This is a genomic window from Mixta tenebrionis (assembly GCF_006517625.1).
In the GTDB taxonomy this organism is placed as follows: Bacteria; Pseudomonadota; Gammaproteobacteria; order Enterobacterales; family Enterobacteriaceae; genus Mixta; species Mixta tenebrionis.
Genome location: NZ_VHQI01000005.1, coordinates 230,687 through 343,390 on the forward strand (window position 1 = coordinate 230,687; position 112,704 = coordinate 343,390).

A 112,704-nucleotide genomic window follows, 5' to 3' on the forward strand; every position below is an offset into this window, starting at 1 on the left:
CTGTTAGTGGCGTGTCCGTCCGCAGCTGACCGGCGAATGTAAAGACTGGACTAAGCATGTAGTACCGAGGATGTAGGAATTTCGGACGCGGGTTCAACTCCCGCCAGCTCCACCACTTTAGATAGGACAGTGCAAGGACAGCGCCAGCAAAAACAGGAAGTTAGCAGCCCCGGAAGGACACCGACCAGACGGTAACGGGACGAAAAAGGATACGTAAAGGAGCCGCGGCTCCAAAACAAACAAGCCAGCCTCTCAGGGGCTGGCTTTTTTGTGTCATAAATCTGCAGCACGGTTCTCACCTGCTCGACACAGCCATTAACTTGACACTGTATGTATGACCAGCCAAACATAGCTGTATATCCAACCAGTAAAAGAGCTATCAAAATGCGTGTCGAAATCAGCATTGCCAAAGAAAAATATGGAAAGTTACCGAAAACCGCGCCTTCTGCACTTCAGGAAGAAATGACAAAGCGCCTGAGTAAACAATACCAGGACATTGAAGTTATCGTTAAGCCTGCTGGAAGCGATGGCCTATCAGTCTTCCGTGCAGCGGATAAAGATGAAGCCCGGAAGAACGTGGAAAAAATGCTTCAAGAAGTCTGGGAATCGGCAGATGACTGGTTCTTCTGATATAAAATAGCTGCTCCATAACTCCGATAACCCCAAAAAGATTGACACTTAATTCAATAAGGGTTACTATAACCCTATCAAAACGACGCAGAGAGCCGGAGGATGGATAGCAGGAATGCAATAGCAATGATAGAAGCCGATGGATGGTATCTGGTGAGAGTTAAAGGCAGTCATCACCAGTTCAAGCACCCAACGAAAAAAGGGCTGGTTACGGTAAAACATCCGCAAAAGGACATACCGCTACCAACACTGAAAAGTATCAAGAAACAGGCGGGGCTTTAAGCCCCACCTCTTGGAGGTTTACATGTTGTATCCAGTTGCTATTGATAAAGGCGATTCATCCTTCGGCGTTCGCGTACCTGATATTCCAGGTTGCTTCTCTGGCGGCGACAACTATCAGGATGCGATAGAGAGCGTGCGTGAGGCTATCGAGGCACATATCGAATTACTGGTGGAAGATGGCGAAGCGGTGCCGGAAGCCACCAGTGTTGAAAACTGGCTGGCCGATCCTGATTATGCAGGTGTGGTATGGGCGCTGGTTGATGTGGACGTTACCCGATTGATGGGGAAAGCGGAAAAAATCAACGTAACACTTCCTTCTTTGCTGATCCGCCGTATCGATCAGTTTGTCGCTGCACACCCTGAGTACGGTAGCCGTTCCGGCTTCCTGTCCCGCGTGGCGGCTGATAAAGTGATTGGAAGAGAAAAACGTTAAGCCTCGCAAGAGGCTTTTCCATAACTATATGGATGGTTGAAATAGACGATGATTAGATATTATTACTATTTACTAAAAAAAAGAGTAAGCCCCGCCAAGGCTCGTCTATTCTTTAATACATCAAATTTTTCTCGTAGAAAGAAAAATAAAATACTATCTAAAACTGGCATAACAACAAGCTCACACACAGCCATAGTCGCGCCGTTTTACTTTGAATTTGGAAACATACATTTCATCGGTGATGTACTTATCAATACGGGATGCAATTTTCTTGATAATGAGATAATAACAATAAGAACCGGAACCATGATTGGCCCAAACGTAACATTAACTACGGTCAGTCACCATACAGATCCGATTTTACGTCACGGAGCCAATATAATTGCCCCGATAGAAATAGGTGAAAACGTATGGATTGGCGCAGGTGCTGTAGTTTTACCCGGCATAACTATCGGGGATAACAGCGTGATTGCTGCAAATAGTGTGGTGACTGCCGACGTACCAGCAAATTGTTTATATGCCGGTACACCCGCAAAATTTAAAAAAGCGCTGTAATTATGCACTTCTATACCACCCCATCAGTTTAATAAATGAGTTAGTCACAGCAAATGCCGCTCCAGAACCAGTATTTACCGTTGTCCCTGAGACAGAATGAGCGTGAGCGCCAATACCAACAGTATGGTTATGTGCACCTATGCCGACATTATGTGCGTGAGCTCCTGCAGCTGTGGTTGTTTCTGTAACACTTCCCATGTTTGTATTGCCCGATGGCCAACCCCATCCAGCTTGCCAACGCAGGAAATTGTAATTATGAGTATGGTTGCCTTGTACATCTGTTTGCTTTGTGCCGTAGTCAAAAGTACTTGTTGTTTTAGTTCCATAATCAAAGCTGCTAGTGTTGGCCGAAAAAGTATGCGCGTGTGCTGGCAAATTAGCTGTTACGAGTGTTACCGAATCGGAGCCGCCCGTTGACATAACGTCACTGCCGTTGGCGCTGGCCAGACGAACTGTGCGATTTTCACCAATATATTTCCATGTAGTGCCGGGGAAAAGCGTATTCGGATTTTTATTTTGGGCAAACCAGGTAACAACACCAACCGGGTAGATAGAATCATAAATATATCCTATCTCTTTTAATGCCAACCCCCCCAATCCCAAATTCGCGCGCGCAACAACATTATCAACCAGATCCGACAAATTTTTATTACGGATAAGTGCATCAGGTATTTTTGACGTAACAGTCCTAACAATAGACTGATAAAGCTGATCATGCTGGTCTTTATTCAAACTAAGCCCAGACTTTTCAATAACATTACACAGCTCTTCCTGAACAGCATCCCACATATCGCTGTTCAGGTCTGTGGCACGGCGGCCAGTAGCCGGATCGCCATTAGTAAAACCGTTTTTTCCCTGCCCAAATTTGTCGATTTGAGCCGTGGATGTATCAATTCGATGCATCTTCTGTTCCTTCCGGATAAGCAAAAACTACGACGGTGTGAGAGGGGCAAAGCTTATCGATCACACACTCGGCTACGGTGTCGCCCCACGTTCTGATCGCTGAATCGCAGGTACTGGTACAGGTTTGCCAGGCGATATTGGCATCAGCCGGAATATTCACCCGCCAGTAATAGCGCCAGAACTCGCCCCATTCAGGGTCCGGTGAGCTGTCAAGGTTCTGGAATTGTTCAATCGTGGCCGTCGTATAGCCCAGCGCGTCGAGCTGCTCACGATAAAAACGCTCATTAATCCCACCAGCAACGTTAGCTTTAGCATCCAGACGCTGCTGGCGCTGGCGTAGCGTCTGCACACCATCGGGGGCGCAGGAGTCCGGCAAACCATACAGCGCTTCATACCGATCAATTAGTTCAGTGGTCTGCCCCGGGTCAATTTCCTTCATTAATACGCCGGCGCGCTGGTGTACGCGGGTTAGCGACGGAGCCAACCCCTCAATAAGCGGATTCTTTCCCTCCCAGGCGGGCCCGGGTGGCAGCAGATGGTAAAGCAGCTGCGTGTACTCGTCATTCAGCGCCATGGCTATTCAGTCGCCTCCGTGTAGGTTTGCCAGGTGATTTCTCCCAGTACTGGCAGTTCGATTTGCCCCAGCACGATATCAACCGCTGGAGAGCGGAGCTGATGTGCCACTTCGTCAGTGGCCAGACTGATTGCTTCGCTTATACGCGACAGATAGACCTTCCCGGACGGCTGACCATCACGGAGCATGAGCGAATTCAGTTCAGCGGTGACCGCCGTGCGGATTTCAGGCGTGTCTTTTGCCAGGGCGATTGTCATCGGGATAACATGCTCAGTTGCAGCAAAGACAAACAGGCCGCCGCCGGCAACTGGTGCAAGGGGCAGAATATGCGCACGCACTGCCTGTACAACATCATCTGCAGGTGCCGGGTTAGCGGGATCACTGGTGGCAACCATCACGCCAACGGTACCCGTCCCCTGATAATGACGGAACGTCCAGGCGCGGGTAATTCCGGCAATCTCTTTCGCCCAGATGATGTAATCCGGATCTGCGCCGCCCTGCGGGATCCAGTAATAGCGCTCCATCACGCGCGCACGCCACGTCTCCAGTTCCTCCACATCATCCCCACCGTTCAGCGTGTCGGCGTAACCGGTGGATGGAATACCGCTAATCGGCGTGCCCAGGCGCAACGCAATGCCGTCGTCAGTATTCCCGGCCACCCCTGCCACATCGGCAACCACCGGCACACGTAACAGGCCGCCGGAGGCTTTAACGGTTTGGGTGGTGGTAAAAGTAACCTGATCGTCACGCTGGATCTGCGTGCCAGCCGGCAGGGTTGGCGTACCGCCGAGCCCATCCCAGCGGATAAACCCCGAAGCAGCAACAGCATCTTTTCGCGGGCACCGCTTGATGCGCGCGTGGCGATAAAGCCAGTCTTCATCGCACAAATCAGGCAACATGTTGCGGGCCAGATAATCAAGGTAGCCATACAGCGTATGTACGGCGGCGGCCTGCACCCTTCCATAGACCTCTGCATCCATACGCCGCAATACCGCATCCTGCTGAAAGCGCGTCAGTAAGTCGCTGCGAATAGTGGCGATCAGCTGCGGGAGTTCAGGGCGTGCAAATTGACTGTCAGCCATTCAGTTCGCTCCAGATATCATCAAAGGTAATGTTGTGTATGGCCCCGTCCCGCTGATAAACCGTTACGCCAGCGGCCAGTGTGTCTATTCCGGTACGCTCAGAGGTCACATCAATGCGTGCCGCAACACCATCCTCAGTCATCCACGACAGCGCCTGCTGCATGTATTCGCGGGCGTCCTGTGGGGTTTTGTTGGTGAGTTTCCGGCGTTTCAGCAGATACAGTCGGGAGCCGATACGGTCATTCTGAACCGTGGGCCACGTATCGCCCCACCAGCCGTAAGGCTGCGGGGTTTTATCGTCCCGCTCAGCGCGGCGCCACGTGAAGAGAGAAATCACCACGGCGCGCGTCAAAAGGTCGAGCGGATCCGAGGCATCCTTTCGGATTCCATTAACATAGAGGATCATGGTGTCAGCTCATGGGTTGGTCTGGCTTGTTGGTCGTTCCACCACCGTCGCCATTTTCTTTATGGGTGTGACCGTTATACGTAACCCGCATCTCGGCCATGGTTTTACCGCTACCGTCGCAGTTATCTTTGATGTCGCCAGTGGATTCGAGCGGCATTTCAAAGCGGGCTTTCGGGGCATTTTTGAAAACGATGGGCTTCCCGCCACCATCAACAACGATCCCGCCACGGGTTAAGGTAACGGACTGGCCCTGATCGTCATAAATGGCAACTTCGCCGCGGGCAAGGCCTTTAAGCCGGTACCGCCTGTCAGCAACAATAACCGCCATACCGTGTGAGCGGTCACCGCCGGGAAACAGCACTACCGCCTCAGCGCCGTTCTGCGCGGCAGAGGTGAAACCATAAGGTTCAAGATGCTCAACCCCTTCCTTGGGGTCACCGGCAATCAGCTTCAGTCCTGCTGCCTGGCATTTTTTCGCGGTATCAAGTGCGGTAATAACAGCACGGGCCACGATATTTCGGAGGGAGTTATTCATCAGAACTCGATCCCCCCACTGGACTTTTTCTTCTTCGTCTTCGGCTTTGTCGGCTCAGGCAGATAAGCATCCGCTGGCCCGACCCTGATTTCAGTGATCGTGCCGTTATTGTCCTGGCTGTAAGTCACCTCGGCGATCACCAGCGTTTCATTATCAAAACCATTCAGCGGGTCATAAACCACCACGGACTGATTTGGCTTCCACAATTCCCCGTTCCCCTGGCGCCAGCCCTGCACGGTGTAGGTTGTCTCCTGCGTTTTAGCTGCACGCTGGCGCGCCTCGAATTCACAGCGGGATTTGCAGCTGTCGGTAGTGGCCGTGCCGGACTGCTGGAGAGTATGAGGCCGATAGCGGGTTACGTCAGAATCAGAGGTACTCTGGCGAATAGCGGCAATCGTGGCTTCGCCAAAATCATCGTCAGTGCCAGGACGTTGCCCGGTGACAAGATAGCTGGAGAAACGATCGCGCACGCTACGCTCAGTATCGCAGGACAGGATATTATCCCCCAGCACCAGCGCTGTGACGGCTTTGGCACTTCCGGGCGTACCCAGCACCAGCCGCCCCTGCTCATCGTCATACGCCAAAGCCTGAACCTGGCCCAGCAGGCGATTCAGACAATCCACTACCGTTTCACCATGCTCAGGCTGAGCATCAATCACAGCCGCTACCGGGGCACCAGCATCAACAACATCAATCCCGAATGGCTGGGCCAGCGTACTGGCAATACGAAACAAATTTTTCCCGCTCTGCTGAGCAGGTGCCGCACTGCAATCAATAAGATCGGCAGTTTTGCTTCTGCCAACGATACCGCGTGTAATACTGCTGGCGTCGTAACGCAGCGGCAGCGCTTCAACCCATCCGGTTATCACCAGATCTTCACCAATCAACACCTCTACCTTATCGCCATTTTTGATCTGCAGGGTGCCATCAGGGCTACCGGGCCACTGGCTGGTAATCGCAACGTTGAAATCCCGGGCAATACGATCGATGCCGGCACTGATACGAACCGATGTCCAGCCGCCCCATTCGCGCCCGTTGATGCGCAAAAAAACAGTATTGTTCATCGTACCGGCACCCTCAGCGGTTCAACCGGCACAAAGCCGGGATGGCGGACAGGATTACGGGTCAAAATGTCAGATTCGCGCCCAGCGTCGTCATACCAGCCAGCGGCCAGTACCAGAGCAGGCAGAACATCATCCGGCGTTCTCTGTGCGGTGCGCTCTACCTGCGCCAGCCGCGCCGAAATATCACGGTTCAGGCCTGTACGCATCGTGGATATCTGCTGGAACAGAGAATCGTCACTGATCCGCAACTGCTCCTGGTCTATTGCCGCATTGAGCGCCGCGCGGATATCGGTGAGGTCATCCCAGTTTGGCGGAGGAGTGGCACTGCTGACTATCTGCGCACCATCAAGCGCCGGGTGCGTGACAGTGATAATGTCCGAATCACTGGTCGTTGCGGTATTTTGGGCTGACGAAACACGTGGCTGCGCCAGCGTCGTCACCGCAGCAGTGGCCGTACTGATAGCCGTTGTCCTGATGGCCGCCGCGACCAGATTACTCTGCGTTTTTTGGGTGACTACAGATCCAGAGTCAGTGGACCAGGTGCCACGCGGCGAAAGACCAGGATCCTGCGTAATACCGGACAGGGTTTTTATCATCGTGACCAAATCTGAAGTATCGCCACTAAGACGATCTCCTGCCCGCCAGGCTTTTTGAAGCGCTCTGACAAAATCATTCGCGGCGCTGGGCGGCATCAGAATGACCGACAAATCCCCCTGCAGTAGCCGCATGGCCGCTGACACGCCCGAATCGACCATCTTGAATGCATCCGAAACTGTGTTGATCATCGCCGTGGCATCGGCAATCACGTCATTCTGGATAAAGTCCGGGATACCGGAGAGGCCAAACGCGGAGAACATACTGTCAATGGCATCGTCAAACAGCCCGCCTGACTCATCAAGGCGCTGCGCCGTCGCCATGCCAGCAACCGGAAAGGTTAACTCTCCGCTCTCCACAAACTCGAATGAAATGCGCGCCATGCGCCCTTCTGCACTGCTGTGCGACACCTTCACAGTGCCGTTTATGCTGCCCTGCATTTCACCATACTGAGGATGAACCAGCGTTCCGGGGCCGTTCGTCTCCACAGCGGCAATCAGGCGATCCCGCTGGTCAGCATAATCGCCCCCAATTACGTAGGCGTTGATGGTCAACCTGCGCGCTGCTCTGCCAAGATCCTCCGCCCAGGGCTTATCTCTGTTGGGGTACTCATGCAACTGTACCCGGCGCCCAAAGGATGCATCGTCATCCTCTACGGAGAAAGGCACCCCCCGAAATGACGCATCGCGCAGGCGATCGCGCCAGTCTGGCGTAGAAAAAAATGCCATGGTTTCACCTTTTGAAAGAACCGCCGGAGCGGATTAACGAGGGTTTTTAAAGGGCGAATAGCCTACATCGTGGGAAATCCCCATCAGAGGATTACCGGATGCCGGAATATCTGTCACGCGCATACCCTGGGGGGCATTTTCGAAGGTCACTTTCAGTTCACTTTTCTGTGCGCCGGTTGTCGCCGCACGATCAAGAACATTTGGGTTTCTGTTTAACGGTATGGAGGGACGATAACGCCCCTCCGGAATGGCGTTGTCAATGCCAAGGATCTCTTTCAGCCGGGGAATAAAGCCGTTGTAACCCCGTTCCCGCTCCTTCGCCTGCATCTTCTGCACCAGGAACGTGCCTTTATCCACGCCAGCATCTTTTGCATCCTTGTCCAGTTCATCCAGTTGCTTCAGCAGTGAAACCACGATCCCGATCGTCAGTGTCATGGCCCCCATTTTGCCGATTTTACCCAGCAAACCGGACAGCTGACCCGCCAGCAGCACCGACTGACGCAGGGAACCAATCGTATTAACCGCAAATGATCCCGCCATGACCAGGCCGACACCTTTGATCACCGTTTCCCAGCCTCCCATTGCCTGTGCGACTTTATCCACCTCCTGCCATACCTCCTTGATAACCGGACCAACCTCATCCCAGTTATCAATAATCAGCATGGCCCCCGCAGCCAGGGCTGCTATGGCTATTTTTGCCGGAGACAAATTGATAACGCTGTTAAGGATTTTAATCGCCCGGGACAAGGTGCCGATCGATACACCAACAGCCAGCAATGCGGCACCAAACTTAGCCACAGACTGCACCAGCTCCGGGTTAGCCCGTACAAATTCCCTGACATGCTCCAGATAAGGCATAACCGCTTTAGCGGCCTCGTTGATGGCTGGCAGGAAAGTATCGCCAAGCGTCACAGAAATCGCGTTGACGCTGTTTTTCAGCAGGGTCAGCTGGTTTTCCGTCGTGGCGGCGCGTGAGGCATATTCCTTCTGCATTGAGCCGCCATACTCCTGAGCGTCTCCGACACGTTTAAAGTTGGTGCGCAGCAGATCCAGGTTGGTCAGCAAGGGAGCTATCGCGCTGAGAGATTCCTTGCCGAACAGCGCGTTCATGACGGCGGCCTGTTTCGCTTTTGGCACCTTCGCCAACGAGTCCAGCACCTTCAGCATGGCGCCGCGGGAATCCTTCTGCATATCCTCAGCGAGTTTCTTCGGATTCAGCTTCAGGAAAGCCATCGCCTGCTTCTGTGCCTTCGTGGCAGAATTGCCGGCAGTCAGCGATAGCATAAAGTTTTTGATGCCGGTTGAGGCTATCTCTGACTCCACCCCCATCCCGGCGATGGTGGCCCCCATTGCTGCAATCTCCCCTGAGGCTACCCCGGCAACACTACCCAGGGGGCCGATCCGGGTCACAATGTCCGAGATTTTCTTCGCGTTCGCAGGGCCGGTATTCCCCAGATAGTTAATTTTATCGGCGAGGACAACGACATCATCCTGCGTCAGCTTAAATGCCGTGCGCCACTGCGCCATCATCTGGCCCGACTCTTCGGCGGTGGTATCAAATGCCACCCCCATCTTCACCGCATCACTGGCGAACTGCATCAGATCGTTTTGGGCGATACCGGCCTGACCACCAGCAGCGACAATTTCTGCAATCCCTTCCGCCGCCATCGGCAGCTGGGTGGAAAGCGTCAGAATGTCGTCGCTCATCTGCGCAAAGGCTTTTTTATCGTCCAGGCCGTCAACTACCTTACGGATGTCGGCCATTTTTGATTCAAAACCAATCGCGGAGTTTATTGGCATCGCCAGCGCACCGAGAATCGCGGTACCGGCCGCCGCAGCCCCCAGCGCCAGACCGGCCATTTCCTTCTGGAACCCCTTCAGCTCCCGCTGCATCCCTTTCAGCGGGCCGGATAGCTGATCAACGGCGGTGATGATGGCCTTTAACTGGAAACTGTCAGCCATGCTTTATTTCCTCATTAATGCGGACGGCCTCCGATTCCAGTTCCAGAAATTCAGATATGGCCGCCCGCCGGAGCTCAAGGGGGTTTAGTCGCCAGAAGTGAGCGGTGTTGTAGAGCCGGTTTCTGAGGTTGTCTCCCCCGCCGATTGAGTAAAAAAATTGAGGATCAGCATGCTGGCCTTGAAAATATCGAGTTTCGCCAGTTTCGCCGCGGACGAACGTGGGATACCCGCCAGCAGCGGGATATATTTCAGCGCAACGGAGCTGTCAATTTTAATCGCGCCTTCCGAGGAAACCGTAAACGGGAAACCGATCGCTTCGATTTCGTCATATGACGGTTCACGCAGTTCCAGCACATGCAGTTTTTCGTTATGAGCCATAATCGGCTCTTTAAGCTTCAACTCTTTTGTCATTGGTAAAATCCTTCTTCACCGTGGAACTCCAGATCCACCGTGCCCTCTTCGGGGTTATGGTTAGCTTCGCCGTGCAGCCAGGCATTGGAAAGCACGTACACCTGACCGTTAGCCAGCTCAGATGTGATGGTCATGACATCAGACGAGGTGATTTTGTCGACGGGAAAGTTTTTCGGAACTTTGGCAGTGACCTTCGTATACGCTGCGCGGCTCGTTTCTTTGTAATCAACAGATCCGTCCAGGCCGATCACGTCATCACGGACTTTGGTGTTCATGGGGACTTCAATGCCGCCGGTAACTGATAGCTGCTGGCCGTCGATTTTGAAATAGGTCGTTCCCGCAATCTTTGCCATTATGCGGCCTCCTCGTTGTACTGCAGGCGGAACTGATTAAGCACAGCAAACACGCGCAGCTGGTTGACATAATCTGGCGGGAACAGCACATCCAGACGGTTCGGATCGTTCGCGTTGCGCTCAACGATCAGGTATTTCTGGAACAGGTCAAAGTTCTCGACAATCCCCTCACGTTCAAGCTGACGGTAGGTTGAGCCCAGCTCACCGCGAATAACCGCAGGCGTGACAATCGCCTGGCCGGGGCCAAAACGCGTTCCATCATTGGCAAGTTTATGACGACCGTATTTGCTGGTGATCACCGATTTTAGTCGGCGCAGCACATAGGCGCTGGTATGCAATGTTTCGCTGTCGAGGTAACTGTTGTCTACCACGCCATACGCATTGGTCTTATAGGTGGTGATGTCACGCTGGATGCGCAGCACGCCGGATTCCGTATAAGCGGTCGCAATGCCATGTGTCAGCAGTGACTGCTGCTCAGTGATGGTAAAGCGTTTGCCGGTCGGCGCAGGCAGAGCACCAGTGAGCTCTCCAGTCTGTGTCGGACGGGCAGGGTCGATGCGCAGGAATACCGCTGCGCGCGCCAGGCGGTAACCCACCAGCTCATCCACAGACGTTTGCACCTCTGTTTCGTACCCGGCAATAGTGATGTGCTGATAATTGAACGTATCGCCATAGGCCACCAGGTCAGACAGTGAGCCCGTTTTAGCGGTATACACATGACCATACAGCTGGCGGATATAGCTCCAGCGCCCGGAGCTGTCGTTCATTTCAACAGCCATCATCTGAAGCGAACTGGGGTCATTGAACGGCAGCCCGATATAGTCGAACGGCTCATCGCCCATAGCAGCGATCGTCGCCGACAAATCCGCATCGCCTGCGCCGCCACTCATTTTGCCGATCTGGATGCTCAGACCGACAGGGATCTCTTCACCGCTGGCGGTACCGTAGTAATTCAGGGTTAATGGGATCGTGTTGCCCACCGCCCCGCTGTTCACAGCAGAGAGGATAACTGTGCCCTGAGATTCCCCGGCAGAAGTCGTCTGATATTCCGCGCTGACAGGCAAATCGGGGTTATTATTGATAATACTCAGCATGGCCTGTGAAACCTGATCGCCAGTGTCCCCCGTTGCCACTGTTACCTGTACCTTACGGGTGCCAACGTAGAGGTTCACGGTACCCGCATCGGTCGCTGTACCGGTGATGGTAATGGTGCCCGTAGCCGCTTCACCATTATCAGGAACGGCAATTACCCAGAGTTCACCAAACGGATCCACCTGGCGGTATGCCTCCACCATGCGAGCCAGCTGGCTGCCACGGCCCGCCATTTTTTTAGCTAAATCCTTCGATGGCATAATCACCAACTGATTCAGCGGCATATCCGATTCAGGTAGCGCCATCCCAATTAGCAGAGAAGGGGCACTGTCCTGTGCGGTGTTTGCAGCGCTGTTATCCATTTCAGCATAAAATAGCGGCACCCGGTTATCAGCCGGGATGGTGTTAAAGCTTACGGTCATTTTTATCCCCTTTACGCGAGATTTTCTCAATATCGCCAGCAGCTTCGCGGCGATACCAGTAGGCGTTTACTTCCACATTTCGCCCAGATTCAGGCAAAAGATCGCCGCGGGTCGGATCCGGAACGGATCGCCCCCTTTTGGGTTTCACAAACATTATTTTTTCCAGGTAGAGGGTTACGGGAAGGTGATTTCGGTGTGGTGCTCAATATTACCGTCTGGCCCGCCGCCGGGGTCGATATAGTCCACATCGATACTGAGTGTCTTCAGCTCTTCCAGCGCGTCGAGATCATCCTGCTGGCGGGAGTCAGCCTCGTCGATCTCATATTTCACCGTGAAGTCGAACTGGTAATAAAGTTCATAGCGGTTCAGCTCCAGCAACATACCACCAGCGTACTGAATTTCATGGGCGCCAGGATCCGGGCACCATCCCAGAAGCGCTTTCCAGATTTCATGACGCACATCATGCACCGCGTCATAGGATGCCCACTGGCCTTTTTCGTCACGCTCATTATTGAGAACGACGATCACAGAAAATCCCTCTGTCAAATCCTGCCAGTAGTCAGTCTGGGAGCGTTGTTCCCCGGTTACATCCTCCGCCGGTACCACATAAGCGGCGGGAAGCTTCAGTTTTCCGGCATCCGGGATCGCCTTAAACTGTGCGGCGCCACCCACGCGATTTTCAAAACGCAGGCATCGGGCCCGCAGTGCGGCCACAATCGGCGTCAGTTTCATTTCTTTTTCCTTCTCTGAGGACGCAGGGACTTGCGCAACTCACGCGACAGCACATATCGGGTCCAGCTGCGGCGACGCTCCAGCACCTCTGCCATATAGTTATTACGTGGAGCAATTTTCCACCCACTGCCACCAGACGCACCGCGATGATGGCCTTTTTTACGTTTAGCGCCGCGGCGCACACCGTAAAACAGAAACGCCGGATAAAAGGCCCCGGAAATATGGCGATTCCCCTCGCCGTTCTTCTGGTTGGGAGCAATCTTCACCATCAAACCCGGGCGTCGTTTGGATGCGCGAGGAACGTAATAACCTATTGAGCGGGCCAGTTTCCCTGTACGGTATGCCGGGTTTTCGCCTGGCGCAGAGCGTCCCCGACGCATGACCAGACGGCGGGCATCCCGCATATGCACCTGACCAATGGTGACAAACGCCCGGCGCATGCGGGCGCGATTGAAAACCAGCTCTTTCGGTTGTTCAAAATCAACGTGTAAAAATGCTTTGTTCTGCATAGCTGGCCCCTCGATCCGTACCAAGCTCCTCACATTCCAGCAGCAGATAGCGCCGTCTGCTGTTCAGATCGCGCACGCGGCGAATGCGATAAACTTGCCCTTCGCAGAACACCTCATGATCGGCGGTTATCTTCGCTCGCCAGCGGATCGTGAAATAATGCGTTACGGTATTTTCCGTCTGTACAGAGCCCTGATAAGCCGCTGCGCCGGGCTGGGCTAACTTCGCCCAGGTTCGGATCTCATCCGGGTACGTGGGAGATACGCCAAAATCATCATTCGGCTCATCCACCCGCAGGCGAATCGCTATCCGCTTATCCAGCTCGCCCGGGTCAGGCAAAAGGTAGGTGGCGCTGGTCTGCGCCTGTCGCAGTTTCATAGCGGGATATACCTGTAAGGCCCAACCAGCCAGTTAAAGCTCATCGGCAATTCAAGCTTTTCAACCTCAGTGACCGTTGAGCGGTTCTCGTAGAAGTGCGTGACCAGCAACAGTAGCGCCAGCTTGATTTCATCCGGCATCACCAGGCCATCGGGATCGTCTTCTGGCAAATCGGCTGCCGTTGCATAAAGCCTGCGGTTGAGGAAGTTCTCCGTCCGGCTCTGCACCGCCTGCCCCATCAGTTCCAGCAGACTGTCTTCATCGGTGAAATCTTCGTCCAGCCTGAGCTGGGCTTTGATTTCCTCCATTTTGAGCAGCATAAATCCTCCTGTGCCCGCCGGAAGCGGGCACAAAAAAACCGCGTTAAGCGGCATGCGATATTCCGTCAGGAGTTATCAGCTGCTGGTGCTGCCTTTGCCCACCAGCGCTTTAATGGCAGAAGTGTCTTCCAGAATGCAGTCGAAGCGATGGAACGCCAGGAAGCCGGTCTGGTCGAATTCAGCGTAACGCTCCACCAGGCGCTTCAGGATCATGTAGCGCACGCGACGGATAATGAAGCGGTCAAAGTCACCGCAGAACATGAACTTTTTACCCGCCCCGATATCATCAATCTCCTGATCGATAACATACGGCACATTCAGCACCGAGGCCGGAGCCACGCCAACGATATCCGGCAGCCACAGCGGGCGGCCCTGACCATCTTCCATTTCGCTGATAAGTTTCAGGGTGCTGTCATTGAAAGCAAGGCGGAACTTCGGCCCGCGGCGATAAGCCGGGTCGATACTGTGTTTGAGCGCCAGAATTTCCTGCCATTTCACCGCCGTTGCAGCGGCTGTCTGGGTGGTGCCGGTCACAGATACCGCCAGGCCTTTCGGCTGCTTTGGCGTACCAGCGCCAGTTCCCTGAATCAGATAGCGGGCTTCACCGCGCCCAATACGTTCCGCGATACGGCGGGCAAGATAGGCTTCCATGTCGATCGCGCTGTCCTGCAGCAGTTCGTTAGATACGCGAATGATTTTAGAGGTCATTTTCAGCGCACCCAGGCTGTCCATGCCAAATTCGGTATCTTCTTCACCGGCTTCTTCGTTCTCGCCCAGCAGCACACCCACCTCAGCAGTACCATCGGCGGTAGCCCACTCCATGGTGCGGCCATCAGAGGTTGTCAGGATCTGCGCCACGCTGGCGATACCACCGTAAGCCTTCATCTGCTCGACGACTTTCGCAAGGAAAGTGTCCGGCACGGTATAGCCGCCCTTTTCATCCGGTGCGACACCCTGGGCACGCAGTTCACGCAAGGCCTTACGCTCTTCAGCGGTCAGCTCACTGGCGCCGTGGCGCATCCATTTATCAAAAATCTGTCCGCGCTGCTCATCCGGCTTTTTACCGTTATCCTTATCCAGATTGTCGCGCTGTTCATCGCTTTTATCATCGATGTATTTCTGATCCATATCGCGCAACTCTTCTTCGCGGGCAATACGCTCATCCAGCCCTTCCAGCTCGGATTTAGCCTTATTCCACTCAGTGCGCTGCTCATCAGTCCAGGCGTTATCCCCGATCTTTTCGTTCAGCGCGCGCATTTCGGTCGCGATGGTGTTGCGCTTTTGTTTCATTTCATGAAGCTTCATGGATGTTTCCTTATGCATTAAGAAGTGTCAGGACGCGCTCGCGCGCCATTCGTTGGTTAATGGCAAGCTTCAGCGCGCCGCTGTCGCGTGCTTCCTGCCAGGCTTTCAGGGAGCGAACCCCGGAATCAGCTTCCTGGTACGCCGGATACGTTACGGGGCTGACATCAAAGAGACGCGAGAAGCGCGAAATTTCACGAATAACCACGCCCTCTTCATCCTCATACCAGCGCTCGCCGTCCCGGGCGACCCGGAAGGCGAAACTGGACTGGTTGATGTCGCCGCGAAGCATCGGTGCCAGCACCAGATCGCGGATGGTCTGGGTGTCAGGTGCTTCAATGTCATAACGTAAACCACGCTCATCGGTCGAAACCGTCAGCGTGCCGGACGCGCTGCGCCCCAGAATAAAGTTAGGATCATGGTTGAACAGGCCGCGCACATCGTCGCCCAGCACATCATCAAACGCGCCTGGCTTAATAATCTCGCGGAACCCCCATAGCGGTTCAGAGCGCGAATTGAACACCGAGCCATAACCGATAATGCGCGTCGGCTGCTGATCGTGCTGCTCGGCCCTGACCTCGCCGCTGTAGCAGCGTGTTTCCCGATCGTCACTCATCGGAATTGCCCTCCGTTTTATCGTCGTCTTTAAAATCTTTTGCCGGATCGGCAGCGTTGACGCTCACCAGCATCTCGTCGAGCCCCTCTTTGGGATTCATATCCTCAAAGGCACGGGCCTCATTGCGGCTCATCCAGCCATCTGTGATGGCAAAATGGTAGAACTGAGCACGCTCTTTCGGCGTACCGCGCAGCAGGCCCGTCAGGTTAAAGCGGACGTAATACCCGGCCTCCCGCTCGGCACGGGTGAACAGGCGACGGTTTATCTCCTGCTCCCAGTTCGTCACCCAGGGCATCATCGTGTAGCGCACAAACTGAATGGCCTGCTCGGAGATATTGGAGAATGTCGCTTTTTCCAGGTCGTTGATCATGTGTGCCGGTACGTTGAAAATTCCGGCAATCATTGAGCGGTTCAGCTTCATCATGTCGATGAGCTGTGCATCAACGGGGGAGACAGTCAGCGCTTTATAGTCAAGCTCTGCCGGCAGCAGCATGGTTCTGTTTTCCTGGCTTCGCAGCATGGCAGAAGCTTTCTGCCACATCTTTTTGAGACGATCCCAGGAGTTGTCGTTAAGTTCCCCTTTTACCGACACAATCCCCGCCGGACGGGCATTTCCGCTAAAAAAGCTCTCGGTATATTTCTGCCCGCTCATCCCCATACCGATCGTTTCAGCGTGCTGGAGAATCGGACTCAGCCCCATCTTCTGGTTATTCCCCAGCGCCCGGATGTGGATCATGTCGTCAGGGCTGATAGCAAAAGAGCCCTCTTCGTTGTACATGCCGTAGGTGTAGCGCCCGCCGGTATTCAGCAGCGTCGTTTCCCATGGCATGCAGGCTTCAAGCTGGATAACTTCCCCCCGGCGATTGCGCTTAACGTGGGTATAGCCATTCCCCCAGCCGAGAATGTGGCGCTGCTTCAGTTCGCGCCATTTGTAGCTGGTTTGCCAGTCGTTCGGCTCATCATGAACCAGATAAAAAACGGGGTGATCCCGTGCCGGCTCCACAAACTTCCCGGTTCGCCGCATAACGTGTAGCGGCATCTGGGCAACGTTGGAGGAAATGACGTAAATACAGGCATACACCGCCGCCAGCTTCATCGCCGTTTTGGGGTTAACGATCACGTCACCGTTAAAAATCCCGTCGTTTTCGGCCGCTTCAGCAGTCAATGGAACCGCAGGATTTTCAAGCGAGTTGCTTCTGAACATGGCATTAATCAGCATTTTGATCCCCTTGCCGCCAGCAGTGCCCATAACAGAAGCCCGGCACCACCAGCCATAAGCGCTGCCGCTGCGCCGTATTTGAGGTAAATACCGCCCACCAGCGCGCCAAAGCCAGACAGCCCGGCGACATCGATAATTAGTGATTTCACAGGAATAAAACGTCCTCGTCTGGATCGAGATTGGAGAGAAAATCTTTTGGCTCATTCAGCATTGCGCGGCCAACACCCATCATCATGCTCACCGCACCATCAATCTTGTTGCCGCCACCCTCTTTCACCGGACGAACGACATCATCGCTGCCCGGAAGATACTTCCCGACCACGTTAGAAACACACCAGTTCATCAGCGGATTACCGTCATGATGAAAACGGCCGGCAGCGATTGCCGCTTCGATTTCACGCATTGGATCGCTCATGTTGGTGTAGTTCTGGGTAATGGTTATGGGCTCCAGGCCTTCATCCAGCAGCATATGGGAAATGCTGGTCGCCCCGTAGGGGTCAATCGGGCATGTCGCTATCTTCACCGACTCGCGCAGTTGGAGGATGGACTCAAAAATAATTCGGTAATCCACCTCTGCGCCGTCGGTGGGCACCAGAACCCCTTGATTGACGAATGACTGATAACGCTCTGCCGTTGTTTTCAACGCCGGATCGGTGGAATACACCGTATCCTCTGGCACCCAGAACATCGGGCCAACACAGTAAAAATGGCTAAGTCCGTTGATTTCTCGCCTGAAGATCGGCGCAACGGCGTTGAGGTCCAGCTTCGACGCCAGGTCAATACCCAGGTAGCACTCCTCCCCGGCAAAATCTGACAGCTTCAGCGTTTTATCTGCTGCTGCCATCCACTTCTGCAGGTTGTAGAAGGCGGCTTTCGAACTCACCCACTTGTTAAAGTGTTTGGTGAGGATCTTGTTGGTCTGGCTGGGGGTGGACATGGCCAGCAGCTGTTTAGCCCTGAGAAAGCCTTCCTTTATCGACACACCGTAGTTTGGGTTTGCCTTTATCAGCGCTTCGGGCTTTGTCCAGTCGTCGTCATCATCAAGGGTATAGATGATGCCAAATATGGCCTCGTTTTCGCCTCCTTCCCTGATGCGCTCCAGTATTTCAACCACCTGAGCACGCTTTTCATAGCAGGGGGAAGAAATGTCATATCCTGCGGTGGTAATGATGAGCGTCACAGGCTGCTCACGCGCGCCCATACCCGTTGTCATAGTGGTATAGAGCGCATCGGTATCATGCTCGTGATACTCATCAATAATGGCGCAGGATGGTGAGTCACCGTCCCCCGGGTCACCGATGATTGGCGCAAAAACGGAACCATCCGGGCGGGTCATCCGTTTAGCCCAGGGCTTAATGCTGAATTTCTGACGCAAAGACGGCAGCTTTTTCACCATCGCCAGCGCCGGCGCAAACACCTTCCACGCCTGCTTTTCTGTCGTGGCGCCACAGTATACTTCCGCGGCATATTCACCATCGGCGCAGAACATATAATTGCCGATCGCCGCCGCTATCGCGGATTTACCGTTTTTACGCGGCACCTCGATATAGATCTCAGTAAAGCGGCGAAACCCGGTGTCTTTGCGTACCCAGCCAAAAGGAACACCAAGGGAGAATTTTTGCCAGGGCTCAAACTCTATCCTGAGCTTACGCCGCGCCCACTCCCCGGAAGTGTGGGGCATCTTCTGAGAAAATCTTAAAAAACGTTCAGCCTTATTCTTATCGAAACGATAGGGCCAGTTTGGATCCTTCGCGCGTTCGAGATCATCCAGGTGACGCTGACAGGAAAGAATGGTTAACCGACATGCCAGAATCTTCCCGTTCACGACGTCCCGCGCATACTGGTTCGCCGCATTGACGTTCGGATATGTAGCCATCAATCAAACTCATCGAATTCATTCCCTGCATCGTCCGGATCATTCTTACCGCTGGTCATACGTAGTCGACTCAGTGGGTCAAGTCCGAGAAGCGAACCCAGACGGGCAACCTGAGAAACAGAGTCATTTCTGACGTTGATAGCGGGGTGCTTCTTCTCCCCGCCCATCTCACTGGAGACGGTCAGCCCCTCTTTTGCAATAACTTTTTCGGCTTCAATCATCAGATGAAACGCATTGCAGTACGCGAGAAGGATCGGCGCATCCTCGACCTCGAACACACCCCGCTCAATTAAAATTTTGCTCTGGGTTTTCCATAGCCGGATCGCCACATCCCCCATCAACTCCGGAGGAGGTGCAATTCTGGTCAGTTTGCTGGTTTGCCCAGTGGGTAAATTTCTTTTTCGACCGCCGCCGGAAGATCGTACGGATACACCCATAAATACCTCCTGATCAATAGGCGTCGCCTTCCGGAAAAAAGTTTCTTATTTTGGGCGCGTAAAAATATGACGAGGCGGGCAGTCCGGGAAGGCAAAGGCGGTAGAGATTTTACCCCGCCCCCCTGCTGCGCCCTTCGCGGGCCGTCTTCGCCCGGTGACAGGCGGCGCACAGGCTCTGAAGGTTGCCATCGTCGTCCGTACCCCCCTGAGATTTAGGAATGATGTGGTCAACATGCTTTGCCACAACTGCCACCCCCTGCCTGCGGTGCTCGCAGCACAGCCCACCATCACGCGCAAGTATCCGCATACGACGACGATCCCAGACCGTGCCATAACCGCGCTGGTGGCGGGTCTGACCGGGCTTGTACTGCTGCCAGCCATCCCCTTTGTGCTCGTCACAGTAGCCGCTGCGATCCGTTGTGGTATTCCTGCATCCTCGTTTTCTGCAGGCTTTTGGCGTTCTCGGCGGCATGCTATTTCCTCCGGAAGGCGTAACTGCTGATGCCGTCGCGGCCCAGCGCGCTCTCAATAGTGTTGTGCTCAATGCACGCAAAGCCCTGAGCATCAAACCACTTCAGCAAACCGTTGTGCGTCCAGTACCAGATATGCTCATCTTTGCGGTAGTGGCGGGATTTCAATATATGCTCGGCGTCCCTGAATACAGGCAGTGACACGAACACCCACTGGCCTGCTTTCGCTACAGCCGCCTCTGGCTCATCGATATGCTCCAGTGAATCCCAGAATGTCAGCGCCGGAAAAGTAGTATCAGCAGCATATAAGTCAGCCCAGCGCATCCGGGCCTGCAGCCAGGCAACGCCTTCCGGGTTGACGTCATATCCCCACGTGTCCGGGCGACACTCGACGAACTTGCCGGAGCCAATCCCCACATCCAGTACTTTCCCCAGATAATGGCGACCAACCAGCAGCAGGCGCGCCGTAGTCAGCTGGAGGCCCATTGAGGTTTCAGCCATCTGGCGGTATCTGGCGAAATAGTTCGCATCATATGGCCGGGCAGCGGGAACGGGATAACGCCCCATACCCAGCTCGGGCAACCACACCAGGCCATTTTGCAGTTCATTTGAGAACGATGTCATGTAACCAGCCTTTGAATTTGTCGTTGAATCCGGAAATGTGCTTGCTGCAATCGTGATCCATGCTGGCGCACATGCAGTAATCATCAGGCTGAGCCCAACCTACACAGGAAAGGTCCATATCAGGATCGGTAACGATATGGGGAGCGTTATGGGCGCCGCAGCCTCCCTGCACGATAAACACTGGCGTTTGGTAGCAGATTGCAGCCGGTAACGCCCAGCCCACACCGGAAACCACCACCGCCGCATGCTCAACCAGTGCCAGCATTTCAGTTACTGACAGCTCGCCTTGATGCAGCTGCAAATCGGCTTCCGGTTGCTCGCCAACCAGCCATTCTTCGTCCTCTTCCAGATCCGCCAGGCTGACTACGTAGAAGTGCTTGCGGAGTTCTCGCGCGGCGGCGGCCAGATATTTCGGATCAGGATTGCGTGCCGGGTTCGCCCACTCTTTGCGGACGGTGGCAGGACGAATCACGGCGATCGGCTTATCCGCCGTCACAGGGGATTCACCATACGACGGCAAATCGAATACGCTGGCCGCCTTGCCAAACTGCCACGTCATGGCGTCGACAATGGAGCCTTTTTTCAGCTCTTCCGCACCATAAAAGATGGTCAGAACTTCCGAAGGCCTCGCCGGCTCCCGAACGTAAGTCACGCCCGTTCTCTCTTCGTTTTTACGCTGAGTGCGCAGGCTGGTATTGGAGCGAACAAACCGCACATCCAGATCGGAATAAAGCTCCGGCCATGGGGTTCGCAGGAAAGCCCCGGGATACTGGCGCACAAATGCGCGCTGATAAATGGAGTCTCCAAGCCCGTACATCCCGCGGATGCTGACTTTTCGTCTTAATGCCATAGATGTCCTACTGAGAAAGCGCAGCCTCTAAAGGCTGTCGGGGAAAACAGGTCAGCCGCGTATAGCGGGAGCAGTTGATAATCTCGACACCACCAGCAATGGCATTAAGGCGACTGAATTCGTCATGCCAACGCGCCACGCTGAATTTATCCGGGTTGGCCAGCTGCTGGTGGTTACCGTGCCAGTGGGTGCCGTGACGTATTGAACAGTCATAGCCCAGCAACAGGATCCTGCTGGCTCCAAAATGGATTGCGAGTTCTATAGCCCGCTGCCCGGAGTTATAGGAACCAGGCAACGTCGAAGGAAAGTAGTTAATGCCAAAGCGACGAGCGGTAAACTGATCACCGCACCACCGTGCAGCTGATGATCTGATAGTGCTGTAATGCTCTTCCCACCAGCAACAATCCGAAGCAAAAATCACCGCAGCATCGGGCAGCATCTGCCAGGAATTATTAACGACAATCGCCGGTAAGCCAGATGCGCTTACCTGGGCACAATCGCCCCGCGTCAGCGATGGCCCACTGGCGATACAGATGAAGGTTTTAGTCATGTTGGTTACTGAGGGGTGGCATTATCGCAGGCACTCAGTGAATGCCTGCTGTAATGCTTACTGCTCCAGCTGTAAAACTCCGTGTTCCAGCGAGTCTGAGTATGCGACCAGGCCCGTATACTCCGGAATAACCTTGCCATCATCAGCTTCAAACTCTGGGATCGTTGCGGTAGTGATGGTGTATTGTGGCTGACCATCTTCTTTCGAAAACGTAGCCAGTTCTTCAATCTGCTCGGCGGTCAGAACTACAGTCATCTTGTTTCCTCTCTTACTTGTTAAAAAGCCCCGCTATTTGCGAGGCTCCTGATTAATAGGGTTGTTGTTCGACTCTCTCACCGACTCGTAAATTCTTTCGCAAGTCATTCCGGCGCGGTAGCTTTCGTCAGATCGTCCAGCATAGTATTTAGCTTCGTCTGCAAGGCTTCCGAGCATGTCGGCGAGCATTGCGGCGTTGGCGCTGGCTGTTTTGCTTCCGACGGCAGCGGCAAGATTTGCGGTGTGCTTTGCGGCGTCCAGGTGGGTAGCGAGTTTTTTGGCTTGTTGCTGCAATTGGTTAACAGTGGCAGACAGACCAGCAGCAGTGGCAGCAGATTTGTTGGCCTGCGCTTGCGCATCTTTAACGGCTTCATCACGGGCAATGCCCCTCCCTTGTTCAATCATGCGGGCAGCGGTCTGCGCATTAGCAGCCTGTGAAGACTCTTGACTGTCGCGGTCAGCCCACCTTGTTTTCCAGTCGCGATTCGTCCACTCACTGCCAGCCCAAAAAGAGCCAGCCAGCAAGGCAACTGCAATGATGCAAATGCTACCCGGCTTCACTGATCAATCCCCCCAGCACGTCAGCGCGCTTTCCTGATCCCGACGCTCAACCTGACCATAGCAGCCGTTTTTCTGGCCTTTGGTCAGCCGGCAATCGCGACCACCGTCTTTAATCCACCAGCGGATAGCCTCACACGCCCCTTTCCGATCGCCAGCGTTGATGCGCTGATAGAACGTGGAGGGAAAGCACTTCCCCGGGCCGATGTTATACGGGCAGAATGAAGCAATGCCGACCTTTTGCGGTTCAGTCAACGGCACATGAACATTACGCTGCACCCAGGCCAGCGCTTTATCACGCTCAATGGCATTCACCTTGTCGCATTTTTCCTGAGTCAACTTCGTACCCTGAACCACTGGCTTACCGTCCACCAGCGTGGCACCGCGGCAAATTGTCCAGACACCGCCTGCATCACGATAAGCCGTCAGGCTGTTTCCCTCTTTTTCATTGAGGAACTGGTCCATCAGTACCGGCGCAGATGCGCCAGCAGCGATAAGCGCCAGCATTGCAGCGCTTAGTTTTGCTCTGGCTGAAGCCATATTAATTGTCCTGAGGAGGTGGCGTGACGTAACCGCGTGCCAGCGCCTGTTCGTAGGCTTTGGTCTGTCGCCGCTTGAAGTAGAAGTTAACGAAGAAAGTCAGCAGGCCAATCACAAAGCCGCCAACGACCGCAATAAGGTTCCAGTCAAGGTCATGCACCCATCTGGCGACACCGCCCCAGCAAATGAGGCCGCCTGATGCGCAATACCCCACAGCCGAAGCAATTTTGTCAGGCATAAGTCTGTGCATCTCTCTCACCTCCGAAAATCATCGGGGTGCTGTGTTGGGGGAAATTCAGGCTTCAGGGCCGTGGCGCTACATGGCTATATCGAGGATGAAACCCTGAACCTGAAAAGGGATGACCACCACAGCGTGACAGACGTGGTGAGCCGATTAATGAAGTTTTCGGCTCATGATGTGAGCCGTTTATTTTTCTGGTAACGCTCTGATTTCGTCAACGGTCTGGTTAAACCGCTCTGTTTCCAGCTCGACGCCAATGGCCTTACGGCCTAAATCGATCGCCGCTTTTAACGTGGAACCGGAGCCCATGAAGAAATCAGCTACCACATCCCCGGGTCTGCTGCTGGCGCTGATGATTTGCTTCAGCATGTCAGCAGGCTTTTCGCAGGGATGTTTGCCGGGATAAAACTGGACGGGTTTATGCGTCCATACGTCGGTATATGGCACGGCCACCGACACGGCAAAATACCGCCGAAGGGATTTGTACTCCTCCAGCAGTTCGGAATATTTACGGTTCAGTGACTGGTATGTTGCCACCAGCTGGTGATGAGGCTGCGCCAGTTCGGCACGCTGATGCTTCTCGATAGCGATCCGGGTGAAAAGCTTCTGCAATTTGAGGTAATCCGCTTCACCCGGCAGCTGCCACTGGCTTGAACCAAACCAGTGCGAAACCATGTTCTTCTTGCCGGTGGCCTCAGTGATTTGTTTCGAGGTAACGCCAAGCGCTTCCCGCGCATCCTGAAAATAGGCAATAAGCGGTGTCAGCACATGCTGTTTGAGTTCACCACATTTTGCCGCGTAGCCATCGTCTTTGGGCTTGCATGGCCCCTGATAGTGCTCAGCAAACAGAACACGCTCAGTGGCCGGGAAATACGCGCGCAGGCTTTCTTTATTACAGCCATTCCATCGACCGCTGGGTTTAGCCCAGATGATGTGGTTCAGGATGCTGAAACGGTCGCGCATTAAGATTTCAATATCTGCAGCCAGTCGATGGCCGCAAAACAGGTAAAGACTACCGGCAGGTTTCAACACTCGCCAGAATTCAGCCAGGCAGCGATCGAGCCAGCGAAGATAGTCTTCATCCCCTTTCCACTGGTTATCCCATCCGTTTGGCTTCACCTTGAAGTAAGGCGGATCGGTAACAATCAGGTCGATGGAGTTATCAGGAAGGGTGGCGATGTAATGCAGGCAGTCAGCGTTGATTAACTCAACACTGTTTATTTTCACAGTATTTTTCATAGATCAGTAAGCGGGACTCTGATAGGCTCACTGTGCTTTAGCGCTAAAGCGGTGGGCCTCGGTTCGCTTGTGACCTCAAACATGAGCGAATGGCTGGTGGCGTGCTCCAACACCCACCAGCCGCCCATTTTCACAGCCAATAGCCACCATTACTGGAGGCGCTTATAACATCCGAATTGATAAAACGAAAACCCCGCCATCACTAATTGCGTGAGTATAAATTCACAGCGTGCAAGGCTCAGGTGTGTATTCTCTGCAATTTCCCCAGCGGTCGCTGGCGTTGTACTTAGTTCATTAAGAATTGCTTTCGCTTCTTCTGTCATATCTTGCTGATTTGGCATGTCTTTTACCTTAAAAAATAGTGTGACATACAGATAACTCTGGTCGCCGACAGCAGCAAGAAGTCTTTGCAAAAGACATAAAAAAACCCCGCCGAAACGAGGTTAGATACAGTTTTGACAAAATATCAAATTAGCCTTAAATATGGCTCATTTTGTTGCATTTTGCAAGCACATTAGACGGAGTTAGTGAAATTTAGGTCACATTTCCAGCGTATTAGCCACTTCCAGCCCTTCGCGCCTGATGAGGATCGTTTGCAGCGCCTGAGTGTCAAGCTCGACGAATGCCGTTTTAAATCTCGCCCAGTGCGATGCATACACACGTAACCAGGTTGAACGATCCACAGACATCATTCGCGCCAGCGCCGCGCCGGCGTATTCTTTATATGTGTCATTGCTTCTGGCCGCGGCCACCTCCTGCGCTGCCAGCCAGACAAGACCGACCAGTTTTTTCACTACCCGTGATTGCAGCTTCTTCTCTACCCTGTAATTCTGAAACTCATTCCATACATGCTGGCACATCAGCGTCTGGTACCTGAAGTTCAGATCGAAACCGTAGCAGTAACGGATCCATGCCTGCTGGTAGTCATCCAGTGAATTGATTACCCGGCGCCACGGCGCGTAACTAAATTCCAGATCCTGCATTGGCGGGAACGGTCGCCGCCGGCTTCTCGTTTCCAGCACATAAACAGGCGTAGTTAATGCCTTCGCAATCGAGTGTCCACAGCCTTCCCCACCCTCCAGTTCGATAAGAGGCTGCCCGCAGCGGGGCGTTTTATTTTTGTCTGCCGGTGGATGTTCGCTAAACGCCTGCAGTTGCCCCTTTGTCCCTTCAGATAAATTCGCCAGGGCGCGCCTTACTTCTATACGGGTATATTCAATGGCCTGTAAGTTCATTCAGATTAGCGCTCCATACACTTACGCTTTAACAATTACGCCGATCGCCAGCGCCCGATCCAGAAAACGAAACAGCAGTTCCAGCTGTGTGCCATATTTCTGTTCGAACGCCGCTACATCGGCATGCAATTTGTCGTGGCACTCTCTGCACAGAGGGAACACGAACAGGTCGTGGGCTTTGGTAGCAGTGCCACCCATCCCATGACCGATAACATGATGCGGATCGTCTGCCGGACGGCGACAGCACTCGCAGGGCTGACTTTTAACCCAGCGCGTATACTTACCATTCTCCCAGCGGCGGCGCTTAGGCCGTAACATGAACGACCCCGGTGATTCAGGATCTGCGCTCAATGCAATAACCTTTGGCTCCTGCACTACCTGCTGATTTCCCTGTGGCCTGCACCTTTTTAACGATCCAGCCGTTTTTATCCTCCTCTGCAGGGCGACGGTTGGTCGGTTATCTGCGGCAATAATGTCGCTTTCTTTATATACAGATGGGAACGGTTCATAGGGCATCTGCATCACTCTGGCTGCCAGTTCTTCCGGAATGGCATCTGACACACCGACATAAATAGCCCACCAGCACAGCTCAGCGATCGACAATTCCCGCTCACGATTAAACCGAAGGCCGACCAGCACGGTATCAATGATCCAGTCAATAACGTTACGGCGCGCTATACCAGCCAGCAGATCGGTTGACTGCTCGCGAAGTTTATTATCGCAGTGCCAACAGAGCATCATCGCGCCCGGGGCGTGTCGCATGGTCACCAGCTCATGATGGTGATAATCCGAATGCGGGTACTGACATTCACCGATATTCCGCTCAAGCCAGTGATCCAGCCCGGAGAGACCACCCGCAGCACGGATCACCCTCTCATCAGTGAAAAATGGGATCAGCGCTTCATCCTCCGCCAACGGCTGCCGGGCATCAGGAACACGGCCGGTTGACAGCCTGGCCATGTTCTCTGGTTCAGACTCCACCAGCACGCGCCCCGCGGAGAAAAGGCGCATTAACTCTTTGCCCGGTTTGAGCAGTACCACGCCAAGGCGTGGCACAACTTCAGGGGTTAGCAGCGCTCTCATACAGAACCTACCATCGTTGCTATGACATCCGTTGCAGTACCACGAGTGGCGCCCTTACAGGATACAGAGCGACGGGACTTGATATGATGCAGCGTAAAACCATACTGGCTGTATAGTTCAGCTATACGCGGGGAACCGGAATTACTAATGACTACGCTGGCTCCACGCTGGTGAGCAGCGACACAGCATTCAACCAACGCTACCTGCTCGTCCCAATTGAACCCACCAGCAGCATAGGCCGTAAACCCATTGGTTCCAGGCAACGGCTCATACGGAGGATCGCAATAAACTACATCCCCGGAACCGGCCAAGGCCAGAGTGTGACGGAACCCGGCATGCATGAACACGCAGTTGTGAGCCATTTCAGCGAACGCTTTGATCTCGTTTTCCGGGAAGTACGGCGCTTTTGGCTTGCCCCAGCCAACATTAAATTGGTTCGACAGGTTATATCGCGTCAATCCGTTGAAACAGTGCCGGTTGAGATACAGGAATGCGGCAGCGCGCTCAACAGCGCTTAAAGTCTGTGCATTGAACTCACGCCTGATCGACTCGTAACCCTCCGGATTACATAATCTTTCAAACATTACGCGAGCGTGTTTCTCAACTTCATCAGGCACCACAGCCAGCATCTGATACAGGTTGATCAGATCGGTGTTAACGTCTGCCAGCAGAAAATCAGCGTGGTTGTAGCTGTTCAGGAATACTGCACCGCCCCCCACAAATGGTTCAATCAGCCGTTTACCCGCTGGGATCATGCGATCCAGTTCAGGCAGCAGGGAATATTTTCCACCAGCCCATTTAAGGAACGGGCGCTGCCAGCTGCGTGGAGTTGATTCGGTTTCAACTGGCGCACCATCATCTGTGCTGATATCGCATGCGAATGCTTCACAACTTTCAGTACAAGAGCCGGAATCATAGCCACCCTTGCTCCTTATCGTTGCTGCAATCTCATCGCGGGAGTGATCAGCAAATAAAGCGATCACACTTTCAAGAGAGTTGTTCCCGCGATACATGATTTTGTTTTCCTGTTGGCGGCGTTCAACTACCCTCACGGCTGGATCTGTTATCAGTTTCCAGAACTCGGCAGCCATAACCGGTTCATCGCGTGCCGCGAGGGCAATTTTATTGATTCCTTTTTTGATGCAAAAAACACAGTTTCCCAGATGCTCAGGAATACCCAGGTCAAATGGTTGATCCTTCCACCATGTGAGAACATCCTGTTTTTCAAATGGACTGATCTCGGCAAGATAGCTGACGCCATCCCTGCTTTTTAACCTTTTGGGTTCATCAGCCCTGATGCCTAACCATGTCTGATATTCACCAAACGTGTCCTTACAGTACCGTTCAAAAACTTCCATTTTCATGGTGCGGGTACAGAACGCGCCGTGGACGTATGGCGTTCCGTATTTCTCGCAAATATCGCGCATCGGCTGAAGGTCTGGGCCTATCTCACTCAATGGAACAATGCGATAGCTGTTTGCTTGCCCGAGCACTGGGTTAACCACCACGCGAAGGCAGACGAGAGGTATCCCCCAATGAGTCACGAGATCCCGGATAAACTGATAGGTCTCGGGATGCTCTGCTCCGGTATCCATAAAGGTAAAATGCACGTTCTCCCCGGCCTTGCGTTTCTGTTCCATCAAGTGAACGAGATAAGCCGACGTTCTGCCGCCAGAGAAACTCACGACCTGAGGGAGTTTGTTAGCGTTAACAGCTATTGCGATACGCTCACCGATCCAGCGCATAACCGGCACAGCCATAGAGTTGCCTATCGCTTTGTAGCGCGGGCCGTCCGGGCAGGCTGCCGCTTCTTTTCCACGCCAGGGGATCATCGTATGAAAATCAGGAAATCCCTGAAGGCGCTCGCATTCGATCGGTGTAAGACGGCGAACATGCAGATCAGGTGTCATTGCGGCGGCTGGTTGGCCTCCACCACTCAATGACGGAAGTTTCAGCGTGAATGCCAATTCTATGCTGGCTTTTGGTGTTACATCAGTTTGCAACGCTATTGCTGGGGCCAGATTAGAACCGCTATTGGCAGCCGTCAGCGTAGGGGCTTGCTCTTCAGCCCAGCCAATGCCACTGGCTTTACTGCCCTGACCGGGTTTAAATCCATAGCACACGGCATTTTCCTGACCATGATTACGTCCCAGCGTATGTGCCAGTTCCCGGTTAGTATCTGGATCCTGTGTGCCGTGCACGGCAAATGTCTCGACTTCAAAATCAATACGCTGGCCTTTAGCCGTCAGGCATGCTGCAACATCTATATTTCCGCTGGTATTACCGCCGCCAAAAGCAAGTACGTTCATGCCGCGATCAGCACAAGGCGATGAATCATGGCGAGCAGTTAACGTGCCAGCGATTTCGTCCCCGTATTGAGTTTGTGAACCAACGACGGCATAGGTTTCCAGATCCTCGGCGGTGCTGTCGTTTTCTTTCGCAAGAAGAGTACGTGAAACATCAGAGTAAGCATCCGACACAAGGCCAGAGCCACGCTGGCTAAAAATCTCCTGATTGCTGGCACCAATACCACCAATGTTGTTGGACTGGTTCAGGGTTGGGTGTGGGTTGGCCGGGTTATCCCAGTGACTACCGCTGTCAGCGCGTTTTCCAGCATAACTGGCAACTTCCGATTGCGTTTCTCGGCGCGGCGGAGTATCCCGGCGCACGCTGTCGAACTCAAAAAGTACCGCTGCGGGATCGAAGTTTTTTCGAGAACTTGCGACAACGAACACACGGCGGCGGCGTTGGGCCACTCCGAAAAATTGAGCGTCAAGGACGCGCCAGGCAACAACCCTTTGTGGTCCAGACACACAACCTGCGTGCGTCCATTTTCCCCCTGCTGGCTGCAGCTCACTGCTTTCCCCGGCAAGTCCTGCCAGAAAACAGCCAAACGCGTTGTCTTTGCTACTGAGAACGCCGGGGACGTTTTCCCAGACGATGATGGCTTCTTCTTCTCCGCGTTCGCGGCGTTTGTCGTCAATTTCATTCGCTAATTCCACGTAAGAAAGGGTTAACTGCCCGCGCTCGTCGCCCAGGCCATTGCGCAAACCGGCAATACTGAAAGCCTGGCAAGGCGTACCGCCCACCAGCACATCTGGCGCTGCAACGTCACCAGATCGCACCGCAGTAGCGATTTTTGTCATATCGCCAAGATTGGTTACATCAGGCCAGTGATGGGCAAGTACCGCAGACGGAAAGGCTTCGATTTCAGCAAACCACGCTGGCTGCCAGCCCAATGATTCCCAGGCAACACTTGCAGCTTCAATGCCACTACATACAGATCCGTATCTCATTTACCCGCCCCGCCCTGCTGCCTTGCTCTGATACGTGCCAGAAATGCATCACCAGCCTGTCGAAAAGCCGCTGAGCCTGTAGGATCAAGAAGGTCTGCCGCAGATGGTGGGCGGCGTTTATCCGCCAGTTGCATTACTGGTTTCGGGATCCCCCTTCCGGCTTCCAGCTCACGCTCCCACTTGCGCATATGGGATTTAATCGACCGTAACACCTCAGCTTCGGTGTAGTTGTGCTGGTGCATCAGGTGGCGAACATCCAGGACGACCCAATACATAACGTCATGGGCCCATGGAAAGTCTTCCGGGGTTGCGTATTGATGGCGCTCACGCGCATAACGCTGAAACTCATCCATAACGTCATCATCAGAAGGCAAACCAGCAGCGAGGCGGGCGCTCTCACGACACCACCCAATGAATTTGCCGCAGGACGGCCAAAAGTCATTACCCTGCTGGCGCGCCATGCGCATCCCGGCACGAAGCTGCTCAACGGTCGTAATGCCATTTTCGGCAAAAGCCAGAATCCACTGCCGCTTCATGGCGGCCACGTCCTCAGCCGTCCGCAATACCGTGTTCTGTGCCGCCGGGAAGATCCGCAGAAGATTTTCAAACAGCGCATCCACCAGCTTTTCGGCTTCGGCATTGACCACTCGCTGTTGCTGGTGGCCCATCATGTGCGCCAGCATGCCAGCGTCACGGTTATTGACTGCTGAAATCAGTTTGTTCATAGCGTGTTCTCCCAGGCTTCAGGGCTATTCCAGTGACCGCCGCTGACGGGGCCGGATTGCTGCGGCGCTGCTGACGCGCTGAGTTTTAACGAGAGTTCATCCCATTTTTCTCGCAGCTTTGACGGGCTGAGGATGTTCTTGCACCAGAACTTGTCCTGGTTAGCGCGTTTAAACAGCGAGCAGATTTGTTTATGCGTCCTGCCATCCTGCGCCACCATCAAACGCACTTCGTTCGCCCATGCGGTCCAGTTTGGCTCTCTGGGACGAACCACCTCACCGTCGGCTTCTGCCGCCCGCTCGTACATCACGATAATTTTTCCCCAGATAAACTCAGCGCAGGTCAGATCGTCCCTGCTGCCCCACTGACGTTTCTTCGCACTGAAGACAACCGCTTCGGGATGTCGGGAAGTGAAATTCTCCTCTGAAGAATCATCATCGGAATCTTCGTCCGGTGGCGTAGCACCCGGACAAGAAGATCCCTTATCTGACGGATCAGTAGTTACTGACGGATCGGGGTCAACCATTGACCCCTTAGCCGGGCTGGAATCATCGTCCGTTGATACACCAACGGTTGATGGGTCAATATTTGACGGGTCAACCGTTAACCCGTCATTTATTGAGGGGTCAATAATTGGGGGGATGGTGCGTGTACTGCGCTTTTTCGCCTTGTTTGCCGTTCTGGCTACAGAAGCGGCAGCTTCCAGTTTGTCGACGTTGATCTGGTAAACATTACTCAGGTTGCGACCGCCAGACTTACGCTCGGTCTTCGTCAGCCAGCCATCACGCTCCAGCTCATCAATTGCCGCCGAGACTGTGGTTTTACTTTTAGCACCGATCTGGCGCTGGATGGTTTCCACCGCCGGCCACGATAACCCTTCATCGTTGCTGTAATCAGCCAGACGCGCCATGACAGCCACGCGAGAAAGTATCAGGCCAGCATGCGCGCACCCTTCCCATACAAGGCCATGAAGTTTGCTGCTCACTTGTCCATCCTCTTGAATCTTGCGCGGAACACAATCAGCGGCGCTACGCACTCCCATTCGTAACCCGGGCGGCGGTAGATAACACGCTGTCCGGCTGCGTCATAACCCGTCACATTCACGACAATGCCGTGATGATCCCGGTAATATCGGTTCAGGGGTTGAATATGCTCTGTCACGTTAGCCCCCCATCAATTCGGAGGCGTAGCGCTCGGCGATCCACTGGACGCCACGAGGTGTTACGCGGGTTTGCGTATAGGCATGACCGAAATCAGACGTGCCGGTTTTGACAGTGAACAGGCCATCACGCTGCCGCAGGGCATGAGGTAGCAGATTGCCGGACTGGCGGAACAAAACCTTGTCACGCAGCAGCACGTCGATCATCGCTTTTTCCGGCATGTTAAGGATCTTCGCCGTCTCACGCAGGCTTTTGGCGCCACCAGCCTCGACATATTGTTCGACAAAAGCGACTTTTGGCGCGTCCAACTGGGCTTTACTTTCAAGGCGTGCGTTTTGCTCTGCCATATCTGCGGCCAGGCGTAGTGCTTCCGGTAGGGTCTGCGGCATTGGCGCACACTCCCCTTCCAGCTCACGCAGGCGACGGATTATTTTCATGCGTAGAATGGCGCTATAACCGGCAATCAGGCATTCAGTGTGCTCTCGGTCTAGGCGATATTCTCGGTAAGTCTGGTTGTTCTGGGGGTGTGTCCAGAAGTGGGCATACCCTTCTGGGCACTCTCCAAGCTGCTCCAGCATCGACTCAATGTCACGAACAACATGCTTATGCTGTTTCTGAGTGAGCATAGCTATCTCGCGGCTGCTCATTTTTATCTGGCTGGAAGTAAATACAGGCGAGAGAGCACCACCAGCGTTCTGATTCATTTGCTGTACCATTCTGCGACCCTCCTGTTGAATACACCTACAATTCCAGCTGCCCGCTTGTAGTTACATGGCACCCAGCGGCCTGATACCATGCGTTCATACCGAAACAAAGGAACGCCCGGAACAGAGTGCATCCTGAGTTGCGGCAAATGACAATTTGCGGTTAAATTGCTCATGCGGATTTCTCCATACACATAGATTTATCTGCCACGGCGCCCGGAGCTGCACACTCGCGGGCGTCACTTCTTTTTACGGCCAAACAGCGTGACAATGGCGCGAATCTCTTCTTCACGCGCGGCCAGGTGGCGGCGGTGATGCTCGTAAATCTCGTCTGCTTCATGTTTCTCGATCACTCCATCTTCCAGAGCCTGTTCAATGATCTGGTCAACCTGACCGCGCGCGGCGGCGGTACGCATTGCCCTGCTGAATAAGTCAACACGATCCAGGTCTTCCAGGTTAGGAACCTCCACCAGCAGCGCACCACGGCGGTGGGCGAAATAATCAGCCAGGGCAGATGTGCCGGAGATATCCTCCATTGCCTCCAGTTCGACCACTTCAAAGAAGCGGCAACCGTTCTTCTCATACAAATTGTTGTTGAACTGCGTCATAGTCATACCCAACGCGCCAGCCATCGCTTCACGCCCGCCAGGGACTACCTTGCACATCGCTTTTACTACTTCTTTAAGACTTTGCTCTACCATCACGTTTTCCTTTTGGTAGTTTAAAAACAACAATAAGTTGCTTATTCTGGTTCTGAGGTTGGTAACCCATCCTGAACATTTGGATAAATATCAGGCCGCAGCTGATGGGGAGTTACACTCCAGTTACCCCACTGACAAAGCTGAATCACACGTTCAGATGGAACACGATTTTTAGCAATCCAGTTAGCAACTGATTGAACTGACTGAAATTCAAAACGACGAGACACCTCTGAAATAGAACCAACTGAACGAACAGCTTTATCCGTAACGTTCTTGTGCTTGCTGGACATATCCACTCCTTATTGATTTGGTCAACCCCATACTACTTATAGTAGCAAATAATCGCAACTTAAAATAGAAATGACAACTATGGCTTGCGGGCTTAACCTTCTACTTATGGTGGAAGAAACTAAATACAAAGACTTTGCCGACAGGCTAAACAAGTCGCTCCAGAAGCATGCTCTGGGGGTAAAGGAATTATCAGAACTCAGTGGTGTCTCGTATGAGATGGCGCGGCGCTATACTCTGGGTACTGCAAAGCCTCGGGACGAGAAGATGATTAGGATTGCGGATCGACTATCAGTCTCCCCAGCTTATCTGGACTATGGCGTGCCACTTCACGGCGGGGATGAAGCACCATCCGGGACTGTTCGAATTCAACAGCTTGATGTTCATGCTTCGGCTGGATGCGGTTATATAAATCAACCGTTTCCAACAATTATCAGTTCTATTGAGATACCTGAAGAACGAATATTCGAGCTTTTTGGACGCAGGAGCTTAGATGGCATTGAATTGATAAACGTCGATGGTGACAGCATGATGCCAACTCTCTGCCCGAAAGATTTACTCTTCATTGATCGTAGAATTGATCACTTCAATGGTGACGGGGTTTACGTTTTTAACTTTGAAGATTCAACTTTTGTGAAACGCCTACAAAAAGTAAAGGGTCGAAGGCTTGCCGTTCTCTCTGACAATGACAAGTACCCCCCGTTCTTTATTGAAGAACATGAAATGAATGAACTTTACTTTTTCGGTAAGCTTATTAGATGCTTACCACTAAAGATGCTTGAGTTTGGCTAAATTTAAAAACACTTCCACAACCGGCTAACGCCGGTTTTTTTATGTCCTAAATTCAACCTCTTCCCGATAAAAAACTACTTCAACTAAAAATATACTACTTTTTGTTGTTGATTTTATCTACTTAAAGTAGCTATAGTTTATTCACCGACACAAACAGCTTACTTACTCAAGAGACAAGAGCATCACCGGGTGACGGGCTCATAACCCAATCCACCCGGGCGTTAAGGAAGTGGCCTTCCTACCCATGACCAGCGCGCAGGTGCTCTTCTCTGTTGTGTATGGAGAAACTTACGGCGGCGGCAGCCGCTTAACCGAGAGGAAATGCTATGAGCAATGATCGCATGACCGTAGTGCCCGATTTTCTGGGCGAGCTGGATGCTGGTGTGTTCATGAACAAAATCGCCGCCGCGCTTAATACCACCGCGCTGGGCGTTCTGAATAACGGCACTAAAGGCAAAGTGGTCCTCACCTTTGATTTTGAGCGTATGGGTAATTCCGTTGAAGAGAAGCGCGTCAAGATCAAGCACAAGCTGAACTACAGCACCCCGACGCCACGCGGTAAAGCCTCCGAAGAGGACACCACTGAAACGCCAATGTGGGTTAACAAAGGCGGCAAGCTCACCATCCTGCAGGAGGATCAAGGACAATTGTTCAGTATCAACGGTGCCACAGACGGAAAGCTTAAAGCGGCTCAGTGAACCGCTGACAACTAATTCACTGCCACCAATTCGATCATTTGTTAATAAGGAATTTTTATGTCTCAGGTAGACAGCGGTACTTTTAAGCAGGTTAAAGATCTGGTTCTTTCTGGTTATCACCTGAATGATATTAACGGCCTGGCTTGCCCAACAGCATTACTCCCGGAAGAAACTCGCGTTGAAAGCCTCGAGCGCTTTTCTCTTGAGCGCTTCCGTTTCCGTGGGGCCATGACCACAACCAGCATTGATGATTTTGCCCGTTATTCTAAAGGCTACGCCAGTACCGAGGAACCTGCTCGCTGCTTTATTGATGCGGACAATATGACTGCGCGATCCGTGTTCAATATCGGCACGCTGGATAATCCAGGCCATGCTGATAACGTTGCTGCAATCACCCTGAAGCAGACTGCGCCTTTCCGCGCGCTGCTGGCGATCAACGGCGACCGCCTGAAGCAAAAGCAAATCGCTGAATGGCTGGAAGACTGGAGTGATTACCTGCAGGCCTTTGATGCTGACGGAAATACCATGCAAATTTCACAGGCTGCTCAGGCTGTTCGACGCATCACTATCCAGCAGGCCACCCAGCAGGATCATGAAGACGGTGATTTCAGCGGGAAAAAATCGCTGATGCAGAGTGTTGAGGCCAGCAGCAAAGATGTTATGCCGGTAGCGTTTGAGTTCAAATGCGTGCCATACGAAGGGCTTGGTGAGCGTGCATTCAGCCTGCGCAATAGTCTGCTCACTGGTGACGAACCACGTTTTGTTCTGCGCATTGTTCAACTGGAAGCGCAGGAAGAAGCGATCGCCAACGAATTCCGCGACCTGCTGATCGGCAAATTCGACGGCGAGCCAGTAGAAACCTTTATCGGTAACTTTAAAGCGTAATTGCTCAGCCTTAATTGCCCTGCCCCGCGGGGCAATTAGTGAAGCGTAATTAATTTAAATATCGCCATCTGGCGGGGGATTCGTGCAACCAAAAATCAGCCGCAGGTGCAGCTGCGAATAAATGGAGAAATAAAACCGATGAGCTACATACAGACATTATCAGGAAAGAAATTCGACTATGTGAACGCCACTGTTGACGATATTGAGATCGAAGATATAGCGACCGCTCTTTCCCATATCTGCCGCTTTGCCGGCCACCTGCCGGAGTTCTACTCCGTTGCTCAACACTCAGTTCTGTGCAGCCAGCTGGTAGAGCCAGAGTTTGCCTTTGAAGCGCTGATGCACGACGCCGCCGAAGCGTATTGCCAGGATATTCCCGCCCCGCTTAAAGCCCTGCTGCCGGACTATCGCCGGATTGAGGCGTTTGTCGACGAACTGATCCGCTTTAAGTTCAATCTGCCGCTCACACAGTCTGCTGTAGTGAAATATGCCGATCTGACAATGCTGGCTACCGAACGCCGGGATCTGGAAATCGACGACGGTACGACATGGCCGATGCTGGAAGGAATCCCCACCAGCGACATTATCCAGATCGTTCCTCTCCGCCCGGGCCAGGCTTACGGACTGTTCATGACCCGCTTTAACGAACTGATGGGGCTGCACGCATGCAACAACATATGAAAGTAAAAGAACTTGTCGCCGCGGCACGCACGGCAGCGTCTGACCTTCCACCAGCAGCGGCACAGTTAATGCGTGAAGTCGCCACCAGGCTGGATGTGACCTTTGTTGCCCTGAGTGAAACTCTGGATCAGCGCGTCACTCTTATGGCTGAGAACGAAATTTTACGCGGGGAGAAAACACCGTGAAAGAAAACAAAGCAGCACTTAGCCCGGAGAATTTATTTTGTCCGGCATGTGGCGGAACTCTATCGCTTGACAGCTCTTCATCCATGCAAATCAGCATTCTGTCATGTGACGACTGCCCTGATTTTCGTATGCAGCGCAACTGCGATGAAGACACGTTACTTGAGAAGTTTATTGGTAAACATCCTGAATGTGTAAAAGGAGCCGACGATGCCTAAATCACTTTACGCCCGCTGCATTCGTCGCTGGAAAGTTGAATTTAAGGGGCGCTGCGATTCTAAGTACAGTCCGTACTGGCGTAAGCGCGATCTGCGCGGGTATATCCGGGAATGCGCCCTGACTACGGCTGAAAGCATGGTTGACCGTTTGGCATATAACAACGCGATGCATGATTTTTTTGCCGAGAATGGCGACGACAGCGGTTGGTCCCCTGAATTTTCAGTCTGGTATGACAGCGGGCGGCGTAAAAAATACCTCAAAGAAGCACTCGAATATCTTAACGAAGAGGCCACAAACGACGAAATCGACGAGGAAATTGATAACGAGCTGGAGGCATGGAATGACTAAACAATTGCATTTTTACGGTGCCAGCGATGACTTGCTGGAGTGCGAAGGGGCGATCCGTGAAGAGATTGGTTGCTACAACTCTCCAGGCATCTATCACCTCAAATCCGCCGAGGGTGAAATGCAGGTGGTCGGTTATTACCTCGAGTCCGGGCTGTGGAGCATCGGCATCAGTCAGGTTGCCGAAGATTCGCCGCTGCCAGCATGGCCCGTCACTTACGACATGCATGAGCGTGGTTACAGTGTCCAGATCACCATCACTGTTCCGGACGACACCATCCTTGTCTTGCCAGAGGAAGAAGAATGATGACCACCAGCGAACTAAATAAAAATCGCCTTCAAACAATTGCATCATGGCGCGCCAAATATAGCGCGGGGCACAATGTTGTGCTTCCTGCTGAAGAGGCTGAAATGATGGCCCGTGCGTTACTGGCTGTCATGGAGCAGGAACCATTTGGTTTTGTTACTAAAAGATGCGCCGAACATATGCATGATAACGATCACGATGAAAATAACTGGATGTGGTCTATTTCAGCAGTAGTCATTGGATGTAATCCAAAGCTCAAGCACGAGGTTCCAGTTTACCTCTACCCTGCGACATCAATCCCGTCTGCTGGTCGCCAAGTGGAGGGGGAGTAGATGAAGATTCGCTGCCTTTTCAGGCTTCACAAATGGGTGTTGTTCAAGAAGGAGCTTCATCCATATCAATCCCTTAACGGGCTGCAGCCAACTATTATTTTCCACTATGGGTGTAATGGCTGCGGCAAGACCAGAACAGAGACTCGTGAAGAGGGTTACTGGCATTCTTTTAAACCATCAGATTTGGAGCACATGTAATGAACCACCTTATGATCGACCTCGAAACCATGGGCAATAAGCCTGCTGCGCCAATTGTCGCGATCGGCGCTGTGTTTTTCGACCCGAAAAGCGGTGAGCTAGGTGCCGAGTTCTATGTGGCCGTCAACCTCGCCAGCGCCATGGATCAGGGTGCAACCCCTGACGGTGACACGATCCTGTGGTGGCTGAAGCAATCAGCGGAGGCTCGCGCCGCTATTTGTACCGACGATACGAGAAGCATTACCTTTGCTCTCTCCGAGTTGAGCTCGTTTATCAGCCGTAACTCTGACAACCCGCGTTACCTGAAAGTCTGGGGAAATGGCGCCAACTTCGACAACGTTATTTTGCGTTCAGCCTATGAACGCGCCGGCCAAACCTGCCCGTGGCAATTCTGGAATGACAGCGACGTGCGCACCATGGTGCTGCTCGGTAAACAGCTTGGTTTCGATCCCAAGCGCGATATGCCATTTGATGGTGTAGCTCACAACGCACTGGCCGATGCCCGCCACCAGGTGAAATATGTATCGGCAATCTGGCAGCGTCTGCTGCACACCAGCGCCGAATAATCCCCCTAATAGCCCGGGTGCAGCCGGGCAATGGAGAAATCTATGCTGAGCCTCGATTGTGTTCCCATCTCAACTTATTGCAAAGAGACAGGCGAAACTCCTGATGCGATCAACAAGCGCGTACAGCGTGGTGTGTGGCGTGAAGGGGTTCAGGTGCTGAAAGTCGAAGGCGTCAAGGAGAGATGGATAGATCTTAGTGAGGTTGCAAAATGGGCTCGACAGAATCGCCTAAACTCCCACGCGGCGTGACCATCAGGAAACATAGCAACGGGGAAACTATTAATATCACATTCACTTATAAGGGAGTTAAATGCCGGGAACCATTATCCAACCTTGATGTAAATAATAAAAATATCAAATACGCCGAGAGAACTCTCGGCGAAATCCACAATAAAATTGAACGAGGGACTTTTAATTACGCAGAATATTTCCCTCGCTCAGCACGGTTAAAAATTTTTGGTAATGCCGCATCTGGTAAAACTATCAAAATGTACCTCGACGAATATATTGATATTTGTGAGACACGTAATTTATCGCCATCGACAATTGGCGGTTATAAAAAATGCCGTAGTGCTCTGTCATCATTGCATATATTACCGGCCAGCGAGTTAACACCAGCGACATTAAAGCAGTGGATCCAGAGCCAGAAGACAACACTCAAAACCATCAGAAACCAGCTTTCCTTTCTGCGTTCATCGCTGGATGAAGCTGTAACTGATGGAGTATTGCAAATTAACCCAGTTTCGCTGGTCACAGCATCACGGTATCAAAGCAATAAAAGCGATGCAGAAAGTAGTTATATTGTCGATCCGCTGTCGCCGACTGAGGTGAGCGCGCTGTTAACATCAACAGGCAATAAACAGTGGGAAAACTTATTCAGGTTTGCGATACAGACAGGGCTGCGCAGCTCCGAACTGTGCGCGCTCCGCTGGAGGGATATTGATTTCGTTGAGAAGACGGCGCATGTACAGAGCGCCAGCGTGTCGGGCGTGACGAAAGGGACTAAAACGAAGGCGGGAACGCGCAAGGTAGAATTAACTGAGGAAGCGATGATCGCGCTCAACGATCAAAAGCCATTCAGCTTCATGAAAGACGGTTGTGTCTTTGAGGATCCAAAAACAAACAAGCCGTGGGCCAGCGCGGATGCAATCAGGAAAAAAGCCTGGGTGCCAACGCTGCGGAAAGCCGGTATCAGGTATCGCAATCCCTATCAGACCCGGCACACGTTCGCCACACGCCTGATCAGCCGCGGCGTAAACCTTTTCTGGCTGGCGGCGCAAATGGGTCATAAGGGACCGGAGATGCTCTTCCGGCATTATGGTCGCTATCTGAAGGAGTATGACGGCAACACGGAGAGAAAGCCAAAGCTGGTCAGTGGCAGGAACTGAAAGGAGCCGTAAAGGAGCCGCAGAAATAAAGGCAAGTTATTAGCCTTTACAAATTAGTTAGTTACAAAATTTCGGACACGGGTTCAACTCCCGCCAGCTCCACCAAATTTTATTCCAAAGCAATCCAAGAAAAACCGAAAAACCCGTAGTCACAACGACTTACGGGCTTTTTTATGTCCAGCGCTATCTGATTTGATCCTACCTAAGCTAATTGTTTTAGGCCCATTGATAGGCCCAACGAAAAGATCTATGGTCTTTGTTGGGCCTAAAAGCATGGAGACTCCACCGTGGCAAGAAAAACCAAGCCGTTAACGGATACGGAAATCAAAGCAGCCAAATCTAAAGATGCCGATTATCAGTTGTATGATGGTGACGGACTGACGCTGCTAATCAAATCCAGTGGCAGTAAGCTCTGGCAATTCCGTTATTACCGACCTCTGACAAAACAGCGAACTAAACAGAGCTTCGGTTCCTATCCTGCTGTCTCGCTTTCCGATGCTCGTAAGCTCAGAGCTGAATCCAAAGTATTACTGGCAAAAGGAATCGATCCTCAGGAATACCAAAAAGAACAGATAAGAAATTCTCAGGAGGCCAAAACCAACACTTTCTTGTTAGTTGCCGAGCGTTGGTGGAATGTGAAGAAAGCCAGTGTAACCGAGGACTATGCTGATGATATCTGGCGTTCGCTTGAAAGAGATATATTTCCCGCAATTGGCAACGTAAGCGTTACAGATATTAAAGCCCATACACTGGTTCAAGCCGTGCAACCCGTTCAGGCCCGAGGAGCACTGGAAACTGTCCGCCGTCTTTGCCAACGGATCAATGAAGTCATGATTTATGCCCAAAACACGGGCCTGATTGATGCAGTTCCCAGTGTTAATATTGGCAAAGCCTTCGAGAAACCTCAGAAAAAGAACATGCCCAGTATTCGTCCGGATCAGTTGCCTCAGTTGATGCAAACTATGCGTACGGCCAGTATCAGCCTGTCTACGCGGTGTCTGTTCATGTGGCAACTTCTCACCATCACCCGCCCCGTAGAAGCCGCAGAAGCTCGGTGGAATGAGATCGATTTTGATGCTAACGAATGGAAAATTCCAGCAGCCCGAATGAAAATGAACCGGGACCATACCGTTCCATTATCTGATGGGGCTCTGGCTATTCTGGAAATGATGAAGCCGCTCAGTGGTGGCCGAGATTTTATTTTTCCAAGCCGCATTAAGCCCACTCAGCCGATGAACAGTCAAACCGTGAATGCTGCACTCAAGCGTGCCGGTTTAGGGGGAGTGCTGGTTTCACATGGTTTGCGTTCTATCGCCAGTACAGCCCTCAATGAGCAAGGATTTCCTCCTGATGTCATTGAAGCCGCACTTGCTCATGTAGACAAAAATGAGGTACGTCGCGCTTATAACCGCAGTGATTATCTTGAGCAACGTAGGCCGATGATGCAATGGTGGGCTGATTTTGTTAAAAGAGCAGATAAAGGAAGCATGGTAGAATCTAGTGCCGGTGCATTAAAACTTGTTGTTTGATTCTACTTAATCCGCGCCTTCAAAGGCGCGGTTCTTATTTTTGGAAAAAATAATGAGAAGTTCTAACCCGAGCCCTTCTTGCCAGAGATTTTTTGCTTCACCGTTCCCTCAAATGCAGCCTTTACTCTTTCATCATTGCGTTCCCAACGTTTGACGACTGTAATAATATCTTCTTCATTAAGATCCAGATTTTGGTTTTGAGATTTCAAATTTTGTACAAAGATGACTAAATCTGCCTCTATTGCCTTTGCTGCAACCGTTTTATTTTTCCATCTACCATCCACAGGAACATTTTGGTGGAGCAATCTTATCGTCTCTTCTTTTATCGGGAGATATAATTCAGCCTTAGATATCCCTCCCATTCTTGCTGACTGTTTTTTCTTAGTTAGCTTCTTTTTGTCTAATGCAAGCTCCGAAGGCAGCAACGGGCCATAGCCTGCAACCCCAAGGCAACTACCTAAGACTGAACTAGCAAACAATAAAGATTTAACTGCAATTATCTTGTTGATATCCCACATATCCTTTCCATATCGCTGAAATATCCCAGCGGCCTTAAAATTCCATGTAAAAAAGTGTTTAAGGCTTTGCGAACCCATCATAATAGGAACGACGGTCCACTTAGAGCTAATATACTCCCAGCATTGTATATCATCACGATTATATTGTTTCGCCTGCAACAACTCAAAATTCTGGCTTTCATCCATACCATCCAAAAGAGACATTTTTTTGATGATAGAATGCCTATAAAGAAATCCCGAGCTTTCAAGGTAGGTCTTTAATTTGTTTCTTTTTTCTTCAAATTCCGAGCAAAAAATATCAAGCATATTCCATATCATCCTTCATTGGTCAGTTACACAACGTCATCTGTTCTTGCTCTGACATCCCTTTCATTTTTACTACTTAACTGAATGAAGAACCAGATGTGAAGACATGAAATAATGGTTTGCCATACTTACTGCCTGTTAACTACATGTACAACTTGCACAAGCAGCCTGCTTTGCAAAGAAAATAAGGTAGAGTCTTAGGGCGTGGTGTAAATTCGGAATGACAACAGCATGACATTCAGCAACACCCTGATGCTACTCGGCGGCGAGGATTTTCTGCGTGAACTCACCGAATTTATGCTCAACTGCATTATGGAAGCAGATGTCACTCAGCACATCAACGCGGAGCCCACTAGCGCAGCGATGAGCGCGAAACCTACCACAACGGCTATCGTGACCGTCAGTCCCCGCCAGCTCGGCACGCTGTGGACCTGCGTATTCCGAAGCTGCTTAAAGGGACGTACTTCCCGCCCTTCCTGGAGGCCCACAGATTGTCTGAGAAGGCGCTCAACGCGGTTATCCAGGAAGCATGGATAAACGGCATCCTGGCTGACCTTCCTGCTGAGCCTGAAGGCGGCGATAGGCAGATGTTCTCCGCCAGCTGGCAGCGCTGCCGGGTCCACTTCATGCGCAACGTGCTGAGCCGCGTCAGCCGTGCAAACCAGTCGGTGGTCCGTGCGGCGCTGCAACAGGTGTTCGTGCAGACCGACGAGAAAAGCGCCCATGCCACCTGTGCAAGGTTGCCGGTCAATGGGAGAAAAGCAACCCGGCGGTCACCGGGGTGATGGACGAAGCAGAGGCAGACGTGCTGGCGTCCTTCGGCCTCCCGAAAGCACACCAAGTGAAAAACCCACTCCACAAACACGCTGGAGCGCCTGAACAAAGAGATGAAACGGCGGAAAGCGGACAACATTAATGACCAATAGCGGACATTAAAAATGGCGAAACGGCCAACAATCTTGGCGTTGACAGTGGTAGGTATCTTCCCAATGAAGAGAGCATCTTGCGGCTGCTGGGTGCGGTACTGACGGAGCAGAACGAATAATGGCTACTGCTGAACCGCTATCTGCCACAGCACGTCGGAGATAGACCAGCCCACTGAAACAGAAGTCATCGAAGCGCAGTCACTCAACATATAACTGGCCCATTACCGGACCGGAAGGCTGTAACTGAATTCACACCGTTCTGATGGACCCGACAGAAAAAAAATAAAATCATTAAATTTCAATAGGATATTTATTTCCCGTTCGTAAAAAAAAGTTTTTTTGGCACATACATTTTAGATTGGATGCCTTAAAGCTAATCTCACATCATCCAGAGCACTTCGATTTGAGGTAATCAGCTATGAACAAATCTAATGTTAAAATACTTCGTCTTTCTACAGTAATTGACAAAACGGGCTTGTCACGTTCAACAATCTATGACTGGATCAATCCGAAATCGCCACGCTATGACCCAACGTTCCCGAAACAACGTCGTCTGGGGCTGCAATCTGTCGGCTGGATAGAGGCTGAAATAGACGAATGGATTTTACAACGAACCCGGGCAATAGAGTAAGAAAGGAAGACATTTTCATCGTGTCTTGATGCAGGCGGACTTTTACTTATTAATAAACTTCTCCTTTACAAACAGGATTAATTAATAGCAATGTTAATTATAAGGAGTAAAAAACATTTCCAATAAAAAATACACTTTTACGCACAAAAATGAATCTGAGATGGAAACTCTTGAGCATTATGCCAGGATGAATAATAAATCTCTTTCCTCAGTCATATCAGACTCTGTGGCGTTGACGGTACATATATTCGAGCAATGTCTTCGCTATCAATGGCTAATAAAGGAGCTAAAAAACGATCTACTAAGATTCACTATAAATGAAAGAATTATTCGAAATCGAGGTGAAAAAGAAGTGACTCTGGAAGAATACTGTTCGTTAATCTGGAAAACGAACATCATGAGTCCATTAAAAATCCCAATTACAGATTACTTTAAACTGAACGCTAATGATGAATTCATGGGGAAAGATGAAAAAACAGTTATACGTGAAAGGCTATCCTCGCTAAGGGAAAATTACGATATGGAAAAAGCCATTTACATTTACAATCAGAGGAAATTTGATGTAAAGAAACAAAGTATCTCAGGAGATTCAAATATTATTCTTATCCATAGAACAACCTTTGAGGGTTATTACTTTGATGCCGGGCAGGCTCTACTCTTGTCAGCATCCCAATTGATTATATTCGGGATAAATGAAGTTCTTAGAAGAAAGGAGATCGTTATGCCTTATCCAGTTGTTTGCTGGATTGATATTTACCATGTCAATGAGATGGTGGTTATGCTGCCAGTGATCCGCAAAACAGATGTTTCCAACCGCGTTAATGCACCGGATGACATCATTATAAACCCATACTCACAGGAGAGCAGAACCTAAGAGGTAACAAAGAAGGACAAACAATTATGAGAGGTAAAATACTACTTTACCAGTCAAAGTATCACTGGCAATCGCCCTCTATTTTTTTGGTTGTTTTTCATACAAAACGACATTATTCAGGTATCAAAAAATAATTTATGACACCGGAGTGCATCAGATGCGTTCATTTTGTTACACCATATGCAGTAGCGAACAGCAAGAAAGCATTGCAGATCATCACTCACTTGCTGAGATATGTCAAAAATTTAATATTCTACCTGAACATGTTGTGATCGAGCAGGTAGATATTAAAGAGGTTGTTTCAGAGCAACGTTTACTCAGGCAATTGATTCATCATGAAATGAACCGGCAGGATACGCTTGTCATTCCAGATCTAAACTGTCTTGGCAGAACTGTGGAGGACTTACAGAATATTTTATTTTTTTGCCTTCAAAAAGAAATTTTTATCTACAGCTACCATCCAGCTTCAAGGATAGAGCCTTCTGCTGAAAGTTGCTTGTCTTTTTTGATTGCTCGTCAGGATACGATTGACATTCACAATTTGAAATCAACTAAAAGCCGATATCGACATGTTAAGAAGAAACTAGGACGAAAGGAGGGAAGCAAATACCGACGTGATATCACAATACTTAAGAAAGGCAGATTTACTCAGTCTGAGATCGCAAAGAAGTTGGGTATCAGTTTATCAACCGTGAAGCGGCACTGGAATAACGGAATCATCGGTTAATTCCAGAAGCTAATTGCAGAGTAACTTTTTAACAGCCATCACAGGCTGGGGCTACCTTCGTCTCAAATTTAGATGTTGGATAGGTATTATATAATGGCATTGTATGCCCTTACTACCTGTATTCACCAGTAAGAGTAGTAATCAGATCAGTATATCCGTACTAAGATCTGATACCAGTATATACCGACAACAGTGACCAGGAATAGCCCTGCCTGTATGGCATCCCTGTACGGTCTGCTATAGACCGTAGGACCAAATACAGGTATATATTATGAAAACATATCAAGGTACTCATGGAGTACATATCCTCGAATATCAGATCAAGATTAAAAAATTATTATGTTATTTGACTAACCGTTACCCCAGGTTAACGGCGGTACGTGTCGATCTGCATTATCCGAAGATAGTCGATAACGGAGACAATATCTGCTGTTTCCCTAATCTTGAACCAGGGGTGATATCCCGAATGCGTGATTCCCTCAGAGCTAAACTGGAGGCTGACCGTACCCGTAAGGAGCGTGAAGGTAAACGCATCTACCGTTGCCCTTTATTTATTATATGGGCGAAAGAGTATTCTGAGTCAGGTAAATGCCACTACCACATTTGCCTGTTGTTCAACAAAGACGCTTACTACCACCTCGGGGATTACGATCAGGACGATAACCTTAGAGGGATGATCACAGGAGCCTGGTACAGCGCCCTGAGACTGGAGAGAGACGATCACCCTGGTCTGGTCCATTTTCCTGAAAACTGTAAGTATGTGCTAGACACCAATAGTACTGACTTCCAGCAGAACTACCAGGCGCTGTTAACCCGACTGGACTACCTGACCAAAGTTGAAAGCAAAGTGTTTGGTGAAGGAGACCGTAACTTCGGCTGTAGCCAAATCGAACTGTAAGTCGGTAATGGCCTTCTCAGTGAGAAGGCCTTATTTGTATTGTTTCAAAAAATTACTAAAATGCAGTTTCGTTACGCAATTTTCTATAGATTACTGATAGTCATCAGCAAGTCCGCTACTAAATAACGTTTCTGCATTTTCAGCGGTAGCAACAGCATCCTGCACATCCTGCCGTTTCAAATCTAACACTCGTAATTTACCCTTTACTTCGGCGACAGATTCGATTCGCCTGTAAGCATCAGAATGATGTTCGGCATATAGCGCAAGTCCTTTCAGTTTGGGCAAAGCATCAGCCAGATGTAGGCTATGTGGATCTACCAGGTCCACAACCATTTTGCCATCCTGTTCGGCAAAGAACAGGAAATCGGGACGAACAATCTTGTACTGTTCAGCTTCAACATAAGCGATTCCCAGTGACGACTGCCCTGTGTACTGTGGATTACGATACCAGAAAGCAAATCCTTCACGTTTGGTTTCGATCTCAAAAACCTTGGTTTCCCAATGGTTCAACAGAGCCGGATAGATCCCGTTTTCGTCACACAACAAATGGTGTTTCCAGACTGGAAGGTCAGTTTCCTTCTCGCCTTCACGCGCTCTGGTCATTTCAAACTTGTTCTCTGGCCTGACCAGATCCACATCCTGCGGTTCGGTACTCATTTCGACGATTTGACGATAAGCCTCTTTACGCTCATCTTTCAAGGACTTGATTTGCGGTGTGTACTCGGCCAGCCACGCCTTCGCCAGTCTATCGGCCTCGCCATCGAAGTAATCCTGCACCTCCATCACCAGCCCCATGCCAGCAACGGTCACACGAGCTTCCATGATTGCTTCCAAATACTCCTCAGCATCCTCTTCTCGATCCGCGACCTTATCGGCCAGATATTCGACATAGGTACGTGAAACATCCGGGCTGAAAATTCGGGCTGCACGCCGGTAGGCGTCATCAATCACCGTTACGTCCGCCTCCTCCCAGAATTCGTTGAAGGTCATTGCTTTGTTCTTGAGGCTGGCAACCACAGCCTTACCATCTACGACGAGCACTGCATTGCGTTTGTTTTTGATTTTCTCGGCATTTTCTATCTGGAACTTGTCCAGAACAGCGTGCAAAGCAGCATGGGCTTTCCTGACTGCCCCATCAAGAATGCCGTCATCAACCAGTTCCTGTGCCAGCGCGGTCAGACGTCTGGCGGGTCTGGCTCCTTTCTGTGGTCGGGTTTGCGAAGGTAGCGCTTCAAATACTTCCCATACTGCAGCTGAAGCTGCCGGGTTAGGTTTCATCTCCACAGGGTTAACCAAGATACGCCCGCTCGGAGGAGATGTATCATCGCCTTTAAACAAGGTATTGACGACATCTCTCACGGTATTGGTATTAAACTTGGGTAACAGGCATTCGACAGAGTTTAAGCGCTCATTACCCGGAATGCGTCTAGCCAGTGGAGTACGTACCATACGCCCCAGTAATTGCGTAATATGCGTTCTGTCGCTGGCAGCGCGGAAGGAAACCATCACTTCGGCACGCGGGCAATCCCAGCCAGTGCTGATGGCATCTTTAGCAATCAGTACGCGCACCCAAGTTGATTCCTGCACCCGCTGCGGTTCAATATAAGGCACTTGGTGTTGGCCGAAACGTTGTGTGGTGTGTTCACCGAAGACATGAGCAACACTGTCAATGGGCAATTCAGGATAACGGGAGAATAACGAATCCAGCCAGCGTCCGACCTCGTTCGGATCTGGCATATTGGGAACCTGGAATACCATCAGAGGCACTACTTCGCGTATGGTTTCCTGCTGCCTTGCGTATTCTGCCCAGGCATCGCTCGCTTCCCTGAGTTTGTCGGCAGCACGGCGTACCCACACTGTATCGAAGTCACCAGCTTCATCAGGCACACCCAGAATGATATCGTCCTTAATAAGTCCCGATTCCTGCACTTTAGCGGGGTCAACCACCACATTCGGCAGTTTGACATGATGACCAGCATTGACAATGGCTTTGTCGAAACGTTCAACTGTGGCGGAAATACCCCATACCACAGGAATACCCTTCACCCCAGCCGAACCGTTGATGAGCCGTTGCACAATGGTACTTTTAGCTGCTTCGCTGGAAGTCGTTGACGACCCCATCCCCCTGTGCGCTTCATCTAGCACTAAGTAAAGGGTCAGATCTGGGTCTTCGATGGTGTTTTGAATAGTATCCCACAGCGTATAAGCTTGTGCATCAGGGGCTGCCTCGAAAAGCCCGCCTTTATCATCAAAGCCGCGCACCAACAGACTATTTTTGCCAAACTTCTGCGTGTTAAGGAAATAGATTTTCCCAGGCTGAAACTTGCGCCGACTGAAAGGGTGTTCAACGACTACCATATCGTTATAGTTGATACGGTCACTGGCCTCCATCAGACGAAAACGGGTTTGCTCGTTCAGTGCAGGATCGTCACTGAACCAGATCACTACCGCGCCGGGATCGGCATCGAAATTAAATTCGTCGTCGCCATGAAATAATGCTTCAAACGCAGCGGCAGCCATGACGGTCTTACCCGCACCGGTCACAGCCGTTAAAGAGAAGGCGCTCTTATCATTTTCGTTATGCCAGTAACGGCGAGCCTTTCTGAGATTCACCAGCGAATCACGCACCGCATCGCGCTGGTAGTCCTTGAGAGTGAACTTCATTCTGTTAATTCCCCACTGGTGAAGCTGAAATTGGTCAGGTACGATTCGTATAAACGTACTGGCTCAACACCTTTTGGCAGACGCTTGGTGACAGACTGGAAATGACGATCATCGTCGGTGACGATAAAGGCCACCCGTACGTCACTAGCATGGCTAATGGCTTTAATGAAAGGTGTGGCTTGATCCACCGCTGTCAGCAGGCCATAAGCATCAGTCACCGCCCATCCATCAGCAGGCAGTTTGTCAATCCGTTTGCCACGAGCCCCTGCTCGCAACCACAGCAAGGGCGCAATACGCGCATAAGCCAGGTTATGGCTAACCGACTTCTCTGCTTCATAAGTCAAGGTGAAAAATTCGGCGTTTTCCTCAAAGCCTTCAGACATCGGGAATTCATCGGTAAACTTGTAATCGCCTTTAATCGGTTCACCATCAGGGGTCTTGCCTGTGATGGCGGCTTGCACACGCGGCTTTGTAATATAGTCGCAGATGCCCCATTTTTCCCATTCGAGATCGCCGGGGCGTAAGCCTTGTTCGCGCAATTTTTTCTGTTCATCGGCAGCAACTTCGTTGTTAGTGACGGAGATACATTGGCGACGCCCACCGTCCTGCTTATTCAAGCGCATTACGGCATGGGCGGTTGTACCGGAGCCGGAAAAGAAGTCAAGAATGACAGCCTCTGGTTTGTTTTTCACGAAGAAGCGAAGGGAATCTTCGACGGCATATAGTGATTTGGGGAAGGGGAATCGTCTACCCGGTAAGAGAGAGGTAAGGATGAGTGTCCCCGAAGTCTGAGCGTTGTGGGAGTCCTTGTTCCAAGTTGTCTTGGGCATCGATGATTTCTCAGTGTAGAAGCCCTGAACAGCGCCTTGATCATCTTTTCCTGTAATTGTAACGTCACCTGAATGAATGGCTGTAATGGTCCCTTTGGCGAGGTACTGAATTGTCATGCTCGAAGCGCCCCGACCGGAGTTTGCCACTCTAGCGAAGCCATTAGAAACTAAGCTCCGTAGCGCGCCTGGTGTTAGCCCCCAAAGCATCTCCGTTCCATCAGGCTTGAGCGGAAACACAGCGACACAACCAGTTGGTGGCACCACACTCTGACGATCAACGTCTGGAGGGAGTGGCTCGCCGACAGAGTGGATACTACAAGTGTGTTCGTTAACAAACACTGCGTAGAATTGATTTGGTCGCGCAGCACGGACGCTAGAGTTCTCTCTACGTCTGAGATTTCGCCACTCAATTGGAACTTCTGTTGCCGGAGCTCGGCGTCCAGACATGTCGTCGTTAGTTGGTATTACCCTCGCGTCAGAGAACATCACAAAAAACAAGAACTCGTTTGTACGCGAGAACTCTGCAGGCCGGTTTGTTCCTTCCGGCTTGATGATTGATGAAACCATTTGGATACGAGCTTCTGGGAATAACTGCTCCAACAGCAATCCCAGCCGTAGATATTCCTTCTCGTCAATACTGACGATCAGCACCGAATCTGACGGGTTCAACAACTCCTTCGCTACCAGCAAGCGACGTTCCATCATCGCCAGCCATTTGCTGTGTCGATAGATGTCGTCACCTTCGACGTAATCGTTATTGTATTTCCAGTCCTTCGCCCCCGTGTTATAAGGCGGGTCGATATAGATGGCGTCGACCTTGCCTCTATGCGTGTAGGTCAGCGCTTTCAATACATGGTAGTTCTCGCCATTGATGACTGAGTGGAAAGGCTTGTCACCGCCGCGCTGTACTTTTCCCGTACTGACCATACCCGGCCAGATCGTGTCACGAAATTCAGCTATAACCACAAGGTTACTCAGCGCTACAGTCTGAGTCTCGACATCAGCCGCGTCCAGCAACTCGAGATCAGCGACCTTCCTCGCCTTGTGGATAGTTTTAACCTGCCACAACCGTTGATCACCTTTCTTAGTGGACCCACGCTCTGGCAGAACGCGGACTTTGTCTCCTTTGCGAATAGGCCGCAATGGCAACTCAACAACTTCAGGGCTGTGTCGTTCAAAATTAAGCCCAAAGGGGAGGCGTGACGATAGGATCTTGATTTCTCTATCAAGATCAGCAGCCAGTTGCGGATCTTTGGCCTTCGCTTTAGCTATTAAATCAGTCAGCCTGGACATATATTCCTTTTTTCTTATCAATTCTGAGCATTTTAGGTTCAAGCGTTCGGCTATCAGGAAAGCCCAATACGTTGATTCATAGAAGGAATCAGAACGCTAAAAAATTGGCGGTAATATTAACACTAATCAACGACTTCATCGATCCTTAAACCGAGAGATATAGGTTAGTCCCATCATGTCTGTAGCGCAGTTTCCTCTATCCAAGTGGCACCAGATAATCCAAGTATTTTCAGACATATATCATCTCTCTGAACACAACCATCCATACGGCGAACCACAGGTTCGCCGTTGTTACTTTATTTTCTGTCAGGAAAAATCATGAGTAAACAAGAGGGTATCAATACCATCAACAAGGCGATGGCCGCGCTGCCTACTCGACTGTCTGATACGATCCTAAAACACATACACTCGCTTACTGAATATGAACCTGTGATCGGTATTATGGGGAAAACAGGATCAGGAAAATCCAGCTTGTGTAACGCCTTATTTGCCGGAGAAGTCTCACCAGTTAGTGATGTTACTGCCTGTACCCGAGAACCACTACGCTTTCGTTTGAAGGTCGGTGAGCGTTATATGACGATCGTTGACCTTCCAGGTGTGGGAGAAAACAGTGCCCGCGATACCGAGTATGCCGCGCTGTACCGTGAACAACTTCCCCGACTCGACCTAGTATTGTGGCTGATTAAGGCTGATGACCGCGCACTGGCAGTGGATGAGCACTTTTATCATCAGGTTATTGGTGAGGTATACCGGCATAAGGTGATGTTTGTTATCAGCCAGTCGGACAAGGCCGAGCCCACCAGCGTTAATGGTCAATTGTCCATGGCGCAGAAGCAGAATGTCAGCCGCAAAATCTGCCTGCTGCATGAACTGTTCCAGCCCGTACATCCGGTGTGTGCCGTGTCGGTCCGTCTGCAGTGGGGGCTGCAGGTGATGGCCGAGCGAATAATTAAGTGTCTGCCACGCGAAGCCACCAGCCCAGTGGTGTCGCAACTGCAGCATCCCTTTCGCACAGCAGCAGTCCAGGAGAAAGCGCGTGACGATTTTGGTGAAACGGTCGGCGCGGTACTGGACACGGTAAGTGCTTTCCCACTCATACCGGCTCCGGTACGTGCCGTAATACAGGCCGTCCGTAACACCGTGGTATCCGTTGCCCGTACTGTGTGGGATTTCTTCTTCTAAGTATTTAACCCATCCCTGTTACTTCCCTAACCCTGTCTCCTGTGCGACGGGGATTTTTTTATTTGTTTTTCCATTATGAGGAGTCTGCTTATGACCCGTCTGGCCTCGCGCTTTGGTGCAGCAAATCTTATCCGCCGCGACCGTCCGTTAACCCGTGAAGAGTTGTTTCGAGTGGTCCCCAGCGTATTCAGCGAGGACAAACACGAATCCCGCAGCGAACGTTATACCTATATTCCAACCATCTCCCTGCTGGACAGCCTGCAGCGGGAAGGCTTCCAGCCATTCTTTGCCTGTCAGACCCGTGTTCGCGATCCTGGCCGTCGTGAACATACGAAGCACATGCTGCGCCTGCGTCGGGAGGGGCAGATTACCGGTAAGCAGGTGCCGGAAATTATCCTGCTCAACTCCCATGATGGCTCAAGCTCTTACCAGATGTTGCCTGGCCTGTTCAGGGCTGTGTGTCAAAACGGCCTCGTCTGCGGTGAGTCGTTTGGCGAGGTACGGGTGCCGCACAAGGGGGATGTGGTGAGTCAGGTTATTGAGGGGGCGTATGAAGTACTGGGGATTTTTGACCGTGTGGAGGAAAAGCGGGATGCCATGCAGTCATTGCTGTTACCACCACCTGCGCAGCAGGCACTGGCAAAAGCCGCGCTAACTTATCGCTTTGGTGAGGACCACCAGCCGGTGACTGAATCGCAGATACTCTCCTCGCGCCGCTGGCAGGATGAAAGCAATGACCTGTGGACCATCTATCAGCGGATTCAGGAAAACCTGATTAAGGGCGGACTCAGCGGGCGTAATGCTAAAGGCGGACGAACGCATACCCGTGCCGTACGTGGCATTGACGGGGACGTGAAGCTTAACCGTGCGCTGTGGGTGATGGCAGAAACACTGCTCACGCAACTGCAGTAGACGTTTCATGTTGCCACGTTGTTAATATCGGACACCACCTGTCCGCATCGCTATGTGCTCGTGTGCCTCAATCCCCCGGTTATAGCTTTTAACCCCCGTTACATCTGGCTTTTGCAGAAATAAAAAATAGTTTCTGCGTTGTCCATACCCTGTCCGCCCCCCTCTTTAAAGTAATCACATCATTTTCAGTCAGTTAACTTTCCTGGAGAACCTCTCATGACACAGGCAGAACGCCGCCATGACCGGCTGGCTGTCAGGCTGTCACTGATAATCAGCCGTCTGGTTGCGGGTGAAACGTTGAGCGTGCGCAAACTGGCGGCTGAGTTTGGCGTGTCAGTGCGCACGCTGCGGCGAGATTTTCGTGAACGGCTGATGTATCTGGACCTGGAGTATCAGTCCGGATACTGCCGCTTACGCACTGCTGGCAGTGAGATGCAGATGGTGCCCGACGTGCTTATCTTTGCCCACCGCAGCGGGCTGGCCGGGCTTTTTCCCGGCCTTGACCGCCGTCTGGTGAATGCACTGCTGATGTGCGATGAGTCTCCCTGCGTGATAGCACCAGCCAATCCGGTTCCTTCGCCTTCAGTAGCATTGTCTTTCTGGAGACTGATTCAGGCCATTACCGGGCGCAGGCGGGTGACGCTGATTGCGGAGGGGCGACGCTGTGAGCGCCTGGCTCCCTGCCGGTTACTCATCCACCAGCAGACCTGGTATCTGGTGGCTGAATATGAAGGGCATATCGCCGTATTCACACTTGATGAAATCCATCTGATTCAGCCTTTGCAGGAGACTTTTCGCCGCAATGACAGTCTGTGCCGTCTGACTGAAGACCCGGTTTTCATTCAGGCTTTACCCCATTTTCGCTTTATCCAGCAGTCACTGCTTACGTTTGTTCCGGCTGACAGCCCACCGGAATAGCGCAGGCATTGTTATCAACCCGGCAACAGGGAGGAGCCCTATGCCCGTTATTGCCATTATCGCCATTGTTGTCATCGTCATCATTCTGAACAAAACCGGGGTGTCCGACAGTCTCGCGGCCCTGACCCTTGCCACTGTTGCCGCACTGCTGACGGGAGGTGGCGCAGCCGGTGCTGCCAGTGTCGCGCTGACACCGTTCGTCGGCGTGCCGGTGGGTATTTTCGTCGGCATTTATGTCTTTGCCAAAGTGGTACGTCTGATTTCAGGGAAAAAATAATGAAATGTAAAACACTACCTCTGCTGGCGATGGTTGCCACCACTCTGTTTCTGAGCGCCTGCGATGACAGGAGTGATGACCTGAAAGCTATCAGTAAATTTAAGGACCTCACGCCTCCGCGCTTCAGCGATGTGGTCAGTCGGCAGGATGATGTCAGCGAAGAATGGTCACAGGTTGGCTTTTCATCAGGTCTCACCCTGCAGGTCTTACGTACCCGTGAGTCGCCCGATGGCTGCGAGGGCGGTAGTTACTACTACCTCGTGGATATGCAGGAAAAAACCATCCAGCCGCTGATGAATGCGCTGTGTATTGCCGATAACATCAAACTGGAATACCAGGAGGTGACGGACCCGTATACCAAAGAAAAATACTTTGAGTACGCCCATGACGGCAAACTGATGGGGCAGCTACTGATACCCTCGAACCCTGACAATCAGGAATAAAACAACGACAAAGGAGACAAGAATGACAATACTTTCACTAAGTCGGTTTATGCTGGCGGGTGTACTGCTCGCGAGCTTTAATGCCTCTGCTATCCCGGGGTTCTGGCAGCAGGGTTACGGTCAGGGCAATACGGAATACAGCGTGACCGAAGCCAGCGGAAAGACGTTTACCATCAACTGCACAGGGAACCCGGACCAGAATGGTTTCTATCAGCATTCAGTCTTTCTTACCCTTGCCGATGACAAGATGGTCAGTTCGCACGATGACGACACTACTATCACCGTAGTGATGGATCACCAGCAGTACATTATTCCGTCCAGCCTGGGCTGGCGTAACGGCGATAACGCCTGGTTTGACTTCATCAGCAATATCTCTGAGGCCGGGCAGTTCGACGTCTACGTCAATGACCACAAAGCAGGGACCTTCACTGCGGACCGGAAGAACGCTGAGAAAGTTCTGTCCACTCTCGGAGACTGCAGCAACGACTGATAGTAGTATCTTCCCCAGCAAATCCACCCCGACAGCTAGCAGGCTGCCGGGGTTTTCTTTTATCAGGAGCCCGAAAATGACCCAATCCGTGTTGCTGCCACCGGGGCCTTTCACCCGGAGACAAGCGCAAGCGGTCACTACCACGTACAGCAATATCACACTCGAAGACGACCAGGGCAGTCACTTCCGTCTGGTGGTTCGTGATACTGAAGGCCGGATGGTCTGGCGGGCATGGAACTTTGAGCCGGATGCCGGTGAAGGTCTTAACCGCTATATCCGCACCTCAGGCATCCGTACAGACACGGCCACCCGCTGATCGCGAAGCATTTACCCGCATTCACCTCCCCGAACACACTTTATATCCCCATACGCCAGCCATCGCCGCTGGCGTTTTTATTGACGGAGACATACCCATGACAACACAGACGCAGCACGACCTCGCACCCGCTAACCAACCCGAATTTGAACTGACCGTCACGCCGGTCCCCGATGAACAGCGTATCGATTTCTGGCCACAGTACTTTGGCGCTATCCCGCAGTGGCTACTCCTGGAGCCGCATATCTTCGCCTGGATGGACCGCTTCTGTGAGGGCTACAGCGGTGGTATCTGGTCGTTCTACACCCTCAGCAATGGCGGCGCATTTATGTCCCCCGAGCCTGACAACGATGAGACATGGCGTCTGTTTAACTGCCTGAACGGTAACGATGCCCAAATGAGTGCAGAAGCAGCAGGTATTGCTGTCTGCCTGATTGCGTATAGCCACCATGCCTGCCGTACAGAATGTGACGCGATGACCGCACACTATTACCGCCTGCGGGAGTATGCCATGCAACATCCAGAGGCTCACGCCATTCTGCGTATTATCGACTGACCGAAGGAGCAACAGATGAAACAGCTTTCCTTTTTACCCGGCGAGATGACGCCACAGGACCGGCGTCTCATTCAGCGGGCGCTCAGGGCTCTGGACCGCCACCTGCATGAGCCCGGCGTAGCCTTCACCTCTACCCACGCCGTACGTGAATGGCTGCGACTGCATATGGCCGCGCTTGAGCGGGAAGAGTTCCGGGTGTTGTATCTGGACAACCAGAATCAGTTGATTGCCCATGAAACGCTCTTCACCGGCACGATTAACCGCACCGAGGTGCATCCCCGGGAGGTGGTCAAACGTGCTCTGCACTTCAACGCGGCGGCGGTGATACTCGCGCATAACCATCCTTCCGGCGAGACGACACCTAGCCAGGCCGACAAAACCCTCACGCAGCGACTGGTTCAGGTGCTTCAGCTGGTGGATATCCGCGTCCCTGACCACCTGATTGTCGGTGGCAGGCAAATCTATTCGTTCGCAGAACACGGTCTGCTTTGAGGTATTACATGAAAATTATCAGTAAACGCAGGGCAATGACGATATACCGCCAGCATCCGCAGTCCCGGTTGTTTCCCTTCTGCACGGGTAAATACAAATGGTCTGGCAGCATCTGTCACTACGCCGGGCAGGAGGTTCAGGATATCAGCGGTGTGCTCGCGGTCTTCGCTGAACGCCGTCAGAACCGCAACGGCCCCTATGTCGTATTACGCAGCGTCACGCTGAATTAACACACGTTTAAGGAAGGCTAAAATTGTCGAATAAAATACCGACAGTAAACCACGATATCACTGAACCCTGGTGGGGGCTTAAACGCAGTATCACGCCCTGTTTTGGCGCACGGCTGGTACAGGCGGGCAACCGTCTGTATTATCTCGCTGACCGGGCCAACATCACCGGGCAGTTCAGCGACGCGGATTTACGGCATCTCGACCAGGCATTTCCACTGCTGCTCAAACAGCTTGAACTGATGCTCACCAGCGGTGAACTCAATCCCCGCCATCAGCACTGTGTCACCCTGTATGCAAAGGGACTGGTATGCGAGGCCGACTCACTCGGGTCGTGCGGCTACATTTATGTGGCGATTTACCCCGGAGACTCCCCTGAAACCGGAGGTATGGCACCATGAGTCGGGTCATTTCCACCACGGTGTATCTGTCTGATGAACTCTCAGAGTCTGCCCGCGAGAAAGCTCGCGCCTGGTACTGCGAAGAGGGTGGGCTGGAGTATGAGTGGTACGACGCTGTTTATGAGGATTTCATCCAGATTTGCAACATCCTGGGTGTAAGACTCAAAACACGTACCTTCACCACCACCGGCGGCAGATCCCACGAAAAAACCTGCATCTGGTTTTCCGGTTTCTGCTGTCAGGGGGATGGCGCCTGTTTCGAAGGTGATTACCGCTATCAGCCCGGTGCCGCACAACACATCAGAAAGCATGCGCCGCAGGACGAAGTGCTTCACCGTATTGCTGATGAGCTGCAGGCAATTCAGCAGCGTAACCTCTGGCTGCTTCAGGCTGATATTCAGCATCAGGGGCGCTATTACCATGAATACAGTATGCACATTACTGTTGAGCGTGATTCCCCCATCGGCCAGCAGGCCACCGACGACGCAGACTGTGTCCTGAGTGACGCGTTACGCGACTTGGCCCGCTGGTTATATCAGCAACTGGAAACGCAATATGACTGGCTGACCTCACCGGAAGCCGTGGATGAGGCGCTTATCGCCGGCGGTTACACCTTCACCGAAACCGGCCAGCGCCTCGGTTAAACTTTTTCGTTACTCCCTTCCGGTTCATTTCTTACCTTCCACACAACAGAGAACACATTATGCAGATTTTACCCTCACTCCCGCCCGGAGCGGCATCGTCACACCCCACGCCTGTCGGCATCTGGCAGTCCCTGCTGTCGCATCTGCTGCAACAGCATTACGGGCTGACGCTCAACGACACTCCGTTTGCTAACGACGGCGTCATTGAGCAGCATATCGACGCCGGCATCTCCCTGTGCGATGCGCTGAACGGTATCGTTGAAAAATATGAACTGGTCCGGACTGACCGTCCCGGATTCAGTATTGCAGTGCAGTCTCCGTTCATTACTCGTATCGATATTCTCCGCGCCAGAAAAGCCTGTGGCCTGATGAAACGTCGCGGCTACCGGACTGTTACCGACATCACCACCGGCAGATACAGCGGGGTAGCACGATGAAGCTGTCCATGACCGTGGAAGCCGGTGCGATTAACGTCCGGGCCCTTAATGGGGGCCGGATCGTCGTGGATATCGACGGTATTGAACTCGCCAGCCTGATCGACGTGGTCTGTGATAACAGGTATTCACTTCGCGTTGTCGACGGGTCTGATAAACAGGCCACTGAAGCCACGGTGCCGCCGTTTACCGCCCTGCCGGGTATCTGCTGCTCTACCGCCCATATCACCGAAGACGACAGCGCCCTGCTGTTTGCCCTTTCGCACCAGTATGAAAACTACGGCGAGTCGGAGTGGATCCACTATACAGGTTCGGGTTATCTGCTTCGTCTGGAAGCGTGGTCATTTCCGGTTATGCGGCTCAAACGGCTGGGGCTGTCGAAAGCCTGCCGCCGGTTAGTCGTGACGCTTATTCGTCGTTATTCCATCAGCATCCTGCACCTTGATGCTTTCGGCGAACTCCTGCCAGGATTTGTCACCTTCGACTGGTAACCCACTTCCCCACTGAGGTAAACACATGCCATTAACCACTGAAGAGGGGCTGCAGATCCTGATCTGCTGGCTGCAGGACAATATCGACTGTGGTACGGAAATCATCTTCGATAACGACGATACTCTCACCGATTCAGCAACACTCCTGCCCTCTGTTGAACAGGCCCTGAACGAGGTCCGGATGATACACTACCTCCGGCTTTTACTTTCTCCTCAATAAAACCACCTTCTTTACACGCATAAGCGCCAGCCCTCACCGGCAGGCGTTTTGTGCTTATATAAAGGAAAGAAAATTATGTCAGAACACACTAATGCCGACCCTGAAGTCCTGACTGACCATACCGATGTGATTTGCTCCACCAGCATTGAACGTATTGTTACCGGGCGTAACGCCGCGCTTCAACAGACTGAATCACTTATCCACCAGCTTAACGATATCTCGACGCTGACCCGCAGTATCGGCGGCAAAAGTGCACTGGACTGGGCGATGAAGCAGGATTTCCGTTGCGGTTGCTGGTTGATGGAGAAACCACAGGCGGCGATGAAAGCCATTACCCGCAATCTCGATCGCAGTATATGGCGAGACCTGATGAAGAAGTCGGGAATGCTGGCGCTCATGGACGCACAGGCCCGCGACGAGTGGTACAATAGCCTGGAGAAAGACGATATTCCCGCTGTTAGTGAAAAGAATATTCTTAGCACGTTTGAACAATTACACCACAGCAAAGGCGAAGTATTTGAGCGTGGGGTGATCAACGTGTTTAAAGGGCTGAGCTGGGATTTTAAGAGCAATAGCCCGTGCAAGTTTGGGAAAAAGATCATCGTCACAGGGCTGGTCAAATATGATCGCTGGGGATTTGGGCTTAACTGGGGCTGGCAGCGTGACCGCTTAGCAGACCTTGAGCGTATGCTGGTGCTACTGGATGGAAAGCCAGTGCCCGATAACCGCGCTGACGTTACCCGTCGTCTCAGCGATCATATCCATGCTAATCAGCACAGCACCCGCTATAAGGATGAGATGTTTACCATCAGGTACTTCCGGAAGGGGACTGCGCATATCTCGTTTAAGCGGCCTGAACTGGTCGATAAACTGAACGACATCATTGTCCGGCACTATCTGGGGATGTTAGCGTGCGTTAACTGAATCACAGGAATTGAGTAGTCCGTTCGGGAAGCTCCAATCAGCTTCCCCAAGACGCTAAACAACCGGGAGAATCCCCAATCTTTGTTCAATTACATTCCTGATTTCTCCCCTTCCAACGAATTGTAGAAGGCAATTATCGAGACAAGTTATTATCCAGATATGTTAGTGTTGAAGAGCGATAAAACCATCATAACTGATTGATATATACCTATAATCAGCCTTAGGCCCAACGATAGGCCCAATTGAAAAGTTGAATTATAATTTATTTAAAATAAAACAATTAATTATGCATCCAGTTCAGATCACGCCAGCCCACCAAAATTCTCCATCGGTGATTACCAGAGTCATCCGATGAAGTCCTAAGAGCCCGCACGGCGCAAGCCCTGCGGGCTTTTTTGTGCCCTCAATTTGTCCCGCGAAGTCCGAAGAGAACTAATTAAATCCGAACCTTTTAGGCACCTTGTTAGGCACCTCATAAAGCTTTATTGTTTTTGAGGTGCCTAAAACTATGGAAACCCGGCAATGGCAAGACAAACCAAACCCCTATCCGTTAAGGAAATCGAATCCGCCAAACCCAAGGAAGCGGACTACGTTCTCTATGATGGCGATGGCCTTGAGCTACTGATCAAATCCAGCGGGAGTAAAATCTGGCAATTTCGCTACATTCGCCCCGTCACCAAAAAGCGAGCGAAAAAGAACATTGGCCCCTACCCGTCTGTTACTTTTGCAGATGCCCGAAACTACTGGGCAGAGACTTTTGGTCTGAATTTTTGGCTGGACGGGTTTTATCGGTGAGTTTTTCCAGGTAAAGGAACATTGGCGCAAACCTGTGCTACAGGTTTCGTAGGTAAATCGCCATCGAACCGGATAGTCTGGTTTGTGCCAGCAGCGAACATTGCAACCGTCATGTTAAGTTTATTGTAAAGCAGCCCAGGCGTCTTTCACTGAGTAATTCAAAAATACGTGGCACGCTTTTAAAAAGCGGCACGACAATGCTCCATAGCCCAGGCAGGTGAACGTGGCGCTTAAAATTATTCTATGTTGATTTAATCTGGTGCACTAGAAAATATCAGTCGAGTTAATGATAACAAAATCCCGCAGCGTTGGTATGGAGCCCTCTTTTGCTCTCTATGGAGCAGCTAACCGCATGGCGCGCATGCGCAAGCCCTTTCTGGAACCGTTAGGCCTGACGTTCTCCCAGTACCTGGTGATGCTCGAATTACGGAACGGATCTCCGTATCTGTAGGCTCGCTTGGCGCCAGTTTCGATATGAACACAGGGACTAAACGCCTCGAGAATGCGGGGTTTGTTGCCCGTACTCGTGCTCCAAACGATGCATGCTGGTCGATTTGACCCCTCGTGTCGGGAGCATCCAGGAAGATGTCCTGAGCGTTAGTCACAAGATTAAGAGTGCCTGTAAACTGGACGAAGCCGGACTGATCGAGCTTCGCGATACCCTGCGGAATCTCTGTAGACCATGGCTGGATTAAACAGACCGCCCACAACCGTTTTTGCGTTAATTTAATTCGGTAAAAGACCTCTTACAAGCTGCCGCCTCACGCCTGGTTTCTGGCGACGAGAGAACATGCCTTCACCAATCCCCACAGCTGAAGGCACTCTCTGTCTTAGCTCAGTTATCTATAAAGGCACCGCGTAATAGCGTTGAGGTGCCATTGAATGACCCACAGGCGATAATAAATTATAATATCACACAAAATTATTTTCGATAATAATCGAGGCGATCATATTTTATCAATACAATATCTATATCAATTAAATTTTATTGCCAGCCTGACATCCATTTCAGATATTGCCTCCATCTGATAATTAAAAACCAAATACTCTGGTGTTGAAGTTGCTCTGTCATATCGAATGAACTTAAACTGTGGGTAATCCTTCCTGCCATGCGTAGCCAGAATTTCATAGGTCGTTGACAATTCAAATCTACTTGGAATGTAAGGCAGCGACATATCAACCGGGAATTTAATTTGCTTAACGTCGGTATCTGACATATCTAAAAATTCTGAATACAGGATATCGCGATTGCCATGTCCTCCAATAGATAGTAGCGCAACTCGTGCCCGGTAGCGATCGGTTAATAACTCAAAGTTATCATACTGTATAATCAGACCAGGCAATGCTCTGAGCCTGCCGTCTGTAATTGAACCAGCAGATAAGAGACGAAATCCGACATTACCGTTCCCACATTGAATATCGCAACAATTATTCTTCCCGCCGGCGAAGACAACCCCTGATGATGGGTTTCCCTCCGCATCGATGCCTAAATATCCGTTTATTATGCCAGAAACTATTTGGTTATTACTCCCCGTAATCCAAACGGCTGTACCGGATAAATTATCAGCACGAAATCCTCGGTATGCTTCTATTGAGCCAAATGTATTCCTGTCACCGCTAACCAGAATATGCACACCATTATAATTTTCCGTAGTTTGCACCAGTCTTACTGTTGCAAAATAACAATTCTGCGCCGTCCCGGCAAATATTGCGACCGATGTTTTTTTAAAACTGCCATGAACTGGCTCACCGCCGGAGCACTCATGCACATCAAGCAGCGCCCCCTGCACAACTGCTTTTGGTTTAAAGTAACAACCAATCAGGCAGCTTTCTGTAATCAGATGATCATATTTAACCCGAATTGTATATAACAGTGTATTGGTTCCGGCGACGAACCCATACCCGGCCCAGGTTCCATAGCAGTGCATTTTCCCAATATCAACGCTAGCCCAGGCGCGAAAACATGCCACGCGCTCAGCCGGATCCATAAACGATCGCGGGTCATCGGCCGCCATATAACCATAACCGGCATGCATGATTTCAACGTCCTCAATAAAAGCGTCAGCAATCCCCCCAAAATGCCAACCATCATTTCCGCATTTTGCAATTCTGATACGCTGAAACTGCCCTATAAATGGTACGCCGCCATCCGGTTCTTCCTGGTCAAATTTATCGCGGCTGGTTGCTCCCCCCTCTGTTCGCAAGCCTATCCCTGGCGCGTAGATAACAGAAAAATCATTAAAAATCTGATCGCTGCCGTAATGCAACACGCCATAGCCTGCATCAACTGACGGCGTGATGGCGTAGTTTTGCAAATTACCGTGGACGGTCAGTCCGGTACAGCCGGAATAATACGCCCCCGGTGAATCAGGTACAGAGTTGATATCATCAAAGTTCTCAGTTTCAATAACGGCACGTGATTTCCATCCGTCACGGGCTTTAATCGTCGTTTTACGCATTCCCTGCCCGCGTAGCACTATTTTTTTACGCAGAATAATTCCATCTGCGCGGAACATCCCGCAGCCGAAATTGACATAACCGCCGCCACGTTCGCTCATATAATCGATAGCATTTTGTATGGAAGCCGTACAGTCAGTAACACCGTCAGCTACTGCACCAAATTGCTCAACATTCACAGAATAAATAATATCTTCGACTATATTGCGAGGATAAACAGTAACGCGCGGCACAGCAATCACTGCGTCTGGCCTTTCCGTTGCTGCATCGTTATCAGAAATAGCTGCCAGGCGTTGAGAGTAAGAATATTTTTTATCTTCAGCACCTGAGGTTTTCAAATTTTCTGACATAGCTACTCTCCTGAATTTTAGTGAACTTCCCCTACAGAGGATGAGTTCAGCATGATGTAATTTATTTAAAATAATCAATATATAATTACTGACTATGGCTTTTAGCCAGTTTATTTAAAACCAGCGGAGCATTGTCCTTCTTCACACATATATTAATAAGACCAGTTACGATCGTCTCCGCCATAAAACAGTAAATTTAAAATTCGGTTTAATACCTCTCAGTGCAAGCGCGTTAACTTAAGTTATATTTATAGCAGAAATTCACGCACAGCCTAATAAAAAACCACGATTGTTGTTTACCTGTCCACCAGCAAACATAATCGTTACCGTTAAGTTAATTAAAATTATTTTACAGCAGAGATTTAGCACGGAAAATCTCAACAAGCTTTTAAACAGGCTGATTAAATAACAATTACACAGGTAATTATTTACCGTTTAACAGACCTCGCCACACAAAGAAGAAGGATAACGACATAGCGTTTTTAGCACGTTGTATTAACAACCGGGATCACAATGCTACGCAACGGTAACTTCTGTGGAGTTTATCTACCTCACTGTCTTCAGGCAGATTTTTCTGGATATACTGAGTAATAAAACAGGAAAACAGAGGCCTTATTAAAAAATTAGCGGTTAGCGTATAGTATCCCTGATTAAGCGGTAATAATATCGTTGGCGCCGATGCAGATTATTATTAAACAATAAACCTCCGCGTAGTTTTTCCCTGGACACTACGGATAAATATTTCCTGCAAAAAAGGGGATGACACGCATCCCCTTAGCATTCCATCCTGGCCGTCACTCAGCCTTTTGCGCTGTATTGCGCGGAATAATAAACAGAATTGAGATAAGAGCGACTACCCCAAAGCCGACATTCAACCAAAGCCCGGCCGCACCCGCCTGGTGTACATCCTCAAAGGCCGAATAAACCGCAAGCGACAGCGCCACGCCCATCGCCCCGCCCAGCGAACTGGCCAGCTTATAGATGCCGGCCGCCACGGCAGCTTTCTCCTGCGGGGCGGAAGAAACGGCGGTGTAGGTAGAAGGCGTGGCATAAATCCCCAGCCCCAGGCCAAACATCGCATAGCCGGTTACCACCAGTATCTTATACAGCGAAGCGCTTTCAATATGCGTTAAGGACATCAGGATCACGCCGGAAAAGGTGACGATGGTGCCGATAATCATCGGCAGCCTGCCGCCGAAAAGAAAGAGGATCTTCTGTCCAACGGGCAGCAATACTAACACCGCAACGGCATAGGTAATGGTGATAGTCGCCACGTCGCCGGTCGTAAACCCGCGTCCGTTAATCATATAGGTATTTACGATCACCATGGCGCCGGCAATGGCGTTTAATAAAAAATTAGAGAGCGTGGCGCCGAAATAGCCGCGTGAACGAAAAAGCGAGAAATCAATCAGCTGGGCGATGTTTTTTCCCGGCGCGCTTTTTTCCACAAAATAGAAGCTGATAAGGCCAACAATGGCAAAAGCCATCGATCCCAGGAAGCGGAAATCACCATATCCCCAGCTGCGCCCTTTAGAAACGGCCAGCACCAGCGCGATCAGCGAAGCGATAAAAATCGCCGAACCCAGGCTATCAAACTTCTTATCCGTTGCGGCGGCGCGGGATTCGGGCGTGCCCAGCATCAGCAGCAGGCCGATAATCGCTACCACCGCGCTGATCCAGTAGATTGCCTGCCAGCCGAAGCGCGGTTCAATCAACCCCACCAGGATGGCGCAAAAACCAGAGCCGCCCCAAGAGCCTACTGACCACCAGGTCAACGCCGTAGCCTGCTTTTTCCCTTCGAAATAGGTTTTCATCAGGGCGATCGTGGAAGGCATAATGCAGGCGGCGGAAATGCCCTGAATGCTGCGCGCCAGAATTAACAGCTCGACGCCGGGTGAAAGCGCCACCATTATCGAGCCGATCACGCTTAATATCACCCCGATAAACGCAAAACGCATGCGGCCAAATCGATCGGCCAGCCCGCCGGCGGCAACAATACAGGCGGCGGAAAACAGCGGCGTAATTGAGGCGGCAAAATTTAGCAGATCCATTTTTGCCGGATCGTCGCTAATACCAAAATCTTTAGAGATAATCGGGATCAGGGTTGCCTGCATTGACTGTGCAAACATCCAGAAAGTTAACACCAGCAAAACAATCCCGAGGACAAGACGTGAATTACCCTGGTAGGCAGTTGTATTTGAGCTCATGACTATTCCTTTTATATTATTAACACTGCTCAATTTAAAAAAAGGCAAGCGAACCATTACTATTCCGTAAAGCAGGTTTTTATTATGAGTACAGGTATAAGACGGAGATTTACCGTTCGCTATGCCGGGATTTATATAAAGTCATCCTTCTGTTACTTAAGAAAACGTTCAGCTAAAGTTGCCCAGAAGGCGGCGGCAGGCTTGATGATGTCATCATTAAAGTCATAGCCGGGATTATGCACAGAACATCCCTCTCCAGCCCCGACAAAGAAATAAGCGCCTTTAGGATTCGCCTCCAGCATAAAGGCGAAATCTTCGCTGGCCATTACCGGCGAGGCGTCAGTATTGATTAGGGATTCATCAAACAGCTCGCGGGCGACCGCAATAGCGAAATCCGTCATCTCCGCATCGTTAATTAACGCCGGGCTGCCGTGAATATGCCGCACATCCGCTTTTGCGCCGAAGCTCTTCGCCTGGCTGACGGCTATCTCGCCAATACGTGTCAGTACATCGTTACGCACCTGCGGATCGAGAGTGCGCACGCTCAGCTTCAGCGTGGCAGTGTCGTTAATGATGTTCGCCACGGAGCCGGACTGAATGCTGCCGACGGTCACCACGGCAGGCTGAAACGGCGTCACGTTGCGGGAAACGATGGTTTGTAAAGCGGTCACCACGTAGCAGGCGACCACGACAGAATCGATTGCTTTCTCCGGTATGGCGCCGTGTCCGCCAACCCCTTTAATGGTAATTTCTAACGTATCAGAAGATGAAAGCATCGCGCCTTTACGGAAGTGGAAGCTTCCCAGCGGCAGGCCGGGCATGTTATGCAGAGCGAATATCGCATCGCAGGGAAACTGAGCGAACAGGCCGTCCTCAAGCATTAGCTTACCGCCGTAAAGCAGCTCTTCGCCCGGCTGGAAGATCACATGCAGCGTGCCGTTAAAGTTGCGGGTTTTCGCCAGCCATTCTGCGGCAAACAGCAGAGTGGCGGTGTGACCATCGTGACCGCAGCCGTGAAATTTCCCGGTCACGGAGCTTTGCCAGCCTTTGCCGGAGTTCTCCTGCATAGGCAGCGCATCCATATCCGCACGCAGCCCCAGCACCTTCCCGCCGTCGCCGGCGCGTAGCGTGCCCACTACGCCGGTTTTCGCCATGCCGCGCGTTACCTGATAGCCCCAGCTTTCCAGCAGACTGGCTACGATATCGCTGGTACGCACCTCCTCCAGCCCGACTTCAGGATGCCGGTGAATATCGCGACGCAGTTCAGCGTAGCGCGCCGCGTTGTCGTCAATAAATTCCTGTAAAGACATAGTTGACCTCTTTAAACATGAGCACCGATTTACACTTTCATAGTGAAATAAATAATTGATATAAAAAAGGGAGATAAGCGACCTAATCCCCTGCTTTTATTGCGGGAATGCACGCGGCTTTATCGCTTGCGTCAAAAATCGCAGTATTAAAATTTGATATTGTGCCAGTCGGCTATGGCGTAATCGGGGAAAAAGATGAATGAACAGCCAGAAGAATTTTCCGTACACTTTGTTAACGTTATTAACCAGAAATTTACCCCAGAGAACCGTATTCATCTTATTTTAGCGCTGCAGGGAGAAATAACCCTGACGCAGGAAAGCGGCGTTACGCAATTACGGCAAAACCAGCCGCAGATAATCAATGCCAATAGCCGCTGGCAGATAGCCGCGGCCAGAGATAACATTCTGGCAATAATCAGCGTTTCGCCTTTTTTATTATTTAACCGCGCGGGTGAGTTTAAACAAACCGCCTTTAACATTGAAGAGCACCGCGCGCCGACTCAGGCGGCGCAGATTGCCGGGCGCATAAAAGATATCGCTATCCTCTGGCTGAAAAAAAACAGTGAAACCTGGCGGCTGGAAGCGATTCGCAATCTGCTGGATATTTTCTGTCTCCTGCTGCAAAACTTCACCGCCCCGCAGGCAATGCCTTTATCTACTCCGCTCAGCGCCCGCATAAATAAAGCGGTAATGCTGATCAAGGAGCGCTACCGGGAAGATATTACGCTGCATCAGATCGCCTCGCAGCTGCATGTCACCAGCGCCCACCTGTCACGATGCTTCACCGCGGAAACGGGCATGAACTTTCGCACCTTCCTCACCGACGTCCGTTTCGAGCACGCGGTCAAAGAAATTGCGTTTACCGCGCGCCCGATAGGTCAGATCGTTAGCGATAACGGCTTCTGCTCGCTGCACCGTTTTTCCGTATTATTTCGCGAGCGTTACGGTATGTCGCCCGGCGGCTGGCGTCGCGGTATACGGGATGGCACCATCGCCTCGCCGGCAGACGCTATGCCGCCAGAGGCGCCGGCTCAAACCCGCGATGTCAATTCCGTGATGCTGTTTTCCTGCCTTTCGCGCGTCTCGCCCTCTGCGCAGGCGGCGGTTAATCGCCATCTGCCGGTCAAAACAGAAAACATTGCGCCAGCCTTTGACAGTGAAATCGACCGCATCAGGCCCCGCCGCTACGTTATCGCGGTAGGCAGCTTTAATGAGCTGCTGAAACAGCACGTTCAGCAGCAGCTGATGGCCCTGAAAACGCTGCTGCATGAGTTCCAGGTCGAAATTGCCGACTCGCTGGAGGATATTTTCGCGCTGCACGACATTTATACCGGCGAGCCTAACCCGACCTGGTCGCCCTGGAGCAACCTCGATATAGCCTGTAACTTCCTTAAGCATGCCGGCCTCAGCGTAGTTATCCGTTTGTCGCCCGCCGGCGAAAGCCTCGATCGCCTGGAGCAGTTTATTCATCATCATATTTTGCTGCTGGGGCAGGAATACGTGCAGCGGTGGACATTTATACTGGAGGCGGCAAAAGGCAGCGAGCCGGCAAACGAGCCTGCCGTAAAATGGCTAACGGCAATCCGTCGCATGCTGCCCGGCAGCCGCGTGGGCCTGGCCCTGGCGCAGAGTCAGGATAATATTACCCTTCCCGACGTCGAGCTGCTGCGGCAAACCGACTTTATCGCCTTTTCACTGATTCCCAACGATCGTACCGCCCGGATTGATGTGCCGGAATACCGGCCGCAGGATAATAACAAAGTCATTCATCAGCAGATGAAGCGCATTATCGCCCTGTTAAAAAAACATCGGCTACGCTGCCAGCTCTATTTGCAATCCTGGGGGACGCTGACGGGTAATACGCTCACTATTAACGGTCTTTTTTTCCGCGGCGCATTATTGATGGATATGCTGCTCTCGTTACCGGCAGAGGTTACCATGATGGGGCTGTGGCTTAATTCAGAGCAGCAGAATGAGGTATGCGCCAACAATCTTATTGAAAATAACAGCCTGTCACTATTCTTTAGCGCCACCACTAAGCGCCCGGTATTTCATATTCTGGCGATGAAAGCGCGGTTAAAAGAGAGGATTTCCGCTTCCGGCCCCGGCTGGATAGCGACCCGCCACGGCAACGTGCATCAGCTGCTGTTACTGAACAGCGTCACTATTAATCCCCAGCTGTCGATACAACAGCATTTGCTCAATGATTACAGCAAATGTTTTCGCGTGCGGTTAAAACTCAGTCCTTCCGGCACCTGGCGCATAAAAAAGTGGGTTTTTGATCAGAAAAACGGCGCGCTCTATCATCAGTATGGCCTGCATCCCACCCGCTACGATCGGGACGAGGAGACCATGCACTATATTAGCCAGCGCTCAGAACCTACGCTGAGCGTCCATGATGAATTAATTATTCAGGAATGGACGACGGAAATTATGATGGATATTAACGCGGTGTGCCTGCTGGAGCTAACCAGAATTGCTAACTAACCGCCCTGGCCGCCGGGCGAAATAAACGCAGGAAACGGCCTTTGCAGGCCGTTTGCTCAGAAAGGCAGACGCGTACTGCCGCGCGGTATAATCTCAAAACCGACATTGACCACCTCGCCGCGATACTCCTTATCCTGGCTCATCGCCAGCATCATTCCGGCGGTTTTCGTCGCAATCATATCGGCATTCAGGCTGACGCTGGAAAGCGAAACCGGCGACAGCCACGCGCTTGAGGGAAAATCGCCGAAGCCTAAAATGCTCAGCTGATCCGGTATTTTAATACCGCGCGACTGCGCCTCCATCAGCAGCGCGGTGGCGATGGAATCGCTGGTGCAGAAAATACCGTCGATGCCCTTCTCCTTCACCAGCGTTTTCATCAGCGTCTCGCGGCTGGCCTGCCAGATGTTGTCGCTACGCGGAATATCCACCAGCAGCGGTTTTTTCCCCTGTTCCTCCAGCGCCCGACAGAAGCCCGCATAGCGCGTACGCGCCCGGATATCATCTTCAAAGCGCGTGGTGAAATAGGCCAGCTGCGCGCAGCCGGTCTCCAGCAGGTAGCGCGCGGCGCTGTAGCCAATCTGCTCGTGGTTATTGCCCACCTGCGCGGTAATGGCGCTGCCGTCAACCTGCCACATCTGTACTACCGGCACGCCGCTGTTTTGCAGCATCTTTAAGGTTGAGGATTTATGATCCGCACCGGCGATAGCAATCACCGCTGGCGTCCACTGCAAAATAGCGCGGATCTGCTCCTCTTCTTTATTCAGACAGTGATCGTGAGAGGCAATGGATAACTGAAATCCCTGTTCGCTCACGGTTGATTCAATACGCTGAATAACATAGCTGAAAATGACGTTGGCCAGCGAAGGCAGCACTACCGCCATATTACTGCTGCGCCCGCCGGTAAACTGGCTGGCGATTTTATTATGCACGTAGCCCAGATTATCAATGGCCGTTTGAATTTTCTTCCCTGTTTTAGCTGAAACGCGCTCTGGCTGGCGAATATACAGCGAAACGGTTGAAGGCGAGACTCCGGCCTGAAGAGCCACATCATCAAGCTTTATGATTTGGCGCGATCGTTGACGCATTTTGCTCCCGCACTCTCGTTCAGCGCCCTCATTATCCCTCGCCCGGAGCGAAAATGACGGCATCGAGCTAATCCCATAATCAGTAATAGCGCGCTTCCCCATACCAGCGCCAGAAGATAACCGTAATGGGGCGGTATACCCGTTTCCGACGCCAGGCCCAGGGGAGATAACGTGATGTAAATACTGATTAAAACCGCCACCATCATAACACTGGCGGGCACGGCAAAGCGCCATTTTTCCATTGGTATACTGGCTGGCGCATGTGCCGGCGCACGCCAGGCAGCAGGTTTCACCTTACCAATAATCAACATCAGCGTCACTTCAACGATAAACAAAATGCCCATAACGTGGATGTAATGCAGAGGAATAAGTTTCTCTACGCCGGAAAACATATAAGCGCCATAAACCACAATATGAAATACCAGTACGCACTTTGCCGCCAGCGCCGGAACATGACGCGTCAGGAATCCCACCAGCACGATAGTAATAATCGGAATATTATAAAAACCGGTAAAACGACGCATCAGGTCGAAAATACCGTTCGGCGTATGCAGCAGCAGCGGCGCAATCATAATGGAGATCAGCGAAACCACTACCGAGGCTATTTTGCCCATGCGCACCAGTTTTTTCTCATCGCGGCAGCCGGTCATTGGGCCAAATAGATCGATAACGAACAGCGTGGCGCTGGAATTGACCACCGAATTAAAGTGGCTAATCACCGTACCAAATATAGCCGCCGCAAACATGCCGATCAGCCACCAGGGCAGGACAGCCTTAACCAGCGTCGGATAGGCGTAGTCCGCATTGCTGAAAACCGGGCCAAACATATTCAGAGCGATAAGTCCGGGCAAAACCATCGCCAGCGGCACCAGCAGCTTGATCGAGCCCGCCAGCAATACGCCCTTCTGGCTTTCCGCCAGCGATTTCGCCCCCAGGGTACGCTGGATAATCATCTGGTTGGTACACCAGTAGAACATATTGGCGCACAGCATCCCGGTAAAGATGGTGCTGAACGGCACCGCCGAGCTGGAAGAGCCGATGGCATTAAGCTGCTGCGGATGGCTAAGCAAAACCCTGGCGCCGGCGCTAAAGGAGCCGTCGCCCAGCGCAAACAGCCCCAGCACCGGCACCAGAAGCGCCGCTACCAGCAGAATCAGCCCGCTGATGGTATCGGAAATAGCGACCGCTTTTAGCCCGCCGAGCGTGGCATAGAGGCCGCCGATCGCTCCCATCGCCAGCGCCAGAATGGCGATCGCGCTCCAGTCCGACAGATTCAGCAGCTGCTGGAAATCAAACATCTCGTTCATGGTTATCGCCCCAAGATAGAGGCTGCAGGGATTCGCCATCAGCGCATAGCCCACCAGCAGCATGATGCTGACCATACGGCGGGTATTGTTATCGAAGCGCTCCTCCAGAAACTGCGGCATGGTTGTCAGGCCGCGGCGTAAAAAACGCGGCAGGAAGAAAAGCGCCATCACAATAGTGGCGATAGCGGCGGTGCTCTCCCAGGCCATTCCGCTGATGTCGAAGCGATAGGCATTGCCGTTAAGACCCACCAGCTGCTCCGCCGACAGGTTGGAAAGCAACAGCGATCCCGCAATGAAATAGCCGCTTAACCCGCGTCCGGCAAGAAAAAACCCCTCGACGCCTGATTCTGATATTCCTTTAGTTTTACGGTAGGAATATAGCGCTACGATTGCAAGAAAGAAAAAAAACGTTACACCAGAGAAAAACATCTCCATGGCTGTCAACCCTCATACTTATGGTATCCGGCTACTATCACACAGGTCAAAACGGGCTTTAAAGCACTTTATGCAAAAGTTTGAAGCGGGCGAATAAAAACCATACGGCGATCAGGGAAAACCGATCATGGATCACATAATTCACAGATCCTATCTTGCAAATCGTAGCGCTACGATATTAGTGTAACGGGAAATTCAAACACCAGGGTAGTGGCTTATGTTCAACAAAGACGGTTTAACGCGCAGAGAGATCTCCGCGCTTCGTAGCCAACGGTGGTATGCCCCACAAACTATCAGAGCCTTTGCGCACCGCCAGCGCACCCAGCAAATGGGCTTCGCACGCGAAGAGTTTTTAGGTAAGCCGGTTATCGGCATCATCAACACATGGAGCGATATGAGCGCCTGCCATTCGCATCTGCGTGAACGGGCGGAAGCGGTAAAACGCGGCGTCTGGGCGGCAGGCGGGTTCCCGGTAGAGCTGCCGGCGCTGTCGATGGGCGAAGTGATGGTGAAACCGACCACCATGCTGTATCGCAACTTTTTGGCGATGGAAACGGAAGAGCTGCTGCGCCAGCATCCCATTGACGGCGTCGTGCTGCTAGGCGGCTGCGATAAATCCACGCCTGCGCTGCTGATGGGCGCGCTTTCTATGGATATTCCGGCGATCTTCTGCCCGGCAGGCCCGATGACTACCGGCAAGTGGCACGGCCAGGTAACCGGCGCGGGCACCCACACCAAAAAATTCTGGGATCAGCTGCGCCTCGGCGCCATCACCCAGCACGACTGGATCGAACTGGAAGGCGCGATGACCCGCTCGATCGGCACCTGCAACACCATGGGTACCGCCTCCACCATGACCTCGATCGCCGATGCGATGGGCTTTACCCTGCCCGGCGCCAGCTCGATCCCGGCAGCCGACTGCCGCCATCCGCAAATGGCCGCGCAGTGCGGTCAGACCATCGTAGATATGGTCTGGTATGACCATAAGCCTTCGCGCTGGCTGACTAAAGAGAACTTCCTCAACGGCATTGCCGCCTATATGGCGCTCGGCGGCTCCACCAACGCCGCCATCCATCTGGTCGCTATGGCCAACCGCGCCTCGATTGCGCTGGATCTCGACGATATGGAGGCGCTGGCGCGCCGCATCCCGGTACTGGCGAACCTGTTCCCCTCCGGCAAAGGGCTGATGGACGATTTCTTCTTTGCCGGCGGCCTGATGGCGCAGCTGAAAAAAATCAGCCGCTTCCTGCATCTGGAGGCGAAAGGCGTCACCAATACCCCGGTCAGCGCCTGGATCGAAAACGCTCACTGCTACGATGACGATACCATTCGCGATCTCGATAACCCGGTGATCCCGCTCACCCAGGGCTGCGCCCTGACGGTGCTGCGCGGCAATCTCTGCCCCAACGGCGCGGTAATGAAATCCTCTGCCGCCAGCCCGCAGCTGCGCCGTCACGTTGGCCCGGCGCTGGTGTTCGACAGCCACCAGCAGCTTTCCGACTGCATCGACGATCCGGCGCTTGAGGTTACCAAAGACAGCGTCATCATCCTGCGTAACGCCGGGCCGGTCGGCGGGCCGGGAATGCCGGAATGGGGCAACCTGCCGATTCCGAAAAAGCTGCTGCAGCAGGGCGTTACCGATATGGTGCGCATTTCCGATGCGCGCATGTCCGGCACCCACTACGGCACCTGCATTCTGCACGTCGCGCCGGAAGCCGCGGTCGGCGGGCCGCTGGCGCTGGTGCAAACCGGCGACCTGATTGAGCTGGATATCGCCGCCGGCACGCTCAACATGCTGGTTGACGAAAGCGAGCTGGCCCGCCGCCGCGCCGCGCTAAAACCGACGCATCAAACCTTTTCCCGCTCCTGGTCCGCCCTGTATCAGCAACATGTTACCCAGGCCGATCGGGGCTGCGATTTTGATTTCCTCCAGAGCGGCAGCGACGTGCCGGAACCCCCTATTTTTTAAGGAAACACCATGAACATTTTCAAAAAAAGCATTCTTTCCGGCCAGCGTCTGCTGGGCACCTGGATGATGACCGGCAGCGATACCGTGGCCGAGGCGATGGCGACCGTCGGCTTTGATTTCCTGGTGCTGGATCAGGAACACGTAGCGGTAGATACGCTGGACGCCATCCGCATCGATCGCGCGGTGCGCAGCGTCAACACCACCACCACCCCGCTCTATCGGCTGGCGGGCAACGAAACGGTGCTGATTAAGCGCGCGCTCGACGGCGGCGCGCTGTCGCTGATGATCCCCTTTATCAATACGGTTGAAGAGGCACGTAAAGCGGTGGAATCCGCTTACTATCCGCCGTACGGCAAGCGCGGCTTTGCGGCGATGCATCGCGCTTCGGGCTGGGGCGGCAACGCGCAGTTCGTACAGGAATCACGCGATGAACTTTGCCTGATTTTACAGCTGGAAACGCCGGAAGCGATCGCCAGCATTGACGATATCGCCGCGGTTGACGGTATTACCGGCTTCTTTATCGGCCCCGGCGATCTCTCTTCCGCCATGGGCCATCCGGGCAACCCGTCGCACCCTGAGGTGCAGGCGATGATTAAACGCGGCCTGGAAGCCTGTCAGCGCCTCGGCTTCCCCTGCGGCATCGTGGGCGGCAACCCGGAACTGGTGAATAAGTATCAGCAGATGGGCTTTACCTTTGTCGCGCTGGCCTCCGATATGAGCTTTATGCTGGCGCGCGCCAAAGAGCAGCTGGCGGCGATTCGCGGCGAAGATCTGAAAATTCGCGGCGGCGAGGTTTACTAAGATGACGCGCCTGCTCGAATGTACTCAGGGCGACGCCAGCATGGCCGTGGCGCCCGCGTTAGGCGGCGCGCTGGCCTGGCTGCGCTGGCGCGGGCATGACATCTTACGGCCCCTCGATCCCGCCGGCGAGCAGCGCGCCAATCTGTGCGGCAGCTATCCGCTGATCCCCTGGTCGAACCGCATCGCCGACGGGCGCTTTACCTTTAACGGCGCCAGCCGCGCGGTAAAGCGCAACTTTGGCGATCATCCGCACGCCCTGCACGGCAGCGGCTGGCAAAGCGTCTGGCAGGCGGCGCATGCCGCCGCCGATGAAATCGTACTGCAGCTCGATAGCCCGGCCAGCGAAAGCTGGCCCTGGCCCTGGCGCGCGCAGCAGGTTTTCCGCCTGAGCGGCGACCGGTTGCGCATCGAGCTGAGCTACTGCAATACGGCGCAGGAAAGCGTGCCGGTGGGGCTGGGATTTCATCCTTTTTTTGCCGACGCCGCGCAGAGCGAAATCCGCTTTACCGCCGCACGCGTCTGGCTTAACGACGAAAACAGCCTGCCCTGCGCAACGGTCCCGGTACCGGAAAAATGGCGCTATTCGCGCTTCCGGCAGCCGGCATTCGCCTCGGTGGATAACTGCTTTACCGGCTGGCAGACGCCCGCCGAGGTCAGATGGCCGCAGCGCCGGATACGCGTGGAAATACGCTCCGCGGCCAGTAACGCGGTGCTGTTTATTCCGCCGCGCGAGCGCAACGTAGTGGCTATCGAACCGGTCACCCACATCAATAACGCCATCAATCTGTTCCCTGCCGACGGCAGCGAGCAGGCGATGGCCACCGTTCACCCCGGCGACACGTTTTGTCACTGGATGGAATTACGGATGATAAGCGATGAATAAACCTGAACAGCTTTTCGATTATGTCGGCCATTTGCCGGAATGCCCAACCTGGAACAGCGACACACAGACGCTCTGGTGGACGGATATTCTGCAGTGTGAAATCCACGCCCTGCGCCTGCCGAACGGCGAACATCAGGTAATGACCTTTCCGGAAGAACCAGGCTGCTTCGCGCTGCGCGAAAAAGGCGGGCTGATTGTCGCGCTTCGCAGCGGTATCTGGCTTACCGATCGGGCCGGCCAGCTACAGAAAAAGATTTGCGATAACCCCAATAACCCGGCGCTGGCGCGCTTCAACGACGGCGGCGTCGATCGCCAGGGCCGCTTCTGGGCGGGCACCTACTGGGGGCCGCGCGACTATAACGGCGCGCTGCTGTGCCGCGTCGATGGCGGCCTGCATACGCGCGTCATGCAGTGCGACATTCTCGGCGCCAACGGCCTGGCCTTCTCGCCCGACGGACGCTGGATGTATACCAGCGACACGCCGAACCATGTCATTTACCGCACGCCGCTTGATGAAGAGGGCAACCCAGGCGTACGCCAGCCGTGGAAAACCTTCCCGCGCGGCAACGGCAGGCCCGACGGCGCGGCGATGGACAGCGAAGGCTGCTACTGGAGCGCGCTGTTTGACGGCTGGCGCATCGCCCGTTTCTCGCCGCAGGGCGAGGTGCTGGAAGAGCACGCCCTGCCGGTGCGCTGCCCGACGATGGTCTGCTTCGGCGGACCGGAAATGAAAACGCTATTTATCACCACCACCAGAGAAAACATGACGGCTGAAGAGTGCGCGGCTTACCCGCTCTCCGGTGCCATTTTTACCCTGAATGTTGCCGTTGCCGGCATGCACAAACCCAAATTTAAGGAACACGACTAATGAAAACCATCGGCTTTATTGGACTGGGCTTAATGGGCGAAGCGATGTCAAAAAACATCGTCGCTAAATTTAGCGGCACGGTGCTGGTCTATGACGTTAATCCCGCCGCCATCGCCACGCTAACCGCCGCAGGCGCACAGGCGGCCGGCTCCGTCGAGGAGATTGCGCAGCAGGCCGACGTCATTATCAGCATGGTGCCGCGCTCTGAGCATGTACAGGCGATCTATCGTCAGATGCTGCCCTGGCTGCATCAGGGGCAGATCACCATCGATATGTCGACCATTGAACCTGCCGTCTCTGAAGCGCTGGCCGCCGAAGTTGCGCAAAAAGGCGCCGTCATGCTCGATGCTCCGGTAGTGAAATCGGTTCAGGCGGCGATCAACGGCGAGCTGGGTATCTATATCGGCGGCGATAAGGCGGCCTGGGAAAAAGTGAAGCCGGTGCTGGCGATGATGGGCTGCAACCAGATCCATATGGGCCAGAACGGGCGCGGCCTGGTGATGAAAATGCTGCACAACGTACAGGTGGCCGGCATCCAGAACAGCGTCAACGAAATGCTGACCGCAGCAGAGCACTACAATATTCCGAAAGCGGCGTTCCGTGAGGCGATCTCCTACGGCGGCGCGGCCAACTTCTACCTCGACAGCAAAATTAACAGCCTGATCGCCGAAGATTACCGCACCGCCTTCTCGCTGCAAAACATGGCGAAAGACGTAAACATCATGAAATCAATGCTGGAAACGTCCGGATTACACCTGCCGGGCGTTGAAGTCATCAAAGGCGTTTACGACAAAGGGATGGAATCGGGCCTCGGCGGCGAAGATTTCTGCGCCACATTTAAAGTTGTGAAAGATAACGCCTGACTCCGGACATAAGGATTAATAATATGAACTACCGCGAAAACGTAGCCTACCACTCACTGCAAAATAAAGTCGTCGCGATTACCGGCGGCGCCAGCGGCATCGGCGAAGAGCTGGTGCGCGCCTACGTTAACCAGGGCGCGCGCGTGGCGTTTCTCGATTTCGATCGCGAAGCGGGCGAAAAGCTGGCGCAGGAGCTGAACTGTCTGTTTCTGTTTTGCGACGTGACCAACATCGCGCAGCTAAAAGCCTGCTTTAGCGATATCGCCGCGCAGCTGGGCGATGTGGATATTCTGATTAATAACGCCGGCAGCGACGATCACCATAACATCGACGATCTCACGGAAGAGTATTTCAATAACCGCATCAACGTTAACCTGCGCCACCAGCTGTTCGCGATTCAGGCGGTCATCCCTGGCATGACGAAAAAAGGCGAAGGCAGCATCATTAATATGGGATCGATTAACTGGATGCGCGGCCGTCCGGGGCGCGTCTGCTACTCCCTCTCCAAAGCCGCGATCCACGGTTTTACCCGCACCCTGGCGCAGGAGCTGGGGGCGCGCGGCATCCGCGTAAACAGCCTGGTGCCGGGCGCGATTAAAACGGCGAAACAGGAAGCGATGTGGGCGAAGCTCGATCCTGCCGCCGTGAATCAGTTTATCGATCTGCAGGCGCTGAAGGTGCGGCTGGACGGCACCCACTGCGCGCGTCTGGCGCTGTTCCTCGGCTCCAGCGAATCGTGCGGCTGCACCGGGCAGGACTTTGTCGTGGATGCGGGCTTATCGCTTAACTAAGGTAACGATATGGATTTCTTTACGCTTTTTACCCCTGATATGGCCGTGCTGGATACCAGCACGGTACTTATCGTCATCGCGGTAATGTTTCTCTATACCTTTGTGGGTATATGCGCCGGCTTTGGCGGCGGCCTGACCTCAATGCCGTTAATCACCATGGTGCTGCCGCTTAAAATGGCGGCGCCGATGTCGGTCATGGTCGGCACCGCCACCGCGGTTTACGCCACCTGGCTGTCGCGCAAGGAGACAGACTGGAAATCCGCGGCGGTGTTAATTCTGTTCTCTTTTGCCGGGATTCCGGTCGGGCTGTATGCGCTCTCCTATTTGCCCGACCACATCATGAAAATAGGCCTGGGCGCCTTTCTGATTATTTACTCGTTCTACAGCCTGTTTATTCCGCGGCTGCCGGTATATGACAAACGCTGGATCGCGGCGCCGATGGGCACCATCGCCGGCGCGCTGGGCGCGGCGTTTTCAACCAACGGGCCGCCGGTGGTGATGTACGGCATGTTGCGTAACCTGGCGCCCGCCGCGTTTCGCGGTACGCTCAACGCCTTCTTTACGGCTAATAACATCGCCATTATCGGCGGGCTGGCCACCAGCGGAATCTTAACCATTTCCACGATTAAGCTGGTGCTGTTCTGTATTCCGACGATGGTGCTTGGCTCGATTGTCGGTCAGTACGTGCATAAGCGGATTTCGGTAAAGGTTTTCCGCATTATCGTTTTTCTGCTGCTGATCGCTTCCGGCGCCATGCTGATTAAGGGCGCAATGGGCATTTCCGCGCTCAGCGCGCTGCTGCCGGTATTTAGCCTGCTGGTGGTGCTGCAGCTGATGTTCGGTAAAAAAGTGGCGGCGATTCGCGCCGCGGATGAAGCGGCGAAGGCGCAGTCATAAGCGCGAGCTGTCGCTCCGCCGCCGGCAGAGGCGGCATTTGAAACAGGAAAAGCCGCCTTTGGCGGCTTTTTTATTGAGCGGCGCGCGACAGACCAACGGCGGCCATGCGCGACGAAACTGCGGCCTAGCGGGCGAGGCCGTATCCCAGCGGGAAAAGCGGCTGCTTCAAATCGCCAGGCTCGTCAGATTTCTGCGACTTCACCGATTCAGCCGTTGCCGGCAGCGCAAAAGGCAGGCGCGCCGTATAGGCGCTATCGGACAGCAGACGGGAGATCAGCACCTCATCGCTGACGCCGAAATTAGCGATAATGGCGCTGGATTTATCGCGCACGTTAGCCAGAATCGCCGGACGATCCAGATAAATCGACAGCACTACCGGCACCGCCATGCTGACTTCTTTCAGTACCTTATAATCCTGATTGTCCTCGTTAAAGGCCAGCGATCCCTCATGCTGGCGGCTGCCAAAGAAATAGCCGGGGTGCAGCTGTTCGTAAGGGGCGCTGATGCGCATCAGCGCCACATCCGCCGATACGAGATTTTTCACCACGGTCAGCCCCGCCTCAACGGCGGCCTCCTTATCGATGCCGTACAACCATACCCTGACGCCTTTTTTCAGCGGCAGAATATTTTTGTTTTGCAGCAAAACCAGCGATCGAAACTGCGCGCCGTCCGCCTCTTTTTTCGCTTCCGCGCTGCCGACAAGCTCATCGGCAAGCGCGGCATCAACGTAGGGCTGCTCAAACAGGCCCTGCTCAAATTTCTGTTGCAGAATGCGCTTGACCGAGGCATCAATTCTCTCTTCGCTAATCAGCCCTTTTTTAACGGCGCTGACCAGCAATGCGGTATCCGTAACGCCGCCAAGCTGATCGACGCCGGCATTCACCGCCTCAATAATGCGCTGTTCTTTCGTCAGCGCTTCCACGCCCCATGGCATACCGCCGGCTTGCGGCGCCTCGCCCGGCGCGCTGCCGCGCACGCATCTGTCATCACAGTCGTGGGTAATCAGCCAGTCGCTGACGATGGTGCCGTCAAAGCGATATTCGTCGCGCAGCAGATCGCCCAGCAGAAAATGACTGAAGCCGGCGCCGACCGGCTCCGGTATTTTTCCGTCCCACTCCACGCCCTGCATAATGGTGCCGGCGGGCATTACCGCCGCCGCGCGCGATTCAAAAGCGCCCTTAAAGGGCATAATGTGCCTTTTCAGGCTCTCGGCACTGAGGCTAACCTGCTTGCCGTAGGCGTTGTGCCCGTCCCAGCCCTCCTGCGCGGCGCCGTAGCCAACCCAGTGCTTCACTACCGCCGCCACGCTCTGGCTGTTCAGGCCGTCCCCCCCGTGCTGGATACCTTCGATATAGCCTCTGACCATCTTGCGCACCAGCTCCGGATTTTCGCCAAAGGAGTGGCGAATTCCCGGCCAGCGCGGCTCACTGACGATATCCGCCTGCGGAGAGAGCACCTGCGTAATGCCGGTGGCGCGATATTCACGGCGCAGGCGATCGGCATACTCTTTAGCCAGCACTTCGCTGCCTATGGCGCCGATGCCGGGCGCTTCAGGCCAGCGAGAAAATTTCCCAGGCGCGCGGCCGGCTGCCGACAGCGGCTGCCAGCTATGGCGTGGAGCGATACTGATAGTCGCCGGGATCCCAAGGCGGGTGCCTTCAGCGATCTGCTGGATCATGTTGTTTTGCTCCGCCAGCATTGAGGGATCGTCACCGCTCAGCCTGGTGAGCAGACTGTTGACCTTTTCGTCCACCACCATTTTGCGCACGGCTTTCATGTCATATGCGCTGGCGTTCCCTGAGTCATCTTGCAGCTCCGGCAGGTCGCCGTACATCATAACGCCCGCTTTTTCTTTCAGCGTCATGCGCTTAATTAAATCTGCCGCCCTGGCTGCGGCCGGAAGACGCCAGTCCTCATAGGGATTCAGCTCATCGTCCCGGTTCAGATCTTTAAATTTCAGGCCCGCATCGCTAATCAGCGCCTTCGAATAATAACCCAGTTCCACCTGAGTCAGAGGCTGCGCCCCTGCGCTGAGCGTCACCGGCAGGCACAACAACACGGCCAGACTTAATTTATTAAGTTTGAAGTGGCTGAACATATATTCCCTTATTAATAATTCAATAAATAATGTGATACCAGCGCTGGCTTATGGCCGATTTTGATAAATTAAATTTATTTTTCTTTACCCATCACATTGAAACAAACATTAACCCGCCAAAATGTGAGGCTCGTCGTCATTTCCTTATTTTCATGGTCTATAGTATTATTATTATTTATCAATATCTTAATCAAACTATTATTTCTGCCAGCTATTTATCGGGCTGGCCGGCATTGCCGTCAGATAAATTAAAGGAAAATAATTATAAGCCATTTAAATTTATCTATATAAATCAATAAGTAAAAAATAAAACATTCAACGCAACGGCATATAAAATCATTTTCATTCCGCAATAAAGTTTTGCCGGCAGGATATAAACGCTGTTTTAACGCGCGGCTGAAAAAATAAAGCAGAGCGATCGACAAGAATAACTAATATTGCGAATTGTTAAATAATCAACAAGAATTACATTCCAGAAAAATTCTTTTTCATGCGGTTATCTTATCCATTTTCTGTGAGCGGCTCCTGGCGCACTCCCCCCGCTTCGTCAATCACAGCAGCACGGCGACGACGGCATAACGGCTGCCGCTTCCTTCGTAGATCTACGCCGGCGGCGAAAAGCGCTGTCGGCAGCGCTCCTGGCGCAACTTTACGGCATATTCCTAAGGCGGCCGGCAATAAGCCGTGCCATTCTTTACTACACTTATAAGGTTGCTAATAATTAAAGAGGGAAGTATGAACAAGACCATTATCGCCCTGTCCGCGCTGCTGCTGGCCGCGCCTGCTTTCGCCGCCACCACACACGCAACCGACGATACCGTCGCCACCGCGCATGAAGGGGCGAACGCCGCGAAAGAGAAGCTGCACCAGAGCCAGCATCAGGGTGAAGAGCTGAAGCTCAAAAGCGAACATGCCGCCGAAGGCAAACGCGATAATCTGAGCAGCCGCGCCAGCGAAGGCACGCAAAAAGCCTGGCATAAAACTAAAGAAGGTACCGAAAAAGGCTGGGATGCGACCAAAGAAGGCACTGAGAAAGGCTGGAACAAAACGAAAGAAGGCGCCAGCGAACTGAAGCATAAAGTCACCGACTAACCGCGTCTGCTGCGGATATCAGGGCCGCCATCAGGGGCGGCCTTTTTATTGCGCCGCAGCTGGCGGCAGAGACGGCTGAACAGCCGGGCGCAATGGCTGTTGTTTAGCGGGCTGTCGCATAGTGATAAAGCCGATCGCGCGCCAGATTCTTCATTTTGACCTCGCACATAATATCAAACGCCTCAAAGGAGAGCGCCCAGTCGTTCAGCGTATCGTTGAAATAGTAGTCCGAATGCGCGCGCAGCTTTGATTTAGCCAGGCCGATATGCTGCTGATCGGGAAAACCGTGCGGCGGAATCAGCCCTTCCTGCGAAATCGAATAGTGTAAAACCGGCCTGACGCCCCGCCATGACGCAACGATTTGCGCAATACGTTCGTCGTTCGGGGTGATAAAAGCGTTTTCTTTTACCCAGTAGTGATGAATATCGAGCACCACCGGGCAGAGTTCCTGCGCCTGCAGCACATCATCCAGCGAGCAGGAGATTTCATCGTTCTCCACGGTCAGCATCATCTGCGCCTGTGGGCTGAGCCTGGCGAAAGCGGCTCTGAAACCCGCAAAGCCCAGCCTGCCGTTCATATGAACGTTGATTTTAAAATCCTGAAAGGTTTTACCATAGCCCATCAGCGTTGCGCACAGCGCATGGTATTCCACATCTTCCAGCGCCCGATCCACTACGTCGGGGTTATCTGAGGCCAGCACGGAATATTGTCCCGGATGGAAAGAGAGACGAATATTGTGCTGTCTGGCGCTTTCACCGCAGGCGCTAAGCAACGCGCGCAGGTCGGGCAGGCATTGCCGATAAACCGCCGCCGCTTCGGGCACGGTATACAGCGGCAGTAGATCGCTGCCGATGCGCATCATGCGCAGCGCATCCGGCAACAGGGCCAGCCGGGCGAAAATAGCCTGCAGGTTGGTCAGATTAAAGGTGGCGCACTCATACACCAGCTTCACTCGTTCTTCATCAGATAACCCCAGAAAGCGCTTACGGGTCGGCGATTTAAAAGGATAAGGCTGCTGCGCGTCCGGGTTGAGAAATTTACAAGCGAAACCAAGCTTCATGATAGCTCCTGTTAATACATGTCCGTTAAGTCTAATCACTATTACGAACGTTGCGTAAAAACAGGCGGGCGAAGGCGACGCGCCAGAAGCCGCGCCGCTGCCCGTCGGGCACTTTATTGCCCGTCGGGCGGCATATAAAGATAACGCCTGGGCAGCTGAAGATAACGGCGCAGGCGATAACAATTCAGGCGGCGCGCTTACCTCTCTGGTTTACTGGCTCAGGCAGGCATTGAGGGCGTCGACAGAAGTGCGCAGCCCGGCCTCCACGCTCATGGTTAAATCCTCCATCTCCAGCGCAACGTCGCCGTTATAGCCGCAGATGCGCAGCACCGAGAAAAACTCTTTCCACCAGCGCAGATCCTGACCGCATCCCACCGCGACATAGTTCCAGGCGCGCGTTTTGATCGCCGTCACCGGCTGATACTCCATCAGGCCATCAACATCCGCCCGGCCACGCTCAATACGCGCATCCTTGCCGTGCACGTGGAAAATCGCCCCTTCCAGCCTGCGCACTGCCGCGATCGGATCGGCGCCCATCGCAATCAGATGCGAGGGATCGAGATTAATGCCAATCATTTCGTCAACCGCCTCGCGCAGGCGCAGCAGGGTTGACGGGTTATAAACCAGCTGGCAGGGAAAGGCTTCCAGCGCGATCTGTTCAATGCCGTGCTGCTGCGCATGCCGCACAAATTTTTGCCACCACGGAATCGCCACCTCGCGCCACTGATAGTCGATCACGCCGGGCATATAGTCGGGCCAGGAGACGGTGGAGGTGATCCAGTTCGGCACCCGATCCTGCGGGCCGCCGCCCGGCAGGCCGCTCATCATCACGATCTTTTTCACCCCAAGCCTGGCCGCCAGTTCAACGGTGCGATAGCTGCTCCGGGTATGCGCTTCGCCCAGCGCGCCGGGCGCCAGCGGATTGCCGGAGCAGTTCAGCGCAACAATCGTCATATCGCGGCTGGACAGCTCATAGCAAAAACGCGCCAGCTTCTCCGGCGAGGCCAGCAGCGCCTCACGATCGACATGCGGACATGGCGACCAGCCGCCAGCGGTTAACTCAACGCCGTTAATGCCATATTGTTTCACGCGGTCCAGCATCTGCGGCAGCGCAAGATCCGCCAAAACATCGGTACATAATGCCAGCTTCATAACTCTTCCTTATCCGAACGGGAAAGGTTGTGGCTGATTGCGCCGCGAACCCTGATGCGGGTTCCCTAACGCAAGCGGCCTCCCTGTGATGCGTCTTAGCCCTGATAAAGCGCAGGGCGCTGTGGAACGATCACGCGCTGTTTCTCTCCATCCTTTAACGACGCCAGCCCGGCATCGCAAACCAGCGCCACCACGTAACCATCCCAACTGGACGGGCCGGATAGCGCTTTTCCTTCACGCACGCGGTTAACGAAGTGCTGCACCTCACTGTCGTAGGCCGCGGCAAAGCGTTCCATACAGGAGTGTGCGATATTCTGACCGTAGCCATAAGGCGCGCGGGCGTAAGTCAGCGCCTGCCCGGTAAGCCCGGCGATAGCGTGTTCTCCCACCGCCTCACAGCGAATGTCATAGCCGTAACCGCAGTTCACAAACAGTTCATCATCAATACGCACGCCCGATTCCGTTTCAAAAATCACTATCAGCGGATCCTGTAAATGCGGGCAGGCGCGGCTGGTTTTTTTGCCCGGTCTGTCCACGCGTACCGCGACGATATCTTCATTCAGCAGATAGCGGATAATATCTATCTCATGGGTAGCGGAGTCGTTAATCGCCATCTCCAGCGTGTAGCTTTCCGGCACCGCCGGATTGCGGTGGGCGCAGTGCATCAGCAGAATGTCGCCCAGTTCGCCCGCTTCTATCGTCTGCTTTAATTTTTGATAGCCCGCATCAAAACGGCGCATAAAGCCAAGCTGCAACAGCCTTTTTCCCGTTTTTACCTCGGCGTCGATAATCTGCCTGGCTTCATCCGCGCCGGGCGTCAGCGGCTTTTCACAAAACACGGGTTTACCCGCCTTAAATGCCGCAAGGATTTGTTCTTTATGCGCCGGGCCGATGGAGCAAATCACCACCGCATCTACCAGTGCTGAATTAATCAGCGCATCGGCATCATAAAATGGCGTGGCAGCAAAGGTTTTCGCCATTTCATCTACCGTTTCACGCTGAATATCGCAAACCGCGGTGACTTTTGCGCCGCTGATAACTTCGCTGAAACGCCGCAGATGATCGCGCCCCATCATACCCAGCCCAATGACGCCAATATTTACCGTCATTCTCCGCTCCTTTATTTGTCGCAAAGAGGATACTCAGATCTGTTAATCTGATTTATCGATAAACAAAAAGGTGATTTCCGCCCGGATATAACCGACGGAAACTTATCGCGATCGCTTGCGGCAAACATATATCAAAGTAAATACAAAACACTATGCGTCCGACGCGATAACATTTTACGCTGTGCTGCCGATCAAAATTTCAGAATAAACAACGGAAAGAAACGCGTATGGCATCACAGCTATAATCTGGTCTGATTGACATAGCAAGAATCAAGAGAGGCGAAAATTAATCTTCAGCCGTTATTTTTCATCTGCCACTTAATCAGAAAAAGAATAATAGCTCGCCGGCGCGTTATTGCTGGCTTTCTCCTGATCATCCCGGAATAAATAATTATTTTCGGCCTCAGCTAATAGCGCCAGTTTGATGAGAAAGCGATAAACAGCAGTCTTAACCCTAGTTTTCAGGTGGCTACCCGTTGCCTGATAGCTATTCGCATCGCTATATTCGGTTAGGCGGGACGCTTATTGCGCTATAAAAGCCAATTAAGCGAGCAATAATTTTTTCATCCAGTTATAAAACAAACGCTTAGCTGCTGATAAAAAGCAACTTTGATGATTACGCTGCCTTATCGCGGTGCGATAATAGTGCGAAAGGCGAAGGAGAATTTATGCTGACCAGGTGTTTGAATGAGCCGGTTTCACGGCGCGGCTTCGAGCATGGCACGCGCCCGCAGCTGATGTTTATTTGCCAGGCCGAAGGCAAAGCGGCGGCGCTCCCCCGTATTATGCATAAACATGAAGGCCGGTTTGAGCTGATGTTCATTCAGGAAGGCGGCGGTATCTATAACATTGATGGGCGCAGCTACCACGTGGAACGCGGCGATCTGCTGCTGTTTAACGCAGGCGTGCTGCATGATGAGCAGCCCTACGTCTCGGATAATCTGCGCATTTTCAGCTGCGGCGTAGAGCAGTTAAAATTTGTCGGGCTGCCGCCAGATACCTTTACCGCACCATCGCAGCGTGCGGTGATGCCGAGCGGCGTTTTTTATCAGGAGATCGCCACCTTATTTCAACAAATGTGGCGGCACGCCAGCGGGCAAACCCGCTATGGCGCTGAAATTGCTGATACGTTGCTTAGCGCCCTGCTGCTGCTCTGTCGCGATATCTGGCCTGACGCGCAACAGGAGCAGAATAACAGCGAATCAGGGCTGGGGCAGCGCATCAAAGATTATATCGACCGGCGCTATAAAGATGAGATTGCGCTGAAGTCGTTAACCGCCGCGCTTAATATGAATCACTACTATCTGGCGCACGTATTTAAGGCGTTTTCCGGCTATTCGCCGAAACAGTATCAAACCCGCCGCCGTATTGGCGAAGCGCAGTCGCTGCTGCTCAGTTCCGATTTAGGGGTCACGGAGGTGGCGAACGCCGTTGGCTACGATAACGTTAATAATTTCCATCGTATCTTTCATAACCTGGTCGGCGTTCCGCCTGCCCGCTATAAAAAATTCTGGCTCAGCGGCAAAACAAATATTGATGGCCTGTCACGCTCAGCAATCCGCTGACTGGCAGCGCAGATGCAGCAGCGGGAAAGGATTGCCTTCGCCGTCCAGTTCGGATCGCCCGCAAAGGGTAAAGCCCCGGCTCAGGTAAAACGCCACCGCCCGGTGATTCTGCTCGTTAACGTCTACGCTGTTTGCCGCCAGCGTCTGTCGGGCAAAGGCGATCAGCGCCGTTCCCACGCCCTGCCCGCAGTAATCGGGATCGATAAACAGCATCTCAATTTTTCCCTCTGCCACGCCAATAAACCCTTGCGGTTCTCCGGCCGGGTTAAGCCAGACGTAGGGCGCAATGGCGGGCAGATAGCTGTCGCGCACCAGCGGCTTCAACGCCTGCAGGTTTTCTTCCGGTAAAAAATCATGCGTGGCCCGCACCGCCCGCTCCCAGATGGCGGTCAGTAACGGATACTCCTTTTCGTCGGCAATACGAATCATATTAATTTCCTTAGCGATCGCTTTTACGCTGCCTGTGCGTAAGATTATACTGCTTGTCTATATATGAACCGGGGACGCCCCCGGCTTCTTCTCAACTACGTCCGGGACGGCCCGGCTCTTAACCAGGGAGAGCCAGTATGGCCTGGATCCTCTTAACCATTGCAGGTTTGTTTGAAGTTGTCTGGTCTTTCGCCATGAAGCAGTCGCACGGCTTCACCCGGCTCGGCCCCTCGATTATCACTATTGTAGCGATGATCGTCAGCTTCGCGCTGCTGGCCGTTTCGATGAAATCGCTGCCGCTGGGCACCGCCTATACCATCTGGACCGGCATCGGCGCCGTGGGCGCTTTTCTCGTTGGCCTGCTGGCGCTTGGCGAACCCGCCACGCCGATGCGTATCGCTGCCGCGGTGCTGATTGTCTGCGGGCTGGTAATGATGAAGCTCTCTTCCTGATCGCACTGCTGACAGCCCATCGGCGCTATTTAAGCTCGCTCAGACAACAACAAAACTGCCTGGCGGGCGGCGTTACTCGTCCCGCCAGCGCAGCGCTTCAATCACGCGCGCAAAGGCGGGCGAAGGATGCCGCCGATCGGGATAATAGAGATGGTAGCCCGACATATAGGGGCACCACGCCTGCAGCACGGCGATAAGCTCGCCGCGCGCAACGGCCTCCCGCACGCTATCCTCCGGCAGGCAGGCCAGCCCGCTGCCGGCCAGCGCGGCATTTAAGCGCAGCGCCAGATTATTGAAGATCAGCTGTCCTGTCACGCGTACGTTTAGATCGCGCCCGTCTTTGCTGAACTCCCACGGCAGCAGGCCGCCATGGGTGGGCAGACGCATATTAATACAGTTATGCGCGGTAAGATCGTGCGGCGTCTGCGGCGGCGCAAAGCGTCGAAAATAGTCAGGCGATCCCACCACCGCCATACGAATATCGGGCCCGATGCGCACCGCGATCATATCCCGCGCCACCTGCTCGCCCAGCCGCACGCCGGCGTCAAAGCGCTGCGCCACGATATCCATCAGTCCATAATCCGCCGCAATTTCAATGCGAATATCGGGGTTCTCGGCGATAACTTTTCTCAGCCGCGGCTCCAGCAGCGTCGCCGCCGAATGCTCACCGGCATTAATGCGCACCGTGCCCGCCGGTTTCTCACGCAGCGCCTTCAGCGAACTCAGCGCGTTTTCAATCTCCTCCAGGCGCGGCGCCAGCGTCTTCAGCAGCTGTTCGCCCGCCTGCGTCGGCGAGACGCTGCGCGTGGTGCGATCGAGCAGGCGCAGCCCCAGCCGCGCCTCCAGCTGGCGTATGGTCTGGCTCAGCGCCGACTGCGACACGCCCATCTTTGCCGCCGCACGGGTAAAGCTGTGTTCGCTGGCCACCAGCGCGAAGGCCGCCAGATCGTTGAAGTTTTCCATATATTAATAAGCCTGGCTTATAAGCGTATCCTGAATAATACCTCTAATCGAAACAATATCCCAGCGCTATGCTTAGTACAACCTGAACTGCCCGGCGCAGCGTGCCGCTGCCGGTAGTAAATGATAAGGGACGAATGCCCCTTTCAGTAATGAAGAGCGCCGCGCCGGGCGCTAACGTTAATAAATACCGCTCTGCCAGCCGGAGCGGCTGATAACAAGGTACCCCGATGAAAATTATCCGTAACGCCACTACCCCATCAGCCCAGGGCCCGGATGCCTGGTTTACCGGACGCGTTCGCATTGATGCGCCCTTCCAGGCCAGCGCGCCCGCGCGCGTCGGCGGCGCCAGCGTCACCTTTGAACCTGGCGCCCGCACCGCGTGGCATACGCATCCGCTGGGCCAGACGCTAATCGTCACTCAGGGCCAGGGCTGGATTCAGTGTGAAGGTGAAGAGATTGAGGTAATTAATCAGGGCGATATCGTCTGGATCCCGCAGGAGATAAAACACTGGCACGGCGCGACGCCGGAAACGGCGATGACCCATATCGCGATTGCCGAATCGCTGGACGGCAGCCCGGTAACCTGGATGGAAAAAGTAACGGACGAACAGTATCGCCGTAACGCAACGGCTGGCTGATTCCGCGGCGCTGAACAAGCAGCGCTATTAGCAGAGCAGTAAAAAACCGGCAGAACGCGCGCCCAACGGCGCTGCTGCCGGTTAGTTAATCAGTCATTCTCCCCGCGATCGTCGTTACGCGGGCGCCGCAGCCCAAAGCGATTCTGCGGCATTTTGACCGTTCTGCTGTCAGTGCTGTTAACGTCTTTCAGACGGCGCCCGGCCACTGACGGCGGTATATGCCGGAATGCCTGCTTTGCCTGCCAGTAAGAGATAACTTTTTCTTCATCCGTCTCCTGCTCGGCAAACTGCTGTAATCGTTCCAGAAGGGTGTGATTACTTAAGGCGCTCTGGCTCTCCAGAACGGACAACACCGCTTCGCCCAGGGCGACATGCATATTTTTTAGATCGTCTTTATCCAATTTCTCTCCTGTGCTGACGTTGACGAAAACCGGCGATTCGAGAGCTATGCGCCCGCAACGGGCCGTCAGCGCATAGCTACAGGCTCACCAGACGTTTTTCAGGCATTAGCCGTTGCGCCAGGCAACAGCGACACCGAAATCAGGAGAGGTTTACTGCAGATAAACATAGCGTATGGAAATAAGGGTGCGATGTGATGGCAGGCTGCTGTCAGCCTGCGCACCAAATGATGAATTATTCCCGGCCCAGCACTAAAGCAAGCAATCCATGATAATGCTTTTCCATCTCCGTGCCGCCTACGCCATCCAGCTTTACCAACAGCCTGGAGCAGATCGCCTTGCGATTAACGCTTTGTCCGGCACGCAAAATATCTTCTACAACCTGACCCAACGTCTCCTGCCGGGTTGGCATAGTGCTGTCTGCCATCGCATACGGCTGTACTGATTTACATCCCGCTTCAGGTGTCCATCGTTGCTGCTGCATCATCGGCCCCTTCTGGTCAGATCAAAAAACAGGCGAAAAAGTTCTGCCGGTTAAACTATACAAAAATGCAAAGTCTGTACAGATTTTTTTAAACTTTTGTTAATAACTAATCGTTTTTCAGCAACCTGAACGGGTTATATCAGCCGCATACCCAGCGGCCTGAAACGCGGATGATACGAGCCGGGGGAGCAAAGCGTCCCGCGCCACGGATGACCCTGTTGGCGTCTTTGCGAACCGCTCATATCAGCCGCGCCCCCTCCGGCCTGAAACGCAGATGATACGAGCCGGAGAGCAAAGCCAATAAAAAAGGCCGGTTTACACCGGCCTGTCCACAGTAAATAGCGTCAGGAAACCGCCTCAACCGTTGGCGCCTGCGCACGCACGCGCCACAGCACCACCCAGCGCTGTATCGCGGCAATCATAATAATCAGCCCCAGCGCCACCATAATGATCGAAATAGCGCCGTTAAACAGGTTATATCCCTTCGCCGCCGGGTTAAAATAGACATACTTCACCATCCACCAGGCCGCGTAATTCACCGTCACATACAGATAAGCCAGCGGAACCAGACAGGTCAGCATATAGCGGCGCTTCTGGGCCATGCGCAGAATAATGGTGGCGCCGATCATCAACCCAATCGAGGCCATCAGCTGATTAGAAACGCCGAACAGCGCCCAGACGGAATTAATATCGCCGGAATTGAGTAAATATCCCCACAGCAGACAGGCAACGATACTGCAGCCTACCGCGCCGGGCATCCAGTTAGTACGCTTCAGCGGCGCCCAAAGATCGCCAAGGAAATCCTGTAACAGATAACGCGCCACACGCGTGCCGGAATCGACCGCCGTCAGGATAAATACCGCCTCAAACATCACCACGAACTGGAAAAAATAGGAAGCCAGATGGCTGAACCATGGAATACGGGTAAAGATATCCGCCATCCCTACCGCCAGCGTCACCGCGCCGCCGGTACGTCCGTAAAGATCGAGCCCGATAGATTCGCTGAGCTGCGGCAGATGGATCACCTCCATTCCCAGCCCGGCGAACACCTCCGGCGTGGAGTTAATTGCGAAATAGTCCGCCGGATGCAGCGCGGTAGCGGCAATCAGCGCCATCACCCCCACCACGCACTCCGCCAGCATAGCGCCGAAGGCGACCGGTAAAATATCGCTCCATTTATCGATCTGCTTCGGCGTGGTACCGGAACCGATAAAGGCGTGGAAGCCGGAGATCGCGCCGCAGGCGATGGTAATCGAGATAAACGGCCAGACCGGCCCCGCCAGCACCGGCCCGTTGCCGTGAATAAACTGCGTTACCGCCGGGAACTGAATTTCCGGGTTAATAAACACCACGCCGATCACCAGCGCGCCAAACACGCCGATCTTCATAAAGCTGGAAAGATAACCGCGCGGCGTCAGCAGCATCCATACCGGCAGCGCGGTAGCGAAGAAGGCGTAGAACGGCAGCACCAGGCTAACGGTAGAGGCGCGCAGGCTGAGCCAGCTGCCAAACGCTGAATCCTGAATATAGGGGCCGGCGATAACGCAGCCGAAAATCACCAGAATGCCAACCCAGGTAGCGCCGCGCATACTGCCGGTAAAGCGCTCCCACAAACCCACGCCGATCGCTACCGGAATGGTCATAAACACCGCAAAGGTGCCCCAGGGATTGCGCTCCAGCGCATGCACCACCACCATCGACAGACCCGCCATAGTAATGGTGATAATAAACAGCATCGCCAGCCCGGTACACCAGCCAGCCACCGGCCCCAGTTCCGACTTCGCCACTTCCGACAGCGATTTACCCTGATGCTTCATCGAGGCGAACAGCACCACGGTATCGTGTACCGCGCCGCCGATAACGCAGCCGATCAGCAGCCAGAGAAAGCTGGGAAGATAGCCGTACTGCGCCGCTAACACCGGCCCTACCAGCGGCCCCGCCGCGGCGATGGCGGCGAAATGACTGCCGAAGTTCACCCACTTTTTGGTTGGTACGTAATCTTTGCCGTCTTCCAGCAAATGCGATGGCGTAACCTCGCTGTCATCAGCATTCAGCACCTTACGCACGAAAAATACGCCGTACAGGCGGTAGCAGATGGCGAGGATACACAGCGTCGCGATAACAAACGTTAATGCGTGTGACATAGCCCACTCCAGAAATAAAAAAAATCAGGGCTATCCTGTCACGTGCGCAAAATGAAAGCGGCGGGTAAGAAAGTTAGCGGCGCTATAGCAGATTAAGCGGTCAAAAAAGCGGGGTAAGCGGCGCGCGATCGCCGGGCAAAAAAGCGGCGCGGCTGACCAACACATCCTGCCCGCCGTCTGTTACCCATTATCCCTTTTATCTCAATGGATTAACTACCGTACTTTGTCATTTTTATTTCAAACATGATAATGATAATTATTGTGATAATATCCGATATGTTCAGAAACATTTAACTTAATGTTGCCGTTAGTTAACCAAAAAATCGCCGCCCGTTTTAGCCCAGCACCTGCAACGGCGTACAGAGAGATAACAGGAGCACATTATGAATCCCATTGTTTACGTGGTGGATGACGATCACTCCGTCAGGCAAGCGCTGGTATGTCTTTTAACCGCCGAAGATTATCAGGTTGCCGATTTTCCTTCCGCGCAGGCGTTTCTCGACCACCCTTTCAGTGCGGCGCCGGGCTGCCTGATCCTTGATATGAATATGCCGGAGCGCAGCGGTTTCGATCTTACCGAAGCGCTGGCAAAGCTTGGCTACCCGATCCCCACTATCTTTTTGACCGGCTACGGCACCATTCCACTCTCGGTGAAGGCGATGAAGGCAGGCGCCTGCGAATTTATGACCAAACCCGCCGTACCGCAGCTGCTGCTGAAGGCGGTTTCCGAAGCGCTACAGCTGGCGACTAAAAACCTTAGCGCCGCGCAGGAGCTGCAAACGCTGACCGCCCGCTATGAATCCCTGACGCCGCGCGAGCGCGAGGTGCTGCAGCTGGCGATTGGCGGCCTGCTGAATAAGCAAATCGCCACCGCGCTGGGGGTCAGCGAAATCACCGCCAAGGTGCATAAAAGGCGGGTAATGGAGAAGATGGAAGTACGATCGTTGACCGATCTGGTACGGGCGGCGGAGCGGCTGAATATCGTAAAAACTCAGGGGCGCTAGCGATAGCGCGCCGCCGCTGCCCGCCCGGCGCTCAGAAAGGTTGCTCCTCGCCGCTGTCGAGCGGCAGCGTAAAGATAAAGCGGCTGCCGTGCGGCAGACGCGGCTCCGCCGTCAGCACGCCGAGATGTTTTTCTATAATTCCGGCGCTGATGGTCAACCCCATGCCCATTCCCTGCTCTTTGGTGGTATAGAAAGAATCAAACAGCCGCGCCTGCACCTCCGCGCTCAGGCCGATGCCGGTATCGGCAATTTCCAGCCGGATAGCCTGCGGCGTCGGATTGGTTGAGCTGACGGTGATCGTTCGTGGCCGGTCATGAATCTCCGCCATCGCGTCAATGGCGTTGACCACCAGATTCAGCAGCACCTGCTGAATCTGTACGCTGTCGCCATAGATAAACGCTTCCTCCGCCTGCAGCGCGTAGTCCAGCGTTACCTGGCGCCGCTCCAGCTCGCTGCGCGACAGCGCCATAATATGCCAGACCAGATGATGCAGATTAACCCGCGCCCAGCTTGACTGCTGATTACGCGTCAGCGCCTGTAGCCCGCGAATAATATTTCCGGCGCGTTCGCCCTCGCTGATAATCTCCTCAAGGCTGGCGCGCGCGTTGATCAGCATCGCCGGTTCACGACTGAGCCAGCGCAGGCTCGCTCCGGCGTTAGCCACTATCGACATCAGCGGCTGGTTAATCTCATGGGCGATCGAGGCCGTCAGCTGCCCTACCGTAGTGGCGCGCGCCACCCGCGCCAGATCCGCCTGCGCCACGCGCACCGCATCTTCCGACTGGCGTCGGGCGGTAACATCGGTAATGGTGCCGAAATATTCCGCAATGCTCGCCTCTTCACCGATAGGATTGCCGACGCCCAGCAGGTAGCGGCAGTCGCCGTCGGCGCGGAACACGCGAAACTCCGCGCGCATCGAGACGCCGTTTCGCACGCTGTCGGTCACCAGCCGGCTGATGCGCGGATAATCTTCAGGATGTACCAGCGTCAGAAAATCGGCCATCGACAGCGTGCGCTGCCCCTCCGGCAGGCCGAGGATGCGCGCATACTGATCGGAGACGTACATTAAATCCTGCTCCAGCTCCCAGCGCCAGGTGCCGGTATTGCTGATTCGCTCCCCCAGCATCAGCGAAGTCTGGCTGGCGCGCAGCTCTTTCTCTACGCGACGTCGCTGGATATTCTCCTCCAGCAGCTCGGCGTAGAGCCGCGCCGTCTCCAGCGATACCGCCGCCTGCGCCGCCAGCATCCGGACGATGCGCGAATGCTCCGCCGTAAAAATTTCCGGCATCAGGCGATTTTCCAGATAAAGCACGCCGACCATGCGCGCCTGCTTATACATCGGCACGCAGAGTACCGCCGCGCCGGAGGTGACCAGGTAGGCATCCTGGCTGAACGGGCTGAAGATCTCCGGCTTGCTGGTGCGAATCTCCTGGCCGGTGCGCATCACCGCCGCCAGCACCGAGAGCGGCATATCGGTTACCGAAGGCGTCTCCCTGACGATTCTGACCTTAACGCCGTCGGAGGTGGTTTCCGCCCAGGCCTGGGTTTCCGGCGTATTGTCGTCAAGGATGCGGATCAGCAGGCCGCGCTGCGCGCCCGCACGCTCCAGCAGCATGGTCATCAAAATATGGATCAGACGATCGAGGTTGATCTCTTCGGTAAGCGCCCGCACCGCCCGCAGCACGCTCTCCAGATCGCGTATCACCTCATTCGGCGCGAAGGCGATGGTGTCATAGGGCGTGCTGCGCCCGGAAGAGGCAAGGTGAGGATAGAGCCGCTCCAGCTGGCGCAGCTTCGCCAGCGCCCCCCAGCGCTGCCAGGCGCTGAACGCGCCTTTAAAATAGGCGTCGGCGGCAACCGCATAGCCGCAGGATTTAGCGAAGCGCCCGGCCAGCTCGCACGCCAGGCCGTTAATCGGATGAAACTCCGCTTCGCCGGAGAGGCGGATCGCTTTTTCATACAGCCCAACCGCCGCCTCATTCTGTTTATCCAGCCGCGCCAGCTCCGCCGCAATCAGCGCCTCCCGATCGGCGAAGGTTGCCGGGTTATGCTGCGCCCAGCGGGCGATTCTGGCGTGGTGCGCGGTTACCGCCTGGCGCTGCTGCACGCTGAACTCGTCAGGCGTGAGGCCGGCGGTCAGCGCCAGCGCGCTGTAAAAATGGTAATCCAGCAGATGCAGATAGCCGGGCACCGCGCTAACGAACGGCGTCGCCTCGCGCAAATAGTCGGCGGCCTGGGCATATTCGCCGGCCATAAAGCAGGCTTTCGCCCGATAGAGCCAGAACCAGAACAGCGTCAAAGGTATCGGCCTGCCGCCCTCGCCCGTCCCGGTAGCGAGCAACGTATCAGGAAACACCTCCAGGCCGGAAAAGCTGCCCGCAGAGGCGTTACGTAAATGAGTAACGTACAGGCGCTGGATCAGCAGCAGAATCTCCACGTCGGGAAAGCGCCGCTTGCGAATAAACGCCAGCCCGCGCTCGATGGTGGTCAGCACGCCGTCAAGATGATCGCCGCGCAGTAAAAAGTTCATCGTTTGATGGCGAATAATAAAGCAGGCCACGGTTAAATCACCGTGATCGACCGCGACGGTAAAGCAGGTTTTGGCGCTCTCCACCGCCACGCTAAGCGGCGCGACCCAGGCGCTGGCGAGATCGACCGCCAGCAGCGTACGGCCTTTGAAGCCGTTGAAATGGTGGCGCATAACCAGATCGCGTCCCAGCTGGCTATAGACCCAGCCGCGCTGGTACTCATCGTAGCGGCGGCCGATCAGCACGCCATACCAGGCAAGCGCGCCGGTGGCGGCGCCGCACAGGCCGCGATCGAGCGTCATATGCATAATTTTACACAGCAGCAGAAAATGCAGCCTTGGGCTGGCGAACGCGGCAAACATGCTGGCATTGAGCATCAGGCTCATGATCGCTTCCGCCTCGCGATCTTCAGTAATGGCCAGCGCGCTAAACCGCTGCTGCGGATGGTCGCCGACGCGCTGCTCCAGCGCCTGCCAGGCGCGATCGCAGTCGCCGGCCTCCGGATCGCGACTGAAGTGGATACCGAATACCGCCAGCCATGCCAGCGCGGTTTCCAGCGCCAGCGACATATCGGACTGGCGCATATGCAATTCCGCCATCATGCAGGCGGCCACCGCCTTCTGCTCCAGGCTGCCGGGCAGACTCATGGCGCGGTTGCAAAGCGCCAGCGCGGCGGGCAGATTACCCTGCAAAAACTCGCACTCCGCCTCTTCAAACTCCAGCAGAAAACCTTCATCCGCCGCCTTTTGCAGCGCATCCCGCTGCAGTGATTTCGCCGTTTGCAGATAGCGCACCGCTGAGGCGTAATCGCCGGTGCCCTTCGCTCGCGCCGCGGCGCGGCGGCAGATGGCGCGGTAGTCGTCGCGCTGCGGCGAAAAGCGCACCGCGTCAATGGCGGCGGTGATATGGTGGACGGCAAGAAACAGCGTGTCGTTGCTGTCGTTATGAGACGCGGCTTCCGCCAGGCGCGCGGCGGCGGCGTAGTTCAGCCGGCAGGCCTCTTCCGGCTCCAGCAGCGCCTGCGCCGCCTTATGTACGCGATCGTGGGTAAAAGCATACTCATCGCCGGCAAGCGTAATCAGACGCGCGGCGATAGCGGGCTGCAGCTGCTCCAGCAGCTGCGTCGGGGCCAGCCCCTGCATCTGGCCGAGCAACGCCAGCCTGCCGCTGCCGCCGACGCTGGCAAGACCGCCCAGCAGCTTACGGGCAGCTGACGGCAGTTCGGCAAGCTGCTGCAGCATCAGGCTGGCGACGTTTTCGGTATAGTTGCGCGCTTCAATAGCGGCCAAATCGTAGTGCCATTTGTTATGCTGCGGATGATGCGCAATCAAACCATCATTGACGATTCGGCGGAAAAACTGCTGCGTAAACAGCGGATTACCGCCGGTTTTCTCATGGATCAGCGCGGCCAGCTCACTTAACCCGGCTGCGCGACTGTGAAAACGCGCGCCCAGCCAGCGCGCCACCGCCTTCACGCTGAGCGGCTCCGGCCGTATATCCAGCCGCTCGCCGGCGCCGGCCATTAACGCCTCCAGCCGCGGCGCGGCAAACCCTTGCGGAAACGCCTCCGCATCGCAATATGAAACCACCATCAGCAGCGGCAGCGAGGCGCCGTTGCGCGCCAGATGCTCCAGCAACTGCAGGCTGGCCTGATCGATCCAGTGAATATCCTCAATCAGCAGCACCAGCGGCCGTCCCGGCGTGGCGAACGCCTTCGCCAGGCAGAGCGCCATCTGGTTGAAGCGCGCCCGCGCATCGGCGGAGTGCATATCAGCGGGAAAGCGCGGCTTGCTTGCCAGCAGCAGCCCCAGTTCCGGCACCAGATTTACCGCCAGCCCCGCGTAGCTGCCCAGCGCCTGCGTCAGACGCTGCTTCCAGCGCGCTACTTCCGGCGCCGCCAGCCCCAGCAGCCAGAGCGTCAGCGAGCGAAAGGCGGCGCTAATCACCGCGTAAGGCAGTACCGGCGAATATTGATCGGCCTTGCTGACCGCCAGCAGCGCCGGGCGGCGCTGAATGTTTTTCAGCGCCGAAGCGATCAGCGAAGATTTGCCGATCCCCAGCGGCCCGCTGATAGTCACCAGCGTTTGCGCGCCGCTCTGCCTTACGCGTTCAAACGCCGCCAGCAGCTGGCCGCTCTGCGGATGGGCCAGCCAGAGATGCTCCGCCAGCGGCAGCGTCGGCACCCGATCCTGCAGGCCGGGGGTAAAATCGGCGATCCGCCCCTCTTCCGACAGGTTCGCCTGGCAGCGGCGCAGATCCGCCAGCAGCCCTTCAACCCTCTGGTAGCGCCTGGCCGGTGATTTCTCCAGCAGGCGCAAAATAATCACAGAGAGCATCGCCGGGATGCCGTCGCGCACCTCGTGGGGCGCACGGGGCGCCGAAGCGATATGATGATGCGCCCATTCCGCCTGCCCGCCTTCGCTCAGATCAAAGGGCAGCGTGCCGGTCAGCAGCTCATACAGCACGATGCCAAGGCTGTAGAGATCGCTGCGGCTGTCCACCGCATCGCGAGTGCGGCTGGTATGTTCCGGCGACATATAGGCCAGCGTGCCGCCCGATACGCTCAGACGCGTCGGCGCGCTGTTTTCCGCAGGCGCGGTGGTTAGCCCAAAGCCGCCGAGGCGACAGCTGCCGTCCGGGGCGATAAAGACATTGCCGGGCTTGATATCGCTGTGCGTCAGCCCCAGCGCGTGCAGCTGCCGCAGCGGCGTACAGAGGCGCATCGCCAGCGTCAGAAACTCATCGGGAGTGCGCGTCGCGCTGCGCGCCGACTGGGCAAGAGTTTTAAACGGGAAAGACGCATAGACCAGCGCGTAGCGTCCATGATGCAGCGTGCAGCCAAGCGGTTTAACCGCCCAACTTTCAGCCAGCTGCGCCCGCAGGGAAAATTCGTTTTTCAGCAGCTGCGTCGCCTGAAAGGTCGCCTCTTCGCTGACCGGACTGGCGAGAATAAAGGTTTCGCCCGCGTGCAGCGGCTGACACAGCGTCCAGCCGATGCCGCCCTCCTGCGCCAGCGGGGTGAAGATAATCTCATCGGTTAAGGTAAAAACCTTATCCTGCAGGCTGCTGCTGACGGCAGACAGTTTCTCACTCATCGTTGCGTTGCGCCTCGCGGGAAGAGAGTTCACGGCGGATGGTATCCAGCAGCGTATCGACGTTGATCGGCTTGCGCAAGAAGGTGACGGCGCCCAGATTAATGGCGTACCACAGCATATTTTCGTCGCCGTGCCCGGAAATAAAAATAACCGGCGGCGGCGTTAGCTGTAACACCACCTGCCGGTAGAGATCGAAGCCGCTCATCCCCTTCAGCTTTACATCAAGAATAAGCAAGGAAGCCTCGGCCAGCGCGCTTTTATCAGCAAGAAACGCCTCTGCGGATTCAAACGCGTCGGTTTCATAGCCATCCGACTGCAATAAATTGCTTAACCCGCTGCGGACGGAGCGTTCATCGTCAACGATGACGATGCGCGATGACGGCGCCATGCTGTAATCCTCTGTATGCGTTCACGCTGGCGTGAACGGCACGCCTCAGGGGGCGTTTTTGCTGTCCGGGGGCGGCGCGCCGCTGATTTTAGGCACGCATTCATGGCGAAACCAGGCCAGGGTGACCGGCTGCCGTGCCAGCAGCCGACGGAACAGCGGGATCAGCTGTTCGCCGACCAGCATGCCGAACAGCCCCAGCAGAGCGATAACCGGCGGCGCGGGCGAGTGGATATTGGCCATGCCATAAATCACGCCCGCCAGCAGACCTACCGCCAGCGAAAGAAGAGAGGATTTCATCATAATCCGCCACTCCGTGTATAGAGGCCGGCGACAGCGGATGCCGCCGTTGCGGAATGTGCCGCAAATGGCGCGGCGGCGCTCACCGGCGGCGCAACCACCAGCGCCGCCAGCTTTTCGCCGCTTAACATGCCCAGCAGCCCGATAAGCGCAATAGCGGGCGGCGCGGGCGACCGTACCTTAAGCAGCGCATAGAGCAGCCCAATCACGATCCCGGCGGCAAGCGAGATGGCGCCTGCTATCATGTTGCTTCTCCCATTGATCCTGCCTCAGACGGGCCGCAGCAGCGCTCCGGCCCGCGCGCGATTACTTGTTGGCCGGCGCCGGCGCCAGCGTACGGTGCGTGCCTTGCGAACGCGCCGGGGCTTTATGCACCATGGTATAAGCGTAATCGACGCCCATACCGTAAGCGCCGGAGTGCTCTTTAACGATATCCATCACCGCGTTGTAGGTCTCTTTGCGCGCCCAGTCACGCTGCCACTCCAGCAGCACCTGCTGCCAGGTTACCGGCACCACGCCCGCCTGGATCATGCGCTGCATGGAGAAGTCGTGCGCCTCTTTCGAGGTACCGCCGGAGGCATCCGCCACCATGTAGATCTCATAGTCGCCTTCAAGCATGGCGCACAGGGCGAAGGTGTTATTGCACACTTCGGTCCACAGTCCGGCCACCACCACCTTTTTCTTGCCGTTTTTCGCCAGCGCGTCGCGCACCTTTTGGTCATCCCAGGAGTTCATGGAGGTACGCTCCAGAATGTCGTGCTCCGGGAACACGTCCAGCAGCTCCGGGAAGGTATTGCCGGAGAAGCTTTCAGTTTCAACGGTGGTGATGGTCGTCGGGATGTTGAAGACTTTGGCCGCTTTCGCCAGGCCTACGACATTATTTTTCAGCACCTGACGGTCAATCGACTGGACGCCGAAGGCCATCTGCGGCTGCTGATCGATAAAAATAATCTGGCTGTTAGCGGGAGTCAGAACTTCAAGCTTAGCGTTGGTCATGAGAGTACCCATTAATGAGGTTTAAGTAACAAGGGTCCGCAAAAGAGGTGGCGGAAACATAATGACAGTGACCGGAAAGGCGTTACGCTGCCGATAGCGACGCAGGGGGAAAGCGCCGCATTATGCTGATGCCGCTGACCACGCCGGGCCGAACTTCGCTGTCAGGGCGGATAGTAAAAGGAGTTTGCCGGCCGGGCTATTATCTCTGTGTATAACTATACGCTTGTATAACTAGACGCTGCTTTCAAGCGCTGACCATAATCTCGCCAACTTCCGCGCCCTGCTTGCTTCATGCAGCGCGCTTTTTTTCCGGGGGCCTTGCCGCCTTATTCGGACGTTTCAGACAGGAGGATTTATGGTTTCGCTCGGTAAAGCAGAACTGATATTTATCAACGGCCGCCTACATACCGTCGACAGGGAGAACCCCATCGCCGAGGCAGCCGCGATTCGTGACGGGCGCTTTTTGGCGGTCGGCAGCGCTGCAGAGGTGATGGAATATCACGATGAAGGAAGCAAGGTGATCGATTTGCAGGGCCACACTGCGATTCCCGGCCTGAATGATTCCCACCTGCACCTGATTCGCGGCGGGCTTAACTACAACCTGGAGCTGCGCTGGGAGGGCGTGCCGTCGCTGGCGGACGCGCTGCGGATGCTGAAAGAGCAGGCGCTGCGTACTCCTTCGCCGCAGTGGGTGCGCGTGGTAGGCGGCTGGACCGAATTTCAGTTCGCCGAGCGCCGTATGCCGACGCTGGATGAAATTAACCAGGCGGCGCCCGATACGCCGGTATTCATCCTGCACCTTTACGATCGCGCCCTGCTGAACCGCGCCGCGCTGAAGGTGGTGGGCTACACCAAAGAGACGCCTGACCCGCCGGGCGGCGAGATCCAGCGCGACGCCAACGGCAATCCGACCGGGATGCTGATCGCGCGCCCCAACGCCATGATCCTCTACGCCACGCTGGCGAAAGGGCCGAAGCTGCCGCTGGAGCAGCAGGTCAACTCTACGCGTCAGTTTATGCGCGAGCTGAACCGCCTCGGCCTGACCAGCGCTATCGACGCCGGCGGCGGCTTCCAGAACTACCCGGAAGATTATGAAGTCATCGCCGAACTGCACCAGAAGAAACAGATGACCATCCGCATCGCCTACAACCTGTTTACCCAGCGGCCTGGTCATGAACTGGAAGATTTTGAGAAGTGGACCGATATGCTGACGCCGGGTCAGGGCAGCGATTTCTTCCGCCACAACGGCGCGGGCGAGATGCTGGTATTTTCCGCCGCCGACTTTGAAGATTTTCTGGAGCCGCGTCCCGATCTGGCGCCGGGCATGGAGGATGAGCTAGAGCGCGTGGTGCGCCATCTGGTGGAGCATCGCTGGCCGTTCCGCCTGCACGCCACCTATAACGAATCCATCAGCCGCATGCTCGACGTTTTTGAGCGCGTCAACCGCGATATTCCTTTCAACGGCCTGCACTGGTTCTTCGACCATGCGGAAACCGTGACCCAGGCCAATATCGATCGCATTAAGGCGCTGGGCGGCGGCATCGCGGTGCAGCACCGCATGGCCTTCCAGGGGGAATATTTTGCCGAGCGCTACGGCATCGAAGCGACCCGCCATACGCCGCCGGTGGCGCGCATGCTGGAAACCGGCGTGCCGGTCGGCCTTGGCACCGACGCCACGCGCGTCGCCAGCTATAACCCCTGGACGGCGCTCTACTGGCTGGTTTCCGGACGCACCGTGGGCGGCATGCAGATGTATGACGTTAACGCGCGCCTCGATCGCGATACCGCGCTGCTGCTCTGGACGCAGGGCAGCGCCTGGTTCTCTAACGAACAGGGCAAAAAAGGCCAGCTGAAGGCGGGCCAGCTCGCCGACCTCGCGGTACTGAGCAAAGATTATTTCCGCGTGCCGGAAGAGGAGATCAAAGGCATTGAATCGGTGCTGACGGTGGTCGGCGGCGAGATTGTCTACGCAACGGGCGCGTTTAACGCGGAAGCGCCGCCGGCCATCCCGATAGTGCCGGAGTGGTCGCCGGTGGCGAAGGTGCCGGGGCACTACCGCAGCGCGCCGCCGCAGGCTAATCGCGCCGCACTGATGCCGATGGCGCATCATTGCAGCGGGCCGTGCGGCGTGCATCAGCACCAGCACGATACCGCACGCGGCTCGTCGGTGCCGGTTTCCGACGATAACGCCTTCTGGGGCGCCCTTGGCTGTAGCTGCTTCGCTTTCTGACGCCGATGAAAAATCAACGCCATCTCTCGCCCCGTATCGACGCGGGGCTGTTGTTTCTTCGCCTGAGCGGCAGCCTGCTGCTGCTCTATGTTCATGGCCTGCCGAAGCTGCTGCACTTTAACGCCGAGCTGACGCACATTGAGGACCCGTTTGGCCTTGGCCCGTGGATGAGCCTGCTGCCGGCGCTGCTGGCGGAGGTAGTCTGCCCGCTGTTTATTATCGTCGGCGTCGGCACGCGCCTCGCCTGCCTGCCGATTATCGGCGTGCTGCTGGTGGCGATGCTGGCGGTGCATCCCGACTGGAGCATCGCTGAAGGGCAGTTCGGCTGGCTGCTGCTGATTATCTTTACCACTCTGGCGTTAACCGGGCCGGGCCGCTGGCGTCCGGGCCATACGCAAACTAAAGGATATCGCTATGGCGCAGGTTAATGATATTCACGACGTCAGCACGCAGGCCGCCGCGCCGGCGTCCTCCGCCTCCGGCTCCTCGTGGCAGCCGCTGCGCCAGCCGGTGTTCCGTATGCTGTGGATCGCCACGGTGGTATCGAATATCGGTTCATGGATGAACGACGTTGGAGTGAACTGGGCGATGCTGACGCTCAGCGCCAGTCCGCTGTCGGTGGCGCTGGTGCAGGCCGCCAGCAGCCTGCCGATGTTTCTCTTCGCCCTGCCCTCAGGCGTAATGGCCGATATCGTCGACCGCCGTAAATATCTGCTTTTTTCGCAGCTGTGGGTATTTATCGCTGCCGCCGGACTTACCGTGCTGTCGCTGCTCGGCATGGTGACGCCGTTAGTGCTGCTGGCGGCGGCCTTCCTGCTCAGCGCCGGAGCCGCAATGAGTTCGCCGCCTTTTCAGGCGATCGTGCCGGATCTGGTGGCGAAAAACGAGCTGGGCGCGGCGATTGCGCTGAATTCGCTGGGAATTAATATCAGCCGCGCCATCGGCCCGGCGCTGGGCGGCCTGATTTTGTCGCTCTCCGGCCCGTGGATGGTGTTTTTGCTGAACGCGCTGTCGGTGCTGGGCGTGGCCTGGGTGCTGTGGCGCTGGCAGGCGGAGCCGGCCATTCAGCGCCTGCCGCCGGAGCACTTTTTCCCGGCGGTACGTGCCGGACTGCGCTACGTACATGCCGCGCCGGTGCTGCGCAACGTGCTGGCGCGCACCGTAGCGTTCTTTCTGTTCGGCAGCGCAGGCTGGGCGCTGCTGCCGCTGGTGGCGCGCCGCGAGCTCGGTCTGGGCCCCGGCGGCTACGGCATCATGCTTGCCTGCATCGGCCTGGGAGCGATCTGCGGCGCCGTGCTGCTGCCGCGTCTGCGTCAACGCTTCAATCCCGATCGCCTGATGGTGCTGGCCAGCCTGCTGTTCGCCGCGACGATGCTGGCGCTGGCCTTTGTGCGCCACTTCTGGCTGCTGAACGCCTGTGAATTCTTTACCGGCTTCGCCTGGATTGCGGTGCTCTCCACGCTGAACCTCGGCGCGCAGCGCAGCGCGGCGAAATGGGTTAAGGCGCGGGCGCTGGCGGTCTACCTGACCGTTTTCTTCGGCGCAATGACGACAGGCAGCGCTATCTGGGGACAGCTCGCCGCGCACTTTTCCATTCCCGTTTCACTGAGCATCGCCGCCTTCGGCATGGTACTCGGCTGCTTCACGGTCTTCCGCTGGCGGCTGAATAAAGATCCCGATCTTAATCTGGAGATCAGCGGGATCGCGGAAAACGCGCCGCAGCAGGCCATCGCCCATCAGCGTGGCCCGGTAATGGTGATCTATGAATATCAGATCGATGCGCAGGACGCGCACGCCTTTACGCTCTGCGTGCAAGAGATTCGCCGGGTACGGCGGCGCGGCGGCGCTCTCAGCTGGGCGGTTTATCAGGATGTTCAGCGCCCCGGCCTGTTTGTGGAAACCTTTGTTGTCGGCTCATGGATCGAACATCTCAGGCAGCATGAACGCCATACGATGAACGATTTAAAGATTCAAAATCGCGTACAGGCTTTTCATCGCGGCGGGCAGCCGCCCGCAGTGCGCTATCTTATCGCGCCCGGTAAAGCCTAACCCGCGCCCGTTAACCTTGTTCAATCATAAAAATGAGGATGTAGATATGAGTATGTTCAGGACGCAGGATGGCACTCAGCTTTATTACAAAGACTGGGGTACAGGCAAGCCGGTGCTGTTCAGCCACGGCTGGCCGCTGGATGCTGATATGTGGGACAGCCAGCTTAATTTCCTTGCCGAACGCGGCTATCGCGCCATCGCCTTCGACCGCCGCGGCTTTGGCCGCTCGGAGCAGCCGTGGCAGGGCTACGATTACGATACCTTCGCTTCTGATATCAACGATCTGATCGAGCATCTGGATCTGCATGATGTAACGCTGGTCGGCTTCTCCATGGGCGGCGGCGACGTGACGCGCTATATTGGCCGCTACGGCAGCGCGCGCGTTTCGGCGCTGGCGCTGCTGGGCGCGGTTACGCCCATTTTCGGCAAGGCCGACGACTATCCGCAAGGCGTCGATTTAAGCGTTTTTGCCGGTATCCGTGACGGGCTGTTGAAAGATCGCGCGCAGTTTATCAGCGATTTCTCCTCGGTTTTCTATGGCACCAACGCCGGACAGACGGTTTCCGCAGGCGTGCTGACGCAGACGCTGAATATCGCCCTGCTCGCTTCGTTGAAGGGAACTCTTGACTGCGTTACCGCCTTTTCCGAAACCGATTTCCGCGGCGATATAGCGAAAATTGATGTGCCGACGCTGGTGATTCACGGCAGCAACGATCAGGTGGTGCCGTTTGAAACTACCGGCAAGGTGGCGGCGGAAACCATCCGCAACGCGGAACTGAAGGTGTATGACAATGCGCCGCACGGTTTCGCGGTGACGCATCAGGATCAGCTGAATAACGATCTGCTGGCTTTCTTACAGGCGCGGTAAATCAGAACGGCTATGTCACCTGCGCGGACACCCAAGCTAAACAGCAGGCGACATGGTACCTTGAGCAAAGCGTCCCGCGCCACGGACGGCGCGGGCCGAGCGGTCATGGATGACATTTTTGCGTCTTTGCGAACGGACCATGTCACCTGCGCGGGCGCCTCGTAATTATTCCGCATGTTCGAAGTAACGACCATAGATATGATGAATTTTTTTAAATTAAGAACGGAGGATAATCAAAGTTTAAAATAAAAAATTCCCATTATAAAAATATACATACTCTTTATTACCGAAATACATTTTATTTATAAAGTTAAAAACCTGTATGGTAAACTATATAACTTCTAAGGTACCACATGAAATCCTTTGATAAAAAATTTCTATTACGATAGCCTCCAAAATGCGTCGCTTTTATATCTGGATAATAAATAATGTTATACCCATTTCGCTTAGCTCTACGACAAATATCGACATCTTCAAAATACATGAAATACTTTTCGTCAAACCCACCTAACTTTTCATACACTGAACTTTTAAAAAGCAAAAATGATCCTGCAGCCCAATCCACACAGGTTGCTTGATGAATTTTATTTTTATCATATTCACATGGGTGTTTTTTAGAAAAAAAAGCGATAGCCGGCGTAAGAATATCAGGGAATTTTTTTATCGAACCTTCTGGTTTAGCCAGCGCTAAGTCTTTATGTAAATTAATAGTGCAAATATTTTCATCACTAACAATAGCATTTTTCATTAGATGAAATATGCTTTCACACGAGACAACAACATCGGGATTAAGAATTAAAAAATAATCATCACCTTTCATCCCTAATTCTTTCTTGCAATATTCAAAAACGATATTGTTATTTCTACCGAAACCACATGAGTATTGTTCATCAATGATATGTATGCGGTTTTTATCTGCAAATGTATATAGCTGCTGGGTACATTTTGTGTTGCATTTAATTATGACCTCATGGTCATGACTCAATAAAGACAGAACGTTATTTTCGACAATCATTTTATCACTATTGTGACTTATCGTCGAAATGAATAAGCGCATCATGCTTTTAATACCTCATTACAGCAAATACTAAAAATTCACCTATAAACAAAGTAAATAATTTTTTTGAAAAAATTTAGATTACTAAAATCATAATTACCATCGAAATAAACATATAGACCATCTAATTTTTTAATTCGGGAAAAAACTTTTTGGGCCTGGTTTAATTGATAAACATAATTTTTTATTTTTTTAGCTGCTCTAAAAACATACTTAATTTTCCACACACAATTACTGGTTCTCAACGCACCTATTTGATTACAATTATGTTGTCGATAATATATTAAAGGTTTATCTATATGTTTTGAAATACCATAATACCTTGCCATAATAGCTACCCACCAATCATGCATACAGATTGAGTTATTAGCAATGTATGTTATTGATTCTAAAATCAAATCACGAAGCTTTCCGTTTATACATGAAGAAGCCCCTTGTACACAGTTCTCCAGCAAAATTGAATCATCATTCAAAACATCAATATTTAAACCTGCATAGTTAATGAAACTCTTGCTCAATATATTAAGATGAGAGTCGACAACATATGCATCAGAAAATAAGAGAATTGGTTTTTTACTATCCAATTGATAAAAGGCATCAGCGAAACATGAAACTTTATCATCTAACCATACATCATCTTGATCAGAAAAGAAAAGATGTTCTGCAGTAGAATATTTCATTCCGTAAATAAAATTATTAGCTATGCCCGCTTGTGGACCACGTATAATTTGATAACGGGTATATGAATGTCGATCAAAACAAATTTTACATTTTTCTATAGTTTGATCTGTAGATCCATCATCAGAAATAATGATTTTTACTGGTTTTATAACTTGCTTTAAGATACTTGAAATTTGTTCATCAATATAGGTAGCACCATTAAAGGTACAAATTAAGACATCATACTCGAACGTTTCTTTCAATTCAGGTGTTTTGTCCATAATTTAAAAATTCATATGTATTTTAAATAAATAAATTTTAAATCGCCTGGTACCTTTATCGAAGTAAGTTGATAATTTAATCCAATTCCGAAAAGAGAACAAAAATCTTTCTCTGGTATTAAATAATAATATAAACTCATCAAGTAAAGTAAATTGTTTCCAGGCTATATTTGTATAACATATTTTACGTGATTTTTTATACCTATCGGCCAACTGAAAAGTTTTTTCAACTCGGTCCTGCCACAGTAATAAATTCTGGCAATTTTTAAAACTCTCTGAGATACGATGGCTTAGATAGTCACTATAATCATTATCATTAAGTATTTTATTCGTTTTTTCAATTAATTCAGTCGGTGAATGGCAAAATGAATCCGTTTCATATGTATAATCGAGATGACCAGTAACACATTTTAAGGAAAGCGTCGTTTTTTTTAAAATGACTGTATCGCCAAGAGCAGTACCTCCACTCATTGGGAAACTATCAACAATAAGTTCGCTTTTATTAATGTAATTCCAATATTTATCACCAATCACTCTGCCTAAAAAAACAACCCTGCCATTATATTTTCCAGACAGCTGCTGCCATTCAGGATAATCCTCTTCAGTTGGGCCAATGATATTAAAAATAACATCTTTGCGTGTCTGCAAAATGCTATTCATATAATCATAAAAAGAAAACTGCCCCGGGATAGCCAGATACTTATGAGGCATTCCAATACTGGTGATAATCTTCACGTCACTGGTGACATGAGGTTTTACTGACAATGTATCGTTGCTAACATCACTTGCAGGTATTCCTAATACAAAATTATTAGTAATTCCTCTATATTCTTCTGAAAAACGTTTTCCCCATGAGCGCGTTTCACAGATGAGATGCGCAATTCTTATCCCCACCCAGAATAAATGGTCTGCATGATTATATAATATAATCGTTCTGGGGAAATCATCTGAACCAAAAGCCAGAAGAGGTATAATATCATCCATATGAGTATGAAGGACTATTCGTTCATATTTGATGGCGATACGCCTCAATGTTAGCGCATTATAAATATCAAAAAAAATGTGTCCAGCCGAGTAAATATCACCTCCCGTTTCTTTTGTGTTACGGTAAAAAACATCAGGAATTTTGTTTTTTTTCATTCGGGTAAAATATACTGAATGTTTTTCTCCTTTTGCGTGATATTTTATCCATCTTTCAACCACTTTCGAATGCCCACCAACGCTGTAGCATTCGCTAACAACATGCAAAACTGAGTTTTTTTGACAGATCGTAGGTAAATTTAATTTTATTTTTTTGGCGCATGAAATGAAAAATTCTTCTATTTCAGGAGAAGTATATGCGCCAATGCTTCCTCTGGTTGCTAACTTAAGCGCCTTCTTATAAAGAAAATACTTCTTTAATCGGAGTTTTGCTGACCGAGCCCGGTCTATAATTTTATTAAAATGGGCTCGGTTTCCTTCCAGAGAAACTGCGATCTTATCCTTGGTAAGCATTAATCAGACTCACAACTTTTTCTACATCCGCCATATTCATTACCGGACTAATTGGTAATGATACTTCTTCAAGATGTATTTTTTCCGTTACCGGAAATTGTAGCTTTTCCCATTCTCTGTACGCACCCTGTTTATGTGGAGGAATGGGATAATGTATCAAGGTTTCCACCTTATTTTCTTTGAGATAATTAATGAATTTTTCACGAGAGGCAACACGAATAGCAAAAACATGCCACACATGAGATAATCGATCACAACAAACAGGCAAAGTGATTAAACTATTTTTAATATTCCCCAGGTAAAACTCAGCAATAGTTCTGCGATACTCATTTTCTTCATCAAGGAAAGGTAATTTAACATTCAGTATCGCAGCCTGCAGTTCATCCAAACGTGAATTTATGCCCTTATATATATTATGATATTTTATTTCCGAACCATAATTAGCTAAAATTTTCACATTTTTATACAACTCAAAATCATTTGTAGTGATTCCGCCTGCATCGCCTAAAGCACCAAGATTTTTCCCCGGATAGAATGAAAAAGCACCAGCATCCCCCAAATTGCCTACTCTACGTTCTTGATAGATAGCTCCATGTGCTTGTGCGCAGTCTTCAATAATTTTTAGATCATATTTTTTTGCCAAGCGCCATATTTTTTCCATCTGAACCGCTTGTCCATAAAGATGGACGACTAAGATAGCTTTTGTCTTTTCAGTAATTTTTTCTTCTATCAAATCAGCATCAATATTATATGTTATAATATTCGGCTCAACCAGAACAGGTTTACAACCATTTTCTGATATAGCCAGAATAGAAGCAATATATGTATTTGCCGGTACAATAATTTCATCTCCGGCACCAAAACCATAAGCTTTTATGATTAAATTTATCGCATCAAGGCCATTAGCCACTCCAACAAAATATTTAGTCCCACAAAACTCAGAAAATTTTTCACTAAAGTCTTTATTTTTATTTCCTAACAAGTACCATCCACTATCAAGCACCTCTTCGATAGCACAAGAAATATGAGCTCTGTACTTTTCATTTATTTTTTTTAAATCTAAAAATTTAATCATTTTCATCTCAACATCAATTGGGTTCAGCAATTAGCATCGTGTCAACAATAACAGACTTATCAGAAGGCTTTCTTATTTTAAATGTATAGCCCAAATCATAATTTTCAATTATGGTTTTTATTTTAAAAAAGTCTTGTGCACTATGATAAATACTTATAATTAAAATTGGTTTTTGATTGCGAATAGTTTTTTCTGCCCCACTGAGAAACTTCTTCTCAAACCCTTCAATGTCAACTTTTATCAGGCCAACATCTATCCCCATTTTATCTACATAGTTATCAAGCGTAATAACTCTAACGTTTTCTGTAACTTCGCTTTCTGAGCATTCAAACTCAAACGTAGAAAAGTCATCATTAACAGCAATATTAAGGTTTTCCTCTTTATCGCCAAGGGCAATTTTATTCAAAATAACATTATTAATGTTGTTTTCTATAATAGTTTTTTTTGCCAATTCATACATCCTGGATGTCGGCTCAAAAACGTGGACTTTATCGCTTGTCTCTTTAGAAAAAATTAGCGCGGAATCACCAAAACTTCCGCCAACATCGATGATCGCCTTATTCCTGACAAACTTTAATCCTGACAGTTCATCTATAAAATATTTATAATAAAAGATAGTTGTAGTAATCAAATTTATCGGAATAATATATTTACCATAAGCGTAATATTCGTTATTAAGTTTTATAATGCTTGAAGCATGCTGATCTTCTATCTTTTTAAGTGCATGTTTTTCTTCGCTGGTAAAATGAAAGAAACTGGTTTTGTGCTTACGGTATTTTTGGACTCTGGAAATTATTCTATTTACAATATAAATGCTTTCATCATCCAAACCTGAAATAAGTTTTATATAATCACTTTTAATATCCCCACAAAAATACTCAAAAGATTTTTCAGATAGTATTTTTTCACAAGTATCCATTTGCTGGATTTGATTGTTTCTTAGTAGC

At 52.9% G+C, this 112,704-nt stretch carries 120 protein-coding genes, 1 other RNA gene and 4 pseudogenes (2 of these 125 only partly in view); 57 read left to right on the top strand and 68 right to left on the bottom strand.

The genetic code is table 11. The features are described 5' to 3' along the window. The 5 genes from ssrA to FKM52_RS10140 form a co-directional block, all read left to right on the top strand. Positions 1-115: a transfer-messenger RNA gene (gene ssrA / locus FKM52_RS10120) on the top strand (it extends 249 nt beyond the left edge of the window). A gap of 269 nt (positions 116-384) precedes the next feature. After that, entirely contained in the window at positions 385-630 is a 246-nt protein-coding gene (locus FKM52_RS10125; protein ID WP_138211554.1) for a DinI-like family protein, read from the top strand. Between the two features lie 102 nt (positions 631-732). Beyond that, entirely contained in the window at positions 733-912 is a 180-nt protein-coding gene (locus tag FKM52_RS10130; RefSeq protein ID WP_012906750.1) for a type II toxin-antitoxin system HicA family toxin, read from the top strand. A 22-nt stretch (positions 913-934) separates the two neighbouring features. Next, positions 935-1,345, top strand: coding sequence for a type II toxin-antitoxin system HicB family antitoxin (locus FKM52_RS21965; RefSeq protein WP_141176081.1), 411 nt, complete (start codon positions 935-937; stop codon positions 1,343-1,345). A 48-nt stretch (positions 1,346-1,393) separates the two neighbouring features. Then, positions 1,394-1,900 carry a DapH/DapD/GlmU-related protein gene (locus FKM52_RS10140; protein ID WP_141176082.1) on the top strand — a complete coding sequence of 169 codons (507 nt, stop codon included), beginning with the start codon at positions 1,394-1,396 and terminating at the stop codon, positions 1,898-1,900. On the opposite strand, the gene FKM52_RS10145 is transcribed toward FKM52_RS10140, so the two are convergent. The 41 genes from FKM52_RS10145 to FKM52_RS10350 form a co-directional block, all read right to left on the bottom strand. Continuing rightward, positions 1,901-2,803: a phage baseplate protein gene (locus tag FKM52_RS10145; RefSeq protein WP_246085518.1), complete on the bottom strand. Its 903-nt coding sequence runs from the start codon at positions 2,801-2,803 to the stop codon at positions 1,901-1,903. Next, complete coding sequence (locus FKM52_RS10150) at positions 2,790-3,377, bottom strand: YmfQ family protein (RefSeq protein WP_141176083.1); 588 nt, start codon at positions 3,375-3,377, stop codon at positions 2,790-2,792. Before FKM52_RS10150 ends, FKM52_RS10145 begins: the two co-directional genes overlap by 14 nt. 2 nt (positions 3,378-3,379) lie before the next feature. Next, positions 3,380-4,459 carry a baseplate J/gp47 family protein gene (locus FKM52_RS10155; RefSeq protein WP_141176084.1) on the bottom strand — a complete coding sequence of 360 codons (1,080 nt, stop codon included), beginning with the start codon at positions 4,457-4,459 and terminating at the stop codon, positions 3,380-3,382. Further along, positions 4,452-4,865, bottom strand: coding sequence for a phage GP46 family protein (locus tag FKM52_RS10160; protein ID WP_141176085.1), 414 nt, complete (start codon positions 4,863-4,865; stop codon positions 4,452-4,454). Before FKM52_RS10160 ends, FKM52_RS10155 begins: the two co-directional genes overlap by 8 nt. Positions 4,866-4,869: 4 nt before the next feature. After that, positions 4,870-5,400, bottom strand: coding sequence for a phage baseplate assembly protein domain-containing protein (locus tag FKM52_RS10165; RefSeq protein ID WP_181407920.1), 531 nt, complete (start codon positions 5,398-5,400; stop codon positions 4,870-4,872). Beyond that, positions 5,400-6,464, bottom strand: coding sequence for a phage baseplate assembly protein (locus tag FKM52_RS10170; protein ID WP_141176087.1), 1,065 nt, complete (start codon positions 6,462-6,464; stop codon positions 5,400-5,402). Before FKM52_RS10170 ends, FKM52_RS10165 begins: the two co-directional genes overlap by 1 nt. Further along, positions 6,461-7,786: a DNA circularization protein gene (locus tag FKM52_RS10175; RefSeq protein ID WP_141176088.1), complete on the bottom strand. Its 1,326-nt coding sequence runs from the start codon at positions 7,784-7,786 to the stop codon at positions 6,461-6,463. The genes FKM52_RS10170 and FKM52_RS10175 overlap by 4 nt, the downstream gene beginning before the upstream one ends. A gap of 33 nt (positions 7,787-7,819) precedes the next feature. Next, on the bottom strand, positions 7,820-9,748 hold the full coding sequence (locus FKM52_RS10180; protein ID WP_141176089.1) for a phage tail tape measure protein: 1,929 nt from the start codon (positions 9,746-9,748) through the stop codon (positions 7,820-7,822). An 84-nt stretch (positions 9,749-9,832) separates the two neighbouring features. Continuing rightward, positions 9,833-10,159: a phage tail assembly protein gene (locus FKM52_RS10185; protein WP_138211565.1), complete on the bottom strand. Its 327-nt coding sequence runs from the start codon at positions 10,157-10,159 to the stop codon at positions 9,833-9,835. After that, positions 10,156-10,512 (bottom strand): phage tail tube protein, encoded by a 357-nt coding sequence (locus FKM52_RS10190; RefSeq protein ID WP_138211566.1) that lies wholly within the window; start codon positions 10,510-10,512, stop codon positions 10,156-10,158. The genes FKM52_RS10185 and FKM52_RS10190 overlap by 4 nt, the downstream gene beginning before the upstream one ends. Then, positions 10,512-12,026, bottom strand: a complete 1,515-nt coding sequence (locus FKM52_RS10195; protein ID WP_141176090.1) for a phage tail sheath subtilisin-like domain-containing protein — start codon at positions 12,024-12,026, stop codon at positions 10,512-10,514. The genes FKM52_RS10190 and FKM52_RS10195 overlap by 1 nt, the downstream gene beginning before the upstream one ends. Then, on the bottom strand, positions 12,010-12,180 hold the full coding sequence (locus tag FKM52_RS10200; protein ID WP_138211568.1) for a DUF2635 domain-containing protein: 171 nt from the start codon (positions 12,178-12,180) through the stop codon (positions 12,010-12,012). The genes FKM52_RS10195 and FKM52_RS10200 overlap by 17 nt, the downstream gene beginning before the upstream one ends. 20 nt (positions 12,181-12,200) lie before the next feature. Continuing rightward, positions 12,201-12,758, bottom strand: a complete 558-nt coding sequence (locus FKM52_RS10205) for a phage tail terminator protein (RefSeq protein WP_141176091.1) — start codon at positions 12,756-12,758, stop codon at positions 12,201-12,203. Further along, positions 12,755-13,267 (bottom strand): hypothetical protein, encoded by a 513-nt coding sequence (locus FKM52_RS10210; RefSeq protein ID WP_141176092.1) that lies wholly within the window; start codon positions 13,265-13,267, stop codon positions 12,755-12,757. Before FKM52_RS10210 ends, FKM52_RS10205 begins: the two co-directional genes overlap by 4 nt. After that, positions 13,239-13,643, bottom strand: coding sequence for a phage head closure protein (locus FKM52_RS10215; protein WP_138211571.1), 405 nt, complete (start codon positions 13,641-13,643; stop codon positions 13,239-13,241). The genes FKM52_RS10210 and FKM52_RS10215 overlap by 29 nt, the downstream gene beginning before the upstream one ends. Continuing rightward, positions 13,640-13,963 (bottom strand): head-tail connector protein, encoded by a 324-nt coding sequence (locus FKM52_RS10220; protein WP_138211572.1) that lies wholly within the window; start codon positions 13,961-13,963, stop codon positions 13,640-13,642. Before FKM52_RS10220 ends, FKM52_RS10215 begins: the two co-directional genes overlap by 4 nt. A 75-nt stretch (positions 13,964-14,038) precedes the next feature. Then, complete coding sequence (locus FKM52_RS10225) at positions 14,039-15,268, bottom strand: phage major capsid protein (RefSeq protein ID WP_141176093.1); 1,230 nt, start codon at positions 15,266-15,268, stop codon at positions 14,039-14,041. A 10-nt stretch (positions 15,269-15,278) separates the two neighbouring features. After that, positions 15,279-15,881, bottom strand: coding sequence for an HK97 family phage prohead protease (locus FKM52_RS10230; RefSeq protein ID WP_138211574.1), 603 nt, complete (start codon positions 15,879-15,881; stop codon positions 15,279-15,281). After that, positions 15,874-17,100 carry a phage portal protein gene (locus tag FKM52_RS10235; protein ID WP_138211575.1) on the bottom strand — a complete coding sequence of 409 codons (1,227 nt, stop codon included), beginning with the start codon at positions 17,098-17,100 and terminating at the stop codon, positions 15,874-15,876. Before FKM52_RS10235 ends, FKM52_RS10230 begins: the two co-directional genes overlap by 8 nt. After that, positions 17,094-17,249 carry a hypothetical protein gene (locus FKM52_RS21695; protein WP_171023575.1) on the bottom strand — a complete coding sequence of 52 codons (156 nt, stop codon included), beginning with the start codon at positions 17,247-17,249 and terminating at the stop codon, positions 17,094-17,096. The genes FKM52_RS10235 and FKM52_RS21695 overlap by 7 nt, the downstream gene beginning before the upstream one ends. Next, positions 17,246-18,976 carry a terminase large subunit gene (locus tag FKM52_RS10240; RefSeq protein WP_141176094.1) on the bottom strand — a complete coding sequence of 577 codons (1,731 nt, stop codon included), beginning with the start codon at positions 18,974-18,976 and terminating at the stop codon, positions 17,246-17,248. Before FKM52_RS10240 ends, FKM52_RS21695 begins: the two co-directional genes overlap by 4 nt. Continuing rightward, positions 18,976-19,413 (bottom strand): phage terminase small subunit P27 family, encoded by a 438-nt coding sequence (locus FKM52_RS10245; protein WP_141176095.1) that lies wholly within the window; start codon positions 19,411-19,413, stop codon positions 18,976-18,978. The genes FKM52_RS10240 and FKM52_RS10245 overlap by 1 nt, the downstream gene beginning before the upstream one ends. 109 nt (positions 19,414-19,522) lie before the next feature. Beyond that, entirely contained in the window at positions 19,523-19,885 is a 363-nt protein-coding gene (locus FKM52_RS10250) for an HNH endonuclease (protein ID WP_141176096.1), read from the bottom strand. A gap of 1 nt (position 19,886) precedes the next feature. Further along, positions 19,887-20,507, bottom strand: coding sequence for a methyltransferase domain-containing protein (locus tag FKM52_RS10255; protein ID WP_141176097.1), 621 nt, complete (start codon positions 20,505-20,507; stop codon positions 19,887-19,889). Further along, entirely contained in the window at positions 20,488-21,357 is an 870-nt protein-coding gene (locus tag FKM52_RS10260) for a glycosyltransferase family protein (RefSeq protein WP_246085519.1), read from the bottom strand. The genes FKM52_RS10255 and FKM52_RS10260 overlap by 20 nt, the downstream gene beginning before the upstream one ends. Positions 21,358-21,364: 7 nt before the next feature. Then, positions 21,365-21,907 carry a hypothetical protein gene (locus tag FKM52_RS10265; protein ID WP_141176098.1) on the bottom strand — a complete coding sequence of 181 codons (543 nt, stop codon included), beginning with the start codon at positions 21,905-21,907 and terminating at the stop codon, positions 21,365-21,367. A 57-nt stretch (positions 21,908-21,964) separates the two neighbouring features. Further along, complete coding sequence (locus FKM52_RS10270) at positions 21,965-22,162, bottom strand: hypothetical protein (protein WP_141176099.1); 198 nt, start codon at positions 22,160-22,162, stop codon at positions 21,965-21,967. A gap of 33 nt (positions 22,163-22,195) precedes the next feature. Continuing rightward, positions 22,196-22,723: a DUF2514 domain-containing protein gene (locus FKM52_RS10275; RefSeq protein WP_141176100.1), complete on the bottom strand. Its 528-nt coding sequence runs from the start codon at positions 22,721-22,723 to the stop codon at positions 22,196-22,198. Between the two features lie 3 nt (positions 22,724-22,726). Then, positions 22,727-23,260, bottom strand: a complete 534-nt coding sequence (locus tag FKM52_RS10280) for a lysozyme (RefSeq protein ID WP_141176101.1) — start codon at positions 23,258-23,260, stop codon at positions 22,727-22,729. A gap of 1 nt (position 23,261) precedes the next feature. Continuing rightward, positions 23,262-23,510 carry a class II holin family protein gene (locus tag FKM52_RS10285; protein ID WP_141176102.1) on the bottom strand — a complete coding sequence of 83 codons (249 nt, stop codon included), beginning with the start codon at positions 23,508-23,510 and terminating at the stop codon, positions 23,262-23,264. A gap of 177 nt (positions 23,511-23,687) precedes the next feature. Continuing rightward, positions 23,688-24,740, bottom strand: a complete 1,053-nt coding sequence (locus FKM52_RS10290) for a DNA-methyltransferase (RefSeq protein WP_141176103.1) — start codon at positions 24,738-24,740, stop codon at positions 23,688-23,690. A gap of 149 nt (positions 24,741-24,889) precedes the next feature. Then, entirely contained in the window at positions 24,890-25,081 is a 192-nt protein-coding gene (locus FKM52_RS10295; protein ID WP_141176104.1) for a DprA-like winged helix domain-containing protein, read from the bottom strand. A gap of 198 nt (positions 25,082-25,279) precedes the next feature. Next, positions 25,280-25,975, bottom strand: coding sequence for a bacteriophage antitermination protein Q (locus FKM52_RS10300; protein ID WP_141176105.1), 696 nt, complete (start codon positions 25,973-25,975; stop codon positions 25,280-25,282). A gap of 21 nt (positions 25,976-25,996) precedes the next feature. Next, positions 25,997-27,058, bottom strand: a complete 1,062-nt coding sequence (locus FKM52_RS10305; RefSeq protein WP_141176106.1) for a DUF968 domain-containing protein — start codon at positions 27,056-27,058, stop codon at positions 25,997-25,999. Then, positions 27,055-30,354 (bottom strand): Dam family site-specific DNA-(adenine-N6)-methyltransferase, encoded by a 3,300-nt coding sequence (locus FKM52_RS21970; RefSeq protein WP_246085520.1) that lies wholly within the window; start codon positions 30,352-30,354, stop codon positions 27,055-27,057. The genes FKM52_RS10305 and FKM52_RS21970 overlap by 4 nt, the downstream gene beginning before the upstream one ends. Further along, the gene (locus FKM52_RS10325) at positions 30,351-31,079 is read right to left on the bottom strand and encodes a replication protein P (protein WP_141176107.1); all 729 of its coding nucleotides are present in this window, start codon (positions 31,077-31,079) and stop codon (positions 30,351-30,353) included. The genes FKM52_RS21970 and FKM52_RS10325 overlap by 4 nt, the downstream gene beginning before the upstream one ends. After that, positions 31,076-32,062 carry a helix-turn-helix domain-containing protein gene (locus FKM52_RS10330; RefSeq protein ID WP_141176108.1) on the bottom strand — a complete coding sequence of 329 codons (987 nt, stop codon included), beginning with the start codon at positions 32,060-32,062 and terminating at the stop codon, positions 31,076-31,078. Before FKM52_RS10330 ends, FKM52_RS10325 begins: the two co-directional genes overlap by 4 nt. Next, positions 32,059-32,238 carry a DUF4222 domain-containing protein gene (locus tag FKM52_RS10335; RefSeq protein ID WP_141176109.1) on the bottom strand — a complete coding sequence of 60 codons (180 nt, stop codon included), beginning with the start codon at positions 32,236-32,238 and terminating at the stop codon, positions 32,059-32,061. The genes FKM52_RS10330 and FKM52_RS10335 overlap by 4 nt, the downstream gene beginning before the upstream one ends. Position 32,239: 1 nt before the next feature. Continuing rightward, on the bottom strand, positions 32,240-32,953 hold the full coding sequence (locus FKM52_RS10340; protein WP_246085521.1) for a phage antirepressor KilAC domain-containing protein: 714 nt from the start codon (positions 32,951-32,953) through the stop codon (positions 32,240-32,242). Positions 32,954-33,180: 227 nt separating this feature from the next. After that, the gene (locus tag FKM52_RS10345) at positions 33,181-33,642 is read right to left on the bottom strand and encodes a YmfL family putative regulatory protein (RefSeq protein WP_141176110.1); all 462 of its coding nucleotides are present in this window, start codon (positions 33,640-33,642) and stop codon (positions 33,181-33,183) included. Positions 33,643-33,683: 41 nt separating this feature from the next. After that, positions 33,684-33,932, bottom strand: coding sequence for a YdaS family helix-turn-helix protein (locus FKM52_RS10350; RefSeq protein WP_141176111.1), 249 nt, complete (start codon positions 33,930-33,932; stop codon positions 33,684-33,686). Between the two features lie 70 nt (positions 33,933-34,002). Here FKM52_RS10350 and FKM52_RS10355 point away from each other — a divergent pair, with 70 nt between their 5' ends. The 13 genes from FKM52_RS10355 to FKM52_RS10415 all read left to right on the top strand — a co-directional run bounded on the left by FKM52_RS10355 (position 34,003) and on the right by FKM52_RS10415 (position 42,052). Further along, the gene (locus tag FKM52_RS10355; RefSeq protein ID WP_141176112.1) at positions 34,003-34,722 is read left to right on the top strand and encodes a LexA family transcriptional regulator; all 720 of its coding nucleotides are present in this window, start codon (positions 34,003-34,005) and stop codon (positions 34,720-34,722) included. Positions 34,723-35,048: 326 nt separating this feature from the next. Further along, complete coding sequence (locus tag FKM52_RS10360; RefSeq protein ID WP_024132791.1) at positions 35,049-35,420, top strand: hypothetical protein; 372 nt, start codon at positions 35,049-35,051, stop codon at positions 35,418-35,420. A gap of 57 nt (positions 35,421-35,477) precedes the next feature. Then, complete coding sequence (locus FKM52_RS10365; protein WP_141176113.1) at positions 35,478-36,305, top strand: YfdQ family protein; 828 nt, start codon at positions 35,478-35,480, stop codon at positions 36,303-36,305. Positions 36,306-36,443: 138 nt separating this feature from the next. Beyond that, a complete protein-coding gene (locus FKM52_RS10370; protein WP_141176114.1) occupies positions 36,444-36,986 on the top strand; it encodes an HD family hydrolase in 543 nt (180 codons plus the stop codon). Then, entirely contained in the window at positions 36,971-37,171 is a 201-nt protein-coding gene (locus tag FKM52_RS10375; protein ID WP_141176115.1) for a hypothetical protein, read from the top strand. Before FKM52_RS10370 ends, FKM52_RS10375 begins: the two co-directional genes overlap by 16 nt. Further along, entirely contained in the window at positions 37,168-37,386 is a 219-nt protein-coding gene (locus FKM52_RS10380; protein WP_141176116.1) for a hypothetical protein, read from the top strand. Before FKM52_RS10375 ends, FKM52_RS10380 begins: the two co-directional genes overlap by 4 nt. Then, positions 37,379-37,735, top strand: coding sequence for a hypothetical protein (locus tag FKM52_RS10385; RefSeq protein WP_141176117.1), 357 nt, complete (start codon positions 37,379-37,381; stop codon positions 37,733-37,735). Before FKM52_RS10380 ends, FKM52_RS10385 begins: the two co-directional genes overlap by 8 nt. Next, on the top strand, positions 37,728-38,039 hold the full coding sequence (locus FKM52_RS10390; RefSeq protein WP_141176118.1) for a hypothetical protein: 312 nt from the start codon (positions 37,728-37,730) through the stop codon (positions 38,037-38,039). Before FKM52_RS10385 ends, FKM52_RS10390 begins: the two co-directional genes overlap by 8 nt. Continuing rightward, positions 38,036-38,371 (top strand): hypothetical protein, encoded by a 336-nt coding sequence (locus FKM52_RS10395; RefSeq protein ID WP_141176119.1) that lies wholly within the window; start codon positions 38,036-38,038, stop codon positions 38,369-38,371. Before FKM52_RS10390 ends, FKM52_RS10395 begins: the two co-directional genes overlap by 4 nt. Positions 38,372-38,568: 197 nt before the next feature. Next, positions 38,569-39,135, top strand: coding sequence for a 3'-5' exonuclease (locus FKM52_RS10400; protein ID WP_141176120.1), 567 nt, complete (start codon positions 38,569-38,571; stop codon positions 39,133-39,135). Between the two features lie 42 nt (positions 39,136-39,177). Beyond that, entirely contained in the window at positions 39,178-39,384 is a 207-nt protein-coding gene (locus FKM52_RS21975; RefSeq protein WP_045290417.1) for a hypothetical protein, read from the top strand. Further along, positions 39,345-40,523 (top strand): site-specific integrase, encoded by a 1,179-nt coding sequence (locus tag FKM52_RS10410; protein ID WP_141176121.1) that lies wholly within the window; start codon positions 39,345-39,347, stop codon positions 40,521-40,523. Before FKM52_RS21975 ends, FKM52_RS10410 begins: the two co-directional genes overlap by 40 nt. A 287-nt stretch (positions 40,524-40,810) precedes the next feature. After that, positions 40,811-42,052: an integrase gene (locus FKM52_RS10415; RefSeq protein WP_112913433.1), complete on the top strand. Its 1,242-nt coding sequence runs from the start codon at positions 40,811-40,813 to the stop codon at positions 42,050-42,052. Between the two features lie 62 nt (positions 42,053-42,114). Here FKM52_RS10415 and FKM52_RS10420 read toward each other — a convergent pair whose 3' ends face one another. Next, positions 42,115-42,876, bottom strand: a complete 762-nt coding sequence (locus FKM52_RS10420) for a hypothetical protein (RefSeq protein ID WP_016246229.1) — start codon at positions 42,874-42,876, stop codon at positions 42,115-42,117. Positions 42,877-43,107: 231 nt separating this feature from the next. On the opposite strand from FKM52_RS10420, the pseudogene FKM52_RS10425 reads away from it, so the two are divergent. The 5 genes and pseudogenes from FKM52_RS10425 to FKM52_RS10445 all read left to right on the top strand — a co-directional run bounded on the left by FKM52_RS10425 (position 43,108) and on the right by FKM52_RS10445 (position 46,932). Further along, positions 43,108-44,015, top strand: a pseudogene (locus FKM52_RS10425) (transposase). Positions 44,016-44,220: 205 nt separating this feature from the next. Beyond that, a complete protein-coding gene (locus tag FKM52_RS10430) occupies positions 44,221-44,433 on the top strand; it encodes a helix-turn-helix transcriptional regulator (protein ID WP_016246231.1) in 213 nt (70 codons plus the stop codon). A gap of 124 nt (positions 44,434-44,557) precedes the next feature. Beyond that, positions 44,558-45,307: pseudogene (locus FKM52_RS10435) on the top strand (protein YagM); the annotation flags it as partial. A 26-nt stretch (positions 45,308-45,333) separates the two neighbouring features. Further along, a pseudogene (locus FKM52_RS10440) lies at positions 45,334-46,034 on the top strand (winged helix-turn-helix transcriptional regulator). A gap of 271 nt (positions 46,035-46,305) precedes the next feature. Next, entirely contained in the window at positions 46,306-46,932 is a 627-nt protein-coding gene (locus tag FKM52_RS10445; protein WP_021574995.1) for an inovirus Gp2 family protein, read from the top strand. Positions 46,933-47,022: 90 nt separating this feature from the next. Here the strand turns inward: FKM52_RS10445 and FKM52_RS10450 are convergent, their stop codons facing one another. Further along, positions 47,023-49,596 carry a DEAD/DEAH box helicase gene (locus FKM52_RS10450; RefSeq protein WP_141176122.1) on the bottom strand — a complete coding sequence of 858 codons (2,574 nt, stop codon included), beginning with the start codon at positions 49,594-49,596 and terminating at the stop codon, positions 47,023-47,025. Next, on the bottom strand, positions 49,593-51,719 hold the full coding sequence (locus tag FKM52_RS10455) for a site-specific DNA-methyltransferase (RefSeq protein ID WP_087934370.1): 2,127 nt from the start codon (positions 51,717-51,719) through the stop codon (positions 49,593-49,595). Before FKM52_RS10455 ends, FKM52_RS10450 begins: the two co-directional genes overlap by 4 nt. Positions 51,720-52,076: 357 nt before the next feature. Here FKM52_RS10455 and FKM52_RS10460 point away from each other — a divergent pair, with 357 nt between their 5' ends. From FKM52_RS10460 to FKM52_RS10540, 17 genes and pseudogenes are all read left to right on the top strand, one after another. Next, positions 52,077-52,901: a GTPase family protein gene (locus FKM52_RS10460; RefSeq protein ID WP_374702083.1), complete on the top strand. Its 825-nt coding sequence runs from the start codon at positions 52,077-52,079 to the stop codon at positions 52,899-52,901. 90 nt (positions 52,902-52,991) lie between these two features. After that, positions 52,992-53,813: a DUF932 domain-containing protein gene (locus FKM52_RS10465; RefSeq protein ID WP_102054333.1), complete on the top strand. Its 822-nt coding sequence runs from the start codon at positions 52,992-52,994 to the stop codon at positions 53,811-53,813. 216 nt (positions 53,814-54,029) lie between these two features. After that, positions 54,030-54,731, top strand: a complete 702-nt coding sequence (locus FKM52_RS10470) for a DeoR family transcriptional regulator (RefSeq protein ID WP_102054332.1) — start codon at positions 54,030-54,032, stop codon at positions 54,729-54,731. A 40-nt stretch (positions 54,732-54,771) separates the two neighbouring features. Further along, positions 54,772-55,008, top strand: coding sequence for a protein YpjK (gene ypjK / locus FKM52_RS10475; RefSeq protein ID WP_001144031.1), 237 nt, complete (start codon positions 54,772-54,774; stop codon positions 55,006-55,008). Next, the gene (locus tag FKM52_RS10480) at positions 55,008-55,451 is read left to right on the top strand and encodes a YfjS/YafY family lipoprotein (RefSeq protein WP_000649865.1); all 444 of its coding nucleotides are present in this window, start codon (positions 55,008-55,010) and stop codon (positions 55,449-55,451) included. The genes ypjK and FKM52_RS10480 overlap by 1 nt, the downstream gene beginning before the upstream one ends. A gap of 22 nt (positions 55,452-55,473) precedes the next feature. Beyond that, positions 55,474-55,941 carry a protein YkfB gene (ykfB, locus tag FKM52_RS10485; protein ID WP_001547765.1) on the top strand — a complete coding sequence of 156 codons (468 nt, stop codon included), beginning with the start codon at positions 55,474-55,476 and terminating at the stop codon, positions 55,939-55,941. A gap of 76 nt (positions 55,942-56,017) precedes the next feature. Further along, a complete protein-coding gene (locus tag FKM52_RS10490) occupies positions 56,018-56,257 on the top strand; it encodes a DUF905 domain-containing protein (RefSeq protein WP_000194654.1) in 240 nt (79 codons plus the stop codon). 97 nt (positions 56,258-56,354) lie between these two features. Further along, positions 56,355-56,813 carry an antirestriction protein gene (locus FKM52_RS10495; RefSeq protein ID WP_000211838.1) on the top strand — a complete coding sequence of 153 codons (459 nt, stop codon included), beginning with the start codon at positions 56,355-56,357 and terminating at the stop codon, positions 56,811-56,813. A gap of 15 nt (positions 56,814-56,828) precedes the next feature. Next, positions 56,829-57,305 carry a JAB domain-containing protein gene (locus FKM52_RS10500; protein ID WP_000811693.1) on the top strand — a complete coding sequence of 159 codons (477 nt, stop codon included), beginning with the start codon at positions 56,829-56,831 and terminating at the stop codon, positions 57,303-57,305. An 8-nt stretch (positions 57,306-57,313) separates the two neighbouring features. Next, positions 57,314-57,535: a DUF987 domain-containing protein gene (locus FKM52_RS10505; protein WP_032181227.1), complete on the top strand. Its 222-nt coding sequence runs from the start codon at positions 57,314-57,316 to the stop codon at positions 57,533-57,535. Positions 57,536-57,558: 23 nt separating this feature from the next. Then, positions 57,559-57,933 carry a type IV toxin-antitoxin system YeeU family antitoxin gene (locus FKM52_RS10510; RefSeq protein ID WP_032181229.1) on the top strand — a complete coding sequence of 125 codons (375 nt, stop codon included), beginning with the start codon at positions 57,559-57,561 and terminating at the stop codon, positions 57,931-57,933. After that, positions 57,930-58,577, top strand: coding sequence for a hypothetical protein (locus FKM52_RS10515; protein WP_020837111.1), 648 nt, complete (start codon positions 57,930-57,932; stop codon positions 58,575-58,577). Before FKM52_RS10510 ends, FKM52_RS10515 begins: the two co-directional genes overlap by 4 nt. Before the next feature lie 59 nt (positions 58,578-58,636). Beyond that, complete coding sequence (locus tag FKM52_RS10520) at positions 58,637-59,014, top strand: TA system toxin CbtA family protein (RefSeq protein ID WP_032181230.1); 378 nt, start codon at positions 58,637-58,639, stop codon at positions 59,012-59,014. Further along, positions 59,011-59,502, top strand: a complete 492-nt coding sequence (locus FKM52_RS10525) for a DUF5983 family protein (RefSeq protein WP_020837109.1) — start codon at positions 59,011-59,013, stop codon at positions 59,500-59,502. The genes FKM52_RS10520 and FKM52_RS10525 overlap by 4 nt, the downstream gene beginning before the upstream one ends. 25 nt (positions 59,503-59,527) lie before the next feature. Beyond that, positions 59,528-59,722, top strand: coding sequence for a DUF957 domain-containing protein (locus FKM52_RS10530; protein ID WP_020837108.1), 195 nt, complete (start codon positions 59,528-59,530; stop codon positions 59,720-59,722). Between the two features lie 75 nt (positions 59,723-59,797). Continuing rightward, complete coding sequence (locus FKM52_RS10535; RefSeq protein ID WP_020837107.1) at positions 59,798-60,646, top strand: DUF4942 domain-containing protein; 849 nt, start codon at positions 59,798-59,800, stop codon at positions 60,644-60,646. Between the two features lie 522 nt (positions 60,647-61,168). Then, positions 61,169-61,411, top strand: a pseudogene (locus tag FKM52_RS10540) (integrase arm-type DNA-binding domain-containing protein); the annotation flags it as partial. A 1,004-nt stretch (positions 61,412-62,415) separates the two neighbouring features. Here FKM52_RS10540 and FKM52_RS10550 read toward each other — a convergent pair. From FKM52_RS10550 to FKM52_RS10560, 3 genes are all read right to left on the bottom strand, one after another. Next, on the bottom strand, positions 62,416-64,248 hold the full coding sequence (locus FKM52_RS10550; RefSeq protein WP_141176124.1) for a glycosyl hydrolase family 28-related protein: 1,833 nt from the start codon (positions 64,246-64,248) through the stop codon (positions 62,416-62,418). Between the two features lie 794 nt (positions 64,249-65,042). After that, positions 65,043-66,455, bottom strand: coding sequence for an MFS transporter (locus tag FKM52_RS10555; protein WP_181407921.1), 1,413 nt, complete (start codon positions 66,453-66,455; stop codon positions 65,043-65,045). A gap of 152 nt (positions 66,456-66,607) precedes the next feature. Further along, entirely contained in the window at positions 66,608-67,765 is a 1,158-nt protein-coding gene (locus FKM52_RS10560) for a M20 aminoacylase family protein (RefSeq protein WP_141176126.1), read from the bottom strand. Positions 67,766-67,960: 195 nt separating this feature from the next. Between FKM52_RS10560 and FKM52_RS10565 the strand changes: the two genes are divergently transcribed. Then, positions 67,961-70,252, top strand: coding sequence for a helix-turn-helix domain-containing protein (locus tag FKM52_RS10565; RefSeq protein WP_141176127.1), 2,292 nt, complete (start codon positions 67,961-67,963; stop codon positions 70,250-70,252). A 56-nt stretch (positions 70,253-70,308) separates the two neighbouring features. On the opposite strand, the gene FKM52_RS10570 is transcribed toward FKM52_RS10565, so the two are convergent. Then, the gene (locus FKM52_RS10570) at positions 70,309-71,337 is read right to left on the bottom strand and encodes a LacI family DNA-binding transcriptional regulator (protein WP_141176128.1); all 1,029 of its coding nucleotides are present in this window, start codon (positions 71,335-71,337) and stop codon (positions 70,309-70,311) included. Next, positions 71,310-73,079, bottom strand: a complete 1,770-nt coding sequence (locus tag FKM52_RS10575) for a solute:sodium symporter family transporter (RefSeq protein ID WP_141176129.1) — start codon at positions 73,077-73,079, stop codon at positions 71,310-71,312. The genes FKM52_RS10570 and FKM52_RS10575 overlap by 28 nt, the downstream gene beginning before the upstream one ends. Positions 73,080-73,296: 217 nt before the next feature. Here FKM52_RS10575 and araD point away from each other — a divergent pair, with 217 nt between their 5' ends. From araD to FKM52_RS10610, 7 genes are read left to right on the top strand one after another with little or no spacing between them, the layout of a single operon-like run. Next, positions 73,297-75,048 (top strand): L-arabinonate dehydratase, encoded by a 1,752-nt coding sequence (gene araD, locus FKM52_RS10580; protein ID WP_141176130.1) that lies wholly within the window; start codon positions 73,297-73,299, stop codon positions 75,046-75,048. A gap of 9 nt (positions 75,049-75,057) precedes the next feature. Beyond that, complete coding sequence (locus tag FKM52_RS10585; protein WP_141176131.1) at positions 75,058-75,849, top strand: HpcH/HpaI aldolase family protein; 792 nt, start codon at positions 75,058-75,060, stop codon at positions 75,847-75,849. Position 75,850: 1 nt separating this feature from the next. Next, positions 75,851-76,732, top strand: a complete 882-nt coding sequence (locus tag FKM52_RS10590) for an aldose 1-epimerase (protein ID WP_141176132.1) — start codon at positions 75,851-75,853, stop codon at positions 76,730-76,732. Next, positions 76,725-77,600 (top strand): SMP-30/gluconolactonase/LRE family protein, encoded by an 876-nt coding sequence (locus tag FKM52_RS10595; protein WP_141176133.1) that lies wholly within the window; start codon positions 76,725-76,727, stop codon positions 77,598-77,600. Before FKM52_RS10590 ends, FKM52_RS10595 begins: the two co-directional genes overlap by 8 nt. Continuing rightward, complete coding sequence (locus FKM52_RS10600; protein WP_141176134.1) at positions 77,600-78,463, top strand: NAD(P)-dependent oxidoreductase; 864 nt, start codon at positions 77,600-77,602, stop codon at positions 78,461-78,463. Before FKM52_RS10595 ends, FKM52_RS10600 begins: the two co-directional genes overlap by 1 nt. 23 nt (positions 78,464-78,486) lie before the next feature. Further along, on the top strand, positions 78,487-79,254 hold the full coding sequence (locus tag FKM52_RS10605; protein ID WP_141176135.1) for an SDR family NAD(P)-dependent oxidoreductase: 768 nt from the start codon (positions 78,487-78,489) through the stop codon (positions 79,252-79,254). A 9-nt stretch (positions 79,255-79,263) separates the two neighbouring features. Continuing rightward, positions 79,264-80,151 carry a sulfite exporter TauE/SafE family protein gene (locus tag FKM52_RS10610; protein ID WP_141176136.1) on the top strand — a complete coding sequence of 296 codons (888 nt, stop codon included), beginning with the start codon at positions 79,264-79,266 and terminating at the stop codon, positions 80,149-80,151. A 124-nt stretch (positions 80,152-80,275) separates the two neighbouring features. On the opposite strand, the gene FKM52_RS10615 is transcribed toward FKM52_RS10610, so the two are convergent. After that, complete coding sequence (locus tag FKM52_RS10615; RefSeq protein WP_141176137.1) at positions 80,276-82,249, bottom strand: glycoside hydrolase family 3 protein; 1,974 nt, start codon at positions 82,247-82,249, stop codon at positions 80,276-80,278. A gap of 735 nt (positions 82,250-82,984) precedes the next feature. Here FKM52_RS10615 and FKM52_RS10620 point away from each other — a divergent pair. Next, positions 82,985-83,341, top strand: a complete 357-nt coding sequence (locus FKM52_RS10620; RefSeq protein ID WP_141176138.1) for a hypothetical protein — start codon at positions 82,985-82,987, stop codon at positions 83,339-83,341. Positions 83,342-83,444: 103 nt separating this feature from the next. On the opposite strand, the gene FKM52_RS10625 is transcribed toward FKM52_RS10620, so the two are convergent. From FKM52_RS10625 to FKM52_RS10635, 3 genes are all read right to left on the bottom strand, one after another. After that, on the bottom strand, positions 83,445-84,401 hold the full coding sequence (locus FKM52_RS10625) for an apurinic/apyrimidinic endonuclease family protein (protein ID WP_141176139.1): 957 nt from the start codon (positions 84,399-84,401) through the stop codon (positions 83,445-83,447). Positions 84,402-84,611: 210 nt separating this feature from the next. Next, positions 84,612-85,553, bottom strand: a complete 942-nt coding sequence (locus FKM52_RS10630; protein ID WP_141176140.1) for a sugar phosphate isomerase/epimerase family protein — start codon at positions 85,551-85,553, stop codon at positions 84,612-84,614. Positions 85,554-85,648: 95 nt separating this feature from the next. Then, on the bottom strand, positions 85,649-86,662 hold the full coding sequence (locus FKM52_RS10635; protein ID WP_141176141.1) for a Gfo/Idh/MocA family protein: 1,014 nt from the start codon (positions 86,660-86,662) through the stop codon (positions 85,649-85,651). A 668-nt stretch (positions 86,663-87,330) separates the two neighbouring features. Between FKM52_RS10635 and FKM52_RS10640 the strand changes: the two genes are divergently transcribed. Then, positions 87,331-88,227, top strand: a complete 897-nt coding sequence (locus FKM52_RS10640) for a helix-turn-helix transcriptional regulator (RefSeq protein WP_141176142.1) — start codon at positions 87,331-87,333, stop codon at positions 88,225-88,227. Here FKM52_RS10640 and FKM52_RS10645 read toward each other — a convergent pair. Next, positions 88,213-88,656, bottom strand: a complete 444-nt coding sequence (locus tag FKM52_RS10645) for a GNAT family N-acetyltransferase (RefSeq protein ID WP_141176143.1) — start codon at positions 88,654-88,656, stop codon at positions 88,213-88,215. The two genes, FKM52_RS10640 and FKM52_RS10645, sit on opposite strands and share 15 nt — an antisense overlap. A 137-nt stretch (positions 88,657-88,793) precedes the next feature. On the opposite strand from FKM52_RS10645, the gene sugE reads away from it, so the two are divergent. After that, positions 88,794-89,108 (top strand): quaternary ammonium compound efflux SMR transporter SugE, encoded by a 315-nt coding sequence (gene sugE / locus FKM52_RS10650; protein WP_141176144.1) that lies wholly within the window; start codon positions 88,794-88,796, stop codon positions 89,106-89,108. 72 nt (positions 89,109-89,180) lie between these two features. On the opposite strand, the gene FKM52_RS10655 is transcribed toward sugE, so the two are convergent. After that, complete coding sequence (locus FKM52_RS10655) at positions 89,181-90,071, bottom strand: LysR family transcriptional regulator (protein WP_141176145.1); 891 nt, start codon at positions 90,069-90,071, stop codon at positions 89,181-89,183. Between the two features lie 227 nt (positions 90,072-90,298). On the opposite strand from FKM52_RS10655, the gene FKM52_RS10660 reads away from it, so the two are divergent. Then, the gene (locus FKM52_RS10660) at positions 90,299-90,709 is read left to right on the top strand and encodes a (R)-mandelonitrile lyase (RefSeq protein WP_141176146.1); all 411 of its coding nucleotides are present in this window, start codon (positions 90,299-90,301) and stop codon (positions 90,707-90,709) included. Positions 90,710-90,798: 89 nt separating this feature from the next. On the opposite strand, the gene FKM52_RS10665 is transcribed toward FKM52_RS10660, so the two are convergent. From FKM52_RS10665 to FKM52_RS10675, 3 genes are all read right to left on the bottom strand, one after another. After that, complete coding sequence (locus tag FKM52_RS10665) at positions 90,799-91,110, bottom strand: hypothetical protein (RefSeq protein ID WP_141176147.1); 312 nt, start codon at positions 91,108-91,110, stop codon at positions 90,799-90,801. Between the two features lie 232 nt (positions 91,111-91,342). Then, positions 91,343-91,594: a regulatory protein YcgZ gene (ycgZ, locus tag FKM52_RS10670; protein WP_342777791.1), complete on the bottom strand. Its 252-nt coding sequence runs from the start codon at positions 91,592-91,594 to the stop codon at positions 91,343-91,345. Positions 91,595-91,935: 341 nt separating this feature from the next. Beyond that, positions 91,936-93,735: a carbon starvation CstA family protein gene (locus FKM52_RS10675; protein WP_141176148.1), complete on the bottom strand. Its 1,800-nt coding sequence runs from the start codon at positions 93,733-93,735 to the stop codon at positions 91,936-91,938. 383 nt (positions 93,736-94,118) lie between these two features. On the opposite strand from FKM52_RS10675, the gene FKM52_RS10680 reads away from it, so the two are divergent. Further along, positions 94,119-94,739 carry a response regulator transcription factor gene (locus FKM52_RS10680; protein ID WP_141176149.1) on the top strand — a complete coding sequence of 207 codons (621 nt, stop codon included), beginning with the start codon at positions 94,119-94,121 and terminating at the stop codon, positions 94,737-94,739. Positions 94,740-94,770: 31 nt separating this feature from the next. Here FKM52_RS10680 and FKM52_RS10685 read toward each other — a convergent pair whose 3' ends face one another. The 5 genes from FKM52_RS10685 to FKM52_RS10705 all read right to left on the bottom strand — a co-directional run bounded on the left by FKM52_RS10685 (position 94,771) and on the right by FKM52_RS10705 (position 102,043). Beyond that, positions 94,771-100,362, bottom strand: coding sequence for a trifunctional serine/threonine-protein kinase/ATP-binding protein/sensor histidine kinase (locus FKM52_RS10685; RefSeq protein ID WP_141176150.1), 5,592 nt, complete (start codon positions 100,360-100,362; stop codon positions 94,771-94,773). After that, entirely contained in the window at positions 100,355-100,750 is a 396-nt protein-coding gene (locus tag FKM52_RS10690; RefSeq protein ID WP_141176151.1) for a response regulator, read from the bottom strand. The genes FKM52_RS10685 and FKM52_RS10690 overlap by 8 nt, the downstream gene beginning before the upstream one ends. Positions 100,751-100,795: 45 nt before the next feature. Next, complete coding sequence (locus FKM52_RS10695; RefSeq protein ID WP_181407922.1) at positions 100,796-101,050, bottom strand: XapX domain-containing protein; 255 nt, start codon at positions 101,048-101,050, stop codon at positions 100,796-100,798. Then, positions 101,047-101,292, bottom strand: coding sequence for a DUF1427 family protein (locus tag FKM52_RS10700; protein ID WP_141176152.1), 246 nt, complete (start codon positions 101,290-101,292; stop codon positions 101,047-101,049). The genes FKM52_RS10695 and FKM52_RS10700 overlap by 4 nt, the downstream gene beginning before the upstream one ends. A gap of 61 nt (positions 101,293-101,353) precedes the next feature. Further along, positions 101,354-102,043 (bottom strand): hydrolase, encoded by a 690-nt coding sequence (locus tag FKM52_RS10705; protein WP_141176153.1) that lies wholly within the window; start codon positions 102,041-102,043, stop codon positions 101,354-101,356. 355 nt (positions 102,044-102,398) lie between these two features. Between FKM52_RS10705 and FKM52_RS10710 the strand changes: the two genes are divergently transcribed. The 4 genes from FKM52_RS10710 to FKM52_RS10725 are packed head-to-tail and all read left to right on the top strand — an operon-like array spanning position 102,399 to position 107,190. Beyond that, complete coding sequence (locus FKM52_RS10710; RefSeq protein WP_141176154.1) at positions 102,399-104,273, top strand: amidohydrolase; 1,875 nt, start codon at positions 102,399-102,401, stop codon at positions 104,271-104,273. A 5-nt stretch (positions 104,274-104,278) separates the two neighbouring features. Next, entirely contained in the window at positions 104,279-104,701 is a 423-nt protein-coding gene (locus FKM52_RS10715) for a DoxX family protein (protein WP_141176155.1), read from the top strand. After that, on the top strand, positions 104,688-106,322 hold the full coding sequence (locus FKM52_RS10720; protein ID WP_141176156.1) for an MFS transporter: 1,635 nt from the start codon (positions 104,688-104,690) through the stop codon (positions 106,320-106,322). Before FKM52_RS10715 ends, FKM52_RS10720 begins: the two co-directional genes overlap by 14 nt. Before the next feature lie 46 nt (positions 106,323-106,368). Beyond that, on the top strand, positions 106,369-107,190 hold the full coding sequence (locus tag FKM52_RS10725) for an alpha/beta fold hydrolase (RefSeq protein WP_141176157.1): 822 nt from the start codon (positions 106,369-106,371) through the stop codon (positions 107,188-107,190). Positions 107,191-107,500: 310 nt separating this feature from the next. Here FKM52_RS10725 and FKM52_RS10730 read toward each other — a convergent pair whose 3' ends face one another. The 5 genes from FKM52_RS10730 to FKM52_RS10750 form a co-directional block, all read right to left on the bottom strand. Next, on the bottom strand, positions 107,501-108,205 hold the full coding sequence (locus FKM52_RS10730) for a glycosyltransferase (protein ID WP_181407923.1): 705 nt from the start codon (positions 108,203-108,205) through the stop codon (positions 107,501-107,503). 80 nt (positions 108,206-108,285) lie between these two features. Beyond that, positions 108,286-109,188 carry a glycosyltransferase gene (locus tag FKM52_RS10735; protein ID WP_141176159.1) on the bottom strand — a complete coding sequence of 301 codons (903 nt, stop codon included), beginning with the start codon at positions 109,186-109,188 and terminating at the stop codon, positions 108,286-108,288. A gap of 3 nt (positions 109,189-109,191) precedes the next feature. Continuing rightward, a complete protein-coding gene (locus FKM52_RS10740) occupies positions 109,192-110,682 on the bottom strand; it encodes a glycosyltransferase family protein (RefSeq protein WP_141176160.1) in 1,491 nt (496 codons plus the stop codon). Next, positions 110,666-111,757, bottom strand: a complete 1,092-nt coding sequence (locus FKM52_RS10745) for a DegT/DnrJ/EryC1/StrS family aminotransferase (protein ID WP_141176212.1) — start codon at positions 111,755-111,757, stop codon at positions 110,666-110,668. The genes FKM52_RS10740 and FKM52_RS10745 overlap by 17 nt, the downstream gene beginning before the upstream one ends. A 13-nt stretch (positions 111,758-111,770) precedes the next feature. After that, positions 111,771-112,704, bottom strand: the end of a protein-coding gene (locus tag FKM52_RS10750; RefSeq protein WP_141176161.1) for an FkbM family methyltransferase. 1,616 nt of this gene lie beyond the right edge of the window; only the last 934 of its 2,550 coding nucleotides appear in the window; its start codon lies beyond the right edge, outside the window — the gene reads right to left on this strand; the stop codon is at positions 111,771-111,773.

What these genes read in the sequence shown, in the direction of transcription:
- FKM52_RS10125 (WP_138211554.1), top strand. Translation starts at nt 385, where the DNA reads ATGCGTGTCGAAATCAGCATTGCCAAAGAAAAATATGGAAAGTTACCG.
- FKM52_RS10130 (WP_012906750.1), top strand. Translation starts at nt 733, where the DNA reads ATGGATAGCAGGAATGCAATAGCAATGATAGAAGCCGATGGATGGTAT.
- FKM52_RS21965 (WP_141176081.1), top strand. Translation starts at nt 935, where the DNA reads ATGTTGTATCCAGTTGCTATTGATAAAGGCGATTCATCCTTCGGCGTT.
- FKM52_RS10140 (WP_141176082.1), top strand. Translation starts at nt 1,394, where the DNA reads ATGATTAGATATTATTACTATTTACTAAAAAAAAGAGTAAGCCCCGCC.
- FKM52_RS10145 (WP_246085518.1), bottom strand. Translation starts at nt 2,803, where the DNA reads ATGCATCGAATTGATACATCCACGGCTCAAATCGACAAATTTGGGCAG.
- FKM52_RS10150 (WP_141176083.1), bottom strand. Translation starts at nt 3,377, where the DNA reads ATGGCGCTGAATGACGAGTACACGCAGCTGCTTTACCATCTGCTGCCA.
- FKM52_RS10155 (WP_141176084.1), bottom strand. Translation starts at nt 4,459, where the DNA reads ATGGCTGACAGTCAATTTGCACGCCCTGAACTCCCGCAGCTGATCGCC.
- FKM52_RS10160 (WP_141176085.1), bottom strand. Translation starts at nt 4,865, where the DNA reads ATGATCCTCTATGTTAATGGAATCCGAAAGGATGCCTCGGATCCGCTC.
- FKM52_RS10165 (WP_181407920.1), bottom strand. Translation starts at nt 5,400, where the DNA reads ATGAATAACTCCCTCCGAAATATCGTGGCCCGTGCTGTTATTACCGCA.
- FKM52_RS10170 (WP_141176087.1), bottom strand. Translation starts at nt 6,464, where the DNA reads ATGAACAATACTGTTTTTTTGCGCATCAACGGGCGCGAATGGGGCGGC.
- FKM52_RS10175 (WP_141176088.1), bottom strand. Translation starts at nt 7,786, where the DNA reads ATGGCATTTTTTTCTACGCCAGACTGGCGCGATCGCCTGCGCGATGCG.
- FKM52_RS10180 (WP_141176089.1), bottom strand. Translation starts at nt 9,748, where the DNA reads ATGGCTGACAGTTTCCAGTTAAAGGCCATCATCACCGCCGTTGATCAG.
- FKM52_RS10185 (WP_138211565.1), bottom strand. Translation starts at nt 10,159, where the DNA reads ATGACAAAAGAGTTGAAGCTTAAAGAGCCGATTATGGCTCATAACGAA.
- FKM52_RS10190 (WP_138211566.1), bottom strand. Translation starts at nt 10,512, where the DNA reads ATGGCAAAGATTGCGGGAACGACCTATTTCAAAATCGACGGCCAGCAG.
- FKM52_RS10195 (WP_141176090.1), bottom strand. Translation starts at nt 12,026, where the DNA reads ATGACCGTAAGCTTTAACACCATCCCGGCTGATAACCGGGTGCCGCTA.
- FKM52_RS10200 (WP_138211568.1), bottom strand. Translation starts at nt 12,180, where the DNA reads ATGTTTGTGAAACCCAAAAGGGGGCGATCCGTTCCGGATCCGACCCGC.
- FKM52_RS10205 (WP_141176091.1), bottom strand. Translation starts at nt 12,758, where the DNA reads ATGAAACTGACGCCGATTGTGGCCGCACTGCGGGCCCGATGCCTGCGT.
- FKM52_RS10210 (WP_141176092.1), bottom strand. Translation starts at nt 13,267, where the DNA reads ATGCAGAACAAAGCATTTTTACACGTTGATTTTGAACAACCGAAAGAG.
- FKM52_RS10215 (WP_138211571.1), bottom strand. Translation starts at nt 13,643, where the DNA reads ATGAAACTGCGACAGGCGCAGACCAGCGCCACCTACCTTTTGCCTGAC.
- FKM52_RS10220 (WP_138211572.1), bottom strand. Translation starts at nt 13,963, where the DNA reads ATGCTGCTCAAAATGGAGGAAATCAAAGCCCAGCTCAGGCTGGACGAA.
- FKM52_RS10225 (WP_141176093.1), bottom strand. Translation starts at nt 15,268, where the DNA reads ATGAAGCTTCATGAAATGAAACAAAAGCGCAACACCATCGCGACCGAA.
- FKM52_RS10230 (WP_138211574.1), bottom strand. Translation starts at nt 15,881, where the DNA reads ATGAGTGACGATCGGGAAACACGCTGCTACAGCGGCGAGGTCAGGGCC.
- FKM52_RS10235 (WP_138211575.1), bottom strand. Translation starts at nt 17,100, where the DNA reads ATGCTGATTAATGCCATGTTCAGAAGCAACTCGCTTGAAAATCCTGCG.
- FKM52_RS10240 (WP_141176094.1), bottom strand. Translation starts at nt 18,976, where the DNA reads ATGGCTACATATCCGAACGTCAATGCGGCGAACCAGTATGCGCGGGAC.
- FKM52_RS10245 (WP_141176095.1), bottom strand. Translation starts at nt 19,413, where the DNA reads ATGGGTGTATCCGTACGATCTTCCGGCGGCGGTCGAAAAAGAAATTTA.
- FKM52_RS10250 (WP_141176096.1), bottom strand. Translation starts at nt 19,885, where the DNA reads ATGCCGCCGAGAACGCCAAAAGCCTGCAGAAAACGAGGATGCAGGAAT.
- FKM52_RS10255 (WP_141176097.1), bottom strand. Translation starts at nt 20,507, where the DNA reads ATGACATCGTTCTCAAATGAACTGCAAAATGGCCTGGTGTGGTTGCCC.
- FKM52_RS10260 (WP_246085519.1), bottom strand. Translation starts at nt 21,357, where the DNA reads ATGGCATTAAGACGAAAAGTCAGCATCCGCGGGATGTACGGGCTTGGA.
- FKM52_RS10265 (WP_141176098.1), bottom strand. Translation starts at nt 21,907, where the DNA reads ATGACTAAAACCTTCATCTGTATCGCCAGTGGGCCATCGCTGACGCGG.
- FKM52_RS10270 (WP_141176099.1), bottom strand. Translation starts at nt 22,162, where the DNA reads ATGACTGTAGTTCTGACCGCCGAGCAGATTGAAGAACTGGCTACGTTT.
- FKM52_RS10280 (WP_141176101.1), bottom strand. Translation starts at nt 23,260, where the DNA reads ATGGCTTCAGCCAGAGCAAAACTAAGCGCTGCAATGCTGGCGCTTATC.
- FKM52_RS10285 (WP_141176102.1), bottom strand. Translation starts at nt 23,510, where the DNA reads ATGCACAGACTTATGCCTGACAAAATTGCTTCGGCTGTGGGGTATTGC.
- FKM52_RS10290 (WP_141176103.1), bottom strand. Translation starts at nt 24,740, where the DNA reads ATGAAAAATACTGTGAAAATAAACAGTGTTGAGTTAATCAACGCTGAC.
- FKM52_RS10295 (WP_141176104.1), bottom strand. Translation starts at nt 25,081, where the DNA reads ATGCCAAATCAGCAAGATATGACAGAAGAAGCGAAAGCAATTCTTAAT.
- FKM52_RS10300 (WP_141176105.1), bottom strand. Translation starts at nt 25,975, where the DNA reads ATGAACTTACAGGCCATTGAATATACCCGTATAGAAGTAAGGCGCGCC.
- FKM52_RS10305 (WP_141176106.1), bottom strand. Translation starts at nt 27,058, where the DNA reads ATGAGAGCGCTGCTAACCCCTGAAGTTGTGCCACGCCTTGGCGTGGTA.
- FKM52_RS21970 (WP_246085520.1), bottom strand. Translation starts at nt 30,354, where the DNA reads ATGAGATACGGATCTGTATGTAGTGGCATTGAAGCTGCAAGTGTTGCC.
- FKM52_RS10325 (WP_141176107.1), bottom strand. Translation starts at nt 31,079, where the DNA reads ATGAACAAACTGATTTCAGCAGTCAATAACCGTGACGCTGGCATGCTG.
- FKM52_RS10340 (WP_246085521.1), bottom strand. Translation starts at nt 32,953, where the DNA reads ATGGTACAGCAAATGAATCAGAACGCTGGTGGTGCTCTCTCGCCTGTA.
- FKM52_RS10345 (WP_141176110.1), bottom strand. Translation starts at nt 33,642, where the DNA reads ATGGTAGAGCAAAGTCTTAAAGAAGTAGTAAAAGCGATGTGCAAGGTA.
- FKM52_RS10350 (WP_141176111.1), bottom strand. Translation starts at nt 33,932, where the DNA reads ATGTCCAGCAAGCACAAGAACGTTACGGATAAAGCTGTTCGTTCAGTT.
- FKM52_RS10355 (WP_141176112.1), top strand. Translation starts at nt 34,003, where the DNA reads ATGACAACTATGGCTTGCGGGCTTAACCTTCTACTTATGGTGGAAGAA.
- FKM52_RS10360 (WP_024132791.1), top strand. Translation starts at nt 35,049, where the DNA reads ATGAGCAATGATCGCATGACCGTAGTGCCCGATTTTCTGGGCGAGCTG.
- FKM52_RS10365 (WP_141176113.1), top strand. Translation starts at nt 35,478, where the DNA reads ATGTCTCAGGTAGACAGCGGTACTTTTAAGCAGGTTAAAGATCTGGTT.
- FKM52_RS10370 (WP_141176114.1), top strand. Translation starts at nt 36,444, where the DNA reads ATGAGCTACATACAGACATTATCAGGAAAGAAATTCGACTATGTGAAC.
- FKM52_RS10375 (WP_141176115.1), top strand. Translation starts at nt 36,971, where the DNA reads ATGCAACAACATATGAAAGTAAAAGAACTTGTCGCCGCGGCACGCACG.
- FKM52_RS10385 (WP_141176117.1), top strand. Translation starts at nt 37,379, where the DNA reads ATGCCTAAATCACTTTACGCCCGCTGCATTCGTCGCTGGAAAGTTGAA.
- FKM52_RS10390 (WP_141176118.1), top strand. Translation starts at nt 37,728, where the DNA reads ATGACTAAACAATTGCATTTTTACGGTGCCAGCGATGACTTGCTGGAG.
- FKM52_RS10395 (WP_141176119.1), top strand. Translation starts at nt 38,036, where the DNA reads ATGATGACCACCAGCGAACTAAATAAAAATCGCCTTCAAACAATTGCA.
- FKM52_RS10400 (WP_141176120.1), top strand. Translation starts at nt 38,569, where the DNA reads ATGAACCACCTTATGATCGACCTCGAAACCATGGGCAATAAGCCTGCT.
- FKM52_RS21975 (WP_045290417.1), top strand. Translation starts at nt 39,178, where the DNA reads ATGCTGAGCCTCGATTGTGTTCCCATCTCAACTTATTGCAAAGAGACA.
- FKM52_RS10410 (WP_141176121.1), top strand. Translation starts at nt 39,345, where the DNA reads ATGGGCTCGACAGAATCGCCTAAACTCCCACGCGGCGTGACCATCAGG.
- FKM52_RS10420 (WP_016246229.1), bottom strand. Translation starts at nt 42,876, where the DNA reads ATGCTTGATATTTTTTGCTCGGAATTTGAAGAAAAAAGAAACAAATTA.
- FKM52_RS10430 (WP_016246231.1), top strand. Translation starts at nt 44,221, where the DNA reads ATGAACAAATCTAATGTTAAAATACTTCGTCTTTCTACAGTAATTGAC.
- FKM52_RS10445 (WP_021574995.1), top strand. Translation starts at nt 46,306, where the DNA reads ATGAAAACATATCAAGGTACTCATGGAGTACATATCCTCGAATATCAG.
- FKM52_RS10450 (WP_141176122.1), bottom strand. Translation starts at nt 49,596, where the DNA reads ATGAAGTTCACTCTCAAGGACTACCAGCGCGATGCGGTGCGTGATTCG.
- FKM52_RS10455 (WP_087934370.1), bottom strand. Translation starts at nt 51,719, where the DNA reads ATGTCCAGGCTGACTGATTTAATAGCTAAAGCGAAGGCCAAAGATCCG.
- FKM52_RS10460 (WP_374702083.1), top strand. Translation starts at nt 52,077, where the DNA reads ATGGCCGCGCTGCCTACTCGACTGTCTGATACGATCCTAAAACACATA.
- FKM52_RS10465 (WP_102054333.1), top strand. Translation starts at nt 52,992, where the DNA reads ATGACCCGTCTGGCCTCGCGCTTTGGTGCAGCAAATCTTATCCGCCGC.
- FKM52_RS10470 (WP_102054332.1), top strand. Translation starts at nt 54,030, where the DNA reads ATGACACAGGCAGAACGCCGCCATGACCGGCTGGCTGTCAGGCTGTCA.
- ypjK (WP_001144031.1), top strand. Translation starts at nt 54,772, where the DNA reads ATGCCCGTTATTGCCATTATCGCCATTGTTGTCATCGTCATCATTCTG.
- FKM52_RS10480 (WP_000649865.1), top strand. Translation starts at nt 55,008, where the DNA reads ATGAAATGTAAAACACTACCTCTGCTGGCGATGGTTGCCACCACTCTG.
- ykfB (WP_001547765.1), top strand. Translation starts at nt 55,474, where the DNA reads ATGACAATACTTTCACTAAGTCGGTTTATGCTGGCGGGTGTACTGCTC.
- FKM52_RS10490 (WP_000194654.1), top strand. Translation starts at nt 56,018, where the DNA reads ATGACCCAATCCGTGTTGCTGCCACCGGGGCCTTTCACCCGGAGACAA.
- FKM52_RS10495 (WP_000211838.1), top strand. Translation starts at nt 56,355, where the DNA reads ATGACAACACAGACGCAGCACGACCTCGCACCCGCTAACCAACCCGAA.
- FKM52_RS10500 (WP_000811693.1), top strand. Translation starts at nt 56,829, where the DNA reads ATGAAACAGCTTTCCTTTTTACCCGGCGAGATGACGCCACAGGACCGG.
- FKM52_RS10505 (WP_032181227.1), top strand. Translation starts at nt 57,314, where the DNA reads ATGAAAATTATCAGTAAACGCAGGGCAATGACGATATACCGCCAGCAT.
- FKM52_RS10515 (WP_020837111.1), top strand. Translation starts at nt 57,930, where the DNA reads ATGAGTCGGGTCATTTCCACCACGGTGTATCTGTCTGATGAACTCTCA.
- FKM52_RS10520 (WP_032181230.1), top strand. Translation starts at nt 58,637, where the DNA reads ATGCAGATTTTACCCTCACTCCCGCCCGGAGCGGCATCGTCACACCCC.
- FKM52_RS10525 (WP_020837109.1), top strand. Translation starts at nt 59,011, where the DNA reads ATGAAGCTGTCCATGACCGTGGAAGCCGGTGCGATTAACGTCCGGGCC.
- FKM52_RS10530 (WP_020837108.1), top strand. Translation starts at nt 59,528, where the DNA reads ATGCCATTAACCACTGAAGAGGGGCTGCAGATCCTGATCTGCTGGCTG.
- FKM52_RS10535 (WP_020837107.1), top strand. Translation starts at nt 59,798, where the DNA reads ATGTCAGAACACACTAATGCCGACCCTGAAGTCCTGACTGACCATACC.
- FKM52_RS10550 (WP_141176124.1), bottom strand. Translation starts at nt 64,248, where the DNA reads ATGTCAGAAAATTTGAAAACCTCAGGTGCTGAAGATAAAAAATATTCT.
- FKM52_RS10555 (WP_181407921.1), bottom strand. Translation starts at nt 66,455, where the DNA reads ATGAGCTCAAATACAACTGCCTACCAGGGTAATTCACGTCTTGTCCTC.
- FKM52_RS10560 (WP_141176126.1), bottom strand. Translation starts at nt 67,765, where the DNA reads ATGTCTTTACAGGAATTTATTGACGACAACGCGGCGCGCTACGCTGAA.
- FKM52_RS10565 (WP_141176127.1), top strand. Translation starts at nt 67,961, where the DNA reads ATGAATGAACAGCCAGAAGAATTTTCCGTACACTTTGTTAACGTTATT.
- FKM52_RS10570 (WP_141176128.1), bottom strand. Translation starts at nt 71,337, where the DNA reads ATGCGTCAACGATCGCGCCAAATCATAAAGCTTGATGATGTGGCTCTT.
- FKM52_RS10575 (WP_141176129.1), bottom strand. Translation starts at nt 73,079, where the DNA reads ATGGAGATGTTTTTCTCTGGTGTAACGTTTTTTTTCTTTCTTGCAATC.
- araD (WP_141176130.1), top strand. Translation starts at nt 73,297, where the DNA reads ATGTTCAACAAAGACGGTTTAACGCGCAGAGAGATCTCCGCGCTTCGT.
- FKM52_RS10585 (WP_141176131.1), top strand. Translation starts at nt 75,058, where the DNA reads ATGAACATTTTCAAAAAAAGCATTCTTTCCGGCCAGCGTCTGCTGGGC.
- FKM52_RS10590 (WP_141176132.1), top strand. Translation starts at nt 75,851, where the DNA reads ATGACGCGCCTGCTCGAATGTACTCAGGGCGACGCCAGCATGGCCGTG.
- FKM52_RS10595 (WP_141176133.1), top strand. Translation starts at nt 76,725, where the DNA reads ATGAATAAACCTGAACAGCTTTTCGATTATGTCGGCCATTTGCCGGAA.
- FKM52_RS10600 (WP_141176134.1), top strand. Translation starts at nt 77,600, where the DNA reads ATGAAAACCATCGGCTTTATTGGACTGGGCTTAATGGGCGAAGCGATG.
- FKM52_RS10605 (WP_141176135.1), top strand. Translation starts at nt 78,487, where the DNA reads ATGAACTACCGCGAAAACGTAGCCTACCACTCACTGCAAAATAAAGTC.
- FKM52_RS10610 (WP_141176136.1), top strand. Translation starts at nt 79,264, where the DNA reads ATGGATTTCTTTACGCTTTTTACCCCTGATATGGCCGTGCTGGATACC.
- FKM52_RS10615 (WP_141176137.1), bottom strand. Translation starts at nt 82,249, where the DNA reads ATGTTCAGCCACTTCAAACTTAATAAATTAAGTCTGGCCGTGTTGTTG.
- FKM52_RS10620 (WP_141176138.1), top strand. Translation starts at nt 82,985, where the DNA reads ATGAACAAGACCATTATCGCCCTGTCCGCGCTGCTGCTGGCCGCGCCT.
- FKM52_RS10625 (WP_141176139.1), bottom strand. Translation starts at nt 84,401, where the DNA reads ATGAAGCTTGGTTTCGCTTGTAAATTTCTCAACCCGGACGCGCAGCAG.
- FKM52_RS10630 (WP_141176140.1), bottom strand. Translation starts at nt 85,553, where the DNA reads ATGAAGCTGGCATTATGTACCGATGTTTTGGCGGATCTTGCGCTGCCG.
- FKM52_RS10635 (WP_141176141.1), bottom strand. Translation starts at nt 86,662, where the DNA reads ATGACGGTAAATATTGGCGTCATTGGGCTGGGTATGATGGGGCGCGAT.
- FKM52_RS10640 (WP_141176142.1), top strand. Translation starts at nt 87,331, where the DNA reads ATGCTGACCAGGTGTTTGAATGAGCCGGTTTCACGGCGCGGCTTCGAG.
- FKM52_RS10645 (WP_141176143.1), bottom strand. Translation starts at nt 88,656, where the DNA reads ATGATTCGTATTGCCGACGAAAAGGAGTATCCGTTACTGACCGCCATC.
- sugE (WP_141176144.1), top strand. Translation starts at nt 88,794, where the DNA reads ATGGCCTGGATCCTCTTAACCATTGCAGGTTTGTTTGAAGTTGTCTGG.
- FKM52_RS10655 (WP_141176145.1), bottom strand. Translation starts at nt 90,071, where the DNA reads ATGGAAAACTTCAACGATCTGGCGGCCTTCGCGCTGGTGGCCAGCGAA.
- FKM52_RS10660 (WP_141176146.1), top strand. Translation starts at nt 90,299, where the DNA reads ATGAAAATTATCCGTAACGCCACTACCCCATCAGCCCAGGGCCCGGAT.
- ycgZ (WP_342777791.1), bottom strand. Translation starts at nt 91,594, where the DNA reads ATGATGCAGCAGCAACGATGGACACCTGAAGCGGGATGTAAATCAGTA.
- FKM52_RS10675 (WP_141176148.1), bottom strand. Translation starts at nt 93,735, where the DNA reads ATGTCACACGCATTAACGTTTGTTATCGCGACGCTGTGTATCCTCGCC.
- FKM52_RS10680 (WP_141176149.1), top strand. Translation starts at nt 94,119, where the DNA reads ATGAATCCCATTGTTTACGTGGTGGATGACGATCACTCCGTCAGGCAA.
- FKM52_RS10685 (WP_141176150.1), bottom strand. Translation starts at nt 100,362, where the DNA reads ATGAGTGAGAAACTGTCTGCCGTCAGCAGCAGCCTGCAGGATAAGGTT.
- FKM52_RS10690 (WP_141176151.1), bottom strand. Translation starts at nt 100,750, where the DNA reads ATGGCGCCGTCATCGCGCATCGTCATCGTTGACGATGAACGCTCCGTC.
- FKM52_RS10695 (WP_181407922.1), bottom strand. Translation starts at nt 101,050, where the DNA reads ATGATGAAATCCTCTCTTCTTTCGCTGGCGGTAGGTCTGCTGGCGGGC.
- FKM52_RS10700 (WP_141176152.1), bottom strand. Translation starts at nt 101,292, where the DNA reads ATGATAGCAGGCGCCATCTCGCTTGCCGCCGGGATCGTGATTGGGCTG.
- FKM52_RS10705 (WP_141176153.1), bottom strand. Translation starts at nt 102,043, where the DNA reads ATGACCAACGCTAAGCTTGAAGTTCTGACTCCCGCTAACAGCCAGATT.
- FKM52_RS10710 (WP_141176154.1), top strand. Translation starts at nt 102,399, where the DNA reads ATGGTTTCGCTCGGTAAAGCAGAACTGATATTTATCAACGGCCGCCTA.
- FKM52_RS10715 (WP_141176155.1), top strand. Translation starts at nt 104,279, where the DNA reads ATGAAAAATCAACGCCATCTCTCGCCCCGTATCGACGCGGGGCTGTTG.
- FKM52_RS10720 (WP_141176156.1), top strand. Translation starts at nt 104,688, where the DNA reads ATGGCGCAGGTTAATGATATTCACGACGTCAGCACGCAGGCCGCCGCG.
- FKM52_RS10725 (WP_141176157.1), top strand. Translation starts at nt 106,369, where the DNA reads ATGAGTATGTTCAGGACGCAGGATGGCACTCAGCTTTATTACAAAGAC.
- FKM52_RS10730 (WP_181407923.1), bottom strand. Translation starts at nt 108,205, where the DNA reads ATGATTGTCGAAAATAACGTTCTGTCTTTATTGAGTCATGACCATGAG.
- FKM52_RS10735 (WP_141176159.1), bottom strand. Translation starts at nt 109,188, where the DNA reads ATGGACAAAACACCTGAATTGAAAGAAACGTTCGAGTATGATGTCTTA.
- FKM52_RS10740 (WP_141176160.1), bottom strand. Translation starts at nt 110,682, where the DNA reads ATGCTTACCAAGGATAAGATCGCAGTTTCTCTGGAAGGAAACCGAGCC.
- FKM52_RS10745 (WP_141176212.1), bottom strand. Translation starts at nt 111,757, where the DNA reads ATGATTAAATTTTTAGATTTAAAAAAAATAAATGAAAAGTACAGAGCT.